Here is a 115,343-nt window from a genome sequence, read left to right as displayed (position 1 = left end):
GACCTTATCACCATGGCCAAAAGTCTGGCCGGCGGCTTCCCGCTTTCCGGCGTCGTTGGACGCGCCGAAGTGATGGATGCACCGGCGCCAGGCGGTTTGGGCGGTACCTATGCGGGCAACCCGCTGGCGGTGGCCGCCGCGCATGCGGTGCTGGACGTCATTGAAGAAGAAGCGTTGTGCACACGGGCCAATCATCTTGGTCAGCATCTGATTGAAGTGCTGAATAAAGCGCGTGAGTCCTGCCCGGCGATTGCCGACGTGCGTGGCTTAGGGTCAATGGTGGCGGTCGAATTTATCGATCCGCAAACCGGCGAACCGTCGCCGGAGTTCACCAAATTAGTTCAGGAGCGCGCGCTGGCGGAAGGCGTTCTGCTGCTGAGCTGCGGGGTTTACGGCAACGTTATCCGTTTCCTCTATCCGCTCACCATCCCAGAGAAACAGTTCCAGCAGGCGCTGGAGGTGATTCGCCGGGCGCTGACTGAATAGTTCTCTGCTGAACCCTGCCAGCCATAAGCCACTCCGATGAGTGGCTTTTTTTTGTCATTTTTACGTTACAAATCCGTCAAAATTATCGTTTCAATTCCATAAAAATGGGGTATGTTTTAGCAGAGTATGCTGCAAAAGCACAGGCAGTATCCCTTAATATTAATATCTTATACTTGGTGAGAGCCTCATATAAGAATAATGTGCTAAATAACAACATCACAACAAATGCAATAACCATAACAATGGGGAACCTCAGGATGAATATGAAGGGTAAAGCGTTACTGGCAGGATGTATTGCACTGGCATTCAGCAATATGGCATTAGCAGAAAATATTAAAGTTGCTGTCGTGGGTGCGATGTCCGGTCCGGTTGCGCAGTATGGCGATCAGGAATTCAGCGGTGCAGAACAAGCGGTATCGGATATCAACGCCAAAGGCGGCATCAAGGGCAACAAACTGGAAATCGTGAAGTACGATGATGCCTGTGACCCGAAACAGGCGGTTGCGGTCGCTAACAAAGTGGTCAATGACGGCATCAAGTACGTTATCGGCCACCTGTGTTCCTCTTCCACGCAGCCAGCGTCTGATATCTATGAAGACGAAGGCATTCTGATGATTACCCCAGCGGCAACCGCTCCAGAGCTGACTGCACGCGGCTATAAGCTGATTCTGCGTACCACCGGTCTGGACTCCGATCAGGGCCCAACCGCGGCGAAATACATCATCGACAAAGTGAAGCCGCAGCGCATCGCTATCGTGCATGACAAGCAGCAGTACGGTGAAGGTCTGGCGCGTTCTGTACAGGACGGTCTGAAGAAAGGCGGCGCAAACGTGGTCTTCTTTGACGGCATTACCGCGGGTGAAAAAGACTTCTCCACCCTGGTGGCGCGTCTGAAGAAAGAAAACATCGACTTCGTTTACTTCGGTGGCTATCACCCGGAAATGGGGCAGATCCTGCGCCAGGCGCGTGCTGCGGGCCTGAAAACCCAGTTCATGGGCCCAGAAGGGGTCGCTAACGTGTCGCTGTCTAATATCGCGGGTGATTCTGCGGAAGGCCTGCTGGTGACCAAGCCGAAGAACTACGACCAGGTTCCAGCTAACAAACCAATCGTGGATGCGATCAAAGCGAAGAAACAGGATCCAAGCGGCGCGTTCGTGTGGACCACCTACGCTGCGCTGCAATCTTTGCAGGCTGGTCTGAACCACTCCGACGATCCGGCTGAGATCGCCAAATACCTGAAAGCCAGCACCGTCGACACCGTGATGGGCCCTCTGTCATGGGATGAGAAAGGTGATCTGAAAGGCTTCGAGTTCGGCATCTTTAACTGGCACGCTAACGGCACTGCAACCGACGCGAAATAAGACTCGCAAGGCTGCGCACGGCCATTCCTGCGCCACGAGCTCGTCCGATCGACCTCATCGTCGTTCGGACGAGCGTCGCAGCGCGGCCGCCCGCGTTACTCTTTAACCCAGCCGTCAATCTGCACTGCAAAGCCCAAGGCTTTGGCAAACGCTGCCATTTCCAGGCTCTCTTCAGCAGCGAATCTGCTCAGCACCCAGCGGCTGACCTGCGGGTTGTCGTGCATGACCTCTTCAATCAGGTACTGGCCCACGCCGCGGCGGCGGGTGATTTCGCGCACGCATAAATCGTCCAGCACGCCCTGATTGCCGTTGAGGGTGACCCGAACGGCGGCGAGCAGGCGTTCGTTAAAACGTGCAGCGTACAAACGGTGGGTGTCATCAAGAGGAAGGTCGGCGGCGGTCACCCCAGGCCAGATCTTGCTCAGGCAGATACGATCCTGGTCGCTAAGCGTGGTTAAACGAATGATGGTCAGTTTCATAGACGGTTTGCTCAAATCTGAAAAATTGCGGTCAGTTTACTCAATTTATCCTGCTGGGGGCTTTCTCTTTTTACGGCGTCTAACAGGGGATTAGTTTTTCGATGTCCACTAAGGCAGTTTGAAACATTATAGATAGAAAAATAACCAGAATTTTAACCTGAAAACCAGCGTTTTATTCGGCCATATGTGTCGTTATTTTATGCTGAAATCGGACTTGTTTTTGTTTATCTATGGAGAAAATCAGAATATTATCTTTTCTTAATAGACTGAAAAATAGAGAATTTAGTCTGTATTTGGTTAAAAAGCTGCGCTAACTCATTAAAGATAATGGTAAAAGTAGCGTTGTATAATAAAAGTACAGAATGCTTTTTAACCATAAAATTACAAAATATATACACGCCACGACGTGTAAACACGACATCACGAATGGGGATCCCGAAGTATGAAAAGGAATACAAAAACAGTTATCGCAGGGATGGTCGCACTGGCTATGTCACACACGGCACTGGCGGCTGATATTAAAGTCGCGGTGGTAGGGGCCATGTCCGGCCCGGTCGCGCAGTGGGGCGACATGGAGTTCAATGGCGCGCGTCAGGCCATTAAAGACATCAACGCCAAAGGCGGCATCAAGGGCGACAAACTGGTCGGCGTCGAGTACGACGACGCCTGCGATCCAAAACAGGCGGTGGCGGTTGCCAACAAGATCGTCAATGACGGTATTAAATACGTGATTGGCCACCTTTGCTCTTCTTCCACGCAGCCCGCTTCCGACATTTATGAAGATGAAGGCATTTTGATGATCTCTCCGGGGGCGACCAACCCAGAGCTGACTCAGCGTGGCTATCAATACATCATGCGTACTGCGGGCCTCGACTCCTCTCAGGGGCCGACGGCGGCGAAATATATCCTCAATAGCGTTAAACCGCAGCGTATTGCCATCATTCATGACAAACAGCAGTACGGTGAGGGTCTGGCGCGTTCCGTTCAGCAGAGCCTGAAAGCGGCGAAGGCTAATGTGGTCTTCTTTGACGGTATCACCGCCGGTGAAAAAGATTTCTCCGCGCTGCTCGCCCGTCTGCAAAAAGAGAACATCGACTTTGTTTACTACGGTGGCTACTACCCGGAAATGGGCCAGATGCTGCGTCAGGCGCGTGCGGTGGGTCTGAAAACTCAGTTCATGGGGCCGGAAGGCGTCGGTAACGCTTCGTTGTCGAACATTGCCGGCGATGCGGGTGAAGGGATGCTGGTGACCATGCCAAAACGCTATGACCAGGATCCGGCAAACAGCGCTATCGTCGATGCCCTGAAAGCGCAGAAGAAAGATCCAAGCGGTCCTTACGTGTGGATCACTTATGCCGCTGTGCAGTCTTTGGCAACCGCCATGGAACGTACCGGCAGCGACGATCCGCTGGCGCTGATTAAAGATTTAAAAGCTAACGGGGCAAAAACCGTGATTGGGCCGCTTTCCTGGGATGAAAAGGGCGATTTGAAAGGATTCGAGTTTGGCGTCTTCCAGTGGCATGCCGACGGCTCGTCCACGGTCGCGAAGTAACCTTCATTCCCCCCTGGCGGGCGTAGATCCGCAGGGGTAGCAAAAGGCTAATGTATGTCAGAGCAGGTTCTCTACTTTGTGCAGCAGATGTTTAACGGCGTTACGCTGGGAAGCACCTATGCACTGATCGCCATCGGTTACACCATGGTATACGGAATTATCGGCATGATTAACTTCGCCCACGGCGAGGTCTACATGATCGGTAGTTATGTCTCCTTTATGATCATCGCCGCGCTGATGATGATGGGCATCGACACCAGCTGGCTGCTGGTGGCGGCTGGCTTCATCGGGGCGATTGTGATTGCCAGCGCCTATGGCTGGAGTATCGAACGGGTGGCCTACCGCCCGGTGCGTAACTCCAAACGCCTGATTGCGCTGATCTCCGCTATCGGGATGTCTATTTTCCTGCAGAACTACGTCAGCCTGACCGAAGGCTCGCGCGATATCGCACTGCCGAGCCTGTTTAACGGCCAGTGGATTGTCGGTAGCAGCGAAAACTTCTCCGCATCTATCACCACTATGCAGTTGGTTATCTGGGTGGTGACCTTTGTCGCCATGCTGGCGCTGACGTTATTTATCCGTTACTCGCGGATGGGCCGCGCCTGCCGCGCTTGCGCGGAAGACCTGAAAATGGCCAGCCTGCTCGGTATTAATACCGACCGCGTGATTGCCCTGACGTTTGTTATCGGCGCAGCGATGGCGGCGGTAGCGGGCGTGCTGCTGGGTCAGTTCTACGGCGTCATCAACCCATACATCGGCTTTATGGCCGGGATGAAAGCCTTTACCGCAGCGGTGCTTGGCGGTATCGGCAGTATTCCTGGTGCGATGATTGGTGGGCTGATTCTCGGTATCGCGGAAGCGCTGTCGTCGGCGTATTTGAGTACTGAATACAAAGACGTGGTGTCATTCGCGCTGCTGATCGTGGTGCTGCTGGTGATGCCGACCGGCATCCTGGGTCGCCCGGAGGTAGAGAAAGTATGAAACCGATGCAATTTGCGATGGCGCTGCTGTCGGCGGCGATGTTCTTTGTTCTGGCGGGCGTCTTTATGGGCGTGCAGCTGCAGCTTGACGGCACCAAACTGGTGGTCGGCAGCGCGGCGGACATTCGCTGGCAGTGGATCTTTATCGGTACTGCCGTGGTGTTCTTCTTCCAGATGCTGCGTCCGCTGTTCCAGAAAGGGCTGAAAAGCGTCTCCGGGCCGAAGTTTATTCTGCCGGCGATTGATGGCTCGACCGTCAAACAAAAACTGTTCCTGATTGCGCTGCTGGTAATTGCCGTGGCGTGGCCGTTTATGGTGTCGCGCGGCACGGTGGATATCGCCACCCTGACCATGATTTACATCATCCTCGGCCTGGGGCTGAACGTGGTGGTAGGGCTGTCGGGCCTGCTGGTGCTGGGCTACGGTGGCTTCTACGCCATTGGCGCTTATACCTTCGCGCTGTTGAACCACTATTATGGTCTGGGCTTCTGGACCTGCCTGCCGCTGGCTGGCCTGGTGTCGGCGGCGGCAGGCTTCCTGCTGGGCTTCCCGGTACTGCGCCTGCGCGGTGACTATCTGGCGATTGTGACCTTAGGCTTTGGTGAGATCGTCCGTATTCTGTTGCTGAACAACACCGAGGTGACCGGCGGCCCGAACGGTATCAGCCAGATCCCGAAACCGACCTTCTTCGGCCTCGAGTTCAGCCGTAGCGCCCGTGAAGGCGGCTGGGACACTTTCAGCAACTTCTTTGGCGTCAAGTATGACCCTTCTGATCGCGTGATTTTCCTCTACCTGGTGGCGCTGCTGCTGGTGGTGCTGAGCCTGTTCGTGATTAACCGCCTGCTGCGTATGCCGCTGGGCCGCGCGTGGGAAGCGCTGCGTGAAGATGAAATTGCCTGTCGTTCATTGGGGTTAAGCCCAACGCGCATCAAGCTGACCGCCTTTACCATCAGCGCCGCGTTCGCGGGCTTCGCCGGTACGCTGTTCGCCGCGCGTCAGGGCTTCGTCAGCCCGGAATCCTTCACCTTTGCCGAGTCGGCCTTTGTGCTGGCGATTGTGGTACTGGGTGGCATGGGCTCGCAGTTTGCGGTGATCCTCGCGGCGATTCTGCTGGTGGTGTCGCGTGAACTGATGCGTGACTTCAACGAATACAGCATGCTGATGCTCGGTGGCCTGATGGTATTGATGATGATCTGGCGTCCACAGGGACTTCTGCCGATGACCCGTCCACAGTTGAAAATGAAAAACGGGAAAGCGAAAGAAGGAGAGCAGGCATGAGTCAGCCATTATTATCCGTTAACGGTCTGATGATGCGTTTTGGCGGCCTGCTGGCGGTCAACAACGTCAATCTGGAGCTCCGTCCTCAGGAGATCGTATCGCTCATTGGCCCAAACGGGGCCGGTAAAACCACGGTGTTTAACTGCCTGACCGGCTTCTATAAGCCGACGGGTGGGACCATCATGCTGCGCGATCAGCATCTCGAAGGGCTGCCGGGGCAACAGATTGCCCGTATGGGCGTGGTGCGTACTTTCCAGCACGTGCGCCTGTTCCGCGAAATGACGGTGATTGAAAACCTGCTGGTGGCACAGCATCAGCAGCTGAAAACCGGCGTCTTCTCCGGACTGTTAAAAACGCCATCGTTCCGCCGTGCGCAAAGCGAAGCACTGGACCGCGCCGCCACCTGGCTTGAGCGTATTGGTCTTTTGGAGCACGCTAACCGTCAGGCCAGCAACCTGGCCTACGGCGATCAGCGTCGCCTGGAGATAGCCCGCTGCATGGTGACGCAGCCGGAAATTCTGATGCTCGATGAACCCGCCGCTGGCCTCAACCCGAAAGAGACCAAAGAGCTGGACGAGCTGATTGCCGAGCTGCGTAATCATCACAACACCACCATCCTGCTGATTGAACACGATATGAAGCTGGTAATGGGCATTTCTGACCGCATCTACGTGGTGAATCAGGGCACGCCGCTGGCCAACGGGACACCGGAAGAGATCCGCAACAACCCGGACGTGATCCGCGCTTATCTGGGTGAGGCATAAAATGGATAAAGTGATGTTATCGTTTGATAGAGTCAGCGCCCACTACGGGAAGATTCAGGCGCTGCACGAGGTCAGTCTGCATATTAATCAGGGCGAAATCGTGACGCTCATCGGTGCTAACGGCGCGGGCAAAACCACGCTGCTCGGCACGCTGTGCGGCGATCCGCGTGCGACCAGTGGGCGGATTGTCTTTGATGATAAAGACATTACCGACTGGCAGACGGCGAAAATTATGCGCGAAGCGGTGGCGATTGTCCCGGAAGGGCGTCGTGTCTTCTCGCGGATGACCGTGGAGGAGAATCTGGCGATGGGTGGTTTCTTTGCCGAACGCGACCAGTTCCAGGAGCGCATCAAATGGGTGTATGACCTGTTCCCACGTCTGCACGAGCGCCGCATCCAGCGTGCGGGCACGATGTCCGGTGGTGAACAGCAGATGTTGGCCATCGGCCGTGCGCTGATGAGCCAGCCGCGTCTACTGCTGCTGGATGAGCCATCTCTGGGCCTGGCGCCGATCATCATTCAGCAAATCTTCGACACCATCGAGCAGTTACGTGAGCAGGGGATGACGATCTTCCTCGTCGAGCAGAACGCCAACCAGGCGCTGAAGCTCGCTGATCGCGGCTACGTGCTCGAAAACGGTCACGTGGTGCTGGAAGATACCGGTGATGCGCTGCTGGCCAACGAGGCCGTGCGCAGCGCTTATCTCGGCGGCTAACTCCCGGTAAAATAGTCACAACTTTATCCGGTCTACCGATCAGCGTAGGCCGGATAGGGCGCGTTAATTCCCCATTCGGTCTGTCCTTTCCCTGCGAATTTTAGATTGAACGTTTGCGTTCAGCTTTCGTAACTGTTTATTTCCTATACGTGTCTCAGCTCCCACTTTGCCTTCTTCGAAGCGTCACTGCCTTGCCATCCCTTTGTCGCCTTACTATCTTTTTTTTGTAATAAAAAAGTTATTTTTCTGTCATTCGAGCATGTCATGTTACCCCCGCGAACATAAAACGCGTGATATCGCGCATCCCGGCACAAAAAGAGAGATAACCGATGATATCGTTACGACATACAGCTTTAGGGTTGGCAATGAGTCTGGCCTTTGCAGGCCAGGCAATGGCAGTGACCACCATTCCATTCTGGCATTCTATGGAAGGTGAACTGGGTAAAGAGGTGGACTCTTTGGCACAGCGCTTCAATGCGGCCAACCCGGACTACAAAATTCAGCCGGTCTATAAAGGTAACTACGAGCAGAGCCTGAGCGCAGGCATTGCCGCGTTCCGTACCGGTAACGCTCCGGCGATTTTGCAGGTGTATGAAGTGGGTACCGCTACCATGATGGCCTCGAAGGCGATTAAGCCGGTCTATCAGGTGTTCAGCGATGCGGGTATCAAGTTCGATGAATCTCAGTTTGTGCCAACGGTTTCCGGTTACTACACCGACTCCAAAACCGGCCATCTGCTCTCCCAGCCGTTTAACAGCTCCACGCCGGTGCTGTACTACAACAAAGACGCCTTCAAAAAAGCGGGCCTCGATCCCGAGCAGCCACCAAAAACCTGGCAAGACCTGGCGGACTACACTGCGAAGCTGAAAGCGGCGGGGATGAAGTGCGGCTACGCCAGCGGCTGGCAGGGTTGGATCCAGATTGAGAACTTTAGCGCCTGGCATGGCCTGCCGGTGGCGACCAAAAACAACGGCTTCGACGGTACCGATGCGGTGTTGGAGTTCAATAAGCCAGAGCAGGTAAAACACATCGCTCTGCTGGAAGCGTTGAACAAGAAAGGCGACTTCAGCTACTTCGGGCGTAAAGACGAATCCACCGAGAAGTTCTACAACGGCGACTGCGCCATCACCACTGCGTCGTCCGGCTCGCTGGCCGATATTCGCCAGTACGCTAAATTCAACTACGGCGTAGGCATGATGCCTTACGACGCTGACGTGAAGGGCGCGCCGCAGAACGCCATCATCGGCGGGGCAAGCCTGTGGGTGATGCAGGGTAAAGATAAAGAAACCTACACCGGCGTGGCGAAATTCCTCGAGTTCCTGGCGAAGCCGGAAAACGCCGCCGAATGGCACCAGAAAACCGGCTATCTGCCGATTACGACCGCCGCGTATGACCTGACGCGTCAGCAGGGCTTCTACGATAAAAATCCTGGGGCGGACATCGCGACCCGTCAGATGCTGAACAAACCGCCTTTGCCGTTCACCAAAGGGCTGCGTCTGGGCAATATGCCGCAGATCCGCACCATCGTTGATGAAGAGCTGGAAAGCGTATGGACCGGGAAGAAAACGCCTCAGCAGGCGCTCGATTCTGCGGTGGAACGCGGTAATCAGCTGCTGCGTCGCTTTGAGCAGTCAACCAAGTCTTAATTTTTAGCCTGACCCCTCACCCTAACCCTCTCCCCATAGGGGAGAGGGGACCGTTCGGAGCCATCTGGTAAGAAGCGCCTGGTACAACCTTTCGCCTGTACTCATAGAGGTGAAAGGACTGTTCGGAGGCATCTGGTCACTATCGCTCGGTTCGGCCGTTCTCCCTCGCCCCTTTGGGGAGAGGGCCGGGGTGAGGGGAAAACAACTCAGAGTTTAACTATGTCATCATCCCGTCCGGTGTTTAAATCCCGCTGGCTGCCTTACGCATTGGTCGCCCCGCAGTTGATTATCACCGTTATCTTCTTTATCTGGCCCGCGGGCGAAGCGCTGTGGTACTCGTTGCAAAGCGTCGATCCGTTCGGTCTCTCCAGCCAGTTTGTCGGCCTGGATAACTTCGTCGCGTTGTTCCATGACGGCTATTACCTTGACTCGTTCTGGACGACGATTAAGTTCAGCGCGATGGTCACGGTGAGCGGCCTGCTGGTGTCGCTGTTCTTTGCGGCGCTGGTCGATTACGTGGTGCGCGGCAGCCGTCTGTATCAAACGCTGATGCTGCTGCCTTATGCCGTCGCACCGGCCGTTGCGGCCGTACTGTGGATATTCCTCTTCAACCCCGGGCGCGGGCTTATCACCCATTTTCTCGGTGAGTTCGGCTATGACTGGAACCACGCGCAGAACAGCGGTCAGGCGATGTTCCTGGTGGTGTTTGCTTCAGTCTGGAAGCAGATCAGCTACAACTTTCTGTTTTTCTTTGCCGCCCTTCAGTCCATTCCCCGCTCGCTGGTTGAGGCCGCCGCGATTGATGGTGCCGGCCCGATTCGTCGCTTCTTCAAGCTGGCGCTACCGCTGATTGCGCCGGTGAGCTTCTTCCTGCTGGTGGTCAATCTGGTGTACGCCTTCTTCGACACCTTCCCGGTGATCGATGCCGCGACCGCCGGTGGGCCGGTGCAGGCGACCACCACGCTTATCTACAAGATTTACCGCGAAGGCTTTGCCGGGCTCGATCTCTCGGCCTCTGCCGCCCAATCAGTGGTGCTGATGTTCCTCGTCATCATCCTGACCGTGGTGCAGTTCCGCTACGTGGAAAGAAAGGTGCGCTACCAATGATTGAGAACCGTCGCGGGCTGACGATATTCAGCCACACCATGCTGATCCTCGGGATTATCGTGATTCTGTTTCCGCTGTACGTCGCGTTTACGGCGGCGACGCTGGATAACAAAGCGGTGTTTGAAACGCCGATGACCCTGATCCCCGGTGGCCATTTGCTGGAGAACATGAAGGCGATTTGGGTGAATGGCGTCGGCGCCAACAGCGCGCCGTTTTGGCTGATGATGCTCAACAGTTTCATCATGGCCTTTGCCATCACGGTCGGCAAAATTGCGGTTTCCATGCTTTCGGCCTTCGCTATCGTTTGGTTCCGCTTTCCACTACGTAACCTGTTCTTCTGGATGATTTTTATCACCCTGATGTTGCCGGTTGAAGTGCGTATTTTCCCGACGGTGGAAGTGATCGCCAACCTGAAAATGCTCGATAGCTACGCGGGGCTGACGCTGCCGCTAATGGCTTCCGCCACGGCGACCTTTTTGTTCCGCCAGTTCTTTATGACGCTGCCGGATGAGCTTATCGAAGCAGCGCGCATTGATGGCGCTTCGCCGATGCGCTTCTTCCGCGACATTGTGCTGCCGCTGTCGAGAACCAATCTGGCCGCGCTGTTCGTTATCACCTTTATCTACGGCTGGAACCAGTATCTGTGGCCGCTGCTGATTATCACCGACGTGAATCTCGGCACCGCCGTGGCGGGCATCAAAGGGATGATCGCCACCGGTGAAGGCACCACGCAATGGAATCAGGTTATGGCAGCGATGCTGCTGACGCTTATCCCTCCGGTTGTCATCGTTTTAGCCATGCAGCGCGCTTTCGTGCGTGGTCTGGTCGATAGTGAGAAATAAAAATGGCAGGTTTAAAACTACAGGCAGTAACCAAAAGCTGGGATGGCAAAACCCAGGTGATTCAACCGCTGACGCTGGATGTGGCTGACGGGGAATTTATTGTGATGGTCGGCCCTTCGGGCTGCGGCAAATCGACGCTGCTGCGTATGGTGGCCGGGCTTGAGCGAGTCACCAGCGGTGATATCTGGATTGACCGCAAGCGCGTAACGGAGATGGAGCCAAAGGATCGCGGCATCGCGATGGTGTTCCAGAACTACGCGCTCTATCCACATATGAGCGTGGAAGAGAACATGGCCTGGGGCCTGAAGATTCGCGGGATGGGGAAAGCGCACATTGCCGAAAAGGTGCAGGAGGCAGCGCGTATTCTGGAGCTGGATGGCCTGCTTAAACGTCGCCCGCGCGAACTTTCCGGCGGCCAGCGCCAGCGCGTGGCGATGGGGCGCGCTATCGTGCGCGATCCGGCGGTATTCCTGTTTGATGAACCGCTCTCTAATCTTGATGCCAAGCTGCGCGTGCAGATGCGCCTTGAGCTACAGCATCTTCATCGTCGCCTCAAAACCACTTCGCTGTACGTTACACACGATCAGGTCGAGGCGATGACGTTGGCCCAGCGGGTGATGGTGATGAACAAAGGCATCGCCGAGCAGATTGGGACGCCGGTAGAAGTGTACGAGAAGCCTGCCAGCCGCTTTGTGGCGAGCTTTATCGGCAGCCCGGCGATGAACCTGCTGGATGGGCAGATGGATGAGACCGGAACCCGTTTCGTGCTGGCAAACGGCATGCAGCTACCGCTGCCCGGTATGCGCCGTGAGTTTGCCGGGCGTCGCATGACGCTGGGTATCCGCCCGGAACATATTGCGTTAAGCTCGCAGGCGGAAAACGGTGTACCGATGGTGGTCGATACGCTGGAAATTTTAGGGGCAGATAACCTGGCGCACGGACGCTTTGGCGAACAGAAAATGGTGGTTCGTCTGCCGCATCAGTTGCGCCCAAATGCAGGTACTACGCTTTGGCTGCATCTGCCGGATGAACATCTGCACCTCTTTGAAGGTGAAACAGGATTACGCGTATGAGCAACTGGCCTTATCCCCACATCGTCGCCCACCGTGGCGGCGGTAAACTAGCACCGGAAAACACCCTCGCGGCGATTGATGTCGGCGCGCACTACGGTCATACCATGATCGAGTTTGACGCGAAGTTATCGAAAGACGGCGAGATTTTCCTGCTGCACGATGACAACCTCGAGCGCACCAGCAACGGCTGGGGCGTGGCGGGCGAGCTGAGCTGGCAGGATCTGCTGCGGGTGGATGCGGGCAGCTGGTTTAGCAGCAGCTTTAAAGGCGAACCCTTACCGCTGCTGTCTCAGGTGGCGGAGCGCTGCCGCCAGCATGGCATGATGGCGAATATTGAGATTAAACCTACCACCGGTACCGGGCCGCTAACCGGCAAAGTGGTGGCGCTGGCCGCTCGCGAACTGTGGGCGGATATGACACCACCGCTGCTGTCGTCATTTGAAATCGATGCGCTGGAAGCGGCGCAGCAGGCGGTACCTGAGCTACCGCGTGGGTTGCTGCTTGATGAGTGGCGCGACGACTGGCGAGAGCTGACGACGCGTTTAGGATGCGTTTCTATTCACCTCAACCATCGCCTGCTCGACGAAGCGCGGGTGGATGCGCTGCGTGAGGCCGGCCTGAAGATTCTGGTCTATACGGTGAATAACCCCCAGCGCGCGGCTGAATTGCTGCGCTGGGGTGTGAATAGCATCTGTACCGATGCGATCGATGTGATTGGCCCGAACTTCCAGCCTTAATATTGCTTCAGCATGTCGCCGTTTCTTTTCGGAACGGGCTGACTTGGCGGGTTCAGCATGCCTGGTTGCGTTTGCTGAACGCGCTGCTGATTAGCATTCATCTGATTTTGCAGATGCTGCTGCTGTTGCTGCGTCTGCAATTTAAGCTGTTGATTCAACATCCCCTTATTCTGCTGCTGCTGGTTCAGCATCCGCGACTGCATCCGCTGCTGGCTGGGGATCTCATACCCCGGCTGGTTCGGGTTATTGTCGATGTTCAATGGTGCGGCAAGCGCCGTGAACGGCAAGAGCGCCGCCAGAATCAGTAGTCGTTTCATCGTCTTTCCTCCTTTGAGGTATCCTCTAAGTTTACTCCTTTCCCACCAGAACGAGGATTATTTCAGCATTATGAACCAGGCTTAATCCGGGACGTCCCCGTACACTCTGGAGAATTATGCTAATGATAAAACCGTCATTTTTATGCGGAGCCGCGCTTGCTGCTCTGCTGGCAGGAAGCTGTTACAGCGCCGTTGCTGCACCACCGCCGCCGGTTTCCTATGGCGTTGAAGAAGATGTTTTCCACCCTGTTCGTGCGCAGCAGGGGATGGTGGCCTCGGTTGATGCGATGGCCACCAACGTGGGTGTCGAGATCCTTAAACAGGGCGGTAACGCGGTGGATGCTGCGGTGGCCGTGGGCTATGCGCTGGCGGTGACCCATCCGCAGGCCGGGAACCTTGGCGGCGGCGGTTTTATGATGCTGCGCACCAAGGATGGAAAAACCACGGCAATAGACTTCCGAGAAATGGCGCCGGAGCAGGCGTCGCGTGATATGTTCCTCGACTCGCAGGGCAATCCGGACAGTAAAAAATCGCTGATCTCGCATCTCGCCTCCGGCACGCCGGGTACCGTGGCGGGCTTTTCGTTGGCGCTGGAGAAGTACGGCACGCTGCCGCTGAACAAAGTTATCCAGCCGGCCATCAAGCTGGCGCAGGACGGCTTTACCGTGAATAGCGCACTGGCCGACGATCTCAAAACCTATGGCAGCGAAGTGCTGCCGAATCATGCCAACAGTAAAGCAATTTTCTGGAAAGATGGCGAACCGCTGAAGAAGGGCGACAAGCTGGTGCAGACCAATCTGGCAAAAAGCCTGACGCTCATCGCCGAACATGGCCCGGATGCTTTCTATAAAGGCGCTATCGCCGATCAGATTGCCGAAGAGATGCATAATAACGGTGGCCTGATGAGCAAGGCCGATCTGGCCAACTATAAGGCAGTACAGCGTACGCCGATTAGCGGCGAATATCGTGGCTATGAAGTCTTCTCGATGCCTCCACCGTCCTCCGGTGGGATCCACATCGTGCAAATCCTCAATATCCTCGAGAATTTCGACCTGCATAAATACGGCTTCGGCAGCGCCGATGCGATGCAGCTGATGGCGGAAGCGGAAAAACACGCCTATGCCGACCGCTCGGAGTATCTCGGTGACCCGGATTTTGTGAAGGTACCGTGGCAGGCGCTGACCAACAAAGCCTACGCCAAATCCATTGCCGGGGAGATTGACCTCAACAAAGCCAAACCGTCCAGCGAGATTAAACCGGGCAAACTGGCGCCGTACGAGAGCAATCAAACCACCCACTTCTCAGTGGTGGATAAAGACGGAAACGCGGTGGCGGTGACCTATACGCTGAACACCACTTTCGGCACCGGCATTGTGGCGGGGAACACCGGCATTTTAATGAACAACGAGATGGATGATTTCTCCGCCAAACCTGGCGTACCAAACGTCTATGGGCTGGTGGGCGGCGACGCCAACGCCGTGGGGCCGAAGAAACGCCCACTGTCATCGATGTCGCCGACTATCGTAGTCAAAGACGGTAAAACCTGGCTGGTGACCGGTAGCCCTGGCGGCAGCCGAATTATCACCACGGTACTGCAAATGGTGGTGAATACCGTTGACTTCGGCATGAATGTGGCGGAAGCAACCAATGCGCCGCGTTTCCATCATCAATGGCTGCCGGATGAGCTGCGGGTGGAGAAGGGCTTTAGCCCGGATACGCTGAAGCTGCTGGAAGGAAAGGGCCAGAAAGTGGTGGTAAAAGAAGCGATGGGCAGCACTCAGAGCATTATGGTGGGGCCGGATGGTACGCTGTATGGTGCGTCCGACCCGCGTTCGCCGGATGATTTAACGGCGGGGTTCTGATTTACCCTCACCCGGCCCTCTCTTTGTTACGAAGAGGGGGCGGGTGAGTCTCTAAAAGGGTGAGGGTTACCCCTTCAGCCGCGCCATAAAGTAGGCATCCACATACTCGCCGTTGCGCAGGCCATACTTGCGCCCGGTGCCTTCAATCTCAAAGCCATGCTTTTTATACACCGCCACCGCCGGTGCGTTATCCACAAACACCGTCAGCTCGATGCGATCGACGCGCAGCCAGTTGTCACACATGTCTATCATGGTGTGAACCAGCGCGCTGGCGACGCCGCGATTCTGCCAGCGCGAATCCACACAGATGCCAAAATCGGCAACGTGGCTACGGCGTGGGCGCTGGGCCACCTCAATGGCAAGGTGGCCTACCACCTGCCCATCAATGCAGGCGACCAGTTGCTTCACGCCGGGCCGGTCGGCTAGCCGTTCATGCCACATATGGCTGGAAGGATGAGGGACCTGTAGCGTGTTGTGATACACCTCCGGCTGGGCGTGAATTTGACGGATTGCGTCGTCATCGTTGGCTTCGGCGTGGCGAATCACTATGTCACTCATTCTTCATTTCCTTTTGGGGTTAAAAGTCCCTTTTAACATCATTGATTTTTAAATGTGCGTCAATTGGCTTTTTTTGCAAAAAACGATGGACAAGTGCGAATGAGAATGATTATTATTGTCCTGCATTCAGGGCGTCCTTGCGGAGCTTCTGAAAGCACGACATTGCTCACATTGCTTCCAGTATTACTTTAGCCAGCTTAATGCTGGCTTTTTTTTGCCTGTAGTTACGTTATGGTATTCAGCAATTATTTCAAAAGGACTGAATCATGACCCTACACTGCGCCTTCATTGGCTTTGGCAAAAGCACCACCCGCTACCATCTCCCGTACGTCTTACACCGTAAAGCCGACTGGCACGTTGCCCATATTTTTCGCCGCAGCCCGAAGCCGGACGAACAGCAGCCGCAGTACGCGCATATCCACTTCACCAGCGAGTTAAACGACATCCTGCACGATCCGCAGGTCAAACTGGTGGTGGTGTGTACGCATGCGGACAGCCATTTTGAATATGCGAAGAAAGCGCTGGAAGCGGGCAAAAACGTGCTGGTTGAAAAGCCGTTTACCCCCACGGTTGCGGAGGCAAAAGAGCTGTTTGCGCTGGCGAAAAGCAAAGGGCTGACCGTATCGCCGTATCAGAATCGCCGTTTTGACGCCTGCTTCCTGACGGCGAAAAAAGCCATTGAGAGCGGTAAGCTGGGCGATATCGTGGAAGTGGAAAGCCACTTCGACTACTTCCGCCCGGACGCGCCAACTCAGCCGGGACGTCCACAGGACGGCGCGTTTTATGGCCTTGGGGTTCACACCATGGATCAAATCATCTCGCTGTTTGGCCGCCCGGATCATGCCGCGTATGACATCCGTAGCCTGCGTAACCAGGCTAACCCTGACGATACCTTTGAAGCCCAGCTGTTCTACGGCAACCTGAAGGCGATTGTGAAAACCAGCCATCTGGTGAAAATCGACTATCCGAAGTTTATCGTTCACGGCAGCAAAGGGTCGTTTGTGAAATACGGTATTGACCAGCAGGAGACCAGCCTGAAGGCGGGTATTATGCCGGGTGATGCAGGCTTCGCGGCCGATGATTCGCTGGCACGGCTGGAGTACGTCAACGAGGCGGGTGAAACGGTGAAAGAAGAGTGGCGAGCCGAGCAGGGCGATTACGGCCGCGTGTATGACGCGCTGTATCAAACGCTGGTCAATGGGGCACCGAATTTCGTCAAGGAAATTGAGGCTCTCACCAATATGGAACTGTTGGAACGGGCCTTCCAGCAGCCATCACCCGCCACCATAACCCTCTCCAAATAAGCAATATCGGCTCCTCTGTTCTTGTTCATATTTTTTGAACAGAGGAGTCAATTTTCACCCACTATCATCCCAGGCTGTTTACGTCCAAACTTGTTTCATCGAAAACATGAGGGGGTAGCAAATGATTTTCTTACGCAAAGCAAACGAACGTGGTCACGCAAATCATGGTTGGCTGGACTCCTGGCATACCTTCTCTTTTGCTGATTACTACGATCCGAATTTTATGGGCTTCTCCGCGCTGCGCGTCATTAACGATGACGTGATTGATGCCGGTCAGGGGTTCGGTACCCATCCGCATAAAGACATGGAAATCCTGACCTACGTTCTGGAAGGCGCCGTTGAGCACCAGGACAGCATGGGTAACAAAGAGCAGGTTCCGGCGGGCGAGTTCCAGATTATGAGTGCGGGTACCGGCGTGCGTCACTCCGAGTACAACCCGAGCGCCACCGACAAGCTGCACCTGTACCAGATCTGGATCATTCCAGAAAAAACCGGCATCACGCCGCGCTACGAACAGCGCCGTTTCGACGCCGAGCAGGGCAAACAACTGGTGCTGTCGCCGGATGCGCGTGAAGGCTCGCTGAAAGTGTACCAGGACATGGAGCTGTACCGCTGGGCGCTGACGAAAGACGAACAGTCGATTCATCAGATTGCCGCTGACCGCCGCGTGTGGATCCAGGTGGTAAAAGGTGATGTGAGCATCAACGGTACCAAAGCGACAATCAGCGATGGCCTGGCCATTTGGGACGAGCAGGCGATTTCTATCCATGCGGATAGCGACAGCGAAATTTTACTCTTCGATCTGCCGCCAGTTTGATCAGGCTTAAATAAATAACGTAACCTCCCCAATCTAGCGGGGAGGTTGCGTCATCTCCGTGGTAAACTTCAGCAATATTTCACCTTGCTTGCCTCTGGACGATGAAAAAGAAAAGACCCGTACTTCAGGATGTTGCCGATCGCGTTGGCGTAACCAAAATGACGGTTAGCCGTTTTCTCCGTAATCCGGAGCAGGTTTCCGTAGCGTTGCGCGGTAAAATTGCGGCGGCTCTTGATGATTTGGGTTACATCCCCAATCGGGCTCCCGATATTCTTTCTAACTCCACTAGCCGCGCCATCGGCGTACTTTTACCGTCATTAACTAACCAGGTCTTCGCAGAAGTGCTGCGCGGCGTGGAAAGCGTAACCGACGCTTATGGTTACCAGACGATGCTGGCGCACTACGGCTATAAGCCGGAGATGGAGCAGGAACGCCTGGAGTCGATGCTCTCGTGGAATATCGACGGCCTTATCCTCACCGAACGCACCCACACTCCCCGCACCCTGAAGATGATTGAAGTCGCCGGGATCCCCGTGGTGGAGCTGATGGACAGTCAATCGCCATGCCTCGACATCGCCGTCGGCTTCGATAACTTTGAAGCGGCGCGCCAGATGACGGCGGCGATTATTGCCCGCGGTCACCGCCGCATTGCCTATTTAGGCGCGCGTCTGGATGAACGTACGATTATCAAGCAGAAGGGCTATGAGCAGGCGATGCTGGATGCGGGCTTAACGCCGTATAGCGTGATGGTTGAGCAATCGTCGTCGTACACGTCGGGGATTGAGCTGATGCGCCAGGCGCGTCGGGAATTCTCACAGCTTGACGGCATCTTCTGTACCAACGATGACCTTGCGGTCGGGGCCGCATTTGAATGTCAGCGTCTGGGCCTCAAAATTCCTGATGATATTGCTATCGCCGGTTTCCACGGCCACGACATCGGCCAGGTCATGGAACCGCGTCTCGCCAGCGTGCTGACGCCGCGTGAGCGTATGGGCCGCATTGGCGCAGAGCGACTGCTGGCGCGCATCCGTGGTGAAGCAGTTACGCCTAAAATGTTAGATTTAGGTTTCACTTTGTCACCGGGCGGTTCTATTTAGCCCCGACAAATTTGAACTAGATCACACATATTCACTTAGAAATCACTTCCGGCACGAATGGTTATTGCTTATCCATTTGCCCGGCAGGACAATGTTACCGATAACTGTTACCCGTAACAATTCCACAAGTGCCCAACAGGAGGACGCCTTGAGCACGACTAACCACGATCACCACGTCTATGTACTGATGGGCGTATCCGGCAGCGGTAAATCTGCGGTTGCCAGCGAAGTCGCGCATCGCCTGAACGCCGCGTTTCTGGACGGCGACTTCCTGCATCCACGCTGCAATATCGTCAAAATGTCCTCCGGCGAACCGCTGAACGACGACGATCGCAAACCATGGCTGCAGGCGCTGAACGACGCTGCATTCGCGATGCAACGAACCAACAAAGTGTCGCTGATTGTCTGCTCCGCGCTGAAAAAAGCGTACCGCGACATTCTGCGCGAAGGTAATCCAAATCTGTCTTTCATCTATATGAAAGGTGATTTTGAAGTGATTGAAAGCCGCCTGAAGGCGCGTAAAGGCCACTTCTTCAAAACGCAGATGCTGGTGACCCAATTCGAAACCCTGCAAGAGCCGGGCGCTGAAGAACGCGACGTACTGGTGGTTGATATCGATCAGCCGCTGGAAGGCGTTATCGACAGCACAATTGAATTGATTAACAAAGGCAGTATCGCGTGACAACTTTAACGCTCGTTTTAACAGCAGTCGGTTCTGTTTTACTGCTGCTGTTTTTAGTCATGAAGGCGCGTATGCACGCCTTCCTGGCTTTGATGGTGGTTTCTATTGGTGCAGGTCTGTTCTCCGGTATGCCGCTGACCAAAATCGCGGCCACCATGGAGAAAGGCATGGGCGGTACGCTGGGCTTCCTGGCGATTGTGGTCGCGCTCGGCGCGATGTTCGGCAAAATTCTGCATGAAACCGGCGCGGTCGACCAGATTGCCGTCAAGATGCTGAAGTCATTCGGCCATAACCGTGCGCACTTTGCGATTGGCCTGGCTGGCCTTATCTGTGCGCTGCCGCTGTTCTTCGAAGTGGCTATCGTGCTGCTGATTAGCGTCGCGTTCTCGATGGCGCGTCACACCGGCACCAACCTGGTTAAGCTGGTGATCCCACTGTTTGCTGGCGTGGCGGCTGCCGCTGCGTTCCTGGTCCCTGGCCCTGCGCCGATGCTACTGGCCTCCCAGATGCACGCGGACTTTGGCTGGATGATCCTGATTGGCCTGTGCGCTGCGATCCCAGGGATGCTGATTGCCGGCCCGCTGTGGGGCAACTTCATCAGCCGTTACGTTGAACTGAACATTCCAGAAGACGTTACCGAGCCGCACCTGGGTGAAGGCAAAATGCCCTCCTTCGGTTTCAGCCTCGCGCTGATCCTGCTGCCGCTGGTGCTGGTGGGTTTGAAAACCGTTGCTGCACGCTTTGTGCCGGAAGGTTCTGAAGTTTATCAGTGGTTTGAATTTATCGGCCATCCGTTCACGGCTATTCTGGTTGCCTGTCTGGTTGCCATTTATGGCCTGGCATTCCGTCAGGGCATGGCGAAAGATAAAGTGATGGAGATTTGCGGCCACGCGCTGCAGCCTGCGGGGATTATCCTGCTGGTTATCGGTGCCGGTGGTGTGTTCAAACAGGTGCTGGTGGACTCCGGCGTTGGCCCGGCGTTGGGCGAAGCGTTAACCGGGATGGGCCTGCCTATCGCGCTGACCTGCTTCATCCTGGCCGCGGCGGTACGTATTATTCAGGGTTCCGCTACGGTGGCGTGTTTAACCGCGGTTGGCCTGGTGATGCCTGTCATTGAACAGCTGCATTACAACGGCGCGCAGCTGGCAGCATTGTCTATCTGTATCGGCGGGGGCTCTATCGTGGTGAGCCACGTGAATGACGCCGGCTTCTGGCTGTTCGGTAAATTTACCGGTGCAACCGAAGCACAAACGCTGAAAACCTGGACCATGATGGAAACCATCCTCGGTACCGTGGGGGCGATTGTTGGTATGGTGGCCTTTACGCTGCTGAGCTAATGCTTGCACTCAACCCGGCGCCGTGCCGCTGGGTTCGCTAAATCTTCGCCCGGGCTCACGTCAGTGACGCCCGGGCGAATTGTTTCTACGACTACCCTTTCATCCACGCCCGAATACCGTCCAGGAACATCTGGGTGGCCATCATCACCAGAATCAACCCCATCAGACGCTCTAAGGCATTCACGCCTTTCTCGCCCAGCAGGCGCAGGAATAGAGACGATTGCAGCAGAATGACGACCGTACCGCCCCAGGCAATGAGCAGCGCAATCACCAGATGCGACAGGTTATTGGGATACTGATGCGAAAGCAGCATTAGCGTCGCCAACAGCGACGGGCCGGCAACCAGGGGAATTGCCAACGGCACAATAAAAGGTTCTTCGCCGGCCGGTAGACCGTTGCTGCCACCCTCGGCGCTTGGAAATATCATTTTTATGGCAATCAGGAACAAAATAATCCCGCCGGAGATAGAAACGGTCTCTGCGCTTAGGTTCAGGAAGGCGAGAATTTTCTCACCGGCGAACAAGAAAATAAGCATTATCAGCAGTGCGATTAAAAGCTCACGTATCATGATCGCCTTGCGGCGCTTGGGTTCCGTGTGTTTTAGCACCGACATAAAAATGGGCAGGTTTCCCAATGGATCCATAATCAGGATCAATAAAACAGCGGCGGAAAAGATTTCACTCATGACTCAAATTCCCTGATAATCGTTAAGGACTTTCTGCTCTACGCATCACCCTTGCCATGGATTCTGACGAGGGTAAATGTGGCCCCCAGGGTCGGGGGAATAAGTTGCATTTCTGATTGCTGCGCAATCATTGATTAATTTCACTTGCGACTTTAGCTGCTTTTTGTAATGTGATGGGATGGCCAGTGGGACTGGCAAGCATAAACAGCACACATATCTGCAGGAAAATACGCTATGAAAAATGTTGGTTTTATCGGCTGGCGCGGGATGGTCGGCTCTGTACTCATGCAACGCATGGTGGAAGAGCGCGATTTTGACGCCATTCGCCCGGTCTTCTTCTCTACCTCTCAGTTAGGTCAAGCTGCGCCAACGTTTGGCGGCAGCACTGGAGGTACGCTTCAGGATGCTTTCGATCTTGAAGCGCTGAAGGCGCTCGACATTATCGTCACCTGTCAGGGCGGAGATTATACCAACGAAATCTATCCGAAGCTTCGTGAAAGCGGCTGGCAGGGCTACTGGATTGACGCAGCCTCTTCGCTGCGCATGAAAGACGACGCCATCATCATCCTCGACCCGGTCAACCAGCAGGTGATCACCGATGGTCTGAACAACGGCGTGAAAACCTTTGTTGGCGGCAACTGCACCGTCAGCCTGATGCTGATGTCACTGGGCGGCCTGTTCGCCAATGATCTGGTTGAGTGGGCGTCCGTCGCTACTTATCAGGCAGCTTCCGGCGGCGGTGCGCGCCATATGCGTGAACTGCTGACCCAGATGGGGCAACTGCATCACCACGTTGCCAGCGAACTGGCAGACCCGGCATCCGCCATCCTCGAGATCGAACGTAAAGTGACTACCCTGACCCGTAGCGGCGATCTGGCGGTAGATAACTTTGGCGTTCCGCTGGCGGGCAGCCTGATTCCGTGGATCGACAAGCAGCTCGACAACGGCCAGAGCCGTGAAGAGTGGAAAGGTCAGGCTGAGACCAACAAAATTCTCGCTACCTCCTCGGTTATCCCGGTTGATGGCCTGTGCGTGCGCGTTGGCGCACTGCGTTGCCATAGCCAGGCATTCACCCTGAAATTGAAAAAAGATATTTCCATAAATTCTGTGGAGGAATTACTGGCGGCGCATAACCCGTGGGCGAAAGTGATTCCAAACGATCGTGAAATCACCATGCGTGAATTAACGCCTGCAGCGGTGACCGGTACGCTGACCACGCCAGTTGGGCGTCTGCGTAAGCTGAACATGGGGCCGGAGTATCTTTCTGCTTTCACCGTCGGCGACCAGCTTCTGTGGGGCGCCGCCGAGCCGCTGCGCCGCATGCTGCGTCAGTTGGCGTAAACATTTGTTCATTGATGAGGGGTGGTGAATCACCCCTTTTTTTTGCGTAATACAAGGAGTAAACGCAGATATGTTTAATTTTCTATCAGGAGTCAGGTAAAGCGTTGGCTATGCTTTAATCAAGGTCTATCACCTTGACTGAAGGTTGAATGGAGCCGAGAAAGCACTCTTTTTTGTGCTGCACCGTTCGGGTCACAAATGTCGCCATTTACATTGGATTGAGGCGACACAAAAACAAAGGATGATGAAACATGTCCGATCGTATTGATAGAGACGTGATTAACGCGCTGATTGCAGGCCATTTTGCGGATCCATTTTCTGTATTAGGGATGCACCGAACGGAGTCGGGACTGGAAGTCCGGGCACTGTTGCCCGACGCGACCGAAGTTTGGGTTATTGAACCTAAAACCGGGCGTAAAGTTGGCCAACTGGAGTGCGTAGACGCACGCGGTTTCTTTTGCGGTATTCTGCCGCGCCGTAAAAATTTCTTTCGTTATCAGTTGGCTGTCGTTTGGCATGGCCAGCAGAACCTGATTGACGATCCCTATAGCTTTGGTCCGTTGCTCCAGGAAATGGATGCGTGGCTGCTGTCTGAGGGGACCCATTTACGTCCATATGAAACCCTGGGCGCACATGCGGATACCATGGATGGCGTCACCGGAACCCGCTTTGCCGTCTGGGCACCTAATGCGCGCCGCGTTTCCGTGGTCGGGCAGTTTAACTACTGGGATGGGCGTCGCCATCCGATGCGCCTGCGTCGGGAGACGGGGATCTGGGAGTTGTTTATTCCCGGAGCGCACAACGGGCAGTTGTATAAATTCGAGATGATCGACGCCAATGGTACGCTGCGCGTGAAGGCCGACCCGTATGCCTTTGAAGCGCAAATGCGTCCGGACACCGCCTCGCTGATCTGCGGCCTACCGCCGAAAGTTGAACAAAGCGACGCGCGGAAAAAAGCCAATCAGCTTGATGCGGCGATCTCTATCTACGAAGTGCACCTGGGCTCATGGCGTCGCCACACCGACAACAATTTCTGGCTGAGCTATCGCGAACTGGCTGATGAACTGGTTCCGTACGCCAAATGGATGGGCTTTACCCATCTGGAGCTGCTGCCGGTTAACGAACACCCCTTCGATGGTAGCTGGGGCTATCAGCCTACTGGACTGTATGCGCCAACCCGCCGCTTCGGCACCCGCGAAGACTTCCGCTATTTCATTAATGCTGCGCACGCCGCCGGGCTCAGCGTCATTCTTGACTGGGTTCCAGGGCATTTCCCCTCGGATGATTTTGCGCTGGCAGAATTTGACGGCACCAACCTCTATGAGCACAGCGACCCGCGCGAAGGCTACCATCAGGACTGGAATACCCTGATCTATAACTACGGTCGCCGCGAAGTGAGCAATTTCCTGGTCGGTAACGCCCTGTACTGGGTGGAACGTTTTGGCATTGATGCGCTGCGCGTGGATGCAGTGGCATCGATGATTTACCGCGACTACTCTCGTAAGGACGGGGAGTGGATCCCAAATGAATTTGGCGGCCGCGAAAACCTTGAGGCCATCGAATTCCTGCGCAATACCAACCGCGTGCTGGGCGAACAGGTACCCGGTGCGGTGACGATGGCGGAAGAGTCAACGGACTTTGCCGGCGTGTCGCGTCCCGCGGATATGGGCGGCCTGGGCTTTTGGTTTAAATGGAACCTGGGCTGGATGCACGACACCCTCGATTACATGAAGCTCGACCCGGTTCACCGTCAGTACCATCACGACAAAATGACCTTTGGCATGCTGTACAACTACACGGAGAATTTCGTGTTGCCGCTGTCGCATGACGAAGTGGTTCACGGTAAAAAATCGATTTTGGATCGTATGCCGGGCGATGCGTGGCAGAAATTTGCCAACCTGCGCGCCTACTACGGCTGGATGTTCGCTTTCCCGGGCAAGAAGCTGCTGTTTATGGGCGATGAGTTTGCTCAGGGCCGCGAGTGGAACTTTGACGGCAGCCTCGACTGGCATCTGCTGGAGGGCGGTGATAACTGGCATAACGGGGTTCAGCGTCTGGTGCGCGACCTCAACCATACCTATCGCCACCATAAGGCCATGCACGAGCTGGACTTCGACCCGTACGGCTTTGAGTGGCTGGTGGTCGACGATCATGAACGTTCGGTGTTTGCGTTTGTCCGTCGCGACAGAGACGGTAACGAAATCATCGTGGTCAGCAACTTTACGCCGGTTCCACGTTACGGTTATCGCTTTGGTATCAATCAGCCGGGCCGCTGGCGTGAAGTGCTAAACAGCGACTCAGGCCACTATCACGGCAGCAACGCCGGAAACGGCGGTGAAGTGCGCAGCGATATGATCGAAAGCCACGGGCGCGCGCAGTCGCTGAGTTTGACGCTGCCGCCGCTGTCGACTCTCTGGTTGGTGCGGGAAGGGGATTGATCATGGGCCAGCTCGCAGCAGGGCAACCCGCGCCGCTAGGCGCCAGTTTTGATGGCGAGGGCGTGAACTTCACGCTCTTTTCAGCCCATGCGCAGCGGGTGGAACTCTGCGTATTTGACGCGCAGGGCAATGAATCGCGCTATGACCTGCCCGCGCGCAGCGGCGATGTCTGGCACGGCTATTTAGCGCAAGCGCGTCCTGGTTTGCGCTACGGTTATCGGGTACATGGCCCGTGGGATCCGCAGCAGGGTTACCGCTTCAACCCGGCAAAGCTGCTGCTCGATCCGTGCTGCTTTCGCGCAGAAGGCGACCCTATCGACGATCCGCGTTTTCATGACGGCTACGATACGCCGGATGAACGGGATACCGCGGAGATTGCGCCGAAATCCGTGGTCGTTGATCTGAACTATGACTGGCAGGACGACGCGGCACCGCGTACGCCGTGGGGCAAAACCGTTATCTACGAAGCGCACGTGAAAGGGCTGACCTATCGCCATCCGGGATTACCGGAAGCGATTCGCGGCACCTATAAGGCGCTGAGTCATCCGCTGATGATTGACTATCTCAAGCGGTTGGGCATTAGCGCGCTCGAACTGCTGCCGGTGGCGCATTTTGCCAACGAGCCGCGCCTGCAGCAGATGGGGCTAAAAAACTACTGGGGCTACAACCCGCTGGCCATGTTTGCGCTAGCGCCGCGTTACGCCTGCCAGCCAGAACGGGCGCTGGATGAGTTTCGCGACGCGGTGAAAGCGCTGCATAAGGCCGGAATCGAGGTGATCCTCGACGTGGTGTTAAACCACAGCGCTGAGCTGGATCTTCACTGTCAGACGTTCTCGCTGCGGGGGATCGATAACCGTAGCTATTATTGGTTAAGAGAGGATGGCGATTATCACAACTGGACCGGCTGCGGCAACACGCTGAACCTCAGCCACCCGGGCGTTGTGGAGTATGCCCGTCAGTGCCTGCGGTTTTGGGTAGACGTGTGCCATGTTGATGGTTTTCGCTTTGATTTAGCGTCGGTGATGGGCCGGACGCCGGGCTATCGCCAGGATGCGCCGTTGTTTAACGCGATTCATGACGATCCGGTGCTCTCGCAGGTAAAGCTGATTGCGGAGCCGTGGGATATTGGTGACGGCGGCTATCAGGTGGGGAATTTCCCTCCGCCGTTTAGCGAGTGGAATGATCATTTTCGCGATGCGGTGCGCCGATTCTGGCTTGAGGAGTCGCTTTCACTGGGCGATTTTGCCCAACGCTTTGCTGCCTCAAGCGATGTTTTTCAGCGCCAGGAGCGACGCCCGAGTGCAGCTATCAATCTGCTGACTGCGCATGATGGTTTTACGCTGCGTGATTGCGTCAGTTTCAACCACAAGCACAATGACGCGAATGGTGAAGAAAACCGCGACGGGACGAGCAATAACCATAGCAATAATCATGGTATAGAAGGATTAGATGCGTCTCCTGAGGTGCTGGCACGTCGGCAGGCAAGCGTTCAGGCGCTGCTGGCCACGATGCTGCTATCGCAGGGAACGCCAATGCTGTTGGCCGGTGATGAGCATGGCCACAGCCAGCAGGGGAATAACAATGCCTACTGCCAGGACAATGCCTTGACCTGGCTTGATTGGGAAAATGCGGATGATGTGCTGACGGACTTTACCGCAGCCTTAATTCACCTGCGACAGCAGATCCCGGCTTTAACCGACGACTGTTGGTGGCAGGATGGCGACGGCAACGTTCAGTGGCTCAACCGGGATGGACAGCCGCTCAGTGCAGATGAGTGGCAGCATGGTGTGCATCAGATGCAGGTTCTGCTTTCTCATCAATGGCTGATGACGATAAATGCAACACAAGACGTGGCAAGTCTAACGTTACCCGTGGGGGAATGGCGCGCCGTTTCCCCCTTCGCCGGGGATGCTAACCCGGCGATCATGGATGTCTGGCATGGGCCCGCGCACGGAGTGTGCGTATTTCAAAGGTCATAGTCTCTGAATTACCCGGAACCCGGCGGTAGCGCTGGGAAACCTTATTACCCGGAAGGACGAGCAACAAAAGGAGTTAATCATGGTTAGGCTAGAAAAAAACGATCCCTTAATGCTGGCTCGCCAGTTGCCTATCAAATCCGTCGCCCTGATTCTGGCAGGCGGACGCGGCACACGACTGAAGGATCTCACCAATAAACGGGCAAAACCGGCGGTCCACTTTGGCGGCAAATTCCGCATTATCGATTTTGCGCTATCAAACTGTCTGAATTCCGGGATCCGTCGTATCGGCGTTATTACCCAATATCAATCACATACGCTCGTACAGCACATCCAGCGCGGCTGGTCTTTGTTCAGCGAAGAGATGAATGAATTCGTCGATCTGCTGCCGGCTCAGCAGCGAATGCATGGCGAAAACTGGTATCGCGGCACTGCCGATGCGGTGACGCAGAACCTCGATATTATCCGCCGCTATAAAGCGGAATATGTGGTTATCCTGGCCGGTGACCATATCTACAAACAAGATTACTCGCGCATGCTTATCGACCATGTCGAAAAAGGCGCGCGCTGCACCGTGGCGTGCATTCCCGTGCCCATTGAAGAGGCACCGGCGTTTGGCGTGATGGCGGTCGATGAGAACGAAAAGATTATCGACTTCGTGGAAAAACCGGCAAATCCTCCGGCGATGCCGGGTGACCCGACCAAGTCCCTCGCCAGTATGGGGATCTATGTCTTTGATGCTGATTATCTTTATGAGCTGCTGGAGCAGGATGACAGCGATGAAAATTCCAGCCACGATTTCGGCAAAGATTTAATTCCTAAAATTACCAAAGCTGGCGCGGCTTATGCACATCCTTTCCCGCTGTCCTGCGTGCAGTCCGATCCCCATGCCGAACCTTACTGGCGTGATGTGGGGACGCTGGAAGCCTACTGGAAAGCGAACCTCGATCTCGCGTCCGTCACGCCTGAGCTGGATATGTACGACCAGCACTGGCCTATCCGTACGCATATGGAGTCTTTGCCTCCGGCGAAATTTGTTCAGGACCGTTCCGGCAGCCATGGGATGACGCTGAACTCGCTGGTATCCGGCGGCTGTATTATTTCAGGCTCGGTGGTGGTGCAGTCAGTGCTGTTCCCCCACGTGCGCGTGAATTCATTTTGTAATATTGATTCGGCAGTCTTATTGCCAGACGTCTGGGTTGGACGTTCCTCGCGCCTGCGCCGCTGCGTAATCGACAGGGCCTGCGTGATCCCGGAAGGTATGGTGATCGGTGAAGATGCGGAAGAAGATGCGCGTCGCTTCCACCGTTCAGAAGAAGGGATCGTGCTGGTCACGCGCGAGATGCTGCGGCAGCTGGGGTACAAACAGGAGCGATGATGCAGGTTTTACACGTTTGTTCTGAGATGTTCCCGTTATTGAAAACGGGTGGACTTGCGGATGTGATTGGCGCGCTGCCGGCGGCACAAATTGCTGATGGCACCGATGCTCGCGTACTGCTACCGGCGTTCCCCGATATTCGTCGCGGGATCCCGGATGCCAAAGTGGTCGCTCGCCGTGAAACCTTCGCCGGGCGCATTACGCTGTTGTTCGGCCATTACAACGGGGTCGGCATTTATCTGATTGATGCGCCGCATCTCTACGATCGCCCAGGGAGCCCGTATCACGACACTAACCAGAATGCTTATCCCGACAACGTGAAGCGTTTTGCGCTGTTGGGCTGGGTGGGCAGCGAAATGGCCTGTGGATTAGATCCGTTCTGGCGTCCGGATGTGGTGCACGCTCATGACTGGCACGCGGGTCTGGCGCCAGCGTACCTGGCGGCCCGCGGCCGCCCGGCGAAGTCGGTCTTTACCGTACATAATCTGGCGTATCAGGGGCTGTTTTACGGCCACCATATGGATGAAATCCAACTCCCGGCCGAGTTTTTCAATATGCACGGGGTGGAATTCCATGGACAAATTTCGTTCCTGAAGGCCGGCCTTTATTACGCTGACCACATTACGGCGGTTAGCCCGACCTATGCCCGTGAAATTACCGAACCGCAGTTTGCCTACGGGATGGAAGGGCTACTGCGCCAGCGCCATCGGGAAGGTCGCCTGTCGGGGATCTTAAACGGCGTGGATGATAATGTCTGGAGTCCGGAAAAGGATCTGCTGCTGCCAGCCAGCTACAGTCGCGATACGCTAGAGAAGAAGGCGGAGAACAAACGCCAACTGCAGGTAGCGATGGGGCTGAAAGTGAGTGACACCGCGCCGCTGTTTGCCGTGGTCAGCCGCCTGACCAGTCAGAAAGGTCTCGATTTGGTGCTGGAAGCGCTGCCTGGGCTGCTTGAGCAGGGGGGCCAGTTGGCGCTGTTAGGGGCCGGCGATCCGGTTTTACAGCAAGGTTTCCTCGCCGCCGCCGCCGAACATCCGGGGCAGGTGGGCGTACAAATTGGTTATCACGAAGCGTTCTCGCACCGCATTATCGGGGGCGCCGACGTTATCCTGGTGCCGAGCCGCTTTGAACCTTGCGGCTTAACGCAGCTGTATGGCTTGAAATACGGCACGCTGCCGCTGGTCCGCCGTACCGGTGGCCTTGCAGATACCGTTGCGGATAGCTCGCTGGAAAACCTCGCCGATGGTATTGCCAGCGGTTTCGTTTTCGAAGACAGCAACGCCTGGTCGCTGCTGCGAGCCATTCGTCGTGCTTTCGTATTATGGTCTCGTCCTTCGCTCTGGCGCTACGTTCAGCGCCAGGCGATGAACATGGATTTTAGCTGGCAGGTTGCTGCGCACTCTTATCGCGAGCTTTATCAACGCCTGATCTAACTACGGGGATCTTAGTTATGAATGCACCTTTTTCGTATGCATCACCGACCCTCAGCGTTGAGGCACTTAAGCATTCTATTGCCTATAAGCTGATGTTTATCATTGGGAAAGACCCGGCGATCGCCAACAAACACGAATGGCTGAACGCCACGCTGTTTGCCGTGCGTGACCGTCTGGTTGAGCGCTGGCTGCGCTCTAACCGCGCCCAGCTTTCTCAGGAAACACGACAGGTCTACTACCTGTCGATGGAGTTTTTGATTGGCCGCACGCTCTCCAATGCGCTGTTATCTTTAGGGCTTTACGAAGATGTTAAAGACGCGCTGGAGGAGATGGGATTAGATCTGGAAGAGCTGATTGATGAAGAGAATGACCCCGGGCTGGGGAATGGCGGCTTAGGGCGTCTGGCGGCCTGCTTCCTTGACTCTCTGGCTACCCTGGCGCTGCCGGGCCGTGGTTACGGTATCCGCTATGACTACGGCATGTTTAAACAGAATATCGTCGATGGGCGACAAAAAGAGTCCCCGGACTACTGGCTGGAGTACGGTAACCCGTGGGAGTTCCCGCGTCACAATACCCGTTACAAAGTGCGTTTTGGCGGACGCGTGCAAATGGAAGGGAAAACCAGCCGCTGGCTGGAGACGGAAGAGATCCTCGCGGTTGCTTACGACCAAATTATCCCTGGATATGATACCGATGCCACCAATACGCTGCGCTTGTGGAATGCCCAAGCCAGTAGCGAAATCAACCTCGGTAAATTTAACCAGGGTGACTACTTCGCCGCGGTAGAAGATAAAAACCACTCGGAAAACGTGTCGCGGGTTCTTTATCCGGATGACTCGACCTATTCCGGGCGCGAACTGCGCCTGCGCCAGGAGTATTTCCTGGTGTCGGCGACGGTACAGGATATTTTAAGTCGCCACTACATGTTGCATAAAACCTATGCCAACCTGGCGGACAAAATTGCCATCCACCTGAATGACACCCATCCGGTGCTGTCCATTCCAGAGCTGATGCGTCTGCTGATCGATGAGCATAAATTCAGCTGGGATGAGGCATTCTCGGTGGCTTGCCAGGTCTTCTCTTATACCAACCACACCTTGATGAGCGAAGCGCTGGAAACCTGGCCGGTGGATATGCTGGGTAAAATTCTGCCGCGCCATCTGCAGATTATCTTCGAGATTAATGACTACTTCCTGAAGACGCTGCAGGAACAGTACCCGAATGACACGGGTCTGCTGAGCCGCACTTCTATCATCGATGAGTCAAACGGCCGTCGCGTGCGTATGGCGTGGCTGGCCGTGGTGGTGAGTAAGAAGGTCAACGGTGTTTCCGAGCTGCACTCGAATCTGATGGTGCAGTCGCTGTTTGCTGATTTTGCCGCTATCTTCCCAATGCGCTTCACCAACGTGACCAACGGCGTGACCCCACGTCGCTGGCTGGCGCTGGCGAATCCTGCGCTCTCCAGCGTGCTGGATGAAAATATTGGCCAGACCTGGCGTTCCGACCTCAGCCAACTCAGCGAGCTGGAACAGCATATTGATTATCCGAAGGTGAACCAGGCGGTGCACCACGCCAAGCTGGAAAACAAAAAGCGCCTTGCCGCCTTTATTGCCCAGAATTTGAATGTCGTGGTGAACCCGACGGCGTTGTTCGATGTGCAAATCAAGCGTATCCACGAGTACAAACGCCAGTTGATGAACGTGCTGCACGTGATTGCGCGCTACAACCGCATCAAGGCCGATCCAAGCGCGGGCTGGGTGCCAAGGGTCAATATCTTCGCCGGGAAGGCCGCTTCGGCCTACTACATGGCGAAGCATATTATCCACCTGATCAACGACGTGGCGGATGTGATCAACAACGATCCGCAGATTGGCGACAAGCTAAAAGTGGTGTTTATCCCGAACTACAGCGTGAGCCTGGCGCAGATGATCATTCCGGCGGCGGATCTGTCTGAGCAGATCTCGCTGGCGGGGACCGAGGCTTCCGGGACCAGTAACATGAAGTTTGCGCTCAATGGGGCGTTAACGATTGGTACGCTGGACGGTGCCAACGTTGAGATGCAAGAACATGTTGGGGCGGATAACTTCTTTATCTTCGGTAATACCGCAGAGGAAGTGGAAGCGCTGCGCAGTAAGGGTTACAGCCCGCGAGATTACTACGAGCAGGATGCTGAACTGCGCCAGGTACTCACGCAGATCGCCACCGGCGTATTTAGCCCGAACGATCCCGGACGCTACCGTGATCTGGTGGATTCGCTGATCAACTTTGGCGACCACTACCAGGTACTGGCCGACTTCCGCAGCTATGTGGACTGTCAGGACAAGGTGGATGAACTGTACCGCGAGCCTGAGCAGTGGACCACCAAAGCGATGCACAACATTGCGAACATGGGTTACTTCTCTTCTGACCGTACGATTCAGGAGTATGCCGAGAACATCTGGCATATTGAGCCGGTTAAGCTGTAAACAGCAACGGGGCCATCAGGCCCCGTTTTTTTATCATTGTCTTACGTCATTAAGACGCCAGCGAGAGCTCAGGCTTTCCCAGCGTTTTCACCAGCCATTCGCTGATACGCGACTGCTGTTCGGCATTCAGCCACATGCCCTGCTTGGTACGACGCCAGATGGCATCGTCCAAACGGCGCACCCATTCGTGTTGTACCAGGTAACGCAGCTCTGCTTCATAAAATTCATGACCAAAATCCTCCCCTAGCCCGCCAATATCACGCGCATCGCCAATAATCAGCTCGCTGTTGTTGCCGTAAGTGCGGGCATAATGACGGGCCAGTGATTCGGTGATAAACGGGTAGCGGCGGCGTAGCTTCGCGGCGTAATCATCGCGATCGCCGCCAATCTCACCGCCGGGAAGGACGGCACCCTTGGTCCACGCAGGTCCGATACCGTGGTAGTACGGTGCCAGTTTTTCCAGCGCGTGTTCTGCCAGCTTACGGTAGGTGGTGAGTTTGCCACCGAATACCGACAGCAGCGGCGCTTTGCCGTGGTCATCATGAATGTCCAGCGTGTAGTCGCGGGTGATGGCCTGTGGTGAGTCGGATTCATCGTCGCACAGCGGTCGCACGCCGGAGTACGTCCAGACGATATCTTCGCGGGCGAGCTGTTTTTTAAAGTGGCCGTTGTAGACCTTCAGCAGGTAGTTAATCTCGCTTTCGTCGATCTCCACGTTCTTCGGATCGCCCTGGTATTCGACGTCGGTGGTGCCGATGATGGAGAACTCGTCCATCCACGGGATCACAAACACGATACGCTTATCTTCGTTTTGCAGAATATAGGCCTGCTTCTGGGTGTGAACCCGAGGCACCACGATATGGCTGCCCTTGATCAGGCGGATACCATACGGTGACGGGAGCTGCATGCCATCATCAAAGAACTGTTTCACCCACGGACCGGTGGCGTTGACCAAACCGCGAGCCTGCCAGCGGAAGCGTTCTCCGCTGTCGATATCTTCCGCCTCCACAATCCACAGGCCATTTTCGCGTTTGGCGGAGATGGCGCGCGTACGGGTACGGACTTCACCGCCTTTCTGTACCACCATTTGCGCATTGGCTAACACCAGACGGGCATCGTCTACCCAGCAGTCGGAATATTCGAAACCGCGCACGATTTCAGGCTTCAGGACCGATTCTGTGCCAAAACGCACACCGGTGGAGGCCGGCAGGCTGGTGCGTTTACCCAGATGATCGTACATAAACAGGCCCGTGCGAATCATCCAGGCTGGACGCAGGTGCGGGCGGTGCGGCAGACGAAAACGCATCGGAATCGCGATGTGTGGGGCCATTTTCAGCAGCACTTCGCGCTCGGCCAGCGCTTCGCTGACCAGGCGGAATTCATAGTGTTCAAGGTAGCGAAGACCGCCGTGGATAAGCTTTGAACTGGCGCTGGATGTAGCGCACGCCAGATCTCTGGCCTCCAGCATCAGTACGGATAAACCACGCCCAGCGGCGTCTGCCGCAATGCCTGCGCCGTTGATGCCGCCGCCTATCACAATCAGATCTTTGGTTTCCATCATTGCTACCTCAAGGACTTTCGTTATAGCTCATTAATGTTCGATATCGCTCATAATAGCAAGTAAACGCGCTTTTGGTAACATAGAAAAAACATTTTAGAGTGATGTGCATAACATATTGGCGTTTACGTGGCGTGACGACGTACACTTGGCGGTAAAATGTCGTCAGCAAGACACCTGCCACAATGATAAGAGAGCACCATGGATCAGTTTGAATGTATTAACGTAGAACAGGCGCACCAGAAGCTGCAGCAGAAAGCGGCTGTGCTGGTGGATATTCGTGACCCACAGAGCTATGCCGTAGGCCATACGCCGGGCGCGTTTCATCTGACGAACGACACGCTGGGCGCGTTTATGCGCGATAACGACTTTGAAACACCGGTCATGGTGATGTGCTATCACGGTAACAGCAGTAAAGGTGCGGCTCAGTATCTGCTTCAGCAGGGTTACGATCAGGTGTACAGCGTGGACGGCGGCTTTGATGCCTGGCATCGCCACTTCCCGGCAGAGGTTGAACACACGGTAATTTAACGCCGTAGCGCCATTTAGCCCTTACACCGCCTGTTAATAGGCGGTGATAGTGTCGCGTTGCAACCTATCCGTCAGGGTTTGGGTATATACTGTCCTCTTTTGTGTGGAATAGAAGCGACCTGCTGTATGTTGATGATCACCTCTTTTACCAACCCTCGCGTGGCTCAGGCCTTTGTAGACTATATGGCGACGCAGGGCGTTATTCTGACTATCCAGCAGCATGAGCGTAGCGATGTCTGGCTTTCCGATGCCTCGCAGGAGGCCCGCGTCCGGGCTGAACTGGAGCAATTTCTCGCCAATCCTGCCGACCCACGCTATCTGGCGGCGAGCTGGCAGTCCGGGCAAACCAACAGTGGATTGCACTACCGCCGTTTCCCCTTCCTGGAGACGCTGAAAGCCGGGGCGGGCCCGGTGACCATGAGCATCATGGTGGCCTGCATACTGGTGTTTATTCTGATGAGCGTGGTGGGCGATCAGCCTGTCATGCTGATGCTGGCGTGGCCGTACGATGATTCGCTGAAATTTGAAGCCTGGCGCTACTTTACCCATGCTTTAATGCATTTCTCCTTCATTCATATCCTCTTTAACCTGCTATGGTGGTGGTACCTTGGCGGTGCGATAGAAAAGCGTATCGGTAGCGGTAAGCTGGTGGTAATTACGCTCATCAGCGCGCTGCTGAGCGGTTTTATGCAGCACCAGTTTAGCGGCCCATGGTTTGGCGGTCTTTCTGGCGTGGTTTATGCCCTGATGGGTTATGCCTGGCTGCGCGGTGAACGTGATCCACAAAGCGGTATTTTCCTGCCGCGTGGGCTGATGATGTTCTCGCTGATTTGGCTGGTGGCCGGATGGTTTAATGTATTTGGGATGTCGATTGCGAACGGCGCGCACATCACCGGGCTGGTGATTGGGCTGGCAATGGCCTTCGTCGATACGCAGAATGTGCGAAAACGAGCATAATTTTCCAGGGATTTATCATGAAACAAACACAACGTCATGACGCGATAATCGAGCTGGTAAAACTACAGGGTTACGTCAGCACGGAAGAGCTGGTGGAGCACTTTTCCGTCAGTCCGCAGACGATTCGCCGTGATTTGAACGATCTTGCTGACCAGAAAAAAATTCTGCGCCACCACGGCGGTGCCGCGCTGCCATCAAGTTCGGTGAATACGCCGTGGCATGACCGTAAAGCGACGCAAACGGCGGAGAAAGAGCGCATTGCGCACAAGGTCGCCAGCCAGATCCCCAACGGCTCCGCGCTGTTTATCGACATTGGCACCACGCCGGAAGCCGTGGCGCATGCCCTGTTGAACCACAGCGATCTGCGGATCGTGACTAACAATCTGAATGTCGCCAACACGTTGATGGTGAAAGAGGATTTTCGCATTATTCTGGCGGGTGGAGAACTTCGCAGCCGGGATGGCGGTATCATTGGCGAGGCGACGCTGGATTTCATTTCTCAGTTCCGTCTCGACTACGGCATCCTGGGGATCAGCGGTATCGATAGCGACGGTTCGCTGCTGGAGTTTGATTACCATGAGGTGCGTACCAAGCGCGCCATTATCGACAACTCCCGCCACGTGATTCTGGTGGTCGACCATTCTAAGTTTGGTCGTAACGCCATGGTGAATATGGGCAGCATCAGCATGGTCGATGCAGTGTATACCGACGTGCTGCCGCCGCCAGGGGTGATGCAGGTGATCGCCGAAAATGAGGTACAGCTGGAGCTGTGCTAAGAAAAGGGCGCTGAATGCAGCGCCCTTTTTATTGCCGTTAGACGCGGCCTCCCGGAGAGGCCGTGCTGGTTTTATGACATCTGCTGCTGGAATTTCCCTTCGCTGAGATCGGAGACGATAGCGTTCATGCGGTCTTCGGTCAGGCGATAGTAGCGGATTGAGATGGCAGTAATCAGGTAGAAGATAGCCGGCAGGACCGTAAACAGGATTAACACCCCGCGAATAGCTTCCGCTGATTGCTGTTCAACGCCGGCCTGATAGCCGTAAAACGCGAGCCCCCAACCGGTCAGCGCGCCACCGATAGCCACGCCCAGTTTGATAATGAAAATGTTGGCCGCCACGTTCATACCGGTTATACGGCGCTGGGTTTTCCACTCGCCATAGTTATTGGCATCGGTGATCATTGACCATTGCAGCGGTGCGTTAATCCCCTGCAGGATATTGAGAATGATGTGAACGATAAATGCGGGGATCCAATAATCTGACGGCAGTATCAGGAATGCTAAGCCAAATAATGCGCTGAGGATATTCACCCACACCGAGGCGCGGATTTTACACATCCATGACCCCACCTGTTTAGCCATCAGGCTCCCCACGACGGCGGCAACGGTGGTCGCCAGCATAAACAGCGAAATAATACTGCTGCCCTGCTGAAGAATATATTGAACAAAATAGACCAACAGGCTGCCGCGCACCACGACGCCGCAGAGCATGGCCAGGTTATATATCGACAGCACGCGCCACTGATCGTTTTTCATCAAGATACGCACATCGCGTAAAATGTTCAGATTCTCTTCTTTTACCGGCGTAATACGTTCGCGGGTGGTCATAAAGCAAATCAAGAACATAATACAGCCGATGGCCCCGAAAATGCCCATGGCCCACTGCATGCCGGTTGCTCTATCACCCGGTGCGATGAGGTCGGCCAATGGCAGAATCAGCGCGGTACCCATCGCTCCGCCAATCGGCGCAACGGCAAAACGCCAGGATTGCAGGGACAGATTTTCTTTCGGGTCAGCGGTAATTGCGGCACCCAACGAGCAGTAAGGAATATTAATTGCCGTATACATTAGGGTCATAAATATATAGGCAACAACAGCGTAAACAATTTTTCCTGTTTGTTCGAAGTTTGGTGTGGAATATACCAGCACACAGCTGACGGCAAACGGAACACAGATAATTAATAACCATGGGCGGAAACGACCCCAGCGGCTTTTGGTCTGATCGGCGATGGCTCCCATAATCGGATCGGTAATAGCATCCAATACCCTGACGACTAAAAATAATGTCCCCATAACCGCCGGGGGTAAGCCATAAATATTCGTATAAAAATAAGCAAGAATAGCAACTGAAGAATCAAATACGATGTGGCTTGCGGCATCGCCCAAACCAAAACCAAACTTCTCTTTATTACTGATTTTTCCGGTTAATGCCGACATAGGGTCACCTTTTTATTATTACGTGCCAACATACGACATCATTTATAAAAGGTGGCGGTGAACCTGAGTATTCTAATTTTTCACTTTGTGGTTATGTTAATTCTCTATTGTGACGCAGCTATCTCTTTGTCATTCATCGGCAGGGGGGGAATAAAAGGGGGGAGGGGCTTATCAGGCCTGTCGCTTAGGGCAAACAGGCCTGATATGAGGACGAACGCTGTGGCGATTAGACCCCGTAACCCATCATCTTCAGCAGGTTCTGCGCATGCAGTACGGCATCCTGACGATGCGCCACTCCGAGTTTCTGATACAGGTTACGAATATGCGTTTTGATGGTGGTTGCCGCCACATCCAGCTCGCCGGCAATTTGCTCATTGCTATAACCGGAATAGATAAGCCCCAGCACCTGCCATTCGCGCTGAGTGAGCGGGCTGGTACGGATAAGCTCTGGCACTTCCGGGTGGTTGAGCAGGCGCTCGACGAAGCTTTCATCAAAGTGGGCAAATTTGTGGCGGTGATGCTGGTTAATCTCACGCAGAATGCGCTGGGCGCGGTGCTGATCCAGCTCCGGCAGCGTATTTAACTGGATGAGCTGACGCAGCTGCTGCGCCATCGCTTCACCTTCAATCACAAAGTGGCTGATAAACCCGGTGCGGTTTGCTAGCTGCAGCGCTTCCAGCAGCACGCGCTGGGCTTCATTCTTGTTACCCGACTGCCAGTGCAGTTGGTTAAGCAGCAGCAGGTTACGGTTGAGATCGCTCATCAGGCGCAGTGAACGGGCGTTTTCGTTCAGCTCTTCGAGCACCATTTCCGCGGAGTCAAATTCACCCAGTAAAATCTGTACGCGGGCGATGTTACGCCACTGGCCCTGCAGGAAGTGGTTGTTGGCAAATTCCGGCTTCGGCGTGTGGCGTAGCCAGTTCGCGGCGGATTTTTTGTCGCCAACCATTTGCCAGTAAATGACCCGGACTTTATCGGCGTTAGAGACCCAGTCGCTGTGATAAGCACCGTTGCCCAGCAAATTCTCCAGACGATTGAGGTGATTACGGGCGTTATCCAGATCGCCACGCGCCAGCGAACACTGAACCTGTAAGGTCAGACACTGAAGCTGCTGCTGTGGCTGGAAACCGCTGAGCACTTCAATACCGGTGCGGGCCGCGGCTTCAGCCTCATCGAGACGCGCCCATGCCCACAGTAGCTGTGAACGAATGCGCAGCAGGAACTCATGCATTGGTAGCTGTTCGAGATGCTGCTCGCGGATAAGCTGGAAACCTTTCTCCTGACACTCCCATGCGGCCTGCAGGAAGCCCTGCGCGAACAGAATTTCGCTCTGCTGGATAAGGCTCCACAGCGCGTAGTGCCAGATATCGTGGCGACGTGCCATCTGTTCCGTTTGCTGCATGACGGCGATAGATTGGCTCAGCAACCCTTTGCAGTGCAGCACTTCGCCATGTACCGACGTGGCGACGATGCGGCTGTAGAAATTGGCCAGCGGTAGCTCTTCCAACGCGACGGTGGAAAGGCGCTCCGCTTCATCCTGATCGCCATCGTTAATCGCAACCTGGGCGCGCAGGGCGTTGAAATCACCGTGCAGCGAGGCATCCATTTCGGAGGTCATCTCCTGCTCGGCGCGGGCCAGCAGGGTATTCACTTCGCTGTAGCGATGCTGGCTTTGCATCAGCCAGGCCTGTAGCAGCACCAGACGCGGATTCTCCAGTAGGCTTTCCCATGGCAGTGCGGAGAGCGACTCTTCGAGCAGCGCCAGTTCGCTATGATGGAACAATCCCCAGGCGTGGTTAAGCAAGATATCGCGCAGCATTTTCGGGTCACCCGCCGCCAGCGCGTGATGAATGGCTTCGCTTGGGAAACCTTGCGCCATCCAGCTTTCGGCAGCTGAGCGGTGAATTTCAGGGAGTTCGGCCGCCAGTTCCCACTGGCAGCGCTGGCGCAGGAAACTGCAAAACAGCGGATGGTAGTTAAACCATTCACCGGAGTTATCCATACGTTGTAAAAATAGCCCCTGACGCTCGATTTCTTCGAGACGCATCTGGCCGTTTTCTTCACCGGTCACGCGGGCGATGAGCGAATCATTCATCGAACGCAGCAGTGAGCTTTTCAACAGGAAGTTACGCGTCTCCCGATCGACATTATCGAGGACTTCATCCACCAGATAATCGGACAGATGGCTGGCGTTAATACCCGCCAGACGGCGAGCAGAGTGTTGAGTGGCGTTGTTGCGTTGACGGGCAGATAGCGCAATCAGCTGCAGCGCGGTCGCCCAGCCGGCGACGTCGTCGCACAGACGGCTGCTCTCCGCCACTTCAATCGGCGAGGCTAAGCGGCAGTCAAAAAATTGTTTGGTTTCGGCATGCGTGAAGGAGAGCTGTTGGCTCCCTACTTCCAGCAATTGATCGCGCACGCGCAGGTTGGCAATGCCCAACTGCGGTAGGTTACGCGACAGGACGACCAATGTGAGGTTTTCCGGCTGATGCCGTAGGAAAAAGCGCATGGCATCGTGGATCACCGGGTTGGTGATCAGGTGGTAGTCATCAATGACCAAATAGAGCGGACGCTGCCATTCGCTGAGTTCAATGAAAAGCTGAGAGAAAAGGGAGCTCAGGCTAGCGTATTGGCGCTTTTGCACCATGTTCTCGCTGGCCTCGCAATGACCCCCTGTCGCCTGCTGAATCGCGGCGATCAGGTAGCTGGCAAATCGCTCCTGCTGGTTATCGCCTTCATCAAGCGAATACCAACCGAGATCGCTCATCCCTGCCGCCCATTGTGACACGAGCGTAGTCTTTCCATAGCCAGCCGGACTGGTTATCAGCGCCAGACGATAATTGTTCGCGCCTGAAAGTTTCGCTAATAACCGCTCACGAATCACCGTGTGTTCGAGACGGACTGGTCGACTTAGTTTTGACGGAATCAACATAGCTAATCACTTCACTGTGAGGATTGGAAAACGAGATTTTTTTTGCGCTTCGTAATTAATCCATACAAAGGTCGGTCAAATAGCTATGTATTGCAAGTTATGTCCTGTTTTGATGCTTGCGAATTTGCTATATGTCACAATTTTTTATATTTAATGCCAACTTCGTATTATGGCTTGCAAGGTGCGAAAATGCTGAGTTCCGTAACTGTTTATAGTTACAAATGAAATAAGTTTTCGGCAATAACCAGAATAAAAGTCCTTTAAGTCTGTTTCATTCCAGTTCATTTTCCGTAGAAACAATACGTATTAAATTGTTGCTTATTTGCATTGAAAAATAGTTTCCTTATTTTCATATTCATTACAAAACGCCATTTCATTTTATGAGCTGGCGCGGAGATCGTGTTGGCGAAATCCCTGACACTTGTCGGGATAAACCGGGCGTGGAGTTGGCTGAAAAGTGTGCGATTTCGCCGCTGGCGGCTAACGTTATAGTGGCGAAGATCACACTTTTCGCTCATCCCTGCGACTCCTCCCCGGCTAATCCAGGACAGGAGGAGGAAGTCGCGCAATCAGCCCGGCACACTAGCGCTAATGTTTATGTAAAAAGGATTCTAATTCGCTATGTCACAGCCTACTTTTAATCACGATTCATTCCAGGCTGCCCTGACGCGTCAGTGGCAGCGCTTTGGCCTACAGGCCGCTTCCGAAATGACGTCTCACCAGTGGTGGCAGGCTGTGAGCGGCGCACTGGCGGAGCAGCTTTCTGCACAGCCGGTCGCAAAGCCGGAAAAGAACCAGCGCCACGTGAACTACATTTCCATGGAGTTCCTGATTGGCCGTCTGACCGGCAACAACTTGCTCAACCTTGGCTGGTACGAAGGGGTTAGCGAGGCGCTGAAAGGCTATAACATCAATCTGACTGACCTGCTGGAAGAAGAGACCGACCCGGCGTTAGGTAACGGTGGTCTGGGGCGTCTGGCGGCATGCTTCCTTGATTCCATGGCGACCGTTGGTCAGTCGGCTACTGGCTACGGTCTTAACTACCAGTACGGCCTGTTCCGTCAGTCCTTCAACGACGGCCATCAGATGGAAGCGCCGGATGACTGGAAGCGCGGTAGCTATCCGTGGTTCCGTCACAATGCCGCGCTGGACGTGCAGGTCGGCATTGGCGGGAAAGTGGTGAAAGGAGAATGGCAGCCAGCATTTACCATTACCGGTGAAGCCTGGGATCTGCCGGTGCTGGGCTATCGTAACGGCGTAGCGCAACCGCTGCGTTTGTGGCAAGCGACCCACGCGCATCCATTTAACCTGACTAAATTCAACGATGGCGATTTCCTGCGCGCAGAGCAGCAGGGCATCGATGCTGAAAAACTGACCAAAGTTCTCTACCCGAACGATAACCATACCGCGGGTAAAAAGCTGCGTCTGATGCAGCAGTACTTCCAGTGCGCCTGTTCGGTTGCGGATATTCTGCGCCGCCACCATCTGGCAGGGCGTAAGCTGCACGAACTGGCCGATTTTGAGGTCATTCAGCTCAACGATACCCACCCAACTATCGCGATTCCAGAACTGCTGCGCGTGCTGATTGATGAGCATCAGCTGAGCTGGGACGACGCCTGGGCCATCACCAGCAAGACCTTCGCCTACACCAACCATACGTTGATGCCGGAAGCGCTGGAATGCTGGGATGAAAAACTGATTAAAGCGCTGCTGCCGCGCCACATGCAGATTATCAATGAAATCAATGCCCGCTTTAAAAAGCTGGTCGACAAAACCTGGCCGGGTGATGACGCGGTCTGGGCGAAGCTGGCCGTGGTGCATAACAAGCAGGTGCGGATGGCGAATATGTGTGTCGTCAGCGGCTTTGCGGTCAACGGCGTCGCGGCGCTGCACTCGGATTTGGTGGTGAAGGATCTGTTCCCGGAATATCACCAGCTGTGGCCGAACAAGTTCCATAACGTGACCAACGGTATTACCCCACGTCGCTGGATCAAACAGTGCAACCCTGCGCTGGCGGCGTTGCTCGATAAATCGCTGAAGAAAGAGTGGGCCAACGACCTCGATCAGCTGATCCATCTGGAAAAATATGCTGACGATGCCAAATTCCGCCAGCAATACCGCGAAATCAAATTGGCGAACAAGCAGCGTCTGGTGAAATTTATCAAAGCGCGTACCGGTATCGAGATCACCACTAACGCCATTTTTGATATTCAGATCAAACGCCTGCACGAATACAAACGTCAGCACCTGAACCTGCTGCATATTCTGGCGCTGTATAAAGAAATTCGTGAGAACCCGCAGGCTGACCGCGTACCGCGCGTGTTCCTGTTTGGCGCGAAAGCGGCTCCGGGCTATTACCTGGCGAAAAACATCATTCTGGCGATCAACAAAGTTGCCGAAGCGGTGAACAACGATCCGAAAGTAGGCGATAAGCTGAAGGTGGTGTTCCTGCCGGATTACTGCGTGTCAGCGGCGGAGATGCTGATCCCGGCGGCAGATGTGTCCGAGCAGATTTCCACCGCGGGCAAAGAGGCCTCCGGTACCGGCAACATGAAGCTGGCGCTGAACGGCGCGCTGACCGTTGGTACGCTGGATGGTGCGAACGTGGAAATCGCCGAGCAGGTGGGTGATGAAAATATCTTTATCTTCGGTCATACCGTTGAGCAGGTGAAAGCACTGAAGGCGAAAGGCTACGATCCGCTGAAATGGCGTAAAGCCGATAAGCAGTTGGATGCGGTGTTGAAAGAACTGGAAAGTGGAAAATATAGCGACGGCGACAAACACGCGTTTGACCAGATGCTGCACAGCATCGGTAAGCAGGGCGGCGATCCGTATCTGGTCATGGCTGACTTTGCCGCCTATGTGGAAGCGCAGAAGCAGGTTGATGTGCTGTACCGTGACCAGGAAGCCTGGACGCGTGCCGCTATCCTGAATACCGCGCGCTGCGGCATGTTCAGCTCCGATCGCTCTATCCGCGATTATCAAAAACGTATCTGGCAGGCAAAACGCTAAGGACAGGCAATGGAAAGCAAACGCCTCGATAATGCCGCGCTGGCGGCGGGGATTAGCCCAAACTACATCAATGCCCATGGCAAACCGCAGTCTATCGGCGCTGACACCAAACGGCGTTTGCTTGACGCGATGCACCGCGACGCCGTTGCCGTGGCAACGCCGGTGCCGAATGTGATGGTCTGGACATACGGCAAGAAAATGGCGCTGCCGGTGGAGGGCTCGGGGGAATTTAACTGGATCCTCACCACTGAAGAGGGCAAACAGTACCAGGGGCAGGTCGCTGGGGGGAAAAACCTCAGCTTACCGACCCGTTTGTCGGAAGGGTATCACTCACTGACGCTGACGCAGAGCGATGAACGCTGGCACTGCCGGGTGATTGTCGCGCCCGAGCGCTGCTATGAGCCGAAGCCGCTCAAAGAGGCGAAAAAGCTGTGGGGAGCCTGCGTGCAGCTTTATACGCTGCGTTCGGAGAAGAACTGGGGGATTGGCGATTTTGGTGACCTGAAGGCGATGCTGCCGGAAGTGGCCAAACGCGGCGGCGCGTTTATTGGTCTCAATCCGATCCACGCGCTCTACCCGGCGAATCCTGAAAGCGCCAGCCCGTACAGCCCTTCATCGCGCCGCTGGATGAACGTTATCTACATCGACGTCAACGCGGTAGAAGACTTTGCTAAAAGTGATGAAGCACAGGCGTGGTGGAAGCTGCCGGCAACGCAGAAGAAGCTGAAAGCAGCGCGTGAAGTGGCGCAGGTGGACTACACGGCGGTTACTGAGCTGAAAATGACCGCGCTGCGCATGGCGTGGAAGAGTTTTGCTAAACGTAATGATGAGCAGATAGCGGCCTTCCGCTATTTTGTCGACAAAGAAGGCGAGAGTCTGTACTGGCAGGCCGCATTCGATGCGCTGCACGCGTATCAGGTGAAAGAGGATCCGATGCGTTGGGGCTGGCCGGTATGGCCGGAAGCCTATCGCACCACCGACAGCCCGGAAGTACACGCATTTTGCAAAAAACACGCGGACGAGGTGGATTTTTACCTGTGGCTGCAATGGCTGGCATACACCCAATTTGCCGACTGCTGGCAGACCAGCCAGCGCGATGAGATGCCGATTGGCCTCTACCGCGATCTGGCGGTGGGCGTAGCCGAAGGCGGTGCGGAAACCTGGTGTGACCGCGAGCTGTATTGTCTGAAGGCATCCGTTGGGGCGCCGCCGGATATCCTCGGGCCGCTGGGGCAAAACTGGGGGCTGCCGCCGATGGATCCACATATCATCGCGGCCCGTGCCTATGAGCCATTTATCGAACTGCTGCGCGCTAACATGAAGAACTGCGGCGCGCTGCGTATCGACCACGTTATGTCGGTGCTGCGCCTGTGGTGGATCCCGTACGGTGAAACCGCCGATCATGGTGCCTACGTGCAGTATCCGGTGGATGCGCTGCTGTCGATTCTGGCGCTGGAAAGTAAGCGTCATCACTGCATGGTGATTGGCGAGGACTTAGGAACCGTACCGGTTGAGATAGTCAGTAAGCTGCGTAAGAGCGGCGTTTACTCGTACAAAGTGCTCTATTTTGAGAATGACCACGAGAAGACCTTCCGCTCACCAAAAGCATATCCGGAGCAGTCGATGGCCGTGGCCACCACCCATGATCTGCCAACGCTGCGTGGCTATTGGGAAAGCGGTGACCTGACGCTGGGTAATGAACTGGGTCTGTATCCTGATGCCGATGTTCTGTGTGGGCTGTATCAGGATCGCGAGTTGGCTAAGCAAGGGCTGCTCGATGCATTGCACAAGTACGGTACGCTGCCGAAACGCGCCGGTCACAAAGCATCGTTGATGTCGATGACCGCCACGTTAAGCCGCGGTATGCAACGCTACATTGCTGACAGCAACAGTGCGCTGTTAGGGCTTCAGCCGGAGGATTGGCTGCAAATGTCCTCGCCGGTGAATATCCCGGGAACCAGCACCGAATACCCGAACTGGCGGCGTAAACTGTCGACCTCACTGGAGGCGATGTTTGCCGATGATGACGTGAATAAGCTGATTAAAGATTTAGACAAGCGCCGGAAATCGGCGAGTAAGAAGAAGTAAAAACTAAAACGCCGGGGCAAGCCCCGGCGTTTTTTTATCGTTCATGCGTGGTGTTAAACCACCATCCCCAGCAGCAGACAACCGACCAGACCGCAAACCGAGATAATGGTTTCCAGCATCGACCAGGACTTGATGGTCTCGCCGATAGTCAGGTTGAAGTACTCTTTGAACAGCCAGAAGCCTGGATCGTTCACGTGAGAGAAGATAACGGAACCGGAACCTACCGCGATAACCATCAGTTCTGGGCTAACGCCGGTGGTGGCAATCAGTGGTGCCGCGATGCCGCCTGCGGTAATGGCTGCTACGGTCGCTGAACCCAGCGCAATACGCAGAACGGCAGCAATGGACCATGCCATAAACAGCGGAGAGACGTTGGATTCGTGCATGATAGAGGCAATGTATTTATCCACGCCGCTGTCGACCAGAACCTGTTTGAACGCACCGCCACCGCCGATGATCAGCAGCATCATGGCGATAATTTTGATGGAGGAGATCAGCGTGTCGTTGATTTCGTCCATAGAACGGCCGCGGTTCAGGCCGAAGGTGAAGATAGCAATCAGCACGGCAATCAGCGTCGCCATCACTGGGTCACCGAAGAACTCGGCGGCAGGCAGCAGGGCGTGACCTTTCGGCAGTACCATTTCAGCGACGGCACGCAGTGCCATCAGAATAACCGGAACCAGAGAAGTCCAGACGCTGACGCCGAAGGATGGCATTTCTGCATCGGTGAAGGTTTTCGGGTTGTGCAGACCTTCCGGAATTGGCTTGTCGATACCTTTCAGGCAACGCGCATAAACCGGGCCCGCCAGAATGACGGTTGGAATCGCCAGCAGAGTACCGTACAGCAGCGTTTTACCCATATCCGCGTGGAAGATGGTTGCGATAGCGGTTGGACCTGGGTGCGGAGGCAGGAAGCCGTGGGTCACGGACAGCGCCGCAGCCATTGGCACACCGACGTACAGCAGAGGAATACGCGCGGAGGCAGCGATGGTGAACACCAGCGGCAGCAGCAGCACGAAGCCGACTTCATAGAACAGCGCAAAGCCTACGGTGAAGCCGGTCAGTACAACGGCCCACTGGATGTGCTTGCGACCAAATTTGTCGATAAGGGTGGTAGCGATACGCTGTGCACCACCGCAGTCGGCCAGCATTTTACCGAGCATGGCGCCGAAGCCCATAATCAGCGCCAGACCACCGAGGGTACCGCCTACGCCATTTTTAATGGAGACGATCACTTTGTCCAGGGGCATGCCCTGCATCAATCCGACGGCGAGGGCCACCAGAACCAGTGCAATGAATCCGTTCATTTTGAAGCGGATCATCAACAGTAATAAGAGGATAACCCCGATTGCTACGATGATTAATGGCATAATTTTTCCAGCCTTTAATTTGTTATGGGTAACGTCATTGTTGCTACGACAACTTCCAATTGTCCCTACAGAGGGAATAGGTACTGACTACTTCACGCCGCCGTAATGTTGTATGACTCAGACAGAGAATAGCTGGCTATTATTTAACACGATGGCGTATGGCGGGATGATACGGGTAACATGGCGTGTTTGAGAATATGCCAGACGGTGGAAATGTGAAATATGAGACTCCAGTCAAACTATTAGCTGGATTTTTGCAGCGTTGCTGATAACAAAATGAGAGAAATGTTGCGCGGTAACATGGGAAACGAGGCGAGATCTTTCAAGGCGCAGACCGCAAGGAGGGGATGAATGCCAACCCGGGGTCAGCGTAACGCGTTACCCGGGTTGTGGGGGACATCACTCGTCTACTTAGTAGTAAGAGTGTTCGCCGCGCTGGTGTTCGGTGAGATCGCGTACGCCTTTGAGCTCAGGGAACTCGACCAGCAACTGCTTCTCAATACCTTCCTTCAGGGTCACATCCACCATGGAACAGCCGTTACAGCCGCCGCCAAACTGCAGGATAGCCAGACCGTCTTCGGTGATTTCCATCAGCGTAACGCGTCCGCCGTGGCCTGCCAGCTGTGGGTTAATCTGTGATTGCAGCATGTATTCAACGCGTTCCATCAGCGGGGCGTCATCGGACACTTTACGCATTTTGGCGTTCGGTGCCTTCAGCGTCAGCTGAGAACCCAACTGATCGGTAACGAAATCGATCTCCGCATCTTCCAGATACGGAGCGCTCAGTTCATCGACATAGGCGGTGAGCTGTTCAAATTTCAGTGCTGTATCACTTGCTTCCACCGCATCCGGCGGGCAATAAGAAACGCCGCATTCTGCGTTAGGCGTACCAGGGTTGATCACGAATACACGGATCTGGGTCCCTTCTTCCTGATTTTGCAGAAGTTTGGCAAAGTGCGCTTGCGCAGTATCGGAAATACGGATCATAGCTTTGACCTAATAGTTGACTACTTTAGTTGGTTATAATACGCCCATCGTTGGGGGTCTACAAGGTGCGACACAGACACCATACCTGAACGCTCGCCGCGCCATTTCGCAAAAGCAGGCGGGAAATCTCGGCCACGGTGCTGCCGGTCGTGACAACATCATCCACAATAACCATATGGCGACCCTGCAGCGGTAATTCAAGCTGAAAGGCATTTTTCAGGTTCTGTCGACGCCGCCTGGCACTGAGCTGATGTTGAGTAGCGGTGGGGCGAATTCGGCAAATCGTGCGCGAATGATATTCGCAGGGTAGCCATGCGGTGAGCGCTTTGCAGAGAAGATCGCTTTGATTAAAGCCGCGCCGCCAGTGGCGTCGTTGCCAAAGCGGCACGCTGATAAGCTGCTCGGGTGGCGGTAGCCCACTTTGCTGACGGACGGCCAACAGCAGCAGGCGCGCTAACGCAGATGCAAGCTCGGCTTTACCGCTGAACTTGAAGCGATGAACCATCTGGCTGAGCGGTGGGAGATAGTCATTCACCGCCACTAACCGCTGCCACGGCGGTGGTTTTTGTAGGCAACGACCGCAGGGAGCATCCGCGCTGGCTGAAGGTAAACCACACTGTGGGCAACCGCACATCTTGCTAAATAACGTTTTGCTGCAACGAGAACAAACGCCCCACGCCGGGAGCGCCAGCGGCATTTGGCATAGCCAGCACAAGCCATGGACTGTTAGCATAATCCCCCCTTGAAGCGAAGAAATGAGAACAATAGCTGATGAACGACATCTGGTGGCAAACCACGGGCGAAGGAAATTGTCATCTTGTGCTGCTGCACGGATGGGGGCTGAATGCACAGGTCTGGGATGGCATTACGCCGGAATTAGGCGCGCACTTTACGTTGCATTTGGTCGATCTGCCGGGATATGGGCGGAGCGTAGGTTTTGGTGCTTTATCGCTGGAAGAGATGGCGCAAAAGGTCCTGGAGAAAGCGCCCAAACAGGCCGTTTGGCTTGGCTGGAGCCTGGGCGGACTGGTCGCAAGCCAGATAGCGTTACGCTACCCTGAACGCGTACAGGCGCTGGTGACCGTCGCATCATCCCCCTATTTTGCCGCGCATGACGAGTGGCCGGGGATCAAACCTGAAGTCCTGAGCGGCTTCCAGCAACAGCTTAGCGATGATTTCCAACGTACCGTGGAGCGTTTTCTGGCGCTACAAACCATGGGAACGGAAAGCGCACGTCAGGATGCCAGAGCGCTGAAGCAAACGGTGCTGTCGCTGCCAATGCCGTCATCTGAGGTGCTTAACGGTGGGCTGGAGATTTTGAAAACCGCCGATTTGCGCCAGCCGCTGACGGAGCTCAACATGCCATTTCTGCGCATGTATGGCCGCTTAGATGGGCTGGTTCCGCGTAAAATTGTCCCGCTTCTGGATACGCTATGGCCGGCGAGTGAATCGGTGGTGTTTGATAAAGCAGCCCACGCGCCGTTTATCTCTCATCCGCAGGCATTCTGCGAACCGCTGGTCGCTTTGAAAAAGCAGTTAACGAATTAATTCCGGCAGGACGTGGTAAAAAAGATATTCATAGCAATACTTAAGCTGTTGCGGCAGGTGATTATTTCATCCGAACGCCGCGGCGCAAAAACAACCCTTATGGAGAGTAGAGGCTATGAAACTTATTACAGGCATTGTTGCATCTCTGGTGATTGGCTCCCTGTCGTTTGGTGCGTTTGCTGCTAAAGAGATCCAGAAAGAAGATGTTGCCAAGATGAAGTTGACCAAAGTCGGCAACATCACCACCTCGAGAACCACGTCGCCAATGGACGCTAAACGCGATCTGTCGAAAAAAGCGGATGAGATGGGCGGTAAGTACTACGTGATCATTGCGGGCGGGAAAAACGAAAAAACGGTTCACGGTAATGCGGACGTTTATAAGTAGCTTCTAACCTTCTGTTCCCGGCGGCAGATTAACGCCGGGAATAGAGGCTTAACGCAGCGCCCACCACTCACGTAAGCAGGCTTTTCCTTCCGGGCAGCTTTTACAGCTGCCGGAAAGACAGCCATCAGGATCCTCGCTAATCTTCACGACTTTCCCCATGGCTTCCAGGCGACTCAGCATGGCATCGACCAGCGCCTGCGGCGTATGCAGCTGAACGCTAAGCTGTGCGGCTTCCATGCGTCCTTGCAGCGCCAACATATCGCGAACTTCGATCAATGATGCCATGATGACTCCTAATGACAATCGCCTGCAGGGCTAGAGCAGCACGATGTTGGCGTTTTGCGGGTTGCCAGCAGCGAAACGTCGACACGACTGCGTGCGCGGCGTAATAAGCCCATCAGCACCACGTTAAACAGAATCACCGCTAGAATGCACACCAGGCTGTAGCGCGGATGCTGGCTGAAGCTGACGGTCTGGTAGTACAGGGTCGAGAGCGAGTAGGCGATGTTCAGGCCCCACAGAATGGAGAAGGTCATCCAGCCGCGGCTCGACTCACGGGCAACCGCACCCATTACCGAGATGCATGGGATATAAAGCAGCACGAAGATCAGGTAGCTGTAGGCTGCTGCTGCGCTGCCAAACTTGGTGCTCATCACGCCCATGGCGCCAGTTTCCATTTCGCCATCGCCCTTACTGGCTTCGATTGGGTTGGCCAGCACGCTCAGGCTAAAGGTGTCTTTCAGGCCCTGCCAGGTCTCGTCTGCCGCTGCCAGCAGTTCATCGCCGAGGTGGAACTCCTGAGGGTTAAACTCTTCGTTCTGAATGTTTTCAGCGGTGTAAAGGGTGTTCAGCGTACCTACGACCACCTCTTTTGCCATCGCCCCGGTAAACAGACCGACGGTGGCCTGCCAGTTATCTTCGTGGACACCGATAGGTTTAAACACCGGCGTAATGGCCCGGCTCACGGACGCCAGCGCGGAGTCGTTGATGTTATCGACAATCTTGCCGCTGAACGAGAAGCTGTTCAGTGCGCTGAGGAAAATACTGACAATCACGATGACTTTACCGGCGCGCAGTACGAAGCCTTTCAGACGCTGCCAGGTCTGGATAACCAGGCTTTTTATGTGTGGGACGTGATAGACAGGCAGCTCCATGACGAACGGTGACGCTTCGCCGCGCATAATGGTGTATTTGAGCATCAGGCCAGTCAGGATGGCGATCGCAATACCCAGTACATACAGCGAGAAGACCACCAGTGCGCCGCCCTGGCCGAAGAAGGCGGCAGCAAAGACGGCAAAAATGGCCAGACGCGCGCCGCAGGACATAAACGGTGCCATCATGATGGTCATCAGACGTTCACGCGGAGCATCGAGCGTACGCGCACCCATGACCGATGGGACGTTGCAGCCGAAGCCAACGATCAGTGGGACGAAGGATTTCCCCGGCAGACCTAACGACTGCATCAAGCGGTCCATGACAAATGCGGCACGCGCCATGTAGCCCGAATCCTCGAGGAACGAGAGGAACAGATACATCATGCCGATTTGTGGGACTAACGGCAGCACGGTATTGATACCGCCGCCGATGCCCTGTGCCAGGAACACGGTGAGCCAGTCAGGGAAGTGCAGCGTGTAGCCGATCCACTGGATGCCGTGGATAAAGATCGCGACCGAACCGCCATCAAAGATCGGCTGCAGTGCGCCGCCGATGTTGATCGCCAGTAAGAACATCAAATACATCACGAACAGGAAGATCGGCAGACCCAGCACGCGGTTAAGGATGATTTTATCCAGCGCGGTGGTGAAGCGGCTAGGTTCGGCGGTTAAGGTGTTGCTGACGGCGTCGCAGATAGCGGCGATGCTTTGATAGCGCGCATCGGCGATATACAGCGCCGGGTCATCCATCTCTTCGCTGAGATTGGCGAGTGAGATATCCAGCTTATGCGCCGCGTCGCCGGCGTAGGCGCGGCTATAAATATCGCCTTCCAGCATTTGCATGCCTAACCACTGGCGCTGACGCTCTGGGATATCCTGCGCCATTTCGCCAGCCAGAACATTGGCTTCGCGCAGCAGCGGTTGCGGGTAGTGCACCAGCTCCAGTGGCGTATTCGTCTGGTGGCGGTCGATAGCCATTTTCAGCGCTTCAATACCGCGGCCGCGGGTGGACACCAGCGGCACAACCGGGCAGCCCAGACGCGCAGCGAGGGCGTCAACATCGATTCGGATTTGTTGCTTTTCAGCAATATCGAGCATGTTCAGCGCGACCACGCAGGGAATACCCAGCTCCAGCAACTGAAGCGTCAGGTAGAGGTTGCGCTCAAGGTTGGAGGCGTCGACGACGTTAATCAGCAGATCGGCATCACCGCTGAGAATATAGTGACAGGCAATTTGCTCATCCAGCGAGGTTTGCGAAGAGATAGTGGTGAGAGAGTAGGTGCCCGGCAGGTCGACCAGCGTAACCTGATGGTCGGTGGTAGCGAATGCCCCTTCTTTACGCTCAACCGTGACCCCAGCCCAGTTGCCCACGCGCTGACGCGCACCGGTTAACTGATTGAATAAGGTCGTTTTACCGGAATTAGGATTGCCAATTAAACCAATGGTTAATTTTTTCATATTTCAGACTCTTAGTACCAGGCTGGAGTTATTGTGCAACGGCTTCTAATTCAATTAGCGCGAGATCTTTTTTACGCAGCACCAGGCTAACGCGGCGAGTTTCAATATGAATAGGATCGCCGAGTGGTGCCACGCGAACTACATTAAATGATGAACCCGGCAGCATCCCCAGAGACAGTAGTTTCTGACGATAAGCGGGGCTAATTTCGCGGGAGAAACCGACAATCTTCCACGCAGTATCAGGTGTAAATTGCATATAACCTACTTGTGTATCAGCTAGCTGAACAGAGGAGATACCGCTGTGCGCTGCGGTAGCGCAGGGATATCGTCGACAGATGAAGAATAAAGATCTACTGGAAATGATGATAATGAGAATGGTTTTTATCATCAATACATAACATGCGATTGAAAGGAATTTCGCCGGGAATTTGCACTTTTTTTGATATGACTCAAGCAACGCATTGTAGCGGTATATGAATTAAATATTATTTACATCACTTAATGTTTAATTAAGGTTTCATTGGTTAATAAAATTAAAACTGCTGAAGCTTAATATTACAAGTAGACAGGAATATAACGACGGCGGGGCGTAGGTGATTATTGTGTTCAGCACCGATGAAGGGGCTGAATGGAGAAAAGGTCTTTTTTGCTCTGTTGGGATATTGCCCGGCGTCGCAGCGCTCGGCCGGGCATTAACCACTATCGATTAGCGTTTTTTACCCATCGCAGCCGCCAGCGCGTCCATCATGGCGCTGTTGCCGGCAGGCTGAGCGTCACGGCCGCGTGGTTTCGCGGCTTTGGCTGCCGGGCGGTTGTTGCCCTGGCTGCGATCGTTGCCCGCGCTACGGCGTGCGTTGGTTTCACCCGGCTGTTCATCCAGGCGCATGGTTAACGCAATACGTTTACGCGGCAGATCGACTTCCATCACCTTCACTTTGACGATATCGCCTGCTTTCACCACGGTGTGCGGATCTTCGACGAACTTATCCGCCAGCGAGGAGATGTGGACCAGACCGTCCTGGTGCACGCCGATATCGACAAAGGCGCCAAAGTTGGTGACGTTGGTCACCGCACCTTCGAGGACCATCCCCGGCAGCAGGTCATTCATGGTTTCCACGCCATCGGCAAACTTCGCGGTTTTAAACTCAGGACGCGGATCGCGGCCCGGTTTTTCCAGCTCTTTGATAATGTCGGTGACGGTTGGCAGGCCAAAGCGCTCATCGGTGAAATCCACCGCTTTGACGTTGCGCAGTTCGCTGCTATTACCCATCAGGTCTTTTAGCGCCTGTTGGGTCGCCGCCAGAATGCGTTCAACGACCGGATACGCTTCCGGGTGAACGGTGGAGGCATCCAGCGGGTTGTCGCCGTGATTGATACGCAGGAAGCCCGCGCACTGTTCGAAGGCTTTTGGTCCGAGGCGGCTCACTTTCAGCAGCTGTTGGCGGTTCTGGAACTGACCGTTCTCATCGCGCCAGGTCACGATATTCTGCGCCATCATCCGCGTTAAACCCGCGACGCGGGTTAGCAGTGGAACGGAAGCGGTATTCAGGTCCACGCCGACGGCGTTTACGCAGTCCTCAACGACCGCATCCAGCTTACGTGCGAGCTGAGTCTGGCTGACGTCATGCTGGTACTGGCCAACCCCAATGGATTTCGGGTCGATTTTCACCAGCTCGGCTAGAGGATCCTGTAAACGACGGGCGATAGAGACCGCGCCGCGCAGGGAGACGTCGAGATCCGGGAATTCCTGTGCTGCCAGTTCGGAGGCGGAGTAGACCGATGCCCCTGCTTCGCTGACGATCACTTTCTGCGCCGTCACTTTCGGGAACTGCTGTTGCACGTCGAGGAAGAAACGTTCGGTTTCGCGCGAAGCGGTACCATTACCGATGGCCACCAGCTCAACGTTATGTTTTTCACACAGCGCCGCAACGGCAACGGCGGCTTTTGCTGCCTGGCCGGTGTGGGGATAGATGGTATCGGTGGCAACCAGCTTACCGGTGCCATCCACGACCGCGACTTTAACGCCAGTGCGCAGACCGGGATCGAGGCCCATGGTCGCGCGCAGGCCAGCTGGCGCGGCCATCAGCAAATCGTGCAGGTTACGGGCGAAGACGTTGATCGCTTCGTCCTCCGCGCGTTCACGCACGGTACCCATCAGCTCGGTTTCAAGGTGCATCAGCACTTTGATACGCCACGTCCAACTGATCACCGCTTTACGCCAATTGTCCGCCGGCGCGTTGTTCAGGCGCAGCCCGAGGTGGTCAATAATAATTTGTTCGCAGTAGCTCTCTTTTGGTGGCTCATCGAACTGTGGATCGGCATTCAAAGAGAGTTGCAGCACGCCTTCATTACGCCCGCGGAACATGGCCAGCGCGCGATGAGAAGGGGTGGTGGAAATGGGTTCGTGGTGATCGAAGTAGTCGCGGAATTTGGCGCCTTCCTCTTCCTTACCGCTGACCACGGTGGCGACCAGATGGGCATTCTTCCACAGATAGTCACGTACCTTCGCCAGCAGCGCGGCATCTTCGGCAAAACGCTCCATCAGAATATAGCGGGCACCATCCAGCGCGGCTTTGCTATCGGCGATGCCTTTATCGGCATCGACAAATTTCGCCGCTTCCGTTTCTGGATCGTGGGATGGATCGGTCCACAGCAGATCCGCCAGCGGTTCCAGACCGGCTTCAATGGCGATCTGCCCGCGCGTACGGCGTTTTTGCTTATAAGGCAGGTAAAGGTCTTCGAGCTCGGTTTTATTCAGCGTGCCGTTGATGGCTTTCGCCAACTCATCGGTCAATTTGCCCTGCTCGGAAATGGATTTCAGGATGGTCTGACGACGGTCTTCCAGCTCACGCAAATACCCCAGTCGGGTTTCCAGATTACGCAGTTGCGTATCATCCAGACCGCCTGTGACTTCCTTACGATAACGTGCGATAAACGGCACGGTGTTCCCTTCATCAAGCAGGCGAACGGCGGATTCCACCTGTTCTGCTCTGGCCTGAAGTTCACCCGCAATAATGCGGCAGAGCGAATCATTCAACATGGCTTGGTTTCACTGTTAGGTCATAAAATCAGGGGACAGTTATACGGATTGACCGGCAAAAATACCAGTCATCAGCGGGGTCTTCGGATTGTTCCTGCTCATTTTACGTATTCGATCTCGTTCACGTACCAGCTGGCTTCACCGGCCGGCGTATTAACCACGGCAAGGTCGCCCACCTCTTTTTTCAGCAGTGCGCGCGCCATCGGTGAGTCAATAGAGATGTAGTCGTTGCGGCCAAAGATTTCATCATAGCCGACAATGCGAAAGCGCTTCGTCACGCCGTCATCGTTTTCAATTTCCACCCACGCGCCGAAGAAAACCTTCCCTTCCTGCTGCGGCGAGTAATCCACAATTTTCAGTTGTTCGAGGCATTTCGTTAAATAACGTACGCGTCGGTCGATCTCTCTTAGCCGCTTTTTATTATATTGGTAGTCGGCATTTTCACTGCGATCGCCAAGGCTTGCGGCCCAGGTCACTTTTTTGGTGACTTCCGGGCGCTCTTCGCGCCAGAGATAATCCATCTCTTTTTTGAGCTTTTCGTACCCTTCACGGGTGATCAACGGTGTTTTCATGTTTAAGTGCTTACCTGTCCGCCGGGTTATCATTGCGCACAATACGTAGTACGCCAGCATACCGACAGAATAAATAATGTGTACTAAGATCCATTGTATACTTAACTCGCTGTTAAATATGCTTTGTAACAATTTAGCCTGGAATATATACCAGATTTAGCTGGTCGTTCGTGCGGGCTTTTTTGAGAATACGTACTGAATAATTGTTGCGAACCTTTGGGAGTAAAAACAATGCAAGAGAATTATAAGATTCTGGTTGTGGATGACGATATGCGCCTGCGCGCGCTGCTTGAACGTTATCTGACCGAGCAGGGTTTCCAGGTTCGAAGCGTCGCTAACGCCGAACAGATGGACAGATTGCTGACTCGCGAATCTTTCCATCTGATGGTGCTCGATTTAATGCTGCCTGGCGAAGACGGCCTGTCTATTTGTCGCCGCCTGCGTAGCCAGAGCAACCCGATGCCGATAATCATGGTAACGGCAAAAGGGGAAGAAGTTGACCGTATCGTTGGGCTGGAAATCGGCGCTGACGATTACATTCCAAAACCGTTCAACCCGCGTGAACTGCTGGCCCGTATCCGTGCGGTGCTGCGTCGTCAGGCGAACGAACTGCCGGGGGCTCCGTCCCAGGAAGAGGCGGTGATCGCCTTTGGGAAGTTTAAGCTGAACCTCGGCACCCGCGAAATGTTCCGTGAAGACGAGCCTATGCCGCTGACTAGCGGTGAATTTGCGGTGCTGAAAGCGCTGGTCAGCCACCCGCGTGAGCCGCTGTCTCGCGATAAGCTGATGAACCTGGCCCGCGGCCGTGAATACTCCGCGATGGAACGCTCTATCGACGTACAGATTTCTCGTCTGCGCCGCATGGTTGAAGAAGATCCCGCTCATCCGCGCTACATTCAGACCGTTTGGGGTCTGGGCTATGTCTTTGTTCCGGACGGTTCTAAAGCATGAGGCGATTGCGCTTCTCGCCACGAAGTTCGTTTGCCCGCACGCTGTTGCTGATTGTCACCCTGCTGTTTGTCAGCCTGGTGACAACTTACCTTGTGGTGCTGAACTTCGCGATTTTGCCAAGCCTGCAGCAGTTTAATAAAGTCTTAGCCTATGAAGTTCGTATGCTGATGACCGATAAACTGCAGTTGGAAGACGGGACGCAGCTTGTCGTGCCGCCGGCATTTCGCCGCGAGATATACCGTGAGCTTGGTATCTCACTCTATTCCGATGAGGCCGCAGAGGGAGCGGGGCTTCGTTGGGCGCAACACTATGAGTTCTTAAGCCAACAGATGGCCCAGCAGCTTGGTGGGCCGACTGAAGTTCGCGTTGAAGTGAACAAAAGCTCTCCGGTGGTCTGGCTGAAAACCTGGCTGTCGCCCAATATCTGGGTGCGGGTACCGCTGACTGAAATCCATCAGGGAGACTTCTCTCCGCTCTTCCGCTATACCCTCGCGATAATGCTGCTGGCGATAGGCGGCGCGTGGCTGTTTATTCGAATTCAGAACCGACCCTTAGTCGATCTGGAGCATGCGGCGCTGCAGGTGGGTAAGGGCATCATTCCGCCGCCGCTGCGTGAGTATGGTGCATCGGAGGTGCGTTCGGTAACCCGGGCCTTTAACCATATGGCCGCGGGGGTGAAGCAGCTTTCTGACGACCGCACGCTGTTGATGGCCGGTGTCAGCCATGACCTGCGCACACCGCTGACGCGCATTCGTCTTGCCACGGAAATGATGGGTGAACAGGACGGTTATCTTGCTGAGTCGATCAACAAAGATATCGAAGAGTGCAACGCCATCATTGAACAGTTCATTGACTATCTGCGAACCGGCCAGGAGATGCCGCTGGAGTTTATCGATCTCAACGCCGTGCTCGGCGAGGTGATTGCGGCAGAAAGTGGCTATGAGCGTGAGATTGAGACGGATCTGCTGGCCGAGGATATCCCGGTTCGCGTGCATCCGCTGTCCATCAAGCGCGCGTTGGCCAATATGGTGGTGAATGCCGCGCGCTACGGTAACGGTTGGATTAAAGTGAGCAGCGGGCGTGAGGCTCACCGCGCCTGGTTCCAGGTTGAAGATAACGGTCCTGGTATCAAGCCCGAGCAGCGCAAACATCTGTTCCAGCCGTTTGTGCGCGGTGATAGCGCGCGAACCATCAGTGGAACAGGCCTGGGGCTGGCGATAGTCCAGCGCATCATCGATAACCATAACGGGCTGCTGGAGCTGGATACGAGCGAACGCGGCGGGTTGTTGATTCGCGCCTGGCTACCGATACCGGCAAGCCGCGTACAGGGGCCAACGAAAGAGAGCTAAAAAAAAACCGCTGGGGATAACCCGGCGGTTTTTTATTGATGCCGACGCAACCTTTTTTAGTTGCCTGCGGGAATGAAACCCCGCCGCTGTTTTGGTAGCCCAGGATCTTCTCGTTTACAGCTTTGGACCTGCGCTGACCAGCGCGGCGCCTGCTGGTGTATCGGTGTACTTCTCAAAGTTTTCCGTAAACAGCTTCGCCAGCTTCTCCGCTTTTTCCTGCCACTGCTCCGGCGACCCGTAGGTGCTACGCGGATCGAGGATATGGCTATCAACCCCCGGCAGCTCGGTTGGGATCTGCAGGTTAAACATTGGCAGCGTGAAGGTTTCTGCATTGTCCAGGGAACCGTCGAGAATCGCGTCGATGATGGCGCGGGTGTTTTTAATCGAAATACGTTTTCCGGTGCCGTTCCAGCCGGTATTAACCAGATACGCCTGCGCGCCGGCGGCCTGCATGCGTTTTACCAGCACTTCCGCATACTGGGTTGGGTGCAGCGACAGGAATGCGGCGCCAAAACAGGCGGAGAAGGTTGGCGTTGGTTCGGTCACACCGCGCTCAGTCCCCGCCAGTTTAGCGGTAAAGCCAGACAGGAAGTGGTACTGCGTCTGGTCGGCGGTGAGGCGCGAGACCGGAGGCAGAACCCCAAAGGCATCTGCCGTCAGGAAGATCACCTTGGTGGCATGGCCCGCTTTCGACACCGGCTTGACGATATTGTCGATGTGGTAAATCGGGTATGAAACACGGGTATTTTCGGTTTTGGAACCGTCGTCAAAATCAATCGTGCCATCTTCACGCACCACCACGTTTTCCAGCAGCGCATCGCGGCGGATGGCGTGGTAGATATCAGGCTCTGCGGCTTCAGACAGTTTGATGGTCTTGGCGTAGCAACCGCCTTCGAAGTTAAACACGCCGTCATCATCCCAGCCGTGCTCATCATCGCCAATCAGGCGACGTTTCGGGTCGGTAGAAAGCGTGGTTTTTCCGGTACCGGACAGACCAAAGAACACCGCCACATCGCCTTTCTCGCCAACGTTGGCCGAGCAGTGCATGGAGGCAATCCCCTGCAGCGGCAGCAGGTAGTTCATGATAGAGAACATCCCTTTTTTCATCTCGCCGCCGTACCAGGTCCCGCCGATAAGCTGGATACGCTCTGTCAGGTTAAACGCGACAAAGTTCTCAGAGTTCAGACCCTGTTCTTTCCACTGTGGGTTAGTGCATTTCGCGCCGTTCATCACGATAAAGTCAGGCTTGAAGGTTTTCAGCTCTTCATCGGTTGGGCGAATAAACATGTTCTTGACGAAGTGTGCCTGCCAGGCCACTTCGGTGATAAAACGCACGGACAGACGGGTGTCTTCGTTGGCGCCGCAGAAGGCATCAATGATAAACAGACGCTTGCCGGACAGCTGCTGAGAGACCAGGCCTTTAAGATGTTGCCAGATTTCAGGTGACAGAGGTTTATTGTCATTTTTCCCGTTACCCTTATCAGACCACCACACCGTGTCGCGGGTTGTATCATCGCGAACAATATATTTGTCTTTCGGGGAGCGGCCGGTAAAGATCCCGGTGTCGACAGAGATTGCGCCCAGGTTCGTCAGTACACCACGTTCATAACCTTCCAGGTTAGGATCGAGCTCTTCTTGATACAATGTATCGTAGTCGGGGTTGTAGACGATATCCTGTGCGTCATTGATACCATAAGCCTTGAGGTCCTGCGGGGTTATACCGTTGCGCATTTCACTGCTCCTTAGCCAATATGTACTGCTATAAATTCTATGGGTATTTTAGGGGTGTTGACCGCGACCAGGCTCATAGATTTACGTATCCCGACAAACGTCTTACTTACGAAAACATTGTGACTCCTGTCACGAAGCGACTGGGATTATGACAGGAAAACACGCGTATTTGGCACGAATGTTCTTAAATGGTTACAAAATGGTTTAATTGACGACATAAATGTGAAATTAATCGCATTTATGAAAGAAAATTACGTAATGCTTTCATGGAAAAAATCGATTCACCTCGCTGAGTGAAATGTATTTTTTTTGGCGCCATTGGAGTACCAAAATGGCCTTATTGTCTCTTTCAGGAACCGGATTATTGATATGGATGCTGCGACTCCTCTTTCACCGTCAACTCGCTGGGGGATGGTGCTAACAGGCGTAGTACAAGGTCTCTTGTGCTATCTGCTAACGGTATACCTGATCCCGAAACAAAGCGGTTGGATGTATTACGGTCTGCCGGGAAGCCTGGCATTATCCTCTGTGCTGCTGTTTACCGTGGTCTCTTTCCGCCAGCGTGCGCTGTGGGGCTGGCTGGCGCTGATCCTGGTTGTGGTTCTCGGCATGGGCGGGTGGCTGAAGAGCAATTTGGGCGACGAGGATATATGGCGACAGTATGGCGTCATGTGGAACTACGGGTGGTGTCTGCTGCTGATGGCGCTGCTGGCGCTGCCGTGGCTGCAATATCACCTACAGCCTGAACCGACGGTGCCGCGCTATGCGCATTTTTATAACCAGCAGTGGCAAAATACGCTGACCTTATTGCTAATCGCCGTCGCCAACGGGCTGGTATGGCTGGTTTTACTGCTGTGGAGTGGGCTGTTCGAGCTGGCAAATATCACCTTCTTTTCGCAGCTGTTCTTCGAAACCGAATGGTTTGTCTATCTGGTCGTGGGGCTGGTTACCGCACTTACGGTGGTTCTGGCGCGTCAGAACACGCGGCTTATCACCGCCATCCACAAACTGTTGGCACTGATTGCCACCGGCTTGTTGCCGCTGGTATCACTGTTGGCGCTGCTGTTTCTGCTCACGCTGCCGTTCAGTGGGCTGGCGGTGATTTCCCAACGCGTTTCGGCCGCAGGCCTGCTTTCGGCGCTCGCGCTTATTCAACTGCTGTTGACGGCGATGGTCTGGGAGCCGCAGAAAGCGCAGCTTCCCTATCCACAGGCGCTGCGCTACCTCATTCAGGCGGCAATACTACTGACACCGGTCTATGCATTGATTGCGGGTTGGGCGCTGTGGTTACGCATTGGGCAATACGGCTGGACTACAGATCGCCTGTACGGTGCGCTGGTCGTGGTGGTTTTACTGGTCTGGTCGTTAGGCTATTTATTGAGTTTATTACGCAATCGCCACGATCCTTCGGCATTGATGGGTAAGGTTAATTTGGCGGTGTCGCTGCTTGGTTTGGTGCTGCTGGTGTTGCTCTACACCCCGGTGCTCGATAGCTGGCGGATTAGCGTGAATAGCCATATGTCACGCTACCATAGCGGTAAAATCAATGCCGATGAAGTCAGTCTCTATATGCTGTCACACAGCGGTAAACCGGGCCATCAAGCGCTGCTTGAACTGCAAAAAGATCCTGAGTTTATCCGTGACGCCAAGCGTCAGCGTCAGCTAAGCCGGCTGTTAAACGGCGATCGCAGCCCAACTGAAATACTCACGGCCTCGATACTCGCGAAAAACGTGCTGGTGGCGAAGGGGAGTGGGACGCCGGATGAAGCCTTATGGAAGGCGGTAATAGAGCGGCGGTATCTGGTTGAGTCGTGCAGCGATACGGATAGCTGCGTGCTGGTGAGCCAGGATCTTAATGGCGATGGTCAGGATGAGTGGGTGCTGTACGCCTTTGGCGATCGCATGGTGCTGGTCTTTGGCCATGAAGAGAAAGGCTGGGAGTTTAAAGCTAACGCGACGTTACCGGCGAACGTGAACAAAGCAATGCTGCTGGATGCGGTCAGCGCGGGTAAAGTTGGCGCGAAGCCAAAAGCCTGGCGGGACATCACTCTGGGGGATGAGACGGTGCCGCTGGATTATCGACGCTAGTGCGTCATGAAAATGAAAAAGGCGCCAGGGGCGCCTTTTTTATGTCGGTTTCTAACCCGTCATCCCGCGAATTAGTGGACCTGCGGATCGGCTGGAGAGGCGTTGTGGCGGATCTCGGCAATGTTCATGGCGTTGAATACGTAGTGGCTACCGCAGTAATCGCAGTGCATATCGATCTCGCCTTCTTCTTCCAGGATGCTGTTAATTTCTTCATCCGGCAGCGTTCTCAGCGCATCGGCGCAGCGTTCGCGGGAGCAGGTGCATTTGAACTCAACGTCCTGCGGATCGTACAGCGTGACTTCTTCTTCGTGGTAAAGACGCCACAGCACATCGTTTGCCGGCAGCGTGAATAGCTCTTCGGCTTTGATGGTGTCAGTCAGTGCCGCCAGATGCTCGAAATCTTCCGGCTGCGCGTTCTGCGCTGGCATCACCTGCAGCAACATGCCGCCCGCAGCCGGTTTGCCCTCAGATTCACCGGTACGGATGATCAGACGCGTTGGCAGCTGTTCGGAACGCTGGAAGTAGTCTTCCAGGCACGCGGCAATCGTATCGCCTTCCAGACCGACCACGCCCTGATAACGCTCGCCTTCCGCTGGAGAAATGGTGATCACCAGGTAGCCGTTGCCGACCAGCGTTTTCAGATCGGCATCCGCCGGAACATCACCCTGCACGCGCGCAACACCGCGCAACTGCTGGTGGTTGTTGCCGTTAATGACCGCCAGCGTCATTGGGCCATCGCCCTGCAGCTGAACGGTAATATCGCCTTCAAACTTCAGCGTTGCGGTCAGCAGGCTGGTGGCAACCAGCAGCTCAGACAGCACGTTTTTGACCGGCTGCGGATAGTTGTGGCCTGCCAGGATCTGTTCGAGCGTCTCGGATACGGTGACCAGTTCGCCACGCACGGCATAGTTTTCAAACAGATAGCGATGTAATTGATCGTGTTGAGTCATAATTTTCTCTCTTGGGGTGGCAGTTATTCACTGTCGCCGTATTTAAATCTCATCAGGTCGCGCCGCTCTTTTTTATCCGGCCGTCTGTCCGGATGCGGCATCGTCAGCGCATTGAGCTTGCGCGCCAGCGCGACTTTTTCACGCTTTTCGATACTTTCCGCCGTCTCTTCATACAGCGCCACGGCTTCTGTCGCCGGACGCCGTTGTTCCGTGATGGCTTTAATCACCACGGTGCGTTCATCATTGCCTTGACGAAGCGTGAGCTGCGCGTTGAGTTCGACCACTTTGCTGGGCTTGCTGCGCTGCCCGTTATAGTGAACTTTACCGCCTTCAATCATCTCTCGTGCCAGGGCGCGGGTTTTATAAAAACGCGCGGCCCACAGCCACTTATCCAGCCTGACGCCTTCGATGGACTTCTCTTTCACGGTCACTCCTTCACGTTAAGTGAGGGGATCAAACGACGGTAATCGTTAAGCGCGGGATGACGCAGGTACTGCTTTTCCGCCAGACCCGAGTCGGGATTGGTGACGCCGAGGCAATAGCGGATCCCAAAGTGGGCGGCAGCATCCAGAATCGGCTCGCTATCGTCGATAAACAACGTACGTCCAGCTTCCAGACCCGTGTGTTCCGTGACTGCCTGCCATAACCGCTGATCCTCTTTCGGATAACCAAATGTATGGGTAGAAAGTAATAAATCAAGGTGTGCGTCCAGCCCGGTATGCTTGAGCTTCACCGCCAGGTTATGCGGGTGAGCGTTGGTCAGCAGGATACGCCGCTTGCCGCTAGCCTTGAGCGCATCAAGGAACGGAACGGTATCCTCGCGCAGCGCAGCGCGTGGACCTTGCTGGCTGGTCATAGCACAAATATCCAAACCCAACCGTTCGCTCCAGTAATCCAGGCAGTACCAGTTTAGCGTATGTTGCACCGCATGGTATTCCTGGCGGATAGCGTCTTGCGCCGCCTGAGGGCTGATACCCAGCTTTGCGCCGTAGGTTTCCGGTACCAGCTTCTGCCAGAAATAGTTATCGAACGCGAGGTCAAGCAGGGTGCCATCCATGTCCAGAAGAACGGTATCCACCTCTTGCCAGGCGATATCAAAATGCATGGTGAGTCTCCAGACGGAAGAAATGCGCGACAGATTAGCACAACCTGTCGCGCGGTGTGATGGGGCTTAGTTCGTCGGGAAATCCGACTTAAAGCTATCCGGCGCTGGGATCAGAACGGGATTGATGCAGCTTTCGTAGTATTTTTGAATATCGGCCAGGCGTTCCCGATGGCGCTGGTAGTGGCGTAGCGCCTGCACGCCGTTGTAAATGGCACACACAATCATCGCCAGCATCAGCAGCGTGGTTTCGATATAGTGCCACAGCCCGGTGCTGTCCGGCATTCGATGCAGGTTAATGTGCTGGGTGCCGTTGGCATCGGTAAAGACGTTGGTAACAATCCCTTCCGCACGGAATGGGGTATGCATCAGCATCCCGGCTAGCCGCTGGAATTCATCCCACTGTTCCCGCGCCGGATAGTCATACAGGCTGGTGGTGGGATAGGGTTGACTGACTAAATCGCTGCCTTCATCGCTGGAGATCAGGAATCCTCCGGGGGCTGGGCTATTCAATGACTGCGCCGCACGGGCGGTTTCGCGCAGGATGAATGGGGCTGTAGAGGTATCGACCAGGTTATCCAGTGATTCGGCACTGACCGGACGCAGCAGGACGTTGACGCCATCGAGTTTGCCCGAGTTGGCGCGCTTGACCAGCGCATCCCAGTCGCGGGTATTACCGAGATTCACCAGCGCATTCTTCAGGCGTACGCAGTCGTCAGCGGCGGCACACAGATCTTTCGTTTTCAATACGATATCGGCGAAATCGTCCAGCAGCACCATCCCCGATTTTTGGATAGCGGAGCGCAGCGCCGGGCTGACGCGAGAGTCATCATCCGGCGTCGGATGCAGCTGTCGGCTGACGGCCTGAACCAGGGCGGTGGCTTTATTGACGGTCTCTGATTCCGGTAACGGCAGGCGTGGCGCATCGTTCCAGATTATCTGTGAGCAGTCAAAAGGCAGAAACGGCGAATTTTCCTGCGCCGTCCAGGTGCCCGGCGAGTGGATATTACACATTCCGGTACCGCGAATATGCAACGTATCACCGACGCGAATGCCCGCCTTCGCTAACTGGCGGACGTCGCTGGCCTCAATGGTCTGCGCACCCTTAAGCCACGAGAGCGTAAATTTGAACGGCATGTTCAACGGCACGCTGACCCACAGCATGATGACAACCAGCAGCGCGCCGCAGGCGATAACCATGCTGCGCAACCAGTGCTGAAGCGGGAAATTTTTGACTTCATCGTGCAGGGAGAGAAAACGGCCCTGGCGCACAACGTGGCGATCAAGATAGATATCAATATCGGTTTTCTGCCCTAAATCCTGGGCGACGAAGGCCTGCCAGTGACGTGGGTAGATGAGATCGATGATGCCGAGAGAAATATTGTTAATCTGTTCTTGATCGTTTTCGCCAAACAGTCCCCAGCGTTTCGGCGTGCCGCGTAAACAGTGGATCTCACGTAATGATGATTTCGTGGGTGGCGCAAATAGCCCCCACAGTCCACCGCACAGCAGAAGCACTGCGCCGCATAAAATCCATGGGCTGAATACCGCAGGCGAAATCAAACTACAGTAAAAGAGCAGAAACGCGACCACGATCAGCAGCGCTTCCCGCAGTCCGTCCGGGCGACTGAGTGCGTGCTCTTCGTGTGTCTCCTGACGAATGTTCAGCAGTTCAATTTGTTCACTTTCTTCGCCACGGATGGAAGCCTGAGTCGAAGACGAAGACTCGATGACGAACTGCTTGTTTCCCTGGGAATACGCTTTTAGCGAGTGGCCATTGAGGGCGATAACCAGCGGCATATCGTCGGTGACGATAAGTTCGATGCTGTTTTCGTCCGTAATATGCTGTTCCCAGAACGGCGGGAGATGGACCTCCACAGAATCGAGGAAGTAGCGCCACTTATTGGGGTCATCGGTGGTGATGCCGTAGCGCGTAATCGCCCTGGTTAGCTGGAAAACGGTATGGCTTTGGGCGCTAAGCGCCAGCGCAGCAGGCGCAATGGTTGCGCCAGAAGCCGGAACCTGTCTTTCACGGTTAAGATCGCCCAGATAGTTTTCAACGCCCTGGCGCTCTTCATCGGTCAGCTTACGCGTCGTCGCCCCGGGGAATAAGTGCAGCCACGGGAGTTGCAGACGTTTAGTCCTTTTACGAAACAGCCAACCGACCAGCACGGCGCAGATCAGTATCGCTACGGTAAAGATCATCAATGTGCCCATGCTTTTCCCATCATACTTATATTAGAGGTCTCTTTAGTTGCCTGCTTTAGTTGCCTGCTTTTGTATAAACCATTGGCACGTATTGCAAAAGTCATCAATTGAGGGCCCGTAGGCTCATGTAACATGTAAGCATAACAAACCCGTAGCAAGTCGAGTATCAGTAAATTCCCAATTGTAATTCAACCTCTTGACATTTATCCAGAAATGAGAGATGAAAAGCCAAAGGTTGCAACAATGTAAATTAAACGCTTTATGCATTGCTGGAAGCGCATACCTATCGCACAATGATATAAGTCACAACAGCAAAGACCCCAGCCCAATGAGCAAATCATTACAGAAACCCACCATCCTCCATGTTGAAACCGTCGCGCAGTCTCGCCTGTTTAATGTCGAAAGCGTCGATCTGGAGTTCAGCAATGGCGTCCGCCGCGTTTATGAACGTATGAAACCGTCCTCGCGCGAAGCAGTGATGATCGTGCCGATTGTCGATGATCATATCATCCTGATCCGCGAGTATGCGGTGGGGACTGAATCCTATGAGCTTGGTTTCTCGAAAGGGCTTATCGATCCCGGTGAAACGGTGATGGAAGCGGCAAACCGCGAGCTGAAAGAAGAGGTGGGTTTTGGTGCACATCAGATGGTGTTCCTCAAAAAACTGAGCATGGCGCCGTCCTATTTCTCCAGCAAAATGAATATCGTCGTGGCGGAAGATCTCTATCCGGAATCGCTACCTGGCGATGAGCCTGAGCCATTGCCGCAGGTCCGTTGGCCGCTCGCCAATCTCATGGCGTTGTTGGACGATCCTGATTTTAGCGAGGCGCGTAACGTCAGCGCGTTGTTCCTGCTGCGTGAATGGCTGCAGGCGCAGGGCCGCCTGTAGCGCAATGCCGCGCAATAAAAAAAGGCGCCGAGGGCGCCTTTTTTTATCACCAGATCAACCGCGGCTACCGAGCCAGTCGGCAGCCTTTAGGTTGAACTAGAACAGCTCGTGGGTTTCCCCATTATCAATCAACTCAGTACCCACTTCGTGTACCGCCTGCTGCGTGGGCTGCGTTCCATCGATAAAGTACTCCTGACGGCTACTGCCACCGTTGGCTAGCTGACCGGTGTTGCGGTCAATGTTGACCGTTACGATGCCCGGCGGTGGGGTCAGCGGCTGTTCTGGAACGCCGTCGAGGACCTGCTTCATAAAGGCATCCCAAGCGGGTTGCGCACTTTTAGCCCCGCCTTCATAGCCGGAGATCTGATCTTTAATCGCGCCGGAGGCGGTGGTGCGCCCCAGGTCGCGGCGGTGATCGTCAAAACCAATCCACACGGATGTCACAACGCCTGGGCCATAGCCAGAGAACCATGCATCTTTCGAGCTGTTGGTGGTCCCGGTTTTGCCACCGATATCCTGACGCTTCAGGTCACGGCCAGCGCGCCAGCCGGTACCTTGCCAACCCGGCTCACCAAAAATATTGGTGTTCAGCGCGCTCTTAATCAGGAATGAAAGCGGTGTGTTAATCACATGCGGTGCGTATTCCTGAGCGCTAGCCTGTGCGACCAACTGCTGGTTAGCTTGTTCCAGCGCAGGCATCGGCACGGCTGAATTGCGCGGCTCCTGAGAAACGGCCACATCTTCAACATCGTTGTTTTCCAGCACGTTGGACTTCGGCGTATCACCGTAAATCACCGGCAGATTGCATTCGGCGCAGGCGATCTTTGGCTTCGCCTCAAACAGTACGCCGCCCTGATCGTTTTCGATCTTACTGATGTAGTAAGGGTCAACCAGGAAGCCACCGTTCGCCATTACCGCATAACCGCGCGCCACCTGTAACGGGGTAAACGATGCAGAGCCCAGCGCCAGTGATTCGGTATGGACGATGTTGTTCGCCGGGAAACCGAAGCGCTGCAGATACTCCGCGGCGTAATCGACGCCCATGGCGCGCATGGCACGAACCATCACCACGTTTTTAGATTGCCCCAGACCCTGGCGCAGGCGAATTGGCCCAGCGTATTGCGGCGGGGAGTTCTTCGGCTGCCAGTCGGAACCTGCACCGGCATCCCAGCGGGAAATCGGCACATCGTTCAGCATGCTGGCAAGGGTTAAACCCTTGTCCATGGCGGCCGTGTAAAGGAACGGTTTGATATTGGAACCGACCTGACGCAGCGCCTGGGTGGCACGGTTAAATTTACTTTGGTTGAAGTCGAAACCACCAACTAGCGCAATAATGGCGCCGTTTTGCGGGTTTATCGACACCAGCGCGGAGTTGACGTCAGGGATCTGACCCAACCACCAACTGTCACCGTTTTGGCGTACCCAAATTTGTTGGCCTGCCTGAACCACATCCGTGACTTTGCGCGGGGTTGGCCCCTGGGCAGTATCGGAACGGTAAGGACGTGCCCAACGCATGCCTTCCATGGTTAACGAGACGGACGTGCCATCAGCCAACTGAACGGTGGCCTCCAGCGGAGTCGCTGCCGTTACAACTGCAGGCTGCATCGGGCCATAGGACGGTAGCGGTCTTAACGAGGCACGAATTTTCGCACTATCCCAGGCCGGTTCACCGGCTTTCCACAGCACGTTGGACGGGCCGCGATAGCCGTGACGCATGTCGTAATCCATCACGTTATTGCGTAGCGCCTGTTGAGCCGCCTGCTGATTCTTGCGGGTGATGGTGGTGTAAACGCGATAACCGTCTTCGTAGGCCTGCTCGCCGTACTGTTTAACCATATCCTGGCGCACCATTTCGGTCAGATACGGTGAAGAGAAGGCAATTTCCGGGGCGTGATAGTTGGCATCAATCGCTTCGCTGCGCGCCTGATCGTACTGCTGCTGGCTGATATAGCCTTCGCTCAGCATACGCGACAGCACCACATTACGACGTGCGGTGGCGCGATCCAGCGAGTACAGCGGGTTGAAGGTTGACGGTGCTTTCGGCAAACCGGCAATCACCGCCATCTCGCTTAGGGAGAGCTGATCCGCAGGCTTACCAAAGTACACCTGTGACGCAGCCCCCACGCCGTAAGCGCGATAGCCGAGGTAAATCTTGTTCAAATACAGCTCAAGAATTTCGTCTTTACTCAGCATTTGCTCGATGCGGATCGCAAGGAACGCTTCCTTTATTTTACGCATCAGCGTTTTTTCAGGGCTGAGGAAGAAGTTACGTGCAAGCTGCTGGGTGATGGTACTGGCACCCTGAGAGGCATGACCATTGACCAGCGCCACGCTTGCCGCACGGAAGATGCCAATCGGGTCGATACCGTGGTGCTCATAGAAACGGCTATCTTCGGTCGCAATAAACGCTTTCACCATTACCGGAGGGATCTGGTCAAGGGTCATTGGGATACGACGTTTCTCACCATATTGCGCAATCAGCTCACCGTCCGCGCTATAGACCTGCATCGGCACCTGTAGGCGCACGTCTTTGAGCGTCGCCACGTCTGGCAGCTGCGGCTCAATATATTTGTAGAGGCCGTAGATCGAGCCTGCTCCCAGCAGAATGCAACAGACTGCAAGGATGAATAAATACTTTACGAACTTCACCGGAGATTTCCCATTGAGTGTCATTTGGGCAGTTTATAAACAAACGCGCGGTAGTATAAAGGCAAGCCTGGATCATTGATATAGCCGACATTCTGATGGCGGCGTAAGGATAATCGTGAAATGGCTTTCAAATCCTGGCAGTTAGGTCTTCATCTTCAGCAAGAAAATGTCTTTATCATCGCTCTTCAGCATAGCCGATGTGGATGGTCTCTGAAGCGTTGGTGGCAACTTCCACTACCGGCAACCACCTCTCCGCAGCAGGCCGATGATGCGCTGCTGTCGGTACTCTCGCCCTGGCGACGAGAGTTGCCCCGACAACACGCGGTTAGCATTGCTTTTCCCGCTCATCGAACCTTACAAAAAAGCCTGCCGCGCGCGGCAATGACGCTGCGTGAGAATGAACAATCCGCATGGATTGCCAGCGCGATGGAGCAGCAGTTAGAGATGGCCCCCGCATCGATCAGTTTTGACTATCATCTGGCCGATGATCGGGGGAGCTGGAACGTAACGGCCGCTCAGCGTCAGGATGTTTCTCGTCTTCAGCGTTTGGCACGGTCGCTACGGTTGCAGGTCGCGGCGATCACACCGGATGCCTGCGCGCTGCAGATATTCCTGCCGCACCTGGAAGCGAGCGATGCGGTACTGGTGTGGCGCGATCGCGCGCATTGGCTCTGGGCTTGCCGCGAGGGGTGGGGGTATGAGACGCCGGATGATGCCACCTCAATGCGAGCGTTGAGCGATAAGCTGGGCGTTGAACCCCATCGTATCGTGTGCTGTAGCGGGGGCGCTTCGGACAGTCACCGTTTCGATCCCTGGGAGACTATCGTTCAGAAACAACCGCCACTCCCCGCATGCGGCGATGAATTCACGGTGGCCATTGCGTTGGCGATGAGTACGCCATGGTGATCAGTCCATCCGTGAATTTTCTGCCCTGGCGGCGCATCCAGTTCCACCGTTGCCTTCAGCGCTGGGGGCTGCGGGTCTGTATGAGCTGGCTAATATGCGGTGGCATGGCGTTTTACGCGGCGGGGTACTGGCAGGCCGAAAGGCAGGTGAGCGAAATTCATCGGCTGGCTGAACGGCAGATTCACCAGCAGCTCGTGCGGCGCGATCAACAGCTCAAAGCCAATGCGCAGCAAAGAGCACGGGCTCAAAAGCGGCGGGCGATGAAAGAGGCAACGCAGGCCTGGTCACCGCGGCTATTCGCCTTATCGAAACAGCTTCCGCAGCAGGCATGGCTGAATGCACTGAGCTACCGGCGCGGCACGCTGTCGCTTACCGGAGTCCTGACGCAGTTTTCGGCGCTGTCGGTGCTGGAGCAAGAACTTCAGCGCGTGTCCGGCTTTATGCCCGGTAAGGCGGGAAAAATCCATCGTGGTAGCGATGGGTTTTGGCAGTTCCAGTATCAGCTATCCGAGGCGGTGCACAATGCAGCTCCCTGAACGCTGGCCGCGATGTTCATTGACGACCATGGTAAAAAGCCTGGCAGGTGCGGCTATTTTGCTCGGTCTTTATGCCAGTTTTGAGGTGGGGCACCAGGCGTATTCCCGGGCGTTGGAAAGCCGTACCTCATGGCGGGCAGAGCAGAATATCAACCTCAATAACTGGCGCCGGATCATGCCCAGTCTGGCCACGGAACTGAGCGAGAAAATGCTGAACGATCCGCAGCCGGTCGCATTTTCCCCGGTGGATTTTCAGCGAGAGGGCGTCCGGCTGGTGAGCTGGGTGCCATCTGGCTCGGGGGGCGATATGTCTCTGGAGGGGCCATGGCAGCAGGTGCCCTCTACGTTCTCAATGCTAGCGGAGCGCGATATGCAGGTTTTGGCGTTCTCCCTGAGTGCTGAAAAAGGCGTGTTGAGCCTCACTCTCCAGTTGGTGCGTAATGAAGAATCCTAACTACCGGCTGCTTTTGTACCTCACCCTTCCGCTGATTTGCGGTATGCGGGACCCGTTTGTTCCGGTCATGGATGCGTGCCAGGCCGCCCAGCTTTCGCTATGGCACTTGCGGGGCGTGATGCAATCCGCTGATCGGTGGATTGGCATGCTGGAAAGCAGTGAAAACAAATGGCATCGCATTGAGCAGGGAGAACGGCTGTATACCGGGTGGCAGGTAAGCGACATCAAGCAGGGCAGTGTGACCGTCGATGTCGGACCGGGCTGTGAGCCACGATACTGGCAATGGAAAAGAGAAGGAACGCAAGATGATAAAAAGGATAGGCCTGCTGTTGCTGCTGAGCGCGCCGCTGTTGAGCCCAGCGAAAAACGTCTCGCTGGTGGTCGATGATGTGCCGGTCGCGCAGGTGCTGCAAAGTCTGGCTGATTTGGAACAGAAAAACCTGGTGATTGCGCCGGACGTTCAGGGCGTTGTGTCGTTACAGCTGCATAATCTGGCGTGGAAAAAGGCGCTGCAAACGGTGATTGCCAATGCGGGGCTGGTATTAAGCGAGGAGCATGGCGTGCTCCACGTTCATTCAAAGAGCTGGCATGAAGAGGTTCGTACGCGTGAGGCTGCGGAAAGAGAGCGGCATCAATTGACGTTGCCGCTCGGCGACAGAAGCCTCTCGCTGAATTATGCCGATGCCGAAGAGCTGGCGAAGTCCGGTTCTAAACTCCTCAGTAAAAGGGGGGCGCTGACGGTGGATAAGCGGACAAATCGGCTGCTCGTTCACGATGACCGTGAACACCTTAGCGCTTTTACTGCATGGGTCCATGAGATGGATATTCCCGTCGGCCAGGTTGAACTGGCGGCGCATATCGTGACGATTAATGAGACCAGCCTGCGGGAGCTGGGAGTGAAATGGAATTTGGCTGATGCTGAGGGCAAGACGGGGTCTGGAAAAATAACGACGTTAAACAGCGATCTTTCGGTTGCGGATGCCACCACTCATGCTGGTTTTAATATTGGCCGTATTAACGGGCGTCTGCTAGAGCTCGAACTGTCGGCATTGGAGCAAAAACAGAAGGTGGATATTATCGCCAGCCCCCGACTGCTGGCATCGCATCTGCAGCCGGCCAGTATCAAACAGGGGAGCGAGATTCCCTATCAGGTATCGAGCGGTGAAAGTGGAGCGACCTCGGTGGAGTTTAAGGAGGCGGTGCTCGGTATGGAGGTGACGCCGGCGGTTTTGCCAAACAACCGCGTGCGGCTGAAATTGCGGATCAGCGAAAATATGCCCGGGCAGGTGTTGCAACAAGCCGATGGTGAAGTGATGACCATCGACAAGCAGGAGATTGAAACACAGGTCGAGGTACAAAGCGGTGAGACGCTGGCTCTGGGGGGCGTTTTTTCGCAAAAGCATAAAAATGCTACTGATAGCATTCCATTTCTTGGCGATATTCCGCTGCTAGGCCATCTTTTTCGCCGCGATGGTAAGGATAATGAACGACGTGAATTGGTCGTGTTTATTACGCCACGTATTATTTCTGCGCAATAGCGGCCGGTAAACGGGACTATTTAGGGGGGAAGGCCGTCCTCGGGTTTGACGTGGGCCCCGATTTAGCATACAAGGAGTACCGATTTGAGTGTCACTGACTCCATTTCGTCTCATGCGGTCTGCTGATTTAATCTGTTGCCAAACCAGTCGTAGTATTGAGATAATTTTCAGTCTGACTCTCGCTCTATTGCATAAGAGGTTTCAGTTCATGTCCTGCGACGCGCGATCGACTGCGGCGCGGATTTATCATTAACGAATAGTCTTAGTAGTACCAAAAAAATGGCAGAGAAACGCAATATCTTTCTGGTTGGGCCCATGGGTGCCGGCAAAAGCACTATTGGGCGCCAGCTGGCTCAACAGCTCAATATGGAATTTTACGATTCTGATCAAGAGATTGAGAAACGAACAGGCGCTGACGTGGGCTGGGTCTTTGATGTCGAAGGCGAAGAAGGTTTCCGTGACCGCGAAGAAAAAATCATCAATGAGTTAACGGAAAAACAGGGCATCGTTCTGGCGACAGGCGGCGGTTCTGTAAAATCACGTGAAACGCGCAATCGTCTCTCCGCTCGTGGTGTCGTCGTTTATCTGGAAACGACCATTGAAAAACAGCTAGCACGTACTCAGCGTGATAAAAAGCGCCCGCTGCTGCAGGTTGAAACACCGCCACGTGAGGTGCTTGAAGCGCTGGCTGATGAACGTAATCCGCTGTACGAAGAGATTGCTGACGTCACCATTCGCACCGACGATCAGAGCGCAAAAGTTGTCGCTAACCAGATTATTCACATGCTGGAAAGCAACTAATACTGGCCCGCAAGGTAGAACGCCAGCGAATATAAGTCACTAAGGTGGACGTCGCGTTATGGAGAGGCTTACAGTAACTCTCGGGGAACGTAGTTACCCGATAACCATCGCGGCTGGTTTGTTTAACGATCCAGCTTCCTTCTTACCGCTCAAGTCTGGCGATCAGGTTATGCTGGTCACCAACGAAACGCTGGCACCTCTCTACCTGGATCAGGTCCGCTCTGTGCTCGAGCAGATTGGCGTGAAAGTTGATAGCGTCATTCTGCCGGACGGCGAACAGTATAAAAGCCTGTCGGTAATGGACACCGTTTTTAGTGCGCTTTTGCAAAAACCGCACGGTCGTGACACCACTCTCGTTGCATTGGGTGGCGGCGTGATTGGCGACTTAACCGGTTTTGCGGCGGCGAGCTATCAGCGCGGCGTACGCTTTATCCAGGTACCCACCACCTTGCTGTCGCAGGTGGATTCTTCGGTTGGCGGCAAGACCGCGGTCAACCATCCCCTCGGTAAAAATATGATCGGTGCATTCTGGCAACCCGCGTCCGTCGTGGTTGACCTTGATTGCCTGAAAACGTTGCCGAAACGCGAGTTGTCATCCGGACTTGCTGAAGTCATTAAATACGGCATCATTCTTGATGCGCCGTTCTTTGACTGGCTGGAAGCGAATATCGACGCGCTGATGGCACTCGACGAAAAAGCGATGGCGTACTGTATTCGCCGTTGTTGTGAGCTGAAAGCCGATGTTGTCGCAGCCGACGAGCGCGAAACCGGGTTACGTGCTTTACTCAATCTTGGACATACGTTTGGTCATGCGATCGAAGCCGAGATGGGGTACGGTAACTGGCTGCACGGTGAAGCCGTGGCGGCCGGTATGGTGATGGCGGCGCACGCCTCTGAACGGCTGGGTCAATTTGCCGCAGAGGACACGCAGCGTATTATCGCGCTGCTTAAGCGCGCAGGCCTGCCGATTGCAGGGCCTCAGGAAATGTCAGCTGAAGCCTATCTGCCGCACATGATGCGAGATAAAAAAGTCCTGGCGGGCGAAATGCGGTTAGTGTTACCGCTGGCCATCGGGAAGAGTGAGGTGCGCGGTGGCGTATCGCACGATGTGGTTCTTGGCGCTATCGCTGATACGCAGCGGGCGCAAATATAAGAAAGGTCTAGCCGCGTTCGCGCGGTGTTTTAACTTCAGGTGATGTGCAAAAGTCGTAGCATAAGCCTTTTAGTGGGGTGTTAAATGGATGAATTTAAACCAGAAGACGAGCTGAAACCCGATCCCAGCGATCGTCGTACTGGTCGTTCTCGTCAGTCTTCCGATCGTGACAGCGAGCCACAGATCAATTTTGATGATGTGGAACTCGATGCTGACGAGCGTCGTCCCTCCCGTAGCCGCAAAGCACGTGAAGAAGCTGAGCCGGAAGACGAATACTATGAATCCGATGATGAAGATGCAGAAAGCGCTGACGAAGTTGTAGAGCGCCGTCCGCGGAAACGTAAAAATGCTGCTCCACGTAAACCTGCTTCCCGTCAGTATATTATGATGGGTCTTGGGATCGTGGTGCTGCTGGTGCTGATTGTCGGCATCGGCTCGGCATTGAAAGCGCCTTCATCTTCCAGCGATCAAAGTGCATCAACCGAGAAGAGCATCTCTCTTTCCGGTGATAACGCCGATCAGACCGCAACCACTCAGCCTGCGCAGGGGACTAACCCGCAGCAGGATGTGTCTTTGCCACCGATTTCCTCTACGCCAACTCAGGGTCAGCAAGCCGCTGCGCCGGATGGTCAGCAGCGCGTCGAAGTGCAGGGCGACCTGAACAATGCATTAACGCAGCAGCAGGGCCAGATTGATAATGCGGTGGTGAACTCCACGCTGCCAACTGAACCGGCGACCGTTGCTCCAATTCGTAACGGCGCGCGCCCGGCGGTCACCGCACCGGAAACCCCACGTCAGACTACGGCTGCTACGCCGCGTCCAGAACGTAAACATGCGGTTATCGAAGCGAAGCCTCAGCCTGTTGCCACGGCGAAAACGCCAGCGGCAACGATGCAAAGTAAGCCTGTTACCGAAGCTAAGCCGGTGACTACCGCGCCTAAGGCGACGGCAACAACGACTGCGCCGACGAAAGCGCCGACAACGACGACGGAAACCGCTAAACCAGCAGCGACTACCGCTCCAGCCGCAACGGCGACTGCAGCCACGACGGCACCTGCCGCGGCGGCAACCGGTAAGTCAGCCGGTGACGTCAACTCGCTGAAGTCCGCTTCGGGTTCCCATTACACCCTGCAGCTCAGCTCCTCTTCCAACTACGACAACCTGAACGGTTGGGCGAAGAAAGAGAATCTGAAAAACTACGTGGTGTATGAAACCTCCCGTAACGGTCAGCCATGGTATGTGCTGGTGAGCGGTATTTATGCGTCGAAAGATGATGCAAAAAAAGCCGTCACTACGCTGCCAGCTGACGTTCAGGCGAAGAACCCGTGGGCGAAACCGCTGCGTCAGGTTCAGACCGACCTGAAATAATCGTCGTTTCAATCTCGACACCGTTCCTTCATGCGGCCCTGGTGCCGCATGAAGGAACGAAGAAGCGCAGGATGCTGTCGGAGCCTTTCTCCACAGCCGGAGAAAGTGTAATTAGTCAGGCCGCATGAAAAAAAATCGCGCTTTTCTTAAATGGGCGGGGGGCAAGTACCCTCTACTCGACGATATAAGACATCATCTGCCGGAAGGCGATTGTCTGGTTGAACCCTTCGTTGGTGCTGGATCGGTATTCTTGAATACCGATTTTTCGCGTTATATTCTGGCTGATATCAACAGCGACCTTATCGAGCTCTACAAAATCGTTAAAACGCGCGCCGATGAGTACGTAGAACAGGCGCAGGCTCTGTTCGTGCCTGAAACCAATAACGCGGAATGCTACTACCAGTTGCGCGAAGAGTTTAACCGTAGCACCGACCTGTTCCGGCGTGCGGTGCTGTTTTTATACCTTAATCGTCATGGCTACAACGGTCTGTGCCGTTATAACCTGCGCGGTGAGTTTAACGTTCCCTTTGGGCGTTATAAAAAACCTTACTTCCCGGAAGCCGAACTGCGCCACTTCGCCGAGAAAGCGCAGAATGCGGAGTTTTACTGCGAATCTTACGAAGAGTGCATGAAGCGAGCGGGGAAGAATGCGGTGGTGTATTGCGACCCACCGTATGCACCACTCTCGGCGACGGCGAATTTTACCGCTTACCACACCAACAGCTTCAGCCTTGAACAGCAAGAAATTCTGGCGAAGAAAGCGGAAGAACTGATGGCAAAGCGGATCCCGGTGTTGATTTCAAATCACCGAACGCCGCTAACGCTGGACTGGTACAAAAACGCGACGGATACCCATACCGTAAAAGTTCGACGCAGCATCAGCCGCAACGGCGGCACGCGTAAAAAGGTGGAAGAACTGCTAGCGCTCTATCGGCCACCTGGCAAAAAACAACGTTAATAGCCTAATGGGATAGGCTTTGAGGAGATGCGGATGAAACAGTACCTTATTGCCCCTTCAATTTTGTCGGCTGATTTTGCCCGCCTGGGGGAGGACACTGCCCGTGTGCTGGCCGCCGGGGCAGATGTGGTTCATTTCGATGTTATGGATAACCATTACGTACCGAACCTGACCATCGGCCCGATGGTGCTGAAATCACTGCGTGATTATGGCATTACCGCACCTATTGACGTGCATCTGATGGTGAAGCCCGTTGACCGTATCGTTCCGGATTTTGCGGCCGCAGGAGCCAGCATTATCACGTTCCACCCGGAAGCCTCCGAACACATTGACCGCACGCTGCAGCTTATCAAAGAGCATGGCTGTAAAGCGGGCCTGGTGTTTAACCCCGCGACACCGCTGAGCTATCTTGACTACGTGATGGACAAGCTGGACGTCATTTTGCTGATGTCGGTTAACCCAGGCTTTGGTGGTCAATCCTTTATTCCTCACACGCTGGAAAAGCTGCGTGAAGTGCGCCGTCGTATTGATGAGTCCGGCTACGATATCCGTCTGGAAGTGGACGGCGGGGTGAAGGTGAATAACATTAGCGAAATCGCAGCGGCCGGGGCGGACATGTTTGTCGCCGGTTCTGCTATTTTTGGCCAACCAGACTACAAAAAAGTCGTTGATGAAATGCGTAGTGAACTGGCAAAGGTAAGTCATGGATAAATTAAAGACTATTCGCGGCGTCGCGTTTGACCTCGACGGTACGCTGGTAGACAGCGCGCCAGGTTTAGCGGCTGCGGTAGACAGCGCGCTGTATGCGCTTGAACTGCCGGTGGCGGGTGAAGAACGAGTTATCACCTGGATCGGTAACGGCGCCGATGTGCTGATGGAGCGGGCGCTGAACTGGGCTCGTCAGGAGCGCGCCACGCTGCGTGCCTCGCAGGGCAAACCTTCTGTCGATAGCCACGATATCCCGCAGGATGAACAGCTGCGCGTGCTGCGCCGTCTGTTTGACCGATACTATGCAGAGTTTGCTGAAGAGGGGAGCTTCCTGTTCCCGCACGTTGAGCAAAGCCTAGCGGCGCTACATAACAGTGGCCTGCCGCTGGCGCTGGTGACCAATAAGCCGACGCCGTTTGTGGCCCCGATTCTGCAATCGCTGGGCATCGCTCGTTATTTTACGGTAGTGATTGGCGGTGATGACGTACAGAACAAAAAGCCGCATCCGGAGCCGCTGCTGAAAGTGGCGGAGAAACTGGGGCTGGCGGTCGACACGCTGCTGTTTGTTGGCGATTCGCGTAATGACATCCAGGCTGCCAAAGCGGCGGGTTGCCCATCCGTCGGTTTGACCTACGGCTACAACTACGGCGAAGCCATCGCCCAGAGCGAACCGGACGTCGTCTTCAACCATTTTAATGAACTTTTGCCCGCTCTCGGGCTGCCTAATCTTGAACCTCAGGAATCAGAACATGACTAAGCCCATCGTATTTAGCGGCGCACAGCCGTCAGGTGAACTGACCATCGGTAACTACATGGGTGCGCTGCGTCAGTGGGTTAACATGCAGGATGACTACCACTGCATCTACTGTATCGTTGACCAACACGCTATCACCGTCCGTCAGGATCCTCAGGCGCTGCGTAAAGCGACTCTCGACACCCTGGCGCTGTACCTCGCCTGCGGTATCGATCCGGAAAAAAGCACCATCTTCGTTCAGTCCCACGTGCCTGAGCACGCTCAGTTGGGCTGGGCGCTGAACTGCTACACCTATTTTGGTGAACTGAGCCGTATGACCCAGTTCAAAGATAAATCTGCCCGCTATGCGGAAAACATCAACGCCGGTCTGTTTGACTATCCGGTACTGATGGCTGCCGATATCCTGCTGTATCAGACCAATCAGGTTCCGGTCGGTGAAGATCAGAAACAGCACCTGGAGTTGAGCCGCGATATCGCCCAGCGCTTCAATGCGATTTACGGTGATGTGTTCAAAGTGCCTGAGCCATTCATTCCTAAGTCCGGTGCGCGCGTGATGTCGCTGTTGGAACCGACTAAGAAGATGTCCAAGTCAGACGACAACCGCAATAACGTGATTGGTCTGCTGGAAGATCCGAAATCCGTGGTCAAGAAGATCAAACGCGCCATGACCGATGGCGATGAGCCACCAGTGGTGCGCTACGACGTGCAGAACAAAGCGGGTGTTTCTAACCTGCTGGACATTCTCTCCGGCGTGACCGGCCAGAGCATTTCTGAGCTTGAGCAGCACTTTGAAGGGAAAATGTACGGTCACCTGAAGGGCGAAGTGGCTGAAGCGGTTTCCGGCATGTTGACTGAGCTTCAGGAACGTTATCACCGTTATCGCAACGACGAAGCTTTCCTGCAGAAGGTCATGAAGGACGGGGCAGATAAAGCCAGCGCTCGTGCGGCGCAAACGCTGAAAGCGGTGTACGAAGCGATTGGCTTTGTGGCCAAGCCATAAGCGCTGCAGCAGTGAATAAAAAAACCGGGATAATCCCGGTTTTTTTGTCTTTAGTGGTTTGAGAACCAGTTGAGTCTGTCGCGAAGCCCCACCACGCGGCCGACGATAATCAGCGCCGGGCTGGCCATCTGCTGCGCCAGTTCCCCCAACTGCGTCAATTGACCGTCAATCACCCGCTGGGTAATCGCCGTACCATTCTCGACGATAGCCACCGGCATATCGGCCTGCATACCGTGCTCAATCAGCTTTTGCTGGATGGTGGCCGCCTGATTAAGCCCCATGTAGAACACCAGCGTCTGTTTCTCAGCGGCCAGGTTTTCCCAATCCAGCTCCCCGCCGGTCTTCAGATGCCCGGTAACCAGGCGTACGCTCTGCGCATAGTCGCGATGGGTCAGTGGAATGCCTGAGTAGGCAGAGCAGCCTGAAGCGGCGGTAATGCCCGGCACGACAGAGAAGGGGATACCGGCATCGCACAGCGTTTCCAGCTCTTCACCGCCGCGACCGAAGATGAATGGGTCGCCGCCTTTCAGGCGCACCACGCGTTTACCTTGCTGCGCCTCGCGCAGCAAAATCTGGTTAATTTCATCCTGAGGGACGCAGTGGTAGCCCGCACGTTTGCCCACGAAGATACGGTCGGCATCGCGGCGCACCAGGTCCATTATATCGTCGGAAACCAGTCGGTCGTAGACCACCACGTCCGCCTGTTGAATTTGCTGGAGGCCTTTCAGCGTGAGCAGCCCAGCATCTCCAGGCCCAGCCCCCACGAGCACGACTTCGCCGCGATGATCCAGCGGCGTATTGAGCAGGTGCTCGGTGGTTTCGGCGATAGCCTGCTTATCCTGATTCGCCAGCGATTGCGCCAGGCGGTCATTCATAAACAGTTTTTCCCAGAAACGGCGGCGCTCGCCCATGGTGGCAAACTGTTGCTTCACGCGGGCGCGGAGCTGCCCTGCGTAGAGTGCGACCTGACCCAGATGCTGCGGCAGAACGGCTTCCAGCTTTTCGCGTAGCAGGCGTGCCAGTACCGGCGAGGTACCGCCGGAAGAGACGGCGACCATCAGCGGTGAGCGGTCGATTATTGAGGGCATAATGAAGCTGGCGGCCTTCGGCGCATCCACCACGTTGCAGAAGATACGGCGCGCCTCCGCTTCATCGCTCACCCGTTGATTGACGGCATCGTCGTCGGTGGCAGCAATGGCCAGCCAGCAGGTGTCCAGCAGCGCGGGCTGAAAATCACCGATTGCCAGCGTGAGCATTCCCGCATCGGCCCAGACGTGAAACTGTGGGACGTAATCCCGGGCATTTACCGTCAGACGCGCGCCCGCGTCGAGCAGCAAGCGTGCTTTACGTTCAGCAACATCACCGCCGCCGACCAGCAAGCAGTCGCGATTGCGCAGTTGGCAAAAGATGGGTAAGTGATCCACGGGACAACCTCACGGAATTAGCAAAGGAAATACACGAGATGAATAATGCGGATAAGGATAACAGCAGACATCGTATGGGATACACGATTTTTCCTGCTGCTACCCCTTTAAGGTCATAAGTTTTAGCTATTACTTATGCCCAAACGTTCAGACGTTTATACCTGTCATGCTTCAAGCCGCCGGCGTGCTGGCTGTGTTCACTGACCCCCAGTGACGCGTTTATCGACGCGCCTGGCGATTGGCTATCCTGCCATCTTCCGGCTGCTCGAATTAGTTAAGGCGTAGCTGTACCTGACCGTCTTTGACGCGCGCTTCATAATGGGTGACGGAATGACTTTCGTCTTCCATACACAGCCCGTCACGCAGGCGGAAGCGCTGCTTTTTCAACGGGCTGGCGACCCACAGTTCGCCCTGATGTTCAGCGATCAGACCGCGAGAGAGCACGCTCGACTCGAAAAACGGATCGATGTTGCTGATGGCGAAAACCTGGTCGTCGGCATAAGGACGAAACACGGCGACCTGTTTGTCGCCCAGCAGCGCACAAACGCCCGTTGCTGGTAGGATTGCGTCAATCTTGCAGATATTTACCCACTGGCTCATGCGTTTTCCTCCACCAGAGTGACTGGGATACGTTCATACGGCGTAGCCGGACGATGCTGTGCACGCTCGGCAACCACCTGGACATTCGGGTCACGCTGCTCGCTGTTGATAAAGTGTTTGAAACGAACCTGAGCGGCCGGATCGTTAACCGTTTCAGTCCATTCGCAGGCAAACTCGGCGCGCAGGCGGGCGATCTCTTCTTCCAGATGCTGGTTGAGGCCCAGTTTGTCGTCAATGATCACGGCGCGCAGATAGTCGATACCGCCTTCCATGTTATCCAGCCACGGAGCGGTACGCGTCAGCTTATCGGCGGTACGGATGTAGAACATCATGAAGCGGTCGAGATATTTGACCAGCGTGTCGCGGTCGAGGTCAGCTGCCAGCAGATCCGCATGGCGCGGTTTCATGCCGCCGTTACCGCAGACGTACAGGTTCCAGCCTTTCTCGGTAGCAATAATGCCCACATCTTTGCCCTGCGCTTCCGCACATTCGCGGGTACAGCCGGAGACGCCAAACTTCATCTTATGCGGCGTACGGATGCCCTTGTAGCGGTTTTCCAGCTCGACGCCGAAGCCTACGCTGTCGCCCACGCCGTAACGGCACCAGGTGCTGCCTACGCAGGTTTTGGCCATACGCAGCGCTTTGGCATAGGCATGACCGGTTTCGAAGCCGGCTTCAATCAGCTGACGCCAGATTTCCGGCAGGTCATCTTTCTGCGCCCCGAACAGGCCGATACGCTGAGAACCGGTGATTTTGGTGTACAGATTAAACTCGCGGGCGATACGACCGACAGCTACCAGGCCTTCCGGCGTGATTTCGCCGCCTGCGGAGCGCGGGATCACGGAGTAGGTACCGTCTTTCTGGATGTTAGCCAGGAAGTTGTCGTTGGTGTCCTGCAGCGGCGTGTGCTGCGGCTTCAGGATGAATTCATTCCAGCAGGAAGCCAGCAGGGAACCAACGGTCGGCTTACAGACTTCACAGCCGTAACCTTTGCCGTATTTCGCCAGCAGCTCATCAAAGGACTTGATACCTTCGACGCGAATCAGGTGATACAGCTCCTGACGGGTAAAGGCGAAGTGTTCGCACAGGCTGTGGTTAACTTCGATACCCTGTTTCGCCAGCTCAGCGTTCAGCACCTGAGTCACCAGCGGGATACAGCCACCGCAGCCGGTGCCGGCTTTAGTTTCAGCCTTCAGCGCCGCGACGGTATGGCAACCTTTGTTGATGGCGGCGATCAGTGCGCCTTTAGTCACGTCGAAGCAGGAGCAAATCTGTGCGCTGTCCGGCAGTTTGTCGACGCCGATTGACGGTTTACCGCCGCTGGCATGCGCCGGCAGAATCAGTGAGTCTGGATTTTCCGGCAGTTCAATCGCATTCAGCGCCAGCTGCAGCAGGTTGCCGTAGTCGCTGGTGTCACCCACCAGCACTGCGCCGAGTAGCGTTTTATTGTCTGGGCTAACGATCAGGCGTTTGTAGACCTCTTTGTTTTCATCGAGGTAAACGTAGCTGCGTGCGCCAGGCGTACGGCCATGAGCATCGCCAATACCACCGACGTCTACGCCCAGCAATTTCAGCTTGGCGCTCATATCCGCACCCTGGAAGCTGTTTTCGCTGCCGAGGATATGGTCAACGGCAACCTGCGCCATTTTGTAGCCCGGCGCAACCAGGCCGTACACGCGGTTTTTCCAGCTAGCACATTCGCCGATAGCATAGATATCTGGGTCAGAGGTCTGGCAGCTATCATTAATCATAATGCCGCCGCGCTGGGCGACTTCGAGACCGCACTGGGTAGCCAGTTTATCGCGAGGGCGAATACCGGTGGAGAAGACGATAAAGTCGACTTCAAGCTGGCTGCCGTCGGCAAAGCGCATGGTTTTACGCGCGTTCTCGCCTTCCTGCACGATCTCTTTGGTGTTCTTGTTGGTGTGAACCTTCACACCCATGCTTTCGATTTTGCGCTTCAGCTGCTCGCCGCCCATCTGGTCGAGCTGCTCGGCCATCAGCATAGGGGCAAATTCGATAACGTGAGTTTCGATGCCGAGGTTTTTCAGCGCGCCAGCGGCTTCCAGGCCCAGCAGACCCCCGCCGACCACCGCACCGCGTTTGCTACGGCGCGCGCAGTTCTCAATGGCGTTCAGATCTTCAATCGTACGGTAGACGAAGCAATCCTGAGTTTCAGAACCTTTGATTGGCGGGATCCATGGATAAGAACCGGTGGCCATAATCAGCTTGTCGTAAAAGACGGTACGGCCTGCGCTGGAGTGAATCACCTTCTCTTTGCGGTTGATGGTGATAGCGCGTTCGCCGACCAGAACCTTCACACCGTGCTTCTCATAGAAGCCTTCACGTACCAGGGACAGCTCTTCTGCCGTGTGGTGAGAGAAGTAAGACGAGAGGTGGACACGGTCGTAGGCGATGCGGGGTTCTTCACAGAAGACGGTAATATCGAACTGGCTAGCGTCGGCTTTATCGAGAATATCCTCAATAAAACGGTGGCCGACCATGCCATTACCGATAATTGCGAGTCTGACTTTGCTCATTTTTGCCTCGATTTCTATTCTAATACTGCCTACCTTAACGATTCAGCTATTGCGATTATTGATTCAAATCAATTTAGCCTTTAGCTACCCCTTAATGAGTAGAGTGATGATTTTTAAGTGGTTTTGTAAGTTGCGGAAAATACTCAACTTTATCTTGAGGTGGTTTTTTGTACAAAATGAGCAAATAAACGGCAGGAAGGTGTGCGTGGCAAAGAATGACTCAAAGACGCCCCTTCTCGCTAGAAAAGGGGCGTTGTGGGTTAGTGAGACGCGTTCGCCGCGTGTTGGCGATGACGGCTCACAAAGCCGAGGATAAGACACATCACGAAGACGACGGCGTACAGTGCGTTCGCGGTGGTCAGTGCAGCCAGTGGGCCACTGCTGGCCACAATCGGGCCAGTCACCACGAAGGTCAGCATGGTGCCAATGGTGCCGCAGGTCAGAACAAAGTTAACCAGTTTTGGGGAGGCGACTTTGGTCTGCAAGGAACCCAGCGTAATGATAGAGGTGTAGATCGCGCTGGAGAAGAAGCCCAACGTCAGAATGAACCAGGCCAGATGCTGCGGGTCGCCGTGGTTGAACAAATACATCATGACGGTAGCAATGCCCGCCAGCACCGTCAGGATACGCTGCAGGTCGAAGAAGCGCAGGATGAAACTAAAGGCCCACATGCCGAACATGTAAGACATCCAGAAATCGCTCACCAGTTTGCCGGCGTCATTCAGACTCATGCCGAGGCCTTTAGCGTATTCCGGTACCCAAGAGATAAAGCCCAACTGGCCAAGGATATAGCACAGCGCAGCGATAGACAGGAACAGAACGCCGATACCCCATTTTTCTTTCGCCACCGGCTGGTCTTCCTGCTGCGCTTTTTTGCCCAGTACAGGGAAGTCGCAGCCGAAGGTCAGAATAAAGATCGCCACGTAAACCAGACCAATACAGGCATATACCCAGTACCACTCAATGCTGCGTGCCAGGAGAACAGCGGCGACCATCGGGAAGATCATCCCTGCCATGCTGAAGAAGGAGTCGGTAAACAGCAGGCGTGCACCGCGCTGACGTCCTTCATACATGTGGGTGATAAGGAACGTACCAATCGACATGGTAATCCCGCTGACCAGGCCCAGAACGAACATGGCGGCGGAGAACAGCGCAAGGCTGTGAGTGGTCATCAGACCCGCAACGGCGAGAACCATCAGCACAAAACCAAAACGCAGCTGCGTTTTCAGCGGCACGATTTCCATCAGCCAGGCATTGAGGAAGATGGAGATCAGGATCCCGGCGTTCAGGAAGGTGAAGGTGTTACTCATGCTGGAAACGGGCAGATTAAAGTAATCGGCAATATTTCCCATCACCATCCCGGTGACGATCACCAACGCGCCGGTAAGGGCGTAGGAGAAGAAGCTAATCCATGTGAGCTTGATACGGTTGCTGTTAGTCATGACTGGCCTGTGAATAGTTGTGTAAAGCGCATTGACTCTGCGCTGAGCGTGCAGATTTTATTCACTGCAGTGATGTATTCATAGTTTTATTACGCAAACAATGACGTATTACATTGTTCGATGTGATCAAGATCACAAAAATGAATTCACCATTTCTTACCCTGATCATTATAAGCGTTACATCCACGTAAACTTTAGTAAAGCACTGGCCTGTGGGGCTCAGCCTCTTTAGAATCAAGCCACTTGCTTTCACTACTGCACTCGTTAAAGGAATTCTCATGCTCAAATCAACTCTGGCGGCCGTGGCGGCTGTTTTCGCTCTCTCCACTATGGCGCCTGCGGCGCTCGCGGCGACCAACAACCCGCACGTGCTGCTGACCACTTCGGCCGGTAACATCGAGCTGCAGCTGGATAGCCAGAAAGCGCCAGTATCGGTTGAAAACTTCCTGAAATACGTCAACAGCGGTTTTTACAACAACACCACGTTCCACCGCGTGATCCCGGGCTTTATGGTTCAGGGCGGCGGTTTTAACGAGCAGATGCAGCAGAAGCAGCCAAACCCACCCATTAAAAACGAAGCGGATAACGGCCTGCGTAACACCCGTGGCACTATCGCCATGGCGCGTACTGCTGATAAAGATAGCGCAACCAGCCAGTTCTTCATCAACGTGGCGGATAACGCCTTCCTGGATCACGGCCAGCGTGATTTTGGCTATGCCGTCTTCGGCAAAGTGGTGAAGGGGATGGATGTCGCGGATAAAATTTCCCAGGTGCCGAGCCACAACGTTGGGCCGTATCAGAACGTGCCGTCTAAGCCTATCGTTATCCTGTCAGCAAAAGTTCTGCCATAAACGAGGCGGGGCGGCATCAGCATGAGGCTGCCGCCCGTATCGCTAAAGCAGTAAGCACCCGGTAGAATGGCGGCAGATAAACGACCGGAGCCGCCATGATCCTGCTGATTGATAACTACGATTCTTTTACCTGGAACCTCTACCAGTATTTTTGTGAGCTGGGAGCCAGCGTAATGGTCAGGCGTAATGACGACATTACCCTTGATGAAATCGCTCAATTGGCGCCGGACAAAATCGTTATCTCCCCCGGACCCTGCACGCCGGATGAAGCCGGTATCTCTCTTGATGTCATTCGCCATTATGCGGGTAAAGTGCCGCTGCTCGGCGTCTGCTTAGGCCATCAGGCTATCGCTCAGGCGTTCGGTGCGCGCATTGTTCGCGCGACAAAAGTGATGCATGGCAAAACCTCACCGATTACCCACCAGCAGCAGGGCGTGTTTCGCGGCCTGAATAACCCGCTGACCGTCACTCGCTATCACTCACTGCTCATTGACCCGGATACCCTTGCCGACTGCTTTGAAGTCACCGCGCGCAGCGAAGCGGGTGAAATCATGGGGATCCGCCATCGTGAATGGGATCTGGAAGGCGTGCAGTTCCATCCGGAAAGCATCCTCAGTGAACAGGGGCATGAGCTGCTGGCTAACTTTCTCAATCGATAGTAGTTGCTATGGTGTGATTTTTTATGCATATTTTGTGGATAGAATTTCACAATCATTGCTGCATCGTTTGAAGAAGGGCATGACATGGTAACCAAACAACCTGCAATCACCCGCGCGACCTTCGATCAGGTCATTTTGCCAATTTATGCACCGGCGGAATTTATTCCGGTGAAGGGTAAAGGCAGCCGCGTGTGGGATCAGCAAGGCAAAGAGTACGTCGATTTTGCGGGCGGTATTGCGGTGACGGCGCTGGGCCATTGTCACCCGGCGCTGGTTGAGGCGCTGAAAAGCCAGGGTGAAACGCTGTGGCACACCAGCAACGTGTTTACCAACGAGCCGGCGCTGCGCCTGGGTCAGAAGCTGGTGGATGCCACCTTCGCCGAACGCGTGGTGTTTATGAACTCTGGCACAGAAGCAAACGAAACGGCATTTAAGCTGGCGCGCTATTACGCGTCGACTCGCCACAGTCCGTATAAAACCAAGATCATCGCCTTCCACAACGCGTTCCACGGGCGTTCTCTGTTTACTGTCTCCGTGGGTGGCCAACCTAAATACTCCGACGGCTTTGGCCCCAAGCCGGCCGATATTGTCCACGTCCCGTTTAACGACCTGCATGCGGTTGAAGCGGTGATGGACGATCATACCTGCGCTATCGTGGTGGAGCCTATTCAGGGGGAAGGCGGGGTCCTGGCGGCAACGCCGGAATTTCTCCAGGGCCTGCGCGCGCTGTGCGATAAGCATCAGGCGCTGTTGGTATTTGATGAAGTGCAAAGCGGGATGGGGCGTACGGGTTCACTGTTCGCCTATATGCACTACGGCGTGACGCCGGACATTCTGACCAGCGCCAAAGCGCTGGGCGGCGGTTTCCCGGTGAGCGCGATGTTGACCACCGAAGAGATCGCCAGCGCCTTCCACGTCGGCTCCCACGGTTCAACCTACGGCGGTAACCCGCTGGCCTGTGCCGTTGCTGGCGCCGCCTTCGACATCATTAACACGCCGGAAGTACTGAACGGGGTGAGCGCAAAACGCGAACGCTTTGTGCAGCACCTGCAGCAGATTAACGCGAAGTACGATGTCTTCAGCGATGTACGCGGTATGGGGCTGCTGATTGGTGCCGAGCTTAACGCTAAGTACAAAGGCCGAGCGCGTGATTTCCTCTACGCGGCGGCAGACGTGGGTGTGATGGTGTTGAACGCCGGCCCTGACGTAATGCGTTTTGCACCGTCGCTGGTGGTGGAAGAGGTGGATATTGACGAAGGTATGCAGCGTTTCGCTCAGGCCGTGGCAAAAATCGTCAGTTAGCCCGCCGTTTTAACCAGCCGCCGTGCCGTGGGCGCTGGCGCCAGGCCACTGAAGAGATAGTGTGCATGGTGTTCAGATGCCCCAGAATACGCTGGAGATGCTGTTCCATGGTGCTTAACGGCCCGTGGGACAGCGCGTCCGGTGCTTCCATGATGTTGACCTCACCGCTGCTCCCCGCCTCATCGTACTCCAGACGCTGCTGACAGCGCTGAAGCGCAATTTCACACGACTCCAGATATTGTTGCGCCAGATTGGGTGTCAGCATCTCATGCTCGCGCGCCAGCGTAGTCATGGCGTTGATATGCTCGACGATAAACTGGCTGTGGGTCACCCACAGCTTCATATCTTCCAGATAGCGCGAGTTGAAACCGGGCTCCTGCATGGCCTGATTGAGGGTGTTAAACAGCGTGTTGTGCGCCTGATTAACACGCATACGCAGATACGCCAGTTTGGGAGCCTGCGGGTCGGAGCTGAGAATCAAACGAATGGCTTCCTGGTCGGCCTCCAGCGCAGCCTGGGCGTTTTGCCGTAGCTGGCCGCTTTGCCACTGTGGCCACAGCCAGAGCATACCGCCAAAAGCAATCAGGCAGCCGATGATGGTGTCGATAAAGCGGGCAACGATAAATTGCTCGCCGTTAAGCGTCAGAATTTGCAGCGTATATACCGCAGTAACGGTGAAACCGACCGTCGCCCAGCCGTAGCTGCGGCGGATAATCAAATAGCTGCCGAGAGTAATGATCAGCATTCCGGAGAGCGTTAACCACTGTGGCGTATGGAAGTGCAGGGCGAAAGCGGCAATCACAAGGCCGGCAAGGGTGCCAGCAGCCCGGTGGAAAATGCGTACGCGGGTGGCGCCATAGCCGTTTTGCGTCACCAGCAGCACCGTCATCAGGATCCAGTACGGCTTGGGTAAATGCAGGGCCGTACCCATCAGGCTGGCAATACTCAGCATTACGCTCAACCGTGCGGCGTTACGCAGGGCCGGCGATTTTAGCGACAGATAGCTTTTCAGCGCCGGGAACAGCGGCAGCCGACGCTCTTTGTCAGCCATTAGGTTGCGCGGATACAGCGGGCGCTGGCCGCGTAGCACTTTGGCAATGCGGCTAAAGTGCCATGCGCAGAACTGGCCGACCGGGTTGTCCGGGTGCTGGTTGGCGATTTTTTCCAGCGCACCAATTTGTTTTTCCATCGTGAAGCGGCTGGGGTAGCGATGGTAGAGAATATCGTCGGCCAGCACGCGCAGGCGGGCAGCGACGGTTTGCGCGTTCCAGCGGATCACCGCTTCGGCGTGGCTGCGCTCAACCAGCTTTTGTACTTCTTCTGGCTGGTGCAGGCTAACCGAGATGTGTTCTTGTAAATCCAGAGCCACCTGAAATGCGCGCAGCAATCTCTTGTAATCGTTGTGCTGATTGGCCGCCAGCATGTGCATCTGCTGGTAGCACTGGGAGATCAAATCCACCACCTTCTGCTGACGATTCAACAGCGGAGGCAGGGCCGTGCTGGGGTCGGTGTGCTGAGTCAGCAGGCTGTATTTGGCTTCGCAATAATCGGCGAGCTGGCGATAAAGCAGACTGAGCGATTCCCGCAGCGGCTGCTCGCGCCACATCCAGAACCACCACCAGTTGAATAAACCGTACCACAGCGTACCCAGTGCATAGAGTAGCAATGGCTGCCAGATGGGCATATTGCCGGCGAGGCTGAGGGTGAAAATAGCGGCGATAAGCGAGGCCGGCAGCAGCCGTCCGTGCAGGGCGCTAATCTCCGCCGTGACGCCGAGAATCAGTGCTAGCCCGGTGAGTATCAGCGGCAGCGGGATTTCGTGTTCCAGCAAAAGCTGGACGGCAAGGCTACAGCCGGCAAACAGACAGCCGCCGATGGTCAGACGTTTGAAGAAACGCTTATGCGGAGTGTCAAGACCGGCAATATTGCAGCAGGCGGGCACCAGAGAAAACAGGAGACCTTGCTGAAGATGACCGAAAATCAGGCCGATGGCGACCGGCAAACATAACACCAGCGTTTGCCGCAGTGCATAGTTGACTTCCGGGTGGTAAATCAGCCTGCGCCACATAGGGGGAATAAAGAAAAACGGCATATTGTTGAGACAATATGCCGTTTAGGCTGGATCAGCGAGTACCGTAGACGACAATGGTTTTGCCGTGCGCGGAGATCAGGTTTTGATCTTCCAGCATTTTCAGGATACGGCCCACGGTTTCGCGGGAACAACCGACGATCTGACCGATTTCCTGACGGGTGATTTTGATCTGCATACCGTCTGGGTGGGTCATCGCATCCGGCTGTTTAGCCAGATTCAGCAGAGTCTGGGCGATACGTCCGGTCACGTCCAGGAATGCCAGGTTGCCCACTTTTTCAGATGTGATTTGCAGACGACGTGCCATTTGCGAAGACAGGCGCATCAGGATGTCTGGGTTAACCTGAATCAGCTGACGGAATTTTTTATAAGAGATTTCAGCAACTTCACAAGCGGTTTTTGCTCTTACCCATGCGCTGCGTTCCTGGCCTTCTTCAAACAGGCCTAACTCGCCGATAAAATCGCCCTGGTTGAGGTAAGAGAGGATCATCTCTTTGCCTTCTTCATCCTTGATGAGTACTGCCACTGAGCCTTTCACGATGTAATACAGCGTCTCTGCCTTTTCACCCTGGTGAATCAGCGTGCTCTTCGATGGGTACTTATGAATATGGCAATGAGACAAGAACCATTCGAGAGTCGGGTCTGTTTGCGGTTTGCCAAGCACCATGCGCGGTTATCCTCTGTTATAAGCTCTTTCCAGCGGCAAAACCTTGCAGCCACTGGTTGCAATAGTATCCTTCCCGTTACCTGGGAAGTCGGCTGTCGAATCGTGCCGCAGCCTGTAATGTGATGTCCTCTGCATACATGCAGTACGTTTATGTATTACCGTAGCATCCTGACTGTTTTAGCATAGCTTTAGCCGCGTGTCTCCTGGTGTCTCGCTTCAGCATGACGACGATCGCCTTCCGTTGCGAGAATTGTTATGTGCGCGTAATCTGAGAAGAAAATTGCAACCTGGGAGTTAAAAATTATGCAAGCACGTGTGAAATGGGTTGAAGGGTTAACCTTCCTCGGCGAGTCCGCTTCAGGACATCAGATTTTGATGGACGGCAACTCTGGCGATAAAGCGCCAAGCCCAATGGAAGTGGTGCTGATGGCCGCGGGAGGATGTAGCGCCATTGACGTGGTGTCTATCCTGCAAAAAGGTCGCTACAACGTGACCGACTGCGAAGTGAAGCTGACGTCTGAACGTCGCGAAGAGGCGCCGCGCCTGTTTACCCATATTAACCTGCACTTCATCGTGACCGGCAAAGAGCTCAAGGACGCCGCTGTTTCGCGTGCGGTCGATCTGTCCGCGGAGAAGTACTGCTCCGTAGCGCTGATGCTGGAAAAAGCGGTCAACATTACCCACTCTTACGAAGTGATCGAGGGGTAATCCCCCTCGACGTTAGCGTCGGCCTTCCATCAGACGCTGCACCAGCGGCGTCATGATGAGCTCCATGGCCAGCCCCATTTTCCCGCCCGGCACCACCAGCGTGTTCATATGTGAAATAAACGATCCCTGCAGCATAGCCAGCAGCCACGGGTAGTCGATCCCTTCCAGATTGCGGAAATGAATCACCACAAAGCTTTCATCCAGTGATGGGATGCTTTTCGCTGCGAACGGGTTTGAGGTGTCGACGGTGGGCACGCGCTGGAAGTTGATATGCGTGCGGGAGAACTGCGGCGTAATGAAGTTGATGTAGTCTTCCATGGAGCGCACGACGGAGTCCATGACCGCTTCGCGCGAATGCCCGCGTTCGCCGGTGTCACGGATCATTTTCTGGATCCATTCGAGGTTGACGATTGGCACCACGCCTACCAGCAGATCAACGTGGCGCGCGACGTCGTGCTGTGGCGTAACAACGCCACCGTGCAGCCCTTCATAAAACAGCACATCCGTCGGTTCCGGCAATGGCTGCCAGGGGGTAAATGTTCCCGGCACCTGATTCCACGGCACCGCCTCATCATAAGTGTGCAGGTATTTACGCGATTGCCCTTTGCCGTTAACGCCGTAGTCGCGGAAGGTCTGTTCCAGCAGGCCGAAGTCATTGGCGTCTGGGCCGAAGTAGCTGATATGGCGGCCTAAATCGCGGGCTTTACGAATCGCCATATCCATCTCTGGGCGCGTATAGCGATGGAAGCTGTCGCCTTCGACTTCGGCGGCGCGCAGATTGAGCTGGCCGAAGATCTTACGGAACGCGAGGCTGGTGGTGGTGGTTCCCGCCCCGCTGGAGCCGGTGACGGCAATAACTGGATGTTTGGCAGACATGCGAATAACTCCCTGAACAGGCTACCGGAAGCGGGGTGCGCTTCCGGTAAGTATAGTTAACCGCGAAATTGGTTACGGGGCATGATGTTGACGGTCTCGTGAAGTTCGGACCACACCAGCACCGCTTCGCCTGTTTGTAGCTGCTGTTTTACGTCGGCGACCTTTTGCGCAAGTGAACGTTCATATTCACCATAATCAGTGCCTTCGCGCAAGACAAAGCTTTCAATCAATCGTTCCAGCGTTTCCGGGTCGAGATCCTGCCAGGGAATGATCATGCCTTAGCTCCAAGCCAGGTCATCAGCCAGCTGGGAATGCGTTTTTCCAGCCACATTTCCGGGTGACGAAGGGTGCCGCCGATAAATCCGACGTGGCCACCGTGCTCGGTTAGCTGGTACTCGACGTTATCCGGCAGCTCTTCCTGGGCTGGGATTGAATGGTGATCCATAAACGGATCGTCCTTCGAGTGAATGATGAGCGTCGGCTTGGTAATTTTGCTAAGGGTTGGCATCGCGCTGCATTGGCGATAGTAGTCGATAGCGTCGGCAAAACCGTGGATCTTCGAGGTGATCGAATCATCAAATTCGCGGATCCGGCGCATGCTCTTCAGTTGACGCAGGTCGACCGGCAGAGAACCGGGATAGGCCTTTAGCTTACGCGCGGCGTTGCCTTTGAGCAGGTTCAGCAGATAGCGTTGATAAACCCGCGAGAAGCCTTTATCCATATGATAGCTACAGGCTTCGAGCATAAACGGAGCAGAGACGATTACCGCGGCATCGATCGGCACGTCGTTACCCTCTTTTGCCAGCAGACAGGCCAGCATATTCCCGCCCAGCGAGTAGCCGACAGCCGCCGTTGGCGCGGGGCCAAATTCACGGGCTAACCAGCGTAAGAACCAACTGCCATCCTCCGTTTCACCGGAATGGTAAATACGGTTCAGGCGATTAGGTTCGCCGCTACAGCCGCGGAAATGCATCACAACGCCCAGCCAGCCTTGCTGTTTTGCGGCGTTAATCAGCCCGTGGGCGTAAGGGCTGTAGAGGCTGCCTTCCAGACCATGAAACACCACCAGCCGCGGTTTATGCCGCGCGGCCTCAGGATCTTCACTCCACGCTAAATCGACAAAATCGCCATCCGGCAGTTCAAGGCGTTGCCAGCATGGCGTGAACTGCAGCTTGCGGCGGATAAGACGCGGCAGCATCGTCTGTAGATGACGATTGCTGATACCGCGCATCGGCACAAAGTCCGCGCTGCTTGAGGTGTCGATGTTGAGGTCGTGGTGGGTTGTGTCAGTCATAACTCGCGATGTTCACTTAAAATCTGGCGCCTACTATACCGCCACTTTGCCATTGTGTTTATGAAAATGAGGCATCAGTAGCCTTTTTTGCCCCTGTCGAATCTGATCCTAATCACAAATTGTTACTTCAATTATTACTCTCAAGCTAATGATTCGTGCCTACGCTTAATTGATGACTTTCTCACCAGGGTGCACACTCTTTCCAGTGTTAAGCAATCAAAATGATTAGCTGAATCAGGAGGTTAATAATGTTATCTGGGCAAACACCAGCACGCGTCTGGAACACACGCCGCACGGAAAAACAGCGGCGTCTGGCTTCCATTCCGGTGCAGGGCAAGGTTCTGCCGACCGCAGACCTGACCGCGATGCTGGAAAAACTGATCGCGCCGGGTGACCGCGTGGTATTAGAAGGGAATAACCAAAAGCAGGCAGATTTTCTGTCCCGTATGCTGGCCGAGGTTAACCCGCAGATTGTGCATGACCTGCACATGATCATGCCAAGCGTCGGGCGTAGTGAGCATCTGGATATCTTTGAGAAAGGTATCGCCCGCAAGCTGGATTTTTCCTTCTCCGGCACACAAAGTCTGCGCATCTCGCAGCTGCTGGAAGATGGCCTGCTGGAAATTGGTGCTATTCACACCTACATCGAGCTTTATTCCCGTCTGTATGTCGATCTCTCGCCAAACGTGGCGCTGATTGCCGGCTTCAAAGCTGACCGTAAAGGCAACCTTTATACCGGAGCCAGTACCGAAGATACCCCTGCGCTGGTGGAGGCCGCCGCGTTCCACGACGGTATCGTCATCGCTCAGGTTAACGAGCTGGTGGACGATGAGTGCGATCTGCCGCGCGTGGATATTCCGGGGTCGTGGATTGACTACGTGGTTGTGGCCGACAAACCATTCTTTATCGAACCGCTGTTTACCCGCGATCCGCGCCTGATCAAACAGGAACATATCCTGATGGCGATGATGGCCATTAAAGGGATCTATGCGGAGCACCAGGTACAGTCGCTCAACCACGGTATCGGTTTTAACACCGCGGCGATTGAACTGCTGCTGCCAACCTACGGCGAACAGCTCGGTCTGAAAGGCAAAATCTGTAAACACTGGACTCTGAACCCGCATCCAACGCTGATTCCGGCGATTGAAAGCGGCTGGGTGGAGAGCGTGCATTGTTTCGGCGGTGAGCTGGGGATGGAAGAGTATATCCGCGCCCGTCCAGATATCTTCTTCACCGGTGCCGACGGTTCCATGCGTTCTAACCGCGCGTTCTGCCAACTGGCGGGTCAGTACGCGGTGGATATGTTCATTGGTTCCACCCTGCAGGTTGATGGCTATGCCAACTCGTCTACCGTGACCCGCGGTCGTCTTTCCGGCTTCGGCGGCGCGCCAAACATGGGCCACGATCCGCACGGTCGTCGTCATGCGACGCCAGCCTGGCTGAATATGATCACCGAGCCTGACCCAATGCAGCGCGGTAAAAAACTCGTCGTGCAGATGGTCGAAACCTTCCAGGCCGGCGTGAAACCCACATTCGTCGAAAAACTCGATGCGGTTGAAGTGGCTAAAAGCTCTGGTATGCCATTGGCTCCCGTCATGATCTATGGCGACGACGTGACCCACGTGCTGACCGAAGAGGGGATTGCTTATCTCTATCGTGCGGAAAGCCTGGAAGAACGCCGCGCGATGGTCGCTGCGGTTGCCGGGATTACCGACATTGGTCTGGGCGTTGATGCAAAACGCGTCGCCGCGCTGCGCCAGAGCGGCAAGGTCGTTTATCCAGAAGATATGGGTATCCGTCGTACCGACGCCACCCGTTCTCTGCTGGCGGCCGGTAGCGTGTCTGACCTGGTTGAATGGTCCGGCGGTCTTTACAACCCACCTGCGAAATTCCGGAGCTGGTAATGAAACTTCTGCCCCAGATTCACGTTGAAGGCGGTGCCGAATGGCTGGCGCGAACCGCCACGCAATGTCTGATTGACGAAGCACGATTAAGCCCAAAACCGGGTCTGGTGGACAGTCGGGGGAACGGCGCGCACCACGATCTTACTCTGGCGCTCATGGAGCGCTCGGCGCACAGCCTGACCCCCACGTTTCAGGCGCTGGCGCAGCAAAGCTGGCAGCGTCCAGCGGATATTGCGCTCAGACAAACCGTAGGGCGACTCGGCCGTGAAGGCGAGAAACAGATGATGGCCGCCACCGACGGCGTGAATACCCACCGTGGTGCTATTTGGGCGCTGGGGCTGCTGGTCAGCGCCGTCGCGATGCACGGCGGCACGGGCAGCGCGCAGCAGGTTGCGGCGACCGCCGCAGAGCTGGCGAAGCTGCCGGATGCCGCGGCCCCCAAAGTGTTCAGCAAAGGGCTGCGCGCCACCCACCGTTATCAGGTGCCGGGCGCGCGCGAAGAGGCGCAGCAGGCGTTTCCACACGTGATGCAGCGTGCGCTGCCACAGCTGCGTTTAAGCCGCTTAAACGGCAGCAGCGAAACGCAGGCGAGGCTCGACGCGCTGATGGCGATCATGACCTCGCTGACCGATACCTGCGTGCTGTCGCGCGCAGGGCTGGAAGGGCTTGATGCCATGCAGGACGGCGCACGCGCCGTGCTCCGCGCAGGCGGTAGCGCTCATCCGGCAGGCCAGGCGGCGCTGGCGGCGCTCGACGAGCAAATGCTGGCGTTGAACGCTTCGCCGGGCGGCGCCGCGGATTTACTTGCCGCCACCCTGTTTCTCGATCGCATCGAATCGCCTTATTTCAAGCATTAAGAGGATGTTATGGAACACATTACGTTAACCGTACCGGCGAGCCGCACCTTAAGCGGTAAAGCGCTGGCAGGCGTTGTGGGCTCCGGGGATATGGAGGTGTTATTCACCGCCGACCAGGGCCAGACATTAACTATTGATATCACCACTTCCGTCGATAACAGCCGTAGCCGCTGGGAAGCGCTGCTTAACCGTCTGCAAACGGTCAGCAGCCTGCCTGCCGGGAAACTGACGATCCACGACTTCGGCGCGACGCCCGGCGTGGCACGCATTCGTATCGAACAGGTTTTTGAAGAGGTGAGCTATGCGTGATGACCGCAGTTTTATCGAATTAAAAGCGCGTCAGCGTGCCCATGCGCTGCTTGACGAAGGCAGCTACCGTGAACTGCTCGACCCGTTTGAAGGCGTGATGTCGCCGTGGCTGGGCGCGCAGGGCATCGTGCCGCAGGCCGATGACGGCATGGTTGTCGCGAAAGGCACCATCAACGGCAAACCCGCGGTGGTGGTGGCGATTGAAGGCGCATTCCAGGGCGGCAGTATGGGCGAAGTGTCCGGTGCCAAAATGGCAGCCGCGCTTGAGCTGGCGGCAGAAGATAACCGCAACGGCATTCCCACACAGGCGGTTCTGAGCCTGGAAACCGGCGGCGTGCGCTTACAAGAGGCCAACCTCGGCCTGGCAGCGATTGCCGATATTCACGCGGCGATCGTCGATTTGCGCCGCTATACCCCGGTGGTAGGTATTGTTGCGGGTACCGTCGGCTGCTTTGGTGGGATGTCCATCGCGGCGGCGCTGTGCAGCTATCTGATTGTTACCCGTGAAGCGCGTCTGGGGCTGAACGGCCCGCAGGTTATCGAACAGGAAGCCGGGATTGAAGAGTATGACTCCCGTGACCGTCCGTTTATCTGGAGCATGACCGGCGGTGAAATCCGTTACCAAAGCGGGCTGGTGGAAGCGCTGGTAGGTGACGGCGTGAATGCGGTGAAAGCCGCGATGAATGATGCGCTGGCCAAAGGCGTACCGGCTCAACATCGCACCGATAACTATCAGTGGTATCTCGACCGTCTAAGCAATTTCGATACGCGTAAACAGGCGGATACCGAACAGATTCACGCGCTTTTCGCCCGGGAGGTGAAATGATGAGTAACTCTATTAGCCGCGGCGAGTTATGGCTGGAAAACCTCGCACCGAACGTTAAACGTCTGTCAGGGCTATGCCCGTCTGTACAGGCCGCTGACGGTGAACTCAATGGCGAAGCGGTGCGTTTTATTGCCGTCGTTCCCGATGCCAATAACCATTTCCCGCGCGCAGCCAAAGGTGAAGTCGGTCTGCTGGAAGGCTGGACGCTGGCCAAAGTGGTGAGCGAAACCATCGCCGCCGACGCCGATAAAGCGGTGAAACGTCCAATTGTGGCGGTGATTGATGTGCCAAGCCAGGCATATGGTCGTCGTGAAGAAGGCTTTGGTATTCACCAGGCGCTGGCCGGTGCCGCGGCGGCTTACGCCAATGCGCGACTGGCGGGGCATCCGGTGATTGGCCTGATTGTCGGTAAAGCGATGTCCGGTGCATTTCTGGCGCACGGCTATCAGGCTAACCGTCTGATTGCCTTTAACGACAAAGGTGTGCTGATCCACGCGATGGGGAAAGAGTCTGCGGCGCGTATCACGCTGCGTACCGTCGACGCGCTGGAAAAACTGGCGGCCACCATTCCACCAATGGCTTATGACATCAGTAACTACGCGACTCTGGGCCTGCTGGAAAATCTGCTGGACATCAGCAACCCGGACGCACCGTCTGCCAACGATCTGACGCAGGTGAAAACCACGCTGCAACAGGCCATCAAAGACGCTCGTCAGGACCCAACGCTGAAAAGCCGTTTGGGTGCCGACAATCGCCGCAGTTCCGCTCTCGTACGTGAACGTATGCGAGCAAGCTGGTAAGTAAAAAGAGACCTGCCAGATGTACGACCCCGCGGGCGCGGCTCATGCGCCCGTGAGGCAGTCTGCATCCTGAAAATAATAATCATCGCGTCAGTGCTACTTCTTTTTGAATTACAGGTGAAATATGACTTACGTAATTGTTCATGCTCTTGCTCCGATTTTCGTCATCATGCTGCTGGGATTCTGGGCCGGTAAGGCCAAAATGGTGGACAACAAAAATGTCTCCCTGCTCAACATCTTCGTGATGGACTTTGCCTTACCCGCCGCGCTGTTCAGTGCCACCGTACAGACCCCTTGGGCGGGTATCGTTGCGCAGTCGCCGTTGATTCTGGTGCTGACGCTGGCGATGTGGATCACCTACGCCGCTATCTACTTTATGGCGACCAAACTGTTCAACAAATCCCCGCAGGATGCGGCCGTGCTGACGCTGACTGTCGCGCTGCCAAACTACGCGGCACTGGGGCTGCCGATTCTGGGTATCGTACTGATTCTCGGCCTGCATGGTTCCGTGGCCATTACCGCGATTCTGATGATTGCGCTGTCCGCCGGTTTCTTCGGCGTGGTATTCGGTAACCGTTTTGGCGTGCAGTCACCGGATGCTGAAGCCGTGCTGCTGTTGAGCTCGGTCCTGTGTATCCTGTCGTTACCACTGTTTATCTCGCTGACTTCAGGGATCTAAATCATGACCGCAACATTACGCCCACACGACCTTATCTGGCTTAACGCGCGCGATGCGCTGGGAGGGGCTACCGAGTCCTGGGTGGATGGCGTCTGGCATACCGGCCTGCCGGTTGTGGTGCGGCGTGATGTTGATGAAGCAGGGCGCATTCCCGTGGGTGTCCGCGGGATGAAGCGCGACCAGCGGGCGGCCGGTTGGGTGAAACCTATCGCCGTCACCCGTATCTGTACGCCAGAATCGCTGGTTGATCCGCAGGTGCTGCTACGCACCCCGTTTATCTCACAGCCGCCGGTTCAGGTGGCGTTGTTGCTGTCCCAGCAGCAGTGGCCGTGGAGATGGGGAATTACCGGTAGCACCGGCTATGCGCTGGCAACCGGGATCCCGGTGATTCACGCGAGCAGTGATTTGGATCTGACCATTCGCGCGCCGCAGGCATTAGACCGCTCGTCGCTGGAAGAATGGCAACAGCAGCTGACGGATGGGCTGTGCCGCGCGGATACGCAGGTGGAAACGCCGTACGGCGCATTTGCCTTAAATGAGTGGCTGCGTGATGGCAAGGCGTTGCTAAAAACGTCGCGCGGGCCGCGGCTGGTGAGCGACCCGTGGAGCAGGGAGGAATAAATGAAAATTCTGTTTACCTTTCCGGGGCAGGGAACGCAGCATCCCGGTATGCTGCAACAGCTTCCCGGCACCGAGTTGGCGCAAGCGCGGGAAGTGTTGGGCGCTGAAGTCGATACGCTGGATACCCCTGAAGTCCTGAAGCATACCCGTGCGGTACAGCTGGCCTTGTTAATTGCCGGGGTGGCGTGGGCGCATGAATTAGAACGGCGCGGCGTGTCGCCGGACATTGTCAGCGGCCTGTCGATTGGCGCTTATCCGGCGGCGGTGGTTGCCGGCGCGCTCGACTTTACCGATGCGCTGAATCTGGTGGCGCTGCGCGGTGATTTAATGGAGCAGGCCTACCCGCACGGCTACGGCCTGACGGCGATTATGGGGCTGACGTTGGGGCAGGTGGAGGCGCTAGTTGCTGACAGCGGCACCTACATTGCGAACCTGAATGCGGAAACGCAAATTGTGATCGCCGGAAGCGATGAGGCCATGGCCGCCGTGGCAAAACGCGCGCTGGATAAAGGGGCCAGCAAGGCCCACCGCCTGGCGGTGAGCGTCCCGTCGCACTGCGCGCTACTGGAACAGCCGGCGCAAACGCTGCGGGAGGCGTTTAGCCGCGTCACCCTTGCTCGTCCACGTCACGCCTATCTGAGCGGCAGTACCGGACGCGTGCTGTGGCAGCCGGAGCGCATTGCAGACGATCTGGCGATGAATATGGCGCGAACGGTACGCTGGCAGGAAGCGGTCGTTTCTGCCAATGAGCGTGAGGCCAGGCTGGCGATTGAGATGCCGCCGGGTGGCGTATTGACCTGTCTGACGCGTCAGGCCGCATGGGAAGGGGAATCGATTGCCCTGGAGCGGAGCGGGTTAGATGTTGCCGTGCACCTGGCAAAACGGCTGCGTGGTTGATGTATTTGCCCGGTGGCGCTGAGCTGGCCGGGCTGACGAGGGACAGCGGTTTATGCGCCGTCCTGCAAACTGCGGGCGTACATGCGGCCTTCAGCCGCCAGCGCCAACAGGCTAGGGTCACGCTCGCGATTGCGGGCAAAGACAATCGCGATGAGCTGTCGCATTTGATACGGGTCCGCCAGTTTTTGCAGATGCACCGTATTTTCATACATCTTCTTCATTCGCCCTGGCATCAGGGTTAATCCCACTCCCGCCTGTACCAGACTCAACATGGAGAAAATATCGTTTACCCGAGTGACGATCTCCGGCTCAAACCCGGCGATGTGAAACGCTTCCTGGAACCCGGCGTAGGTGGCAAAGCCTTCCGCCAGCGAGACAAATTTCTCATTGCGGTAATCGCGGAGATCGGCGGTTTTATTACTATCCAATGCTGCGCTGGTGGGGGCGGCAAGATAGATATCATCGTGGAACAAGGGCAGCACTTCCAGACTGTTGCGATCGATTTCGCTTTCCGAGATGGAAATAAGGATCGCGTCCAGGGTGCCGTTTTCCAGCATATTGAGCAGGGCTTCGTTTGAGCCCATGGTCAGGTCCATCTCCAGATCCGGGCGACGCAGCTTCATCCCCATGATCAGATGCGGCACGGTTTCCAGCGTCAGCGAATAGAGAGTGCCAACGCGTAAACGCCCTTGGCCGACGCCGGCGGTTTTACGCGCCTCTTCCAGCCCGCGCTCCATCATCTGCGTCACTTCCTGGAGTACTCCAGCAGCGTCCATGCCGCTGGTTGGGCGATAAGATTACGCCCTTTATGGACGAACAGCGGACAACGAACGTTCTCTTCCAGCGTATGCAGCGCCCGATGGACGCTCACGCCGCTGATATCCAGCGCTTCCGCGGTGCGAGCAATGTTGCCCTTCTCCATAAAGGTCATGAAGATGGTCAATTTGCGGAAGGTAATATCGTCGGTGATAGATAGGTTCATCGTCCGGCCCCGCGGGTTAGTCGTTCTGCATCATCTGCTCAAGTTGTTCCTGGGCATCCAGCCACGCCATTTCGCACTCTTCCAGCCCGGATTTAGCGCTGGCCTGCTGCTGCAGACACTCGGTCATCTCCGCCTTACGGCCAGGTTCGTACAGGCTGCTGTCACCCAGCTTCTCTTCTGCCTGCGCCAGTTGGGCGTTGAGCTTCTCCATCTCTTTTTCCAGACGGGTAATCTCTTTACGCAACGGTTGCGTCAGGGTGCGGAGTTCAGCTTCGCGACGCTTCTGGTCTTTGCGGGACTGAGCGCTGTTGGCGTTCTCTTTTGCCGGCTCATCGCTCTGGTTTTCCTGCTTTTGCACGTCGCTCAGCCACTGCTGGTAATCTTCGAGATCGCCGTCGAACGGTTCGACCTTTTTGTCGTGCACCAGATAGAGATCGTCGGTCGTCGAACGGATCAAGTGACGATCGTGCGAAACCACCACCAGTGCACCTTCAAAGTCGATCAACGCTTCGGTCAATGCCTGACGCATATCGAGATCAAGGTGGTTGGTTGGTTCATCGAGCAGCAGCAGGTTCGGACGCTGCCAGACGATCAGCGCCAGCACCAGACGCGCTTTTTCACCGCCGGAGAAACGGGCGGTCTGCTCGGTCACTTTATCGCCCTGGAAGCCAAAACCACCAAGGTAGTCGCGCAGTTGCTGCTCCAGCACCTGCGGTGCCATGCGTGCAAGGTGCTGAATTGGGGATTCATCCGCGCGCAAGAATTCCAACTGATGCTGGGCGAAGTAGCCAAGCTTAATGCCTTTGGCGAGACCGATTTCGCCATGCAGCGGTGCGAGCTCACCGGCCAGTAGCTTAATCAGCGTGGATTTACCCGCCCCGTTGCGGCCCAGGAGGCCAATACGTGAACCCGGCACCAGGTTCAGCTTAATGGACTCGAGAATGGTGTGGTCACCGTAGCCGGCGCTGACTTTTTCCATTTTCAGCAGCGGGTTTGGCAGGCTTTCCGGCGTGCGGAAGCTGAAGCGGAACGGGTTGTCCACGTGCGCTGGGGCAATCAGTTCCATGCGCTCAAGCATTTTGATACGGCTTTGCGCCTGTTTGGCCTTGGTCGCCTGGGCACGGAAACGATCGATATAGCTTTGCAGATGCGCGACGCGCTCTTGCTGGCTTTCGTACAGCGCCTGCTGCTGGGCCAGACGCGTGGCGCGTTGGCGTTCAAACGAGCTGTAGTTGCCGGTGTACTCGAACATGGTTTGCTGTTCGATATGTATAATTTTGTCCACCACCGGATCGAGGAAATCACGGTCGTGGGAGATCAGAATCAGGGTGCCTTGATAGCTTTTAAGCCATCTTTCCAGCCAGATCACCGCATCGAGATCGAGGTGGTTCGTCGGTTCATCGAGCAGCAGCAGGTCAGAACGGCAAATCAGCGCCTGCGCGAGGTTAAGGCGCATGCGCCAGCCGCCGGAAAAGTCGCTTACCGGGCGTTCGAGCTGTTCATTGCTAAAGCCCAGGCCGTGCAGCAGGCTGGAGGCGCGAGAGCGGATTGTCCACGCGTCGATCGCGTCCAGTTTGCCGTGTACGGTGGCGATGGCGTGCCCGTCGTTACGTTCATTGGCGTCGTTGAGCTGGGCTTCCAGTTGACGGAACTCACGGTCGCCGTCAATCACATAGTCCAGCGCCGGTTCGGCGAGGGCAGGCGTTTCCTGATTCACCCACGCCAACTGCCAGTTACCGGGATAGGTAAAGTCGCCGCCGTCGGCGCTAATCTCGTTTTTTAGTAGAGCGAGCAGCGTGGATTTGCCGCAGCCATTTTTCCCCACCAGGCCGATTTTTTGCCCAGGGTTGATAGTGGCCGTTGCGTTATCCAGCAGGACACGCACGCCACGACGAATTTGTAACGAGGAGAAAACAATCATAAGGCGCCGTATGTTCTGACTATGTTAAATTGTCATTGTGATAATGTAATGTGAGCAATGTGCCGCACCGAGGCGCAATGGTAGCCTAAAACGTCTTGAATAGACAAAAGACAAAACCGGGAGGGGAATGATGTCTCAGACAGCGAAGGTATTGCTGCTGTATGCCCATCCGGAATCTCAGGATTCGGTGGCCAACCGGGTTTTGCTTAAACCGGCTCAGCAGTTAAAAAATGTAACCGTGCACGATCTCTATGCACACTATCCTGATTTCTTCATTGATATCCCCCGAGAGCAGCAGTTGCTGCGTGAGCACGACGTTATCGTGTTCCAGCACCCGCTTTATACCTACAGCTGTCCAGCATTACTGAAAGAGTGGCTCGACCGGGTGCTGAGCCGCGGATTTGCCAGCGGCGTGGGGGGAAATGAGCTGGCGGGAAAGTACTGGCGTAGCGTCATTACTACCGGCGAGCCAGAAAGCGCCTATCGCCACGATGGCCTGAATCGCTATCCGATGAGCGATATTCTGCGTCCGTTCGAACTGACCGCCGCCATGTGCCATATGCACTGGTTGAGTCCGATTATCGTCTACTGGGCGCGCCGACAGCCGCCCGATGAGTTGGCGAGCCATGCAAAAGCCTACGCCGACTGGCTGGCTGCGCCGATAACGGCAGGAGGACGATGATGGAAGGTTCCGATTTGTTACTGGCTGGCGTGTTGTTTCTCTTCGCGGCGGTTGCCGCGGTACCGTTGGCGGCAAGGCTGGGCATTGGTGCCGTTTTAGGCTACCTGCTGGCGGGGATCGCCATCGGCCCGTGGGGGCTTGGGTTTATCAGCGACGTCGATGAAATTCTCCATTTCTCTGAACTTGGCGTGGTGTTCCTGATGTTCATCATCGGGCTGGAGCTGAACCCAGCGAAGCTGTGGCAGCTGCGGCGGCCTATCTTCGGCATTGGCGCCGCGCAGGTGATTTTTAGCGCAGCGATTCTCGGTGGGCTGCTGATGCTCACCGACTTCTCCTGGCATGCGGCGGTGATTGGCGGCATTGGTCTGGCGATGTCCTCTACAGCGATGGCGCTGCAGTTGATGCGCGAAAAGGGGATGAATCGCAGCGAGTCAGGGCAGTTGGGATTCTCGGTGCTGCTGTTTCAGGATTTAGCGGTGATCCCAGCGCTGGCGCTGGTGCCGCTGCTGGCGGGGGCGGGTGATGACCATCTCGATTGGCAAACCGTGGGCTTAAAGGTATTGGCCTTTGCCGGAATGCTGATCGGCGGCCGTTATTTGCTGCGTCCGGTGTTTCGCTTTATCGCCAGCTCCGGCGTGCGCGAAGTGTTTACTGCCGCCACGCTGCTGCTGGTGCTGGGATCGGCGCTATTTATGGATGCGCTGGGGCTCTCCATGGCGTTGGGCACCTTTATCGCGGGCGTGCTACTGGCAGAGAGCGAGTACCGACATGAACTTGAAATCGCTATCGATCCATTTAAAGGACTGCTGCTTGGGCTGTTCTTTATCTCGGTAGGGATGTCTCTCAATCTGGGGGTGCTCTACACCCATCTGCTTTTGGTCATTGTCTGCGTTGCGGTGCTGGTCGCGGTGAAGACGCTGGTGCTTTATCTGCTCGCCCATCTGCACGGCTTACGCAGCTCGGAGCGCATGCAGTTTGCCGGTGTGCTGAGCCAGGGGGGCGAGTTTGCTTTTGTCCTGTTCTCCGCGGCCTCGTCCTTTAAAGTGTTCAAAGGCGACCAAATGTCGCTGCTGCTGGTGACGGTGACCCTGTCGATGATGACTACGCCACTGTTAATGAAACTGGTGGATCTGGTGCTGTCGCGGCGCTTTAACGGCCCGGAAGAAGAAGATGAAGCGCCATGGGTGGATGATGATAAACCGCAGGTCATTGTGGTGGGCTTTGGCCGTTTTGGCCAGGTGATTGGCCGCCTGCTGATGGCTAATAAACTGCGCATTACCGTGCTGGAGCGTGATATCAGCGCGGTGAATTTGATGCGTAAGTACGGCTATAAGGTGTATTACGGCGATGCGACGCAGGTCGAACTGCTGCGGTCGGCCGGTGCCGAACAGGCGCAGTCTATCGTTATCACCTGCAACGAGCCGGAAGATACCATGAAGCTGGTGGATATCTGTCAGCAACACTTTCCACACCTGCACATTATGGCCCGTGCGCGGGGACGTGTTGAGGCGCACGAACTGCTACAGGCGGGCGTGGTACAGTTTTCCCGTGAGACATTCTCGAGTGCGCTGGAGCTGGGGCGTAAAGCGCTGATCTCCACCGGCATGCATCCGCATCAGGCGCAGCGCGCGCAGCTGCACTTCAAGCGGCTGGATATGCGGATGCTGCGCGAGCTGATGCCGGTGCACAGCGATACCCAACAAATCTCGCGCGTGCGTGAAGCCCGGCGGGAGCTGGAGGAGATCTTCCAGCGAGAGATGCAACAGGAACGACGTCAGCTGGACGGCTGGGACGAATTTGAATAGAAGGTGAAGCATGGCGGTACGTAAACGTTTTATTGCGGGCGCAAAATGCCCGGCGTGTCAGGCGCAGGATTCGATGGCGATGTGGCGCGAGAATAATATCGATGTGGTTGAATGCGTTAAGTGCGGACACCAGATGCGGGAAGCGGATAAAGAAGCCCGCGAACACGTGCGCAAAGAAGAACAAGTTATCGGAATTTTTCATCCAGAGTAGCGTTCCGTGCTGTCTTTTTTTAAGCTTATGGGTACACGGGTGCAGAATTCCGCTACAATCTGCGCCACTAAATATTCCCATGCTCAGGAGATATCATGAAAGTAGCAAAAGACCTGGTGGTCAGCCTGGCCTATCAGGTACGTACAGAAGACGGTGTATTGGTTGATGAGTCTCCGGTAAGTGCACCGCTGGACTACCTGCATGGTCACGGTTCCCTGATCTCCGGCCTGGAAAATGCGCTGGATGGTCACGAAGTTGGTGATAAATTTGACGTTGCTGTAGGCGCAAACGACGCTTACGGCCAGTACGACGAAAACCTGGTTCAGCGCGTTCCTAAAGACGTCTTCATGGGCGTTGACGAGCTGCAGGTTGGTATGCGTTTCCTGGCTGAAACCGACCAGGGTCCAGTTCCCGTTGAAATCACTGAAGTGGAAGACGAGCACGTTGTGGTTGATGGTAACCACATGCTGGCTGGCCAGAACCTGAAGTTCAACGTTGAAGTTGTCGCTATCCGCGAAGCAACCGAAGAAGAGCTGGCTCACGGCCACGTTCACGGTGCTAACGACCATGACCACGATCACGACCATGAAGGTTGCTGCGGTGGCCATGGCCACGGTCACGACCATGGTCATGAACACGGTAAAGGCGGTTGCGGTAACGGCGGTTGCGGTTGCCACTAATCGGTCTGCTTGCCTGATGGCGTCATGCTGATCGGGCCTGCCGATGCACAGTCTTTTATCGGCCAGATAACTTTCTGGCACAAAAAAAGCGGGTTTCCCCGCTTTTTTTTCGTCTCAATAATGAGGCGGTGGCGTCTCTTCCGATTGGGACGCGATGTTTGATGGCTGGCTGGCCTTCAGTTTGTCCGTCAGCAGACGCAGGTGTTCGCGCAGTTTCGCCATCTCCAGTTCATGGGCGGTGACCGTTTGGTTGAGGTCATCAATGGTTACCTCCTGGAAGGCCAGTCGGCTTTCAAGCTCAGCCAAACGCACTTCGATAGTTGTTTCCTTCATGATGTCTCTCTCTACTGTTATCGCCAAAAGCGTTTCTGACGCGCGGATTCTACGCAACTTTTTTCAGCCGTGCAGCACTCCTGTGCGTGAGCGGAAACTAATTTAAACAAAAAGAGTCTGAAAAGAGTCGATATAAGAAGCGTTCATATGTAGATTTCCTCTACAACGTTTTATAGTACGCTTCTCATTTAGTTAACATTGGGGCGAGAGGCCCCGGCCCTGGAGAGATGGATGAAATCACTGTTTAAAGTAACGCTTCTGGCAACCACAATGGCCGTTGCACTGAATGCGCCACTGACTTTTGCTGCTGATACCGCAGCGAAAGCAGCACCAGCGGCGGAAAGCAAAGCTGCATTCAAAAATGACGACCAGAAATCTGCCTATGCACTGGGCGCATCGCTGGGTCGTTACATGGAAAATTCCCTGAAAGAACAGGAAAAACTGGGCATCAAACTGGATAAAGACCAGCTGATCGCCGGCGTTCAGGATGCGTTTGCTGATAAGAGCAAACTGTCCGATCAGGAAATCGAACAAACTCTGCAGGCGTTTGAAACTCGCGTGAAGACCTCTGCTCAGGCGAAGATGGAAAAAGATGCCGCTGAAAGCGAAGCGAAAGGCAAGGCCTTCCGTGAGAAGTTCGCGAAAGAGAAAGGCGTGAAAACCTCTAAAACTGGCCTGATGTACAAGGTTGAGAAAGAAGGTACCGGTGATGCACCGAAAGACAGTGATACCGTTGTGGTTAACTACAAAGGTACCCTGACCGACGGTAAAGAGTTCGATAACTCTTACACCCGCGGTGAGCCTCTCTCCTTCCGCCTGGACGGCGTGATCCCAGGCTGGACTGAAGGTCTGAAGAACATCAAGAAAGGCGGTAAAATTCAGCTGGTCATCCCACCTGACCTGGCTTACGGCAAAACCGGCGTTCCGGGTATTCCGGCAAACTCCACGCTGGTATTTGATGTTGAACTGTTAGACATCAAACCGGCGCCAAAAGCGGATGCGCAGCCAGAAGCTGCACCGGCTGCGAAGGCCGCAGACGCTGCCAAAAAATAAGAGCATAAAAGCCGCCGCCCACTGGGCGGCGGCTTTTTATTATCTGCAGGATATAATTAATGCTGGAAAGCGCCTTATGCGCTGTATTACTTTAGATGCCCCTAATAGTGATGAGCCTGCCCTGACAACATAACGACAGGCTCCTGAAAAGGAGTGCTTTTTTTCATGTCCAGGTCGCTTTTAACCAACGAAACCAGTGAACTTGATTTACTGGATCAACGTCCTTTCGATCAAACTGACTTCGATATCCTGAAATCCTACGAAGCAGTGGTGGACGGGTTGGCGATGCTCATTGGTTCCCACTGTGAAATCGTGTTGCACTCACTGCAGGATCTCAAGTGTTCGGCAATACGCATTGCAAACGGCGAACATACCGGTCGAAAAATCGGTTCTCCCATTACCGATCTCGCACTGCGTATGCTGCACGATATGACCGGAGCGGATAGTAGCGTTTCCAAATGCTATTTTACTCGCGCCAAAAGTGGCGTATTGATGAAGTCCGTCACCATTGCCATTCGCAATCGCGAGCATCGTGTTATCGGTTTGCTGTGTATCAATATGAACCTTGATGTGCCTTTCTCGCAGATTATGAATACCTTTATTCCGCCAGAAACGCCGGAAGTAGGTTCTGCGGTTAACTTCGCCTCCTCGGTCGAGGATTTGGTTACCCAGACGCTAGAGTTCACCATCGAAGAGGTGAATGCCGATCGTAACGTTTCCAATAACGCTAAAAACCGTCAGATCGTGCTTAACCTTTACGAGAAAGGGATCTTTGATATCAAAGATGCCATCAACCAGGTCGCCGATCGTCTGAACATCTCCAAACACACGGTTTATCTCTACATTCGCCAGTTCAAGAGCGGTGATTTTGTGGGGCAAGATAAGTAATGCGTTTTGCCCTGATGGTGACCGGCCCAGCGTATGGTACGCAGCAGGCGAGCAGTGCGCTGCAGTTTGCGAAGGCCGTACTGGCGGAAGGTCACGAGCTTGCCTGCGTCTTTTTTTACCGGGAAGGGGTGTATAACGCCAACCAACTGACGTCCCCCGCCAGCGATGAGTTCGACTTGGTGCGCGCGTGGCAGTCGCTGCATGACAACCATGGCGTGGCGCTGCATATCTGCGTTGCTGCCGCGCTGCGTCGCGGAGTGACCGATGAGAAAGAAGCGGCTCAGTTGGGACTGCCGGCGGCCAATCTACAGCAGGGCTTTTCCCTCAGCGGCCTCGGAGCCCTGGCGGAAGCGGCGCTGACCTGTGATCGAACGGTACAATTTTGATGAAACGCGTTGCCTTTGTTTTCTCTACGGCTCCACATGGCAGCAGCGCTGGCCGCGAAGGGCTGGATGCGCTGCTCGCGACGTCAGCATTAAGCGATGAGTCTGGCGTTTTTTTCATTGGCGATGGTGTCTTTCAGCCACTGAGCCAGCAGCAGCCAGGCGTCATTTTGGCGCGCGACTATATCGCGACCTTCAAGCTGCTGGGGCTTTACGACATTGACAACTGCTGGATTTGCGCGACATCTATGCGTGAGCGAGGTTTGTCGGCTGAGTCATCGTTTGTGACCGAGGTCGAAGCGCTTGATGCAGAGGCGATCCGTCAGAAACTTAATGAATACGATGTGATTTTGCGCTTTTGAGGCCCCTATGCTGCATACGCTAAGTACCTCTCCGTGGCATGCTGATATTACCGGCATGCTGCGCATGATGGGGGAGGGTGATGATTTACTGCTGGTTGCCGATGGCGTGCTGGCGGCAGTGGAAAATAGCCACTTCGTTGAAATTCTTCGTTCCGCCCCCATATCCCTCTACGTGTTGAAAGAGGATACGCAGGCGCGCGGGCTTTGTGCTCAAATTTCGAGCGATGCTATCATGGTCAGCTATACTGACTTCGTCAGACTCACGGTAAAACATCCGGCGCAGATCGCCTGGTAACGTTGGACCGTTGTATATTTCTTGACACCCTATCGGCATAGCCCTAAAATTTCGCGTCCTCATATTGCATGAGGCGATTTATTACGTGTTTACGAAGCGAAAGCTACAACCAGGAGCTATTTAATGGCAACAGTTAACCAGCTGGTACGCAAACCACGCGCACGCAAAGTTGTAAAAAGCAACGTGCCTGCGCTGGAAGCCTGCCCGCAGAAACGTGGTGTATGTACTCGTGTATATACCACCACTCCTAAGAAACCAAACTCCGCACTGCGTAAAGTATGCCGTGTGCGTTTGACTAACGGTTTTGAAGTGACTTCCTACATCGGTGGTGAAGGTCACAACCTGCAGGAGCACTCCGTGATCCTGATCCGTGGCGGTCGTGTAAAAGACCTTCCGGGTGTTCGTTACCACACCGTTCGTGGTGCGCTTGACTGCTCCGGCGTTAAAGACCGTAAGCAATCACGTTCCAAGTATGGCGTGAAACGTCCTAAGGCTTAATGGTTCTCCGTTAAGTAAGGCCAAACGTTTTATATTAATGTCAAACTAAACTCGTAGAGTTTTGGACAATCCTGAATTAACAACGGAGTATTCCCATGCCACGTCGTCGCGTCATTGGTCAGCGTAAAATCCTGCCAGATCCTAAGTTCGGATCAGAGCTGCTGGCCAAATTTGTAAATATCCTGATGGTAGATGGTAAAAAATCTACCGCAGAAACCATCGTATACAGCGCGCTGGAGACCCTGGCTCAGCGTTCTGGTAAAGATGGCCTGGAAGCTTTTGAAGTAGCCCTCGAAAACGTGCGTCCGACTGTCGAAGTTAAGTCTCGCCGCGTTGGTGGTTCTACTTACCAGGTTCCAGTTGAAGTCCGTCCGGTTCGTCGTAATGCCCTGGCAATGCGTTGGATCGTTGAAGCTGCTCGTAAACGCGGTGATAAATCCATGGCTCTGCGCCTGGCGAACGAACTTTCTGATGCTGCAGAAAACAAAGGTACTGCAGTTAAGAAACGTGAAGACGTTCACCGTATGGCAGATGCCAACAAGGCGTTCGCACACTACCGTTGGTAATCCCTTCGGAGTATTAGTCACCAGGCGGGCGCTTCAGAGAAGCTGCCCGCTTTGGGTTACTTAACTGAACGCCTAAAAAGATAAACGAGGAATCAAATGGCTCGTACAACACCCATCGCACGCTACCGTAACATCGGTATCAGTGCGCACATCGACGCCGGTAAAACCACTACTACCGAACGTATTCTGTTCTACACCGGTGTAAACCACAAAATCGGTGAAGTTCATGACGGCGCAGCTACCATGGACTGGATGGAGCAGGAGCAGGAACGTGGTATCACCATCACTTCCGCTGCGACTACTGCATTCTGGTCTGGTATGGCTAAGCAGTATGAACCGCACCGTGTAAACATCATCGACACCCCGGGGCACGTTGACTTCACAATCGAAGTAGAACGTTCCATGCGTGTTCTTGATGGTGCGGTAATGGTTTACTGCGCAGTTGGTGGTGTTCAGCCACAGTCTGAAACCGTATGGCGTCAGGCAAACAAATATAAAGTTCCACGCATTGCGTTCGTTAACAAAATGGACCGCATGGGTGCAAACTTCCTGAAAGTTGTTGGTCAGATCAAATCCCGTCTGGGCGCGAACCCTGTTCCGCTGCAGCTGGCAATTGGTGCTGAAGAACATTTCACCGGTGTTGTTGACCTGGTGAAAATGAAAGCCATCAACTGGAACGAAGAAGATGCAGGCGTAACCTTCACTTATGAAGATATTCCAGCTGACATGCAGGAACTGGCTGACGAATGGCACCAGAACCTGATCGAGTCCGCTGCTGAAGCTTCAGAAGAGCTGATGGAGAAATACCTGGGTGGTGAAGCACTGACTGAAGAAGAGATCAAGAAAGCTCTGCGTCAGCGCGTTCTGAACAACGAAATCATCCTGGTAACCTGTGGTTCTGCGTTCAAGAACAAAGGTGTTCAGGCGATGCTGGATGCGGTAATTGATTACCTGCCAGCTCCAACTGACGTACCTGCGATCAACGGTATGCTGGACGACGGTAAAGACACTCCGGCTGAGCGTCACGCAAGTGATGACGAGCCGTTTGCTGCGCTGGCGTTCAAAATCGCAACTGACCCGTTTGTGGGTAACCTGACCTTCTTCCGTGTGTATTCCGGTGTGGTTAACTCTGGTGATACCGTACTGAACTCCGTGAAAGCTGCACGTGAGCGTTTCGGTCGTATCGTTCAGATGCACGCTAACAAACGTGAAGAGATCAAAGAAGTTCGCGCAGGCGACATCGCTGCTGCTATCGGTCTGAAAGACGTGACTACTGGTGACACCCTGTGTGACCCAGACCACGCAATCATTCTGGAGCGTATGGAATTCCCTGAGCCGGTAATCTCCATCGCAGTAGAACCGAAAACCAAAGCTGACCAGGAAAAAATGGGTCTGGCTCTGGGCCGTCTGGCTAAAGAAGACCCATCATTCCGCGTATGGACTGATGAAGAATCTAACCAGACCATTATCGCCGGTATGGGTGAACTGCACCTCGACATCATCGTTGACCGCATGAAGCGTGAATTCAACGTTGAAGCGAACGTCGGTAAACCTCAGGTTGCTTACCGTGAAGCGATTCGCGCGAAAGTTACCGATATCGAAGGTAAACACGCTAAGCAGTCTGGTGGTCGCGGTCAGTACGGTCATGTTGTTATCGACATGTACCCACTGGAGCCGGGTTCTAACCCGAAAGGCTACGAGTTCGTCAACGACATCAAAGGTGGTGTAATTCCTGGTGAATACATCCCTGCCGTTGATAAAGGCATCCAGGAACAGCTGAAATCTGGCCCACTGGCTGGCTATCCGGTTGTTGATCTGGGCGTGCGTCTGCACTTCGGTTCTTACCATGACGTTGACTCCTCCGAGCTGGCGTTTAAACTGGCCGCTTCTATCGCCTTCAAAGATGGCTTTAAGAAAGCGAAACCAGTTCTGCTTGAGCCTATCATGAAGGTTGAAGTAGAGACTCCGGAAGAGAACACCGGTGACGTTATCGGTGACTTGAGCCGCCGTCGTGGTATGCTTAAAGGTCAGGAATCCAACGTCACTGGCGTTGTGATCCACGCTGAAGTTCCGCTGTCTGAAATGTTCGGATATGCAACCCAGCTGCGTTCACTGACCAAAGGCCGTGCTTCTTACTCCATGGAGTTCCTGAAGTACGACGATGCGCCGAACAACGTTGCTCAGGCCGTTATTGAAGCCCGTGGTAAATAAGCCACAGGATTAAAACCTAAGTCCCGTGCTCTCTCCAAAGGGGAGAGCACTATAGTAAGGAATATAGCCGTGTCTAAAGAAAAATTTGAACGTACAAAACCGCACGTCAACGTTGGTACTATCGGCCACGTCGACCACGGTAAAACTACCCTGACTGCTGCAATCACTACCGTACTGGCTAAAACCTACGGCGGTGCTGCTCGTGCTTTCGACCAGATCGATAACGCACCAGAAGAAAAAGCTCGTGGTATCACCATCAACACTTCCCACGTTGAATATGACACCCCGACTCGCCACTACGCACACGTAGACTGCCCAGGCCACGCCGACTATGTTAAAAACATGATCACCGGTGCTGCGCAGATGGATGGCGCGATCCTGGTTGTTGCTGCAACTGATGGCCCTATGCCACAGACTCGTGAGCACATCCTGCTGGGTCGTCAGGTAGGCGTTCCTTACATCATCGTGTTCCTGAACAAATGTGACATGGTTGATGACGAAGAGCTGCTGGAACTGGT

At 55.1% G+C, this 115,343-nt stretch carries 104 protein-coding genes and 1 pseudogene (1 of these 105 running past the window's edge); 72 read left to right on the top strand and 33 right to left on the bottom strand.

Annotation, left to right across the window (positions count from 1 at the left end; all coding sequences use genetic code 11):
- Together KCR01S_RS10135 and livJ are read left to right on the top strand one after the other, a co-directional pair.
- A protein-coding gene (locus KCR01S_RS10135; protein ID WP_061282656.1) for a 4-aminobutyrate--2-oxoglutarate transaminase crosses the window boundary here: on the top strand, positions 1–486 show its final stretch. Its footprint begins 780 nt before the window's first position; only the last 486 of its 1,266 coding nucleotides appear in the window; its start codon lies off the left edge, out of view; its stop codon occupies positions 484–486.
- A 257-nt stretch (positions 487–743) separates the two neighbouring features.
- Positions 744–1,847, top strand: coding sequence for a branched chain amino acid ABC transporter substrate-binding protein LivJ (gene livJ, locus KCR01S_RS10130; RefSeq protein ID WP_112203516.1), 1,104 nt, complete (start codon positions 744–746; stop codon positions 1,845–1,847).
- A gap of 95 nt (positions 1,848–1,942) precedes the next feature.
- On the opposite strand, the gene panM is transcribed toward livJ, so the two are convergent.
- Positions 1,943–2,326: an aspartate 1-decarboxylase autocleavage activator PanM gene (gene panM, locus KCR01S_RS10125; protein ID WP_061282593.1), complete on the bottom strand. Its 384-nt coding sequence runs from the start codon at positions 2,324–2,326 to the stop codon at positions 1,943–1,945.
- Between the two features lie 442 nt (positions 2,327–2,768).
- Here panM and livK point away from each other — a divergent pair, with 442 nt between their 5' ends.
- The 10 genes from livK to ugpQ all read left to right on the top strand — a co-directional run bounded on the left by livK (position 2,769) and on the right by ugpQ (position 13,020).
- Positions 2,769–3,878: a high-affinity branched-chain amino acid ABC transporter substrate-binding protein LivK gene (gene livK / locus KCR01S_RS10120; RefSeq protein WP_061282592.1), complete on the top strand. Its 1,110-nt coding sequence runs from the start codon at positions 2,769–2,771 to the stop codon at positions 3,876–3,878.
- A 54-nt stretch (positions 3,879–3,932) separates the two neighbouring features.
- Entirely contained in the window at positions 3,933–4,859 is a 927-nt protein-coding gene (livH, locus tag KCR01S_RS10115) for a high-affinity branched-chain amino acid ABC transporter permease LivH (protein ID WP_061282591.1), read from the top strand.
- Positions 4,856–6,136 (top strand): branched chain amino acid ABC transporter permease LivM, encoded by a 1,281-nt coding sequence (gene livM, locus KCR01S_RS10110; RefSeq protein WP_061282590.1) that lies wholly within the window; start codon positions 4,856–4,858, stop codon positions 6,134–6,136. The genes livH and livM overlap by 4 nt, the downstream gene beginning before the upstream one ends.
- Positions 6,133–6,900 carry a high-affinity branched-chain amino acid ABC transporter ATP-binding protein LivG gene (gene livG, locus KCR01S_RS10105; protein ID WP_052282870.1) on the top strand — a complete coding sequence of 256 codons (768 nt, stop codon included), beginning with the start codon at positions 6,133–6,135 and terminating at the stop codon, positions 6,898–6,900. The genes livM and livG overlap by 4 nt, the downstream gene beginning before the upstream one ends.
- Before the next feature lies 1 nt (position 6,901).
- Positions 6,902–7,615, top strand: a complete 714-nt coding sequence (gene livF, locus KCR01S_RS10100) for a high-affinity branched-chain amino acid ABC transporter ATP-binding protein LivF (protein ID WP_112203522.1) — start codon at positions 6,902–6,904, stop codon at positions 7,613–7,615.
- Positions 7,616–7,944: 329 nt separating this feature from the next.
- Positions 7,945–9,261, top strand: a complete 1,317-nt coding sequence (ugpB, locus tag KCR01S_RS10095; RefSeq protein ID WP_061282589.1) for a sn-glycerol-3-phosphate ABC transporter substrate-binding protein UgpB — start codon at positions 7,945–7,947, stop codon at positions 9,259–9,261.
- 219 nt (positions 9,262–9,480) lie between these two features.
- The gene (gene ugpA / locus KCR01S_RS10090; protein ID WP_061282588.1) at positions 9,481–10,368 is read left to right on the top strand and encodes a sn-glycerol-3-phosphate ABC transporter permease UgpA; all 888 of its coding nucleotides are present in this window, start codon (positions 9,481–9,483) and stop codon (positions 10,366–10,368) included.
- The gene (gene ugpE, locus KCR01S_RS10085; RefSeq protein WP_061282587.1) at positions 10,365–11,210 is read left to right on the top strand and encodes a sn-glycerol-3-phosphate ABC transporter permease UgpE; all 846 of its coding nucleotides are present in this window, start codon (positions 10,365–10,367) and stop codon (positions 11,208–11,210) included. The genes ugpA and ugpE overlap by 4 nt, the downstream gene beginning before the upstream one ends.
- A gap of 2 nt (positions 11,211–11,212) precedes the next feature.
- On the top strand, positions 11,213–12,283 hold the full coding sequence (locus tag KCR01S_RS10080; protein ID WP_061282586.1) for a sn-glycerol-3-phosphate import ATP-binding protein UgpC: 1,071 nt from the start codon (positions 11,213–11,215) through the stop codon (positions 12,281–12,283).
- Positions 12,280–13,020: a glycerophosphodiester phosphodiesterase gene (ugpQ, locus tag KCR01S_RS10075; protein WP_061282585.1), complete on the top strand. Its 741-nt coding sequence runs from the start codon at positions 12,280–12,282 to the stop codon at positions 13,018–13,020. The genes KCR01S_RS10080 and ugpQ overlap by 4 nt, the downstream gene beginning before the upstream one ends.
- Here ugpQ and KCR01S_RS10070 read toward each other — a convergent pair.
- Positions 13,017–13,337 carry a DUF2756 family protein gene (locus tag KCR01S_RS10070; protein WP_052282864.1) on the bottom strand — a complete coding sequence of 107 codons (321 nt, stop codon included), beginning with the start codon at positions 13,335–13,337 and terminating at the stop codon, positions 13,017–13,019. The genes ugpQ and KCR01S_RS10070 overlap by 4 nt on opposite strands.
- 122 nt (positions 13,338–13,459) lie before the next feature.
- On the opposite strand from KCR01S_RS10070, the gene ggt reads away from it, so the two are divergent.
- Positions 13,460–15,199: a gamma-glutamyltransferase gene (gene ggt / locus KCR01S_RS10065; protein ID WP_061282654.1), complete on the top strand. Its 1,740-nt coding sequence runs from the start codon at positions 13,460–13,462 to the stop codon at positions 15,197–15,199.
- Positions 15,200–15,265: 66 nt separating this feature from the next.
- Here ggt and yhhY read toward each other — a convergent pair whose 3' ends face one another.
- On the bottom strand, positions 15,266–15,757 hold the full coding sequence (yhhY, locus tag KCR01S_RS10060) for an N-acetyltransferase (protein WP_061282584.1): 492 nt from the start codon (positions 15,755–15,757) through the stop codon (positions 15,266–15,268).
- A gap of 266 nt (positions 15,758–16,023) precedes the next feature.
- Here yhhY and KCR01S_RS10055 point away from each other — a divergent pair, with 266 nt between their 5' ends.
- The 5 genes from KCR01S_RS10055 (at position 16,024) to gntU (ending at position 20,994) form a co-directional block, all read left to right on the top strand.
- Entirely contained in the window at positions 16,024–17,061 is a 1,038-nt protein-coding gene (locus KCR01S_RS10055) for an oxidoreductase (protein ID WP_061282583.1), read from the top strand.
- A gap of 121 nt (positions 17,062–17,182) precedes the next feature.
- Complete coding sequence (locus KCR01S_RS10050; protein ID WP_061282582.1) at positions 17,183–17,878, top strand: pirin family protein; 696 nt, start codon at positions 17,183–17,185, stop codon at positions 17,876–17,878.
- A 101-nt stretch (positions 17,879–17,979) separates the two neighbouring features.
- Positions 17,980–18,975, top strand: coding sequence for a gluconate operon transcriptional repressor GntR (gene gntR, locus KCR01S_RS10045; RefSeq protein WP_052282859.1), 996 nt, complete (start codon positions 17,980–17,982; stop codon positions 18,973–18,975).
- Between the two features lie 148 nt (positions 18,976–19,123).
- Complete coding sequence (gene gntK / locus KCR01S_RS10040) at positions 19,124–19,657, top strand: gluconokinase (RefSeq protein ID WP_061282581.1); 534 nt, start codon at positions 19,124–19,126, stop codon at positions 19,655–19,657.
- Positions 19,654–20,994, top strand: a complete 1,341-nt coding sequence (gntU, locus tag KCR01S_RS10035) for a gluconate transporter (protein WP_052282857.1) — start codon at positions 19,654–19,656, stop codon at positions 20,992–20,994. The genes gntK and gntU overlap by 4 nt, the downstream gene beginning before the upstream one ends.
- 91 nt (positions 20,995–21,085) lie before the next feature.
- On the opposite strand, the gene KCR01S_RS10030 is transcribed toward gntU, so the two are convergent.
- Positions 21,086–21,679 (bottom strand): YhgN family NAAT transporter, encoded by a 594-nt coding sequence (locus KCR01S_RS10030; RefSeq protein ID WP_052282856.1) that lies wholly within the window; start codon positions 21,677–21,679, stop codon positions 21,086–21,088.
- 234 nt (positions 21,680–21,913) lie between these two features.
- Between KCR01S_RS10030 and asd the strand changes: the two genes are divergently transcribed.
- The 6 genes from asd (at position 21,914) to glgP (ending at position 32,710) form a co-directional block, all read left to right on the top strand.
- Positions 21,914–23,020, top strand: coding sequence for an aspartate-semialdehyde dehydrogenase (gene asd / locus KCR01S_RS10025; protein WP_061282580.1), 1,107 nt, complete (start codon positions 21,914–21,916; stop codon positions 23,018–23,020).
- Positions 23,021–23,271: 251 nt separating this feature from the next.
- A complete protein-coding gene (glgB, locus tag KCR01S_RS10020) occupies positions 23,272–25,458 on the top strand; it encodes a 1,4-alpha-glucan branching enzyme (RefSeq protein WP_061282579.1) in 2,187 nt (728 codons plus the stop codon).
- A gap of 2 nt (positions 25,459–25,460) precedes the next feature.
- Positions 25,461–27,437 carry a glycogen debranching protein GlgX gene (glgX, locus tag KCR01S_RS10015; protein WP_061282578.1) on the top strand — a complete coding sequence of 659 codons (1,977 nt, stop codon included), beginning with the start codon at positions 25,461–25,463 and terminating at the stop codon, positions 27,435–27,437.
- 79 nt (positions 27,438–27,516) lie between these two features.
- Positions 27,517–28,812, top strand: a complete 1,296-nt coding sequence (gene glgC, locus KCR01S_RS10010; RefSeq protein ID WP_061282577.1) for a glucose-1-phosphate adenylyltransferase — start codon at positions 27,517–27,519, stop codon at positions 28,810–28,812.
- Complete coding sequence (glgA, locus tag KCR01S_RS10005; RefSeq protein ID WP_061282576.1) at positions 28,812–30,245, top strand: glycogen synthase GlgA; 1,434 nt, start codon at positions 28,812–28,814, stop codon at positions 30,243–30,245. The genes glgC and glgA overlap by 1 nt, the downstream gene beginning before the upstream one ends.
- A 17-nt stretch (positions 30,246–30,262) precedes the next feature.
- Positions 30,263–32,710, top strand: a complete 2,448-nt coding sequence (gene glgP / locus KCR01S_RS10000; RefSeq protein ID WP_061282575.1) for a glycogen phosphorylase — start codon at positions 30,263–30,265, stop codon at positions 32,708–32,710.
- Positions 32,711–32,759: 49 nt separating this feature from the next.
- Here the strand turns inward: glgP and glpD are convergent, their stop codons facing one another.
- Positions 32,760–34,268, bottom strand: a complete 1,509-nt coding sequence (glpD, locus tag KCR01S_RS09995; RefSeq protein WP_061282653.1) for a glycerol-3-phosphate dehydrogenase — start codon at positions 34,266–34,268, stop codon at positions 32,760–32,762.
- A gap of 201 nt (positions 34,269–34,469) precedes the next feature.
- On the opposite strand from glpD, the gene glpE reads away from it, so the two are divergent.
- The 3 genes from glpE (at position 34,470) to KCR01S_RS09980 (ending at position 36,532) form a co-directional block, all read left to right on the top strand.
- Positions 34,470–34,799 carry a thiosulfate sulfurtransferase GlpE gene (gene glpE / locus KCR01S_RS09990; RefSeq protein WP_061282574.1) on the top strand — a complete coding sequence of 110 codons (330 nt, stop codon included), beginning with the start codon at positions 34,470–34,472 and terminating at the stop codon, positions 34,797–34,799.
- A 126-nt stretch (positions 34,800–34,925) separates the two neighbouring features.
- Positions 34,926–35,756 carry a rhomboid family intramembrane serine protease GlpG gene (gene glpG, locus KCR01S_RS09985; protein ID WP_061282573.1) on the top strand — a complete coding sequence of 277 codons (831 nt, stop codon included), beginning with the start codon at positions 34,926–34,928 and terminating at the stop codon, positions 35,754–35,756.
- 17 nt (positions 35,757–35,773) lie between these two features.
- The gene (locus KCR01S_RS09980; protein WP_052282846.1) at positions 35,774–36,532 is read left to right on the top strand and encodes a DeoR/GlpR family transcriptional regulator; all 759 of its coding nucleotides are present in this window, start codon (positions 35,774–35,776) and stop codon (positions 36,530–36,532) included.
- Between the two features lie 71 nt (positions 36,533–36,603).
- Here KCR01S_RS09980 and KCR01S_RS09975 read toward each other — a convergent pair whose 3' ends face one another.
- Both KCR01S_RS09975 and malT read right to left on the bottom strand, forming a co-directional pair.
- The gene (locus KCR01S_RS09975; RefSeq protein ID WP_061282572.1) at positions 36,604–37,971 is read right to left on the bottom strand and encodes a glycoside-pentoside-hexuronide (GPH):cation symporter; all 1,368 of its coding nucleotides are present in this window, start codon (positions 37,969–37,971) and stop codon (positions 36,604–36,606) included.
- A 226-nt stretch (positions 37,972–38,197) separates the two neighbouring features.
- A complete protein-coding gene (gene malT, locus KCR01S_RS09970; RefSeq protein WP_061282571.1) occupies positions 38,198–40,903 on the bottom strand; it encodes an HTH-type transcriptional regulator MalT in 2,706 nt (901 codons plus the stop codon).
- Between the two features lie 621 nt (positions 40,904–41,524).
- On the opposite strand from malT, the gene malP reads away from it, so the two are divergent.
- A complete protein-coding gene (gene malP / locus KCR01S_RS09960; RefSeq protein WP_061282569.1) occupies positions 41,525–43,915 on the top strand; it encodes a maltodextrin phosphorylase in 2,391 nt (796 codons plus the stop codon).
- Between the two features lie 9 nt (positions 43,916–43,924).
- Positions 43,925–46,003, top strand: a complete 2,079-nt coding sequence (gene malQ / locus KCR01S_RS09955; protein ID WP_061282568.1) for a 4-alpha-glucanotransferase — start codon at positions 43,925–43,927, stop codon at positions 46,001–46,003.
- A gap of 53 nt (positions 46,004–46,056) precedes the next feature.
- Here malQ and gntT read toward each other — a convergent pair whose 3' ends face one another.
- The 3 genes from gntT to gntX all read right to left on the bottom strand — a co-directional run bounded on the left by gntT (position 46,057) and on the right by gntX (position 49,093).
- Complete coding sequence (gntT, locus tag KCR01S_RS09950; RefSeq protein WP_052282841.1) at positions 46,057–47,373, bottom strand: gluconate transporter; 1,317 nt, start codon at positions 47,371–47,373, stop codon at positions 46,057–46,059.
- 411 nt (positions 47,374–47,784) lie between these two features.
- Complete coding sequence (gene nfuA / locus KCR01S_RS09945; RefSeq protein WP_052282840.1) at positions 47,785–48,360, bottom strand: Fe-S biogenesis protein NfuA; 576 nt, start codon at positions 48,358–48,360, stop codon at positions 47,785–47,787.
- Between the two features lie 58 nt (positions 48,361–48,418).
- The gene (gntX, locus tag KCR01S_RS09940; RefSeq protein WP_072277132.1) at positions 48,419–49,093 is read right to left on the bottom strand and encodes a DNA utilization protein GntX; all 675 of its coding nucleotides are present in this window, start codon (positions 49,091–49,093) and stop codon (positions 48,419–48,421) included.
- Positions 49,094–49,131: 38 nt separating this feature from the next.
- On the opposite strand from gntX, the gene bioH reads away from it, so the two are divergent.
- Both bioH and KCR01S_RS09930 read left to right on the top strand, forming a co-directional pair.
- A complete protein-coding gene (gene bioH / locus KCR01S_RS09935) occupies positions 49,132–49,908 on the top strand; it encodes a pimeloyl-ACP methyl ester esterase BioH (RefSeq protein ID WP_061282566.1) in 777 nt (258 codons plus the stop codon).
- A gap of 115 nt (positions 49,909–50,023) precedes the next feature.
- A complete protein-coding gene (locus KCR01S_RS09930) occupies positions 50,024–50,293 on the top strand; it encodes a YdgH/BhsA/McbA-like domain containing protein (RefSeq protein WP_061282565.1) in 270 nt (89 codons plus the stop codon).
- Between the two features lie 48 nt (positions 50,294–50,341).
- Here the strand turns inward: KCR01S_RS09930 and feoC are convergent, their stop codons facing one another.
- The 5 genes from feoC to greB form a co-directional block, all read right to left on the bottom strand.
- Positions 50,342–50,578 carry a [Fe-S]-dependent transcriptional repressor FeoC gene (gene feoC / locus KCR01S_RS09925; RefSeq protein ID WP_061282564.1) on the bottom strand — a complete coding sequence of 79 codons (237 nt, stop codon included), beginning with the start codon at positions 50,576–50,578 and terminating at the stop codon, positions 50,342–50,344.
- 8 nt (positions 50,579–50,586) lie between these two features.
- The gene (feoB, locus tag KCR01S_RS09920; RefSeq protein ID WP_061282563.1) at positions 50,587–52,905 is read right to left on the bottom strand and encodes a Fe(2+) transporter permease subunit FeoB; all 2,319 of its coding nucleotides are present in this window, start codon (positions 52,903–52,905) and stop codon (positions 50,587–50,589) included.
- Between the two features lie 28 nt (positions 52,906–52,933).
- The gene (gene feoA / locus KCR01S_RS09915) at positions 52,934–53,161 is read right to left on the bottom strand and encodes a ferrous iron transporter A (protein WP_052282977.1); all 228 of its coding nucleotides are present in this window, start codon (positions 53,159–53,161) and stop codon (positions 52,934–52,936) included.
- 450 nt (positions 53,162–53,611) lie between these two features.
- Positions 53,612–55,945 carry a Tex family protein gene (locus KCR01S_RS09910; RefSeq protein WP_061282562.1) on the bottom strand — a complete coding sequence of 778 codons (2,334 nt, stop codon included), beginning with the start codon at positions 55,943–55,945 and terminating at the stop codon, positions 53,612–53,614.
- A 98-nt stretch (positions 55,946–56,043) separates the two neighbouring features.
- On the bottom strand, positions 56,044–56,517 hold the full coding sequence (gene greB / locus KCR01S_RS09905) for a transcription elongation factor GreB (protein WP_061282561.1): 474 nt from the start codon (positions 56,515–56,517) through the stop codon (positions 56,044–56,046).
- A 231-nt stretch (positions 56,518–56,748) separates the two neighbouring features.
- Here greB and ompR point away from each other — a divergent pair, with 231 nt between their 5' ends.
- Positions 56,749–57,468, top strand: a complete 720-nt coding sequence (gene ompR, locus KCR01S_RS09900) for an osmolarity response regulator transcription factor OmpR (RefSeq protein WP_001157751.1) — start codon at positions 56,749–56,751, stop codon at positions 57,466–57,468.
- Positions 57,465–58,817 carry a two-component system sensor histidine kinase EnvZ gene (gene envZ / locus KCR01S_RS09895; RefSeq protein ID WP_061282560.1) on the top strand — a complete coding sequence of 451 codons (1,353 nt, stop codon included), beginning with the start codon at positions 57,465–57,467 and terminating at the stop codon, positions 58,815–58,817. Before ompR ends, envZ begins: the two co-directional genes overlap by 4 nt.
- Before the next feature lie 114 nt (positions 58,818–58,931).
- Here envZ and pckA read toward each other — a convergent pair whose 3' ends face one another.
- Positions 58,932–60,548, bottom strand: coding sequence for a phosphoenolpyruvate carboxykinase (ATP) (gene pckA, locus KCR01S_RS09890; protein ID WP_061282558.1), 1,617 nt, complete (start codon positions 60,546–60,548; stop codon positions 58,932–58,934).
- Positions 60,549–60,917: 369 nt separating this feature from the next.
- Here pckA and KCR01S_RS09885 point away from each other — a divergent pair, with 369 nt between their 5' ends.
- Positions 60,918–62,636 carry a DUF4153 domain-containing protein gene (locus KCR01S_RS09885; RefSeq protein ID WP_061282556.1) on the top strand — a complete coding sequence of 573 codons (1,719 nt, stop codon included), beginning with the start codon at positions 60,918–60,920 and terminating at the stop codon, positions 62,634–62,636.
- A gap of 71 nt (positions 62,637–62,707) precedes the next feature.
- Here the strand turns inward: KCR01S_RS09885 and hslO are convergent, their stop codons facing one another.
- The 4 genes from hslO to KCR01S_RS09865 all read right to left on the bottom strand — a co-directional run bounded on the left by hslO (position 62,708) and on the right by KCR01S_RS09865 (position 66,905).
- Complete coding sequence (gene hslO / locus KCR01S_RS09880) at positions 62,708–63,586, bottom strand: Hsp33 family molecular chaperone HslO (RefSeq protein WP_061282553.1); 879 nt, start codon at positions 63,584–63,586, stop codon at positions 62,708–62,710.
- Positions 63,587–63,609: 23 nt separating this feature from the next.
- Positions 63,610–64,011, bottom strand: coding sequence for a ribosome-associated heat shock protein Hsp15 (gene hslR, locus KCR01S_RS09875; protein ID WP_061282551.1), 402 nt, complete (start codon positions 64,009–64,011; stop codon positions 63,610–63,612).
- Positions 64,012–64,013: 2 nt separating this feature from the next.
- A complete protein-coding gene (gene yrfG, locus KCR01S_RS09870) occupies positions 64,014–64,691 on the bottom strand; it encodes a GMP/IMP nucleotidase (RefSeq protein WP_061282549.1) in 678 nt (225 codons plus the stop codon).
- Between the two features lie 66 nt (positions 64,692–64,757).
- Complete coding sequence (locus KCR01S_RS09865) at positions 64,758–66,905, bottom strand: intracellular growth attenuator family protein (RefSeq protein WP_061282547.1); 2,148 nt, start codon at positions 66,903–66,905, stop codon at positions 64,758–64,760.
- A gap of 319 nt (positions 66,906–67,224) precedes the next feature.
- On the opposite strand from KCR01S_RS09865, the gene nudE reads away from it, so the two are divergent.
- Entirely contained in the window at positions 67,225–67,785 is a 561-nt protein-coding gene (gene nudE / locus KCR01S_RS09860; protein ID WP_061282545.1) for an ADP compounds hydrolase NudE, read from the top strand.
- Between the two features lie 96 nt (positions 67,786–67,881).
- On the opposite strand, the gene mrcA is transcribed toward nudE, so the two are convergent.
- Positions 67,882–70,434, bottom strand: coding sequence for a peptidoglycan glycosyltransferase/peptidoglycan DD-transpeptidase MrcA (gene mrcA, locus KCR01S_RS09855; protein WP_061282543.1), 2,553 nt, complete (start codon positions 70,432–70,434; stop codon positions 67,882–67,884).
- 120 nt (positions 70,435–70,554) lie between these two features.
- On the opposite strand from mrcA, the gene KCR01S_RS09850 reads away from it, so the two are divergent.
- The 12 genes from KCR01S_RS09850 (at position 70,555) to trpS (ending at position 80,610) form a co-directional block, all read left to right on the top strand.
- On the top strand, positions 70,555–71,340 hold the full coding sequence (locus tag KCR01S_RS09850; protein WP_061282541.1) for a type IV pilus biogenesis protein PilM: 786 nt from the start codon (positions 70,555–70,557) through the stop codon (positions 71,338–71,340).
- Positions 71,341–71,420: 80 nt separating this feature from the next.
- The gene (locus tag KCR01S_RS09845; RefSeq protein WP_167348823.1) at positions 71,421–71,876 is read left to right on the top strand and encodes a PilN domain-containing protein; all 456 of its coding nucleotides are present in this window, start codon (positions 71,421–71,423) and stop codon (positions 71,874–71,876) included.
- Positions 71,863–72,330 carry a HofO family protein gene (locus KCR01S_RS25125; protein WP_061282537.1) on the top strand — a complete coding sequence of 156 codons (468 nt, stop codon included), beginning with the start codon at positions 71,863–71,865 and terminating at the stop codon, positions 72,328–72,330. The genes KCR01S_RS09845 and KCR01S_RS25125 overlap by 14 nt, the downstream gene beginning before the upstream one ends.
- Positions 72,317–72,718, top strand: coding sequence for a HofP DNA utilization family protein (locus KCR01S_RS24115; RefSeq protein WP_072277131.1), 402 nt, complete (start codon positions 72,317–72,319; stop codon positions 72,716–72,718). The genes KCR01S_RS25125 and KCR01S_RS24115 overlap by 14 nt, the downstream gene beginning before the upstream one ends.
- On the top strand, positions 72,636–73,868 hold the full coding sequence (hofQ, locus tag KCR01S_RS09835) for a DNA uptake porin HofQ (protein WP_061282535.1): 1,233 nt from the start codon (positions 72,636–72,638) through the stop codon (positions 73,866–73,868). The genes KCR01S_RS24115 and hofQ overlap by 83 nt, the downstream gene beginning before the upstream one ends.
- Positions 73,869–74,147: 279 nt before the next feature.
- Complete coding sequence (gene aroK, locus KCR01S_RS09830; protein ID WP_035892101.1) at positions 74,148–74,669, top strand: shikimate kinase AroK; 522 nt, start codon at positions 74,148–74,150, stop codon at positions 74,667–74,669.
- A 58-nt stretch (positions 74,670–74,727) separates the two neighbouring features.
- Complete coding sequence (gene aroB / locus KCR01S_RS09825; RefSeq protein WP_061282533.1) at positions 74,728–75,822, top strand: 3-dehydroquinate synthase; 1,095 nt, start codon at positions 74,728–74,730, stop codon at positions 75,820–75,822.
- An 84-nt stretch (positions 75,823–75,906) separates the two neighbouring features.
- Positions 75,907–77,190, top strand: a complete 1,284-nt coding sequence (damX, locus tag KCR01S_RS09820; protein WP_061282532.1) for a cell division protein DamX — start codon at positions 75,907–75,909, stop codon at positions 77,188–77,190.
- Positions 77,191–77,314: 124 nt separating this feature from the next.
- Positions 77,315–78,148 (top strand): adenine-specific DNA-methyltransferase, encoded by an 834-nt coding sequence (gene dam / locus KCR01S_RS09815; RefSeq protein ID WP_061282529.1) that lies wholly within the window; start codon positions 77,315–77,317, stop codon positions 78,146–78,148.
- 33 nt (positions 78,149–78,181) lie between these two features.
- Positions 78,182–78,859 carry a ribulose-phosphate 3-epimerase gene (rpe, locus tag KCR01S_RS09810; protein WP_061282527.1) on the top strand — a complete coding sequence of 226 codons (678 nt, stop codon included), beginning with the start codon at positions 78,182–78,184 and terminating at the stop codon, positions 78,857–78,859.
- Complete coding sequence (gph, locus tag KCR01S_RS09805) at positions 78,852–79,613, top strand: phosphoglycolate phosphatase (protein WP_061282525.1); 762 nt, start codon at positions 78,852–78,854, stop codon at positions 79,611–79,613. The genes rpe and gph overlap by 8 nt, the downstream gene beginning before the upstream one ends.
- On the top strand, positions 79,606–80,610 hold the full coding sequence (trpS, locus tag KCR01S_RS09800) for a tryptophan--tRNA ligase (RefSeq protein WP_061282523.1): 1,005 nt from the start codon (positions 79,606–79,608) through the stop codon (positions 80,608–80,610). The genes gph and trpS overlap by 8 nt, the downstream gene beginning before the upstream one ends.
- Positions 80,611–80,660: 50 nt before the next feature.
- Here trpS and cysG read toward each other — a convergent pair whose 3' ends face one another.
- From cysG to tsgA, 4 genes are all read right to left on the bottom strand, one after another.
- Positions 80,661–82,034 (bottom strand): siroheme synthase CysG, encoded by a 1,374-nt coding sequence (gene cysG / locus KCR01S_RS09795; RefSeq protein WP_061282521.1) that lies wholly within the window; start codon positions 82,032–82,034, stop codon positions 80,661–80,663.
- A gap of 270 nt (positions 82,035–82,304) precedes the next feature.
- Positions 82,305–82,634 carry a nitrite reductase small subunit NirD gene (gene nirD / locus KCR01S_RS09790; protein WP_061282519.1) on the bottom strand — a complete coding sequence of 110 codons (330 nt, stop codon included), beginning with the start codon at positions 82,632–82,634 and terminating at the stop codon, positions 82,305–82,307.
- A complete protein-coding gene (gene nirB / locus KCR01S_RS09785) occupies positions 82,631–85,174 on the bottom strand; it encodes a nitrite reductase large subunit NirB (protein WP_061282517.1) in 2,544 nt (847 codons plus the stop codon). Before nirB ends, nirD begins: the two co-directional genes overlap by 4 nt.
- A gap of 260 nt (positions 85,175–85,434) precedes the next feature.
- Positions 85,435–86,616, bottom strand: a complete 1,182-nt coding sequence (gene tsgA / locus KCR01S_RS09780; RefSeq protein ID WP_061282515.1) for an MFS transporter TsgA — start codon at positions 86,614–86,616, stop codon at positions 85,435–85,437.
- A 278-nt stretch (positions 86,617–86,894) separates the two neighbouring features.
- On the opposite strand from tsgA, the gene ppiA reads away from it, so the two are divergent.
- The 3 genes from ppiA (at position 86,895) to argD (ending at position 89,428) form a co-directional block, all read left to right on the top strand.
- Positions 86,895–87,467 carry a peptidylprolyl isomerase A gene (gene ppiA / locus KCR01S_RS09775; RefSeq protein WP_061282513.1) on the top strand — a complete coding sequence of 191 codons (573 nt, stop codon included), beginning with the start codon at positions 86,895–86,897 and terminating at the stop codon, positions 87,465–87,467.
- Positions 87,468–87,562: 95 nt separating this feature from the next.
- On the top strand, positions 87,563–88,126 hold the full coding sequence (gene pabA / locus KCR01S_RS09770; RefSeq protein ID WP_061282511.1) for an aminodeoxychorismate synthase component 2: 564 nt from the start codon (positions 87,563–87,565) through the stop codon (positions 88,124–88,126).
- An 84-nt stretch (positions 88,127–88,210) separates the two neighbouring features.
- The gene (gene argD, locus KCR01S_RS09765; protein ID WP_061282509.1) at positions 88,211–89,428 is read left to right on the top strand and encodes a bifunctional acetylornithine/succinyldiaminopimelate transaminase; all 1,218 of its coding nucleotides are present in this window, start codon (positions 88,211–88,213) and stop codon (positions 89,426–89,428) included.
- On the opposite strand, the gene KCR01S_RS09760 is transcribed toward argD, so the two are convergent.
- Both KCR01S_RS09760 and crp read right to left on the bottom strand, forming a co-directional pair.
- On the bottom strand, positions 89,421–91,496 hold the full coding sequence (locus tag KCR01S_RS09760; RefSeq protein ID WP_061282652.1) for a YccS/YhfK family putative transporter: 2,076 nt from the start codon (positions 91,494–91,496) through the stop codon (positions 89,421–89,423). The genes argD and KCR01S_RS09760 overlap by 8 nt on opposite strands.
- A 55-nt stretch (positions 91,497–91,551) precedes the next feature.
- A complete protein-coding gene (crp, locus tag KCR01S_RS09755) occupies positions 91,552–92,184 on the bottom strand; it encodes a cAMP-activated global transcriptional regulator CRP (RefSeq protein ID WP_039332728.1) in 633 nt (210 codons plus the stop codon).
- Positions 92,185–92,487: 303 nt separating this feature from the next.
- Here crp and KCR01S_RS09750 point away from each other — a divergent pair, with 303 nt between their 5' ends.
- Positions 92,488–92,892, top strand: coding sequence for an OsmC family protein (locus KCR01S_RS09750; protein WP_052282806.1), 405 nt, complete (start codon positions 92,488–92,490; stop codon positions 92,890–92,892).
- 12 nt (positions 92,893–92,904) lie between these two features.
- On the opposite strand, the gene KCR01S_RS09745 is transcribed toward KCR01S_RS09750, so the two are convergent.
- The 3 genes from KCR01S_RS09745 to KCR01S_RS09735 are packed head-to-tail and all read right to left on the bottom strand — an operon-like array spanning position 92,905 to position 95,062.
- Entirely contained in the window at positions 92,905–93,768 is an 864-nt protein-coding gene (locus tag KCR01S_RS09745; RefSeq protein WP_061282507.1) for a phosphoribulokinase, read from the bottom strand.
- A 56-nt stretch (positions 93,769–93,824) separates the two neighbouring features.
- A complete protein-coding gene (locus KCR01S_RS09740) occupies positions 93,825–94,043 on the bottom strand; it encodes a YheU family protein (protein ID WP_061282505.1) in 219 nt (72 codons plus the stop codon).
- Complete coding sequence (locus KCR01S_RS09735; RefSeq protein WP_061282503.1) at positions 94,040–95,062, bottom strand: hydrolase; 1,023 nt, start codon at positions 95,060–95,062, stop codon at positions 94,040–94,042. Before KCR01S_RS09735 ends, KCR01S_RS09740 begins: the two co-directional genes overlap by 4 nt.
- A gap of 248 nt (positions 95,063–95,310) precedes the next feature.
- Here KCR01S_RS09735 and mdcA point away from each other — a divergent pair, with 248 nt between their 5' ends.
- From mdcA to mdcH, 8 genes are all read left to right on the top strand, one after another.
- Entirely contained in the window at positions 95,311–96,966 is a 1,656-nt protein-coding gene (gene mdcA, locus KCR01S_RS09730; protein WP_052282802.1) for a malonate decarboxylase subunit alpha, read from the top strand.
- Positions 96,966–97,823 carry a triphosphoribosyl-dephospho-CoA synthase gene (locus KCR01S_RS09725; protein WP_061282501.1) on the top strand — a complete coding sequence of 286 codons (858 nt, stop codon included), beginning with the start codon at positions 96,966–96,968 and terminating at the stop codon, positions 97,821–97,823. The genes mdcA and KCR01S_RS09725 overlap by 1 nt, the downstream gene beginning before the upstream one ends.
- Before the next feature lie 9 nt (positions 97,824–97,832).
- Positions 97,833–98,132 carry a malonate decarboxylase acyl carrier protein gene (gene mdcC / locus KCR01S_RS09720; protein ID WP_052282800.1) on the top strand — a complete coding sequence of 100 codons (300 nt, stop codon included), beginning with the start codon at positions 97,833–97,835 and terminating at the stop codon, positions 98,130–98,132.
- Positions 98,125–98,958 carry a biotin-independent malonate decarboxylase subunit beta gene (locus tag KCR01S_RS09715; RefSeq protein ID WP_061282499.1) on the top strand — a complete coding sequence of 278 codons (834 nt, stop codon included), beginning with the start codon at positions 98,125–98,127 and terminating at the stop codon, positions 98,956–98,958. Before mdcC ends, KCR01S_RS09715 begins: the two co-directional genes overlap by 8 nt.
- Positions 98,958–99,758 (top strand): biotin-independent malonate decarboxylase subunit gamma, encoded by an 801-nt coding sequence (gene mdcE, locus KCR01S_RS09710; RefSeq protein WP_061282497.1) that lies wholly within the window; start codon positions 98,958–98,960, stop codon positions 99,756–99,758. The genes KCR01S_RS09715 and mdcE overlap by 1 nt, the downstream gene beginning before the upstream one ends.
- Positions 99,759–99,882: 124 nt before the next feature.
- Positions 99,883–100,437, top strand: a complete 555-nt coding sequence (locus KCR01S_RS09705) for an AEC family transporter (protein ID WP_061282495.1) — start codon at positions 99,883–99,885, stop codon at positions 100,435–100,437.
- A gap of 3 nt (positions 100,438–100,440) precedes the next feature.
- Positions 100,441–101,058 (top strand): malonate decarboxylase holo-ACP synthase, encoded by a 618-nt coding sequence (locus KCR01S_RS25120; protein WP_061282493.1) that lies wholly within the window; start codon positions 100,441–100,443, stop codon positions 101,056–101,058.
- Positions 101,059–101,955 (top strand): malonate decarboxylase subunit epsilon, encoded by an 897-nt coding sequence (gene mdcH / locus KCR01S_RS25115; RefSeq protein ID WP_061282491.1) that lies wholly within the window; start codon positions 101,059–101,061, stop codon positions 101,953–101,955.
- A 50-nt stretch (positions 101,956–102,005) separates the two neighbouring features.
- On the opposite strand, the pseudogene KCR01S_RS09690 reads toward mdcH, so the two are convergent.
- Positions 102,006–102,937, bottom strand: a pseudogene (locus KCR01S_RS09690) (LysR family transcriptional regulator).
- 16 nt (positions 102,938–102,953) lie between these two features.
- Positions 102,954–104,858 carry an ABC transporter ATP-binding protein gene (locus KCR01S_RS09685; RefSeq protein ID WP_061282488.1) on the bottom strand — a complete coding sequence of 635 codons (1,905 nt, stop codon included), beginning with the start codon at positions 104,856–104,858 and terminating at the stop codon, positions 102,954–102,956.
- A gap of 127 nt (positions 104,859–104,985) precedes the next feature.
- Here KCR01S_RS09685 and kefG point away from each other — a divergent pair, with 127 nt between their 5' ends.
- The 4 genes from kefG to slyD all read left to right on the top strand — a co-directional run bounded on the left by kefG (position 104,986) and on the right by slyD (position 108,236).
- Positions 104,986–105,540 carry a glutathione-regulated potassium-efflux system ancillary protein KefG gene (kefG, locus tag KCR01S_RS09680; RefSeq protein WP_112204042.1) on the top strand — a complete coding sequence of 185 codons (555 nt, stop codon included), beginning with the start codon at positions 104,986–104,988 and terminating at the stop codon, positions 105,538–105,540.
- A complete protein-coding gene (gene kefB, locus KCR01S_RS09675) occupies positions 105,540–107,345 on the top strand; it encodes a glutathione-regulated potassium-efflux system protein KefB (RefSeq protein WP_061282485.1) in 1,806 nt (601 codons plus the stop codon). The genes kefG and kefB overlap by 1 nt, the downstream gene beginning before the upstream one ends.
- Positions 107,346–107,355: 10 nt before the next feature.
- Positions 107,356–107,556, top strand: coding sequence for a YheV family putative zinc ribbon protein (locus tag KCR01S_RS09670; RefSeq protein ID WP_061282483.1), 201 nt, complete (start codon positions 107,356–107,358; stop codon positions 107,554–107,556).
- A 95-nt stretch (positions 107,557–107,651) separates the two neighbouring features.
- Positions 107,652–108,236 carry a peptidylprolyl isomerase gene (slyD, locus tag KCR01S_RS09665; protein WP_061282481.1) on the top strand — a complete coding sequence of 195 codons (585 nt, stop codon included), beginning with the start codon at positions 107,652–107,654 and terminating at the stop codon, positions 108,234–108,236.
- A gap of 114 nt (positions 108,237–108,350) precedes the next feature.
- Here the strand turns inward: slyD and KCR01S_RS09660 are convergent, their stop codons facing one another.
- Positions 108,351–108,569 carry a protein SlyX gene (locus KCR01S_RS09660; protein ID WP_061282479.1) on the bottom strand — a complete coding sequence of 73 codons (219 nt, stop codon included), beginning with the start codon at positions 108,567–108,569 and terminating at the stop codon, positions 108,351–108,353.
- A gap of 231 nt (positions 108,570–108,800) precedes the next feature.
- On the opposite strand from KCR01S_RS09660, the gene fkpA reads away from it, so the two are divergent.
- From fkpA to KCR01S_RS09615, 9 genes are all read left to right on the top strand, one after another.
- Positions 108,801–109,622, top strand: a complete 822-nt coding sequence (gene fkpA / locus KCR01S_RS09655; protein WP_061282477.1) for an FKBP-type peptidyl-prolyl cis-trans isomerase — start codon at positions 108,801–108,803, stop codon at positions 109,620–109,622.
- Positions 109,623–109,787: 165 nt separating this feature from the next.
- Positions 109,788–110,510, top strand: a complete 723-nt coding sequence (locus KCR01S_RS09650; protein ID WP_052282786.1) for a helix-turn-helix transcriptional regulator — start codon at positions 109,788–109,790, stop codon at positions 110,508–110,510.
- Positions 110,510–110,896 carry a sulfurtransferase complex subunit TusD gene (gene tusD / locus KCR01S_RS09645; protein WP_061282475.1) on the top strand — a complete coding sequence of 129 codons (387 nt, stop codon included), beginning with the start codon at positions 110,510–110,512 and terminating at the stop codon, positions 110,894–110,896. Before KCR01S_RS09650 ends, tusD begins: the two co-directional genes overlap by 1 nt.
- Positions 110,896–111,255, top strand: coding sequence for a sulfurtransferase complex subunit TusC (gene tusC / locus KCR01S_RS09640; protein WP_061282473.1), 360 nt, complete (start codon positions 110,896–110,898; stop codon positions 111,253–111,255). Before tusD ends, tusC begins: the two co-directional genes overlap by 1 nt.
- Positions 111,256–111,262: 7 nt before the next feature.
- Positions 111,263–111,550 carry a sulfurtransferase complex subunit TusB gene (gene tusB / locus KCR01S_RS09635; protein ID WP_061282471.1) on the top strand — a complete coding sequence of 96 codons (288 nt, stop codon included), beginning with the start codon at positions 111,263–111,265 and terminating at the stop codon, positions 111,548–111,550.
- Positions 111,551–111,673: 123 nt separating this feature from the next.
- Positions 111,674–112,048 carry a 30S ribosomal protein S12 gene (rpsL, locus tag KCR01S_RS09630; protein WP_036111075.1) on the top strand — a complete coding sequence of 125 codons (375 nt, stop codon included), beginning with the start codon at positions 111,674–111,676 and terminating at the stop codon, positions 112,046–112,048.
- Between the two features lie 95 nt (positions 112,049–112,143).
- Positions 112,144–112,614, top strand: a complete 471-nt coding sequence (gene rpsG, locus KCR01S_RS09625; protein ID WP_061282469.1) for a 30S ribosomal protein S7 — start codon at positions 112,144–112,146, stop codon at positions 112,612–112,614.
- 96 nt (positions 112,615–112,710) lie between these two features.
- Positions 112,711–114,825, top strand: a complete 2,115-nt coding sequence (gene fusA, locus KCR01S_RS09620) for an elongation factor G (protein ID WP_061282466.1) — start codon at positions 112,711–112,713, stop codon at positions 114,823–114,825.
- A gap of 69 nt (positions 114,826–114,894) precedes the next feature.
- The coding region (locus KCR01S_RS09615; RefSeq protein WP_000031725.1) for a GTP-binding protein at positions 114,895–115,343 on the top strand (449 nt) is incomplete at its 3' end.

The sequence above is a fragment of the Kluyvera cryocrescens NBRC 102467 genome, assembly GCF_001571285.1.
Classification (GTDB): Bacteria; Pseudomonadota; Gammaproteobacteria; order Enterobacterales; family Enterobacteriaceae; genus Kluyvera; species Kluyvera cryocrescens.
This window is presented reverse-complemented; position numbering and strand designations above follow the sequence as displayed.

What these genes read in the sequence shown, in the direction of transcription:
- livJ (WP_112203516.1), top strand. Translation starts at nt 744, where the DNA reads ATGAATATGAAGGGTAAAGCGTTACTGGCAGGATGTATTGCACTGGCA.
- panM (WP_061282593.1), bottom strand. Translation starts at nt 2,326, where the DNA reads ATGAAACTGACCATCATTCGTTTAACCACGCTTAGCGACCAGGATCGT.
- livK (WP_061282592.1), top strand. Translation starts at nt 2,769, where the DNA reads ATGAAAAGGAATACAAAAACAGTTATCGCAGGGATGGTCGCACTGGCT.
- livH (WP_061282591.1), top strand. Translation starts at nt 3,933, where the DNA reads ATGTCAGAGCAGGTTCTCTACTTTGTGCAGCAGATGTTTAACGGCGTT.
- livM (WP_061282590.1), top strand. Translation starts at nt 4,856, where the DNA reads ATGAAACCGATGCAATTTGCGATGGCGCTGCTGTCGGCGGCGATGTTC.
- livG (WP_052282870.1), top strand. Translation starts at nt 6,133, where the DNA reads ATGAGTCAGCCATTATTATCCGTTAACGGTCTGATGATGCGTTTTGGC.
- livF (WP_112203522.1), top strand. Translation starts at nt 6,902, where the DNA reads ATGGATAAAGTGATGTTATCGTTTGATAGAGTCAGCGCCCACTACGGG.
- ugpB (WP_061282589.1), top strand. Translation starts at nt 7,945, where the DNA reads ATGATATCGTTACGACATACAGCTTTAGGGTTGGCAATGAGTCTGGCC.
- ugpA (WP_061282588.1), top strand. Translation starts at nt 9,481, where the DNA reads ATGTCATCATCCCGTCCGGTGTTTAAATCCCGCTGGCTGCCTTACGCA.
- ugpE (WP_061282587.1), top strand. Translation starts at nt 10,365, where the DNA reads ATGATTGAGAACCGTCGCGGGCTGACGATATTCAGCCACACCATGCTG.
- KCR01S_RS10080 (WP_061282586.1), top strand. Translation starts at nt 11,213, where the DNA reads ATGGCAGGTTTAAAACTACAGGCAGTAACCAAAAGCTGGGATGGCAAA.
- ugpQ (WP_061282585.1), top strand. Translation starts at nt 12,280, where the DNA reads ATGAGCAACTGGCCTTATCCCCACATCGTCGCCCACCGTGGCGGCGGT.
- KCR01S_RS10070 (WP_052282864.1), bottom strand. Translation starts at nt 13,337, where the DNA reads ATGAAACGACTACTGATTCTGGCGGCGCTCTTGCCGTTCACGGCGCTT.
- ggt (WP_061282654.1), top strand. Translation starts at nt 13,460, where the DNA reads ATGATAAAACCGTCATTTTTATGCGGAGCCGCGCTTGCTGCTCTGCTG.
- yhhY (WP_061282584.1), bottom strand. Translation starts at nt 15,757, where the DNA reads ATGAGTGACATAGTGATTCGCCACGCCGAAGCCAACGATGACGACGCA.
- KCR01S_RS10055 (WP_061282583.1), top strand. Translation starts at nt 16,024, where the DNA reads ATGACCCTACACTGCGCCTTCATTGGCTTTGGCAAAAGCACCACCCGC.
- KCR01S_RS10050 (WP_061282582.1), top strand. Translation starts at nt 17,183, where the DNA reads ATGATTTTCTTACGCAAAGCAAACGAACGTGGTCACGCAAATCATGGT.
- gntR (WP_052282859.1), top strand. Translation starts at nt 17,980, where the DNA reads ATGAAAAAGAAAAGACCCGTACTTCAGGATGTTGCCGATCGCGTTGGC.
- KCR01S_RS10030 (WP_052282856.1), bottom strand. Translation starts at nt 21,679, where the DNA reads ATGAGTGAAATCTTTTCCGCCGCTGTTTTATTGATCCTGATTATGGAT.
- asd (WP_061282580.1), top strand. Translation starts at nt 21,914, where the DNA reads ATGAAAAATGTTGGTTTTATCGGCTGGCGCGGGATGGTCGGCTCTGTA.
- glgB (WP_061282579.1), top strand. Translation starts at nt 23,272, where the DNA reads ATGTCCGATCGTATTGATAGAGACGTGATTAACGCGCTGATTGCAGGC.
- glgX (WP_061282578.1), top strand. Translation starts at nt 25,461, where the DNA reads ATGGGCCAGCTCGCAGCAGGGCAACCCGCGCCGCTAGGCGCCAGTTTT.
- glgC (WP_061282577.1), top strand. Translation starts at nt 27,517, where the DNA reads ATGGTTAGGCTAGAAAAAAACGATCCCTTAATGCTGGCTCGCCAGTTG.
- glgA (WP_061282576.1), top strand. Translation starts at nt 28,812, where the DNA reads ATGCAGGTTTTACACGTTTGTTCTGAGATGTTCCCGTTATTGAAAACG.
- glgP (WP_061282575.1), top strand. Translation starts at nt 30,263, where the DNA reads ATGAATGCACCTTTTTCGTATGCATCACCGACCCTCAGCGTTGAGGCA.
- glpD (WP_061282653.1), bottom strand. Translation starts at nt 34,268, where the DNA reads ATGGAAACCAAAGATCTGATTGTGATAGGCGGCGGCATCAACGGCGCA.
- glpE (WP_061282574.1), top strand. Translation starts at nt 34,470, where the DNA reads ATGGATCAGTTTGAATGTATTAACGTAGAACAGGCGCACCAGAAGCTG.
- glpG (WP_061282573.1), top strand. Translation starts at nt 34,926, where the DNA reads ATGTTGATGATCACCTCTTTTACCAACCCTCGCGTGGCTCAGGCCTTT.
- KCR01S_RS09980 (WP_052282846.1), top strand. Translation starts at nt 35,774, where the DNA reads ATGAAACAAACACAACGTCATGACGCGATAATCGAGCTGGTAAAACTA.
- KCR01S_RS09975 (WP_061282572.1), bottom strand. Translation starts at nt 37,971, where the DNA reads ATGTCGGCATTAACCGGAAAAATCAGTAATAAAGAGAAGTTTGGTTTT.
- malT (WP_061282571.1), bottom strand. Translation starts at nt 40,903, where the DNA reads ATGTTGATTCCGTCAAAACTAAGTCGACCAGTCCGTCTCGAACACACG.
- malP (WP_061282569.1), top strand. Translation starts at nt 41,525, where the DNA reads ATGTCACAGCCTACTTTTAATCACGATTCATTCCAGGCTGCCCTGACG.
- malQ (WP_061282568.1), top strand. Translation starts at nt 43,925, where the DNA reads ATGGAAAGCAAACGCCTCGATAATGCCGCGCTGGCGGCGGGGATTAGC.
- gntT (WP_052282841.1), bottom strand. Translation starts at nt 47,373, where the DNA reads ATGCCATTAATCATCGTAGCAATCGGGGTTATCCTCTTATTACTGTTG.
- nfuA (WP_052282840.1), bottom strand. Translation starts at nt 48,360, where the DNA reads ATGATCCGTATTTCCGATACTGCGCAAGCGCACTTTGCCAAACTTCTG.
- gntX (WP_072277132.1), bottom strand. Translation starts at nt 49,093, where the DNA reads ATGCTAACAGTCCATGGCTTGTGCTGGCTATGCCAAATGCCGCTGGCG.
- bioH (WP_061282566.1), top strand. Translation starts at nt 49,132, where the DNA reads ATGAACGACATCTGGTGGCAAACCACGGGCGAAGGAAATTGTCATCTT.
- KCR01S_RS09930 (WP_061282565.1), top strand. Translation starts at nt 50,024, where the DNA reads ATGAAACTTATTACAGGCATTGTTGCATCTCTGGTGATTGGCTCCCTG.
- feoC (WP_061282564.1), bottom strand. Translation starts at nt 50,578, where the DNA reads ATGGCATCATTGATCGAAGTTCGCGATATGTTGGCGCTGCAAGGACGC.
- feoB (WP_061282563.1), bottom strand. Translation starts at nt 52,905, where the DNA reads ATGAAAAAATTAACCATTGGTTTAATTGGCAATCCTAATTCCGGTAAA.
- feoA (WP_052282977.1), bottom strand. Translation starts at nt 53,161, where the DNA reads ATGCAATTTACACCTGATACTGCGTGGAAGATTGTCGGTTTCTCCCGC.
- KCR01S_RS09910 (WP_061282562.1), bottom strand. Translation starts at nt 55,945, where the DNA reads ATGTTGAATGATTCGCTCTGCCGCATTATTGCGGGTGAACTTCAGGCC.
- greB (WP_061282561.1), bottom strand. Translation starts at nt 56,517, where the DNA reads ATGAAAACACCGTTGATCACCCGTGAAGGGTACGAAAAGCTCAAAAAA.
- ompR (WP_001157751.1), top strand. Translation starts at nt 56,749, where the DNA reads ATGCAAGAGAATTATAAGATTCTGGTTGTGGATGACGATATGCGCCTG.
- envZ (WP_061282560.1), top strand. Translation starts at nt 57,465, where the DNA reads ATGAGGCGATTGCGCTTCTCGCCACGAAGTTCGTTTGCCCGCACGCTG.
- pckA (WP_061282558.1), bottom strand. Translation starts at nt 60,548, where the DNA reads ATGCGCAACGGTATAACCCCGCAGGACCTCAAGGCTTATGGTATCAAT.
- KCR01S_RS09885 (WP_061282556.1), top strand. Translation starts at nt 60,918, where the DNA reads ATGGATGCTGCGACTCCTCTTTCACCGTCAACTCGCTGGGGGATGGTG.
- hslO (WP_061282553.1), bottom strand. Translation starts at nt 63,586, where the DNA reads ATGACTCAACACGATCAATTACATCGCTATCTGTTTGAAAACTATGCC.
- yrfG (WP_061282549.1), bottom strand. Translation starts at nt 64,691, where the DNA reads ATGCATTTTGATATCGCCTGGCAAGAGGTGGATACCGTTCTTCTGGAC.
- KCR01S_RS09865 (WP_061282547.1), bottom strand. Translation starts at nt 66,905, where the DNA reads ATGGGCACATTGATGATCTTTACCGTAGCGATACTGATCTGCGCCGTG.
- nudE (WP_061282545.1), top strand. Translation starts at nt 67,225, where the DNA reads ATGAGCAAATCATTACAGAAACCCACCATCCTCCATGTTGAAACCGTC.
- KCR01S_RS09850 (WP_061282541.1), top strand. Translation starts at nt 70,555, where the DNA reads ATGGCTTTCAAATCCTGGCAGTTAGGTCTTCATCTTCAGCAAGAAAAT.
- KCR01S_RS09845 (WP_167348823.1), top strand. Translation starts at nt 71,421, where the DNA reads ATGAGCTGGCTAATATGCGGTGGCATGGCGTTTTACGCGGCGGGGTAC.
- KCR01S_RS25125 (WP_061282537.1), top strand. Translation starts at nt 71,863, where the DNA reads ATGCAGCTCCCTGAACGCTGGCCGCGATGTTCATTGACGACCATGGTA.
- KCR01S_RS24115 (WP_072277131.1), top strand. Translation starts at nt 72,317, where the DNA reads ATGAAGAATCCTAACTACCGGCTGCTTTTGTACCTCACCCTTCCGCTG.
- hofQ (WP_061282535.1), top strand. Translation starts at nt 72,636, where the DNA reads ATGATAAAAAGGATAGGCCTGCTGTTGCTGCTGAGCGCGCCGCTGTTG.
- aroK (WP_035892101.1), top strand. Translation starts at nt 74,148, where the DNA reads ATGGCAGAGAAACGCAATATCTTTCTGGTTGGGCCCATGGGTGCCGGC.
- aroB (WP_061282533.1), top strand. Translation starts at nt 74,728, where the DNA reads ATGGAGAGGCTTACAGTAACTCTCGGGGAACGTAGTTACCCGATAACC.
- damX (WP_061282532.1), top strand. Translation starts at nt 75,907, where the DNA reads ATGGATGAATTTAAACCAGAAGACGAGCTGAAACCCGATCCCAGCGAT.
- dam (WP_061282529.1), top strand. Translation starts at nt 77,315, where the DNA reads ATGAAAAAAAATCGCGCTTTTCTTAAATGGGCGGGGGGCAAGTACCCT.
- rpe (WP_061282527.1), top strand. Translation starts at nt 78,182, where the DNA reads ATGAAACAGTACCTTATTGCCCCTTCAATTTTGTCGGCTGATTTTGCC.
- gph (WP_061282525.1), top strand. Translation starts at nt 78,852, where the DNA reads ATGGATAAATTAAAGACTATTCGCGGCGTCGCGTTTGACCTCGACGGT.
- trpS (WP_061282523.1), top strand. Translation starts at nt 79,606, where the DNA reads ATGACTAAGCCCATCGTATTTAGCGGCGCACAGCCGTCAGGTGAACTG.
- nirD (WP_061282519.1), bottom strand. Translation starts at nt 82,634, where the DNA reads ATGAGCCAGTGGGTAAATATCTGCAAGATTGACGCAATCCTACCAGCA.
- nirB (WP_061282517.1), bottom strand. Translation starts at nt 85,174, where the DNA reads ATGAGCAAAGTCAGACTCGCAATTATCGGTAATGGCATGGTCGGCCAC.
- tsgA (WP_061282515.1), bottom strand. Translation starts at nt 86,616, where the DNA reads ATGACTAACAGCAACCGTATCAAGCTCACATGGATTAGCTTCTTCTCC.
- ppiA (WP_061282513.1), top strand. Translation starts at nt 86,895, where the DNA reads ATGCTCAAATCAACTCTGGCGGCCGTGGCGGCTGTTTTCGCTCTCTCC.
- pabA (WP_061282511.1), top strand. Translation starts at nt 87,563, where the DNA reads ATGATCCTGCTGATTGATAACTACGATTCTTTTACCTGGAACCTCTAC.
- argD (WP_061282509.1), top strand. Translation starts at nt 88,211, where the DNA reads ATGGTAACCAAACAACCTGCAATCACCCGCGCGACCTTCGATCAGGTC.
- KCR01S_RS09760 (WP_061282652.1), bottom strand. Translation starts at nt 91,496, where the DNA reads ATGTGGCGCAGGCTGATTTACCACCCGGAAGTCAACTATGCACTGCGG.
- crp (WP_039332728.1), bottom strand. Translation starts at nt 92,184, where the DNA reads ATGGTGCTTGGCAAACCGCAAACAGACCCGACTCTCGAATGGTTCTTG.
- KCR01S_RS09750 (WP_052282806.1), top strand. Translation starts at nt 92,488, where the DNA reads ATGCAAGCACGTGTGAAATGGGTTGAAGGGTTAACCTTCCTCGGCGAG.
- KCR01S_RS09745 (WP_061282507.1), bottom strand. Translation starts at nt 93,768, where the DNA reads ATGTCTGCCAAACATCCAGTTATTGCCGTCACCGGCTCCAGCGGGGCG.
- KCR01S_RS09740 (WP_061282505.1), bottom strand. Translation starts at nt 94,043, where the DNA reads ATGATCATTCCCTGGCAGGATCTCGACCCGGAAACGCTGGAACGATTG.
- KCR01S_RS09735 (WP_061282503.1), bottom strand. Translation starts at nt 95,062, where the DNA reads ATGACTGACACAACCCACCACGACCTCAACATCGACACCTCAAGCAGC.
- mdcA (WP_052282802.1), top strand. Translation starts at nt 95,311, where the DNA reads ATGTTATCTGGGCAAACACCAGCACGCGTCTGGAACACACGCCGCACG.
- KCR01S_RS09725 (WP_061282501.1), top strand. Translation starts at nt 96,966, where the DNA reads ATGAAACTTCTGCCCCAGATTCACGTTGAAGGCGGTGCCGAATGGCTG.
- mdcC (WP_052282800.1), top strand. Translation starts at nt 97,833, where the DNA reads ATGGAACACATTACGTTAACCGTACCGGCGAGCCGCACCTTAAGCGGT.
- KCR01S_RS09715 (WP_061282499.1), top strand. Translation starts at nt 98,125, where the DNA reads ATGCGTGATGACCGCAGTTTTATCGAATTAAAAGCGCGTCAGCGTGCC.
- mdcE (WP_061282497.1), top strand. Translation starts at nt 98,958, where the DNA reads ATGAGTAACTCTATTAGCCGCGGCGAGTTATGGCTGGAAAACCTCGCA.
- KCR01S_RS09705 (WP_061282495.1), top strand. Translation starts at nt 99,883, where the DNA reads ATGACTTACGTAATTGTTCATGCTCTTGCTCCGATTTTCGTCATCATG.
- KCR01S_RS25120 (WP_061282493.1), top strand. Translation starts at nt 100,441, where the DNA reads ATGACCGCAACATTACGCCCACACGACCTTATCTGGCTTAACGCGCGC.
- mdcH (WP_061282491.1), top strand. Translation starts at nt 101,059, where the DNA reads ATGAAAATTCTGTTTACCTTTCCGGGGCAGGGAACGCAGCATCCCGGT.
- KCR01S_RS09685 (WP_061282488.1), bottom strand. Translation starts at nt 104,858, where the DNA reads ATGATTGTTTTCTCCTCGTTACAAATTCGTCGTGGCGTGCGTGTCCTG.
- kefG (WP_112204042.1), top strand. Translation starts at nt 104,986, where the DNA reads ATGATGTCTCAGACAGCGAAGGTATTGCTGCTGTATGCCCATCCGGAA.
- kefB (WP_061282485.1), top strand. Translation starts at nt 105,540, where the DNA reads ATGGAAGGTTCCGATTTGTTACTGGCTGGCGTGTTGTTTCTCTTCGCG.
- KCR01S_RS09670 (WP_061282483.1), top strand. Translation starts at nt 107,356, where the DNA reads ATGGCGGTACGTAAACGTTTTATTGCGGGCGCAAAATGCCCGGCGTGT.
- slyD (WP_061282481.1), top strand. Translation starts at nt 107,652, where the DNA reads ATGAAAGTAGCAAAAGACCTGGTGGTCAGCCTGGCCTATCAGGTACGT.
- KCR01S_RS09660 (WP_061282479.1), bottom strand. Translation starts at nt 108,569, where the DNA reads ATGAAGGAAACAACTATCGAAGTGCGTTTGGCTGAGCTTGAAAGCCGA.
- fkpA (WP_061282477.1), top strand. Translation starts at nt 108,801, where the DNA reads ATGAAATCACTGTTTAAAGTAACGCTTCTGGCAACCACAATGGCCGTT.
- KCR01S_RS09650 (WP_052282786.1), top strand. Translation starts at nt 109,788, where the DNA reads ATGTCCAGGTCGCTTTTAACCAACGAAACCAGTGAACTTGATTTACTG.
- tusD (WP_061282475.1), top strand. Translation starts at nt 110,510, where the DNA reads ATGCGTTTTGCCCTGATGGTGACCGGCCCAGCGTATGGTACGCAGCAG.
- tusC (WP_061282473.1), top strand. Translation starts at nt 110,896, where the DNA reads ATGAAACGCGTTGCCTTTGTTTTCTCTACGGCTCCACATGGCAGCAGC.
- tusB (WP_061282471.1), top strand. Translation starts at nt 111,263, where the DNA reads ATGCTGCATACGCTAAGTACCTCTCCGTGGCATGCTGATATTACCGGC.
- rpsL (WP_036111075.1), top strand. Translation starts at nt 111,674, where the DNA reads ATGGCAACAGTTAACCAGCTGGTACGCAAACCACGCGCACGCAAAGTT.
- rpsG (WP_061282469.1), top strand. Translation starts at nt 112,144, where the DNA reads ATGCCACGTCGTCGCGTCATTGGTCAGCGTAAAATCCTGCCAGATCCT.
- fusA (WP_061282466.1), top strand. Translation starts at nt 112,711, where the DNA reads ATGGCTCGTACAACACCCATCGCACGCTACCGTAACATCGGTATCAGT.